Below are 113,376 nucleotides of genomic sequence, written 5' to 3'. Positions count from 1 at the left end.
TCTTGTCGTGCTGCCAGCGGCTGCGGTAGCCGTCTTCCCACTTGCGGTCTTCGTTCACCACCTCGCCGTGGCCGTCCGCATAGGTTGACTTGACGCGCGACATGAACTTCAGTCGATCCAGGAAATGACTCATTTGCTTGTTCTCCGCGAGGCTTTGCTGCGGCGCTCCGCGGCTTGCGGGAGCGTTTGCAGGGACACCTTGAGCTTATGGGGGAGCGGGGCGGCAGCCAATTCGCTGGTGGAACAGCCGCCGGATGGCGATCGGGGGAGGTGCCGGCCGCGGGACTAGTTCCGAAGAACTAGTCCGGCCGGCAAGGGGTTCAGCAGGGCATGGGGGCGTTGCGGCGCGCGTAGCACCACCACGTCACCAGCACGCAGCTGACATAGAAGGCGATGAAGCAATACAGCGCGGCGTCGGGCGCGCCGGTCAGCTCCAGCGCGGTGCCGAAGCTCTTGGGGATGAAGAAGCCGCCGTAGGCGCCGATCGCGCCGGAGAAGCCCAGCACCGCGGCGGATTCCTTGCCGGCATCCTGCAGCGCCTGGCGTTGCGCGGCGTCGCCCTTGCCCCTGGCGGCGCGCTGGCGCTCGGTCAGGAAGATCACCGGGATCATGCGGAAGGTCGAGCCGTTGCCGATGCCGGTCAGCGCGAACAGCGCGATGAAGGCAGCGAGGAACCAGGTGAAGTTGCCGCCGGCGCCGTCATGCGGCAGCGCCGCCAGCACGGCGAACACCGCCGCGATCATGCCGATGAAGGTCCACAGCGTAACGCGCGCACCGCCGAGCTTGTCGGAGATCCAGCCGCCCACGGGACGTGTCAGCGCGCCGACCAGCGGCCCCAGGAAGGCATAGGCGGTGGGATTCACGCCGGGGAACTGCGACTTGGTCAGCAGCGCCAGCCCGGCCGAGAAGCCGATGAACGAACCGAAAGTGCCCACGTACAGCCAGCACATCAGCCAGTTGTGCTTGCGCTTGAAGATCACGGCCTGCTCGGCGAACGAGGCCTTCGCATCGGCGATGTCATGCATGCCGAACCACGCGGCCAGCGCCGATACCACGATGAACGGCACCCAGATAAAGCCCGCGTTCTGCAGCCACAGATTGTGCGTGGCGCCGTTGGCCTGGTATTGCTGCGGCTCGCCGCCGAGCGCGCCGAACACCGCCAGCGACACCACCAGCGGCGTGACGAACTGCACCACCGACACGCCCAGGTTGCCGATGCCGGCATTCAGCCCGGTGGCGAGGCCCTTCTTCGCCTTGGGGAAGAAGAAGCTGATATTGGCCATCGACGAGCTGAAGTTGGCGCCGCCCAGGCCGCACAGCAGCGCCAGCACCAGCAGCGTGGGGTAGCCGGTGGACGGGTCGCGCAGCGCGAAGCCCATGCCCAGCGCGGGGATCAGCAGCAGCGCGGTCGAGATCGCGGTGAAGCGGCGCCCGCCGAACACCGGCACCAGGAACGAATAGAAGATGCGCAGCGTGGCGCCCGACAGCGCCGGCAGCGCGGTCAGCCAGAACAGCTGGTTCTTGGTGAACTCGAAGCCGGCGCGGTCGAGGTTGACCGCGACCACGCTCCACAGCATCCAGACCACGAAGGCCAGCATCAGCGCCGGGATCGAGATCCACAGGTTGCGGTAGGCGATGCGCTCGCCCTCGCTTTGCCAGAAGGCCGCGTTCTCGGGCTCCCAGCGGGTGAGTACGGATGAAGTCATGATCAGTGTGCCTTGATGAAGAATGCGCGGAGGCGCGCGTGGGTCGGTGCCACGGTGCGGTATCAAGCGGGCTGGGTCAGGCCGACGGCGTGGGCCTTGCGCTGGCGTTCGGCGCGGTGGCTGTAGTGCATCCACACCAGGCTCACGCATACCGTGCCGTACATCAGCATGAAGCAGCTGCTGCGGATGCCGGTCAGGTCGGCCAGCATGCCGAACAGGATCGGCAGCACGAACCCGCCCAGCCCGCCTGCCAGGCCCACCACGCCGGAGACGGCGCCGATGTTGTGGGTGAAGTCGTTGGAGATGAACTTGAACACCGAGGCCTTGCCGATGGCGAAGGCAATGCCGACCACGAACAGCAGGATGGTGAATACCGTGGGCGTGAGCGCGATGCGGAATCCCTGCGGTCCGCTGGTGGTCTGGATGATGAAATCAGTCTGCGGATAGCTCAGCAGGAAGAAGCCGACCCAGCTCACCCACATCACCCACCAGGTGGTGCGGTGGGCGCCGTAGCGGTCCGAGATCCAGCCGCCGATCGCGCGCAGCACGCCGCCCGGCAGCGAGAAGCACGCGGCCAGGAAGGCGGCCGTCTTGATGTCGAAGCCGTACTCGCCGATGTAGTACTTGGTCATCCACAGCGACAGGCCGACATAGCCGCCGAACACCACCGAGTAGTACTGCGAGTAGCGCCACACGCGCGGGTCGCGCATCACCGCCAGCTGCTCGCGCCAGCCGACGCTCGACTTGACCATGTGCGCGGGATCGCTGCGCGAGAACATCCAGAACAACAGCGCGGTGGCCAGCATCGCCACCGAATACACGCGCGGCACGATGGTCCAGGTGCCGGCCGCCAGGATCAGCGCCGGCGCGACGAACTTGGTCAGCGCGGCGCCCGAGTTGCCGGCGCCGAAAATGCCCATCGCCAGCCCCTGGCGCGAGCGCGGGAACCAGCGCGCCACGTAGGGCGTGCCCACCGAGAACGAGCCGCCCGCCAGGCCGACGAACAGGCCCAGCACCAGCAGCTGCCACAGCGTGGTCGCATACGAGATCAGCCAGATCGGGACCACGGTGGCCAGCATCAGCACGAAGAACACGATGCGGCCGCCGAAGCGGTCGGTCCACAGCCCCAGCGGCACGCGGATCAGCGAGCCGCTCAGCACCGGGGTGGCCGCGAGCAGGCCGAATTCGGTGTCGTTGAGGCCGAGCTGTTGCTTGAGGGGGATGCCGAGGACGGCGAACAGCATCCAGACGGCAAAGCAGATGGTGAAGGCGAACGTGCTGGACGCCAGCGTGATGGCGGCGCCGGGCGGGATCGGCTCCGGCGCGCGGGATTGGGTGGCCATGGCCATGCTCCTGTGTCGACTTTGGCGGGGGTGATGCCAGAGTAGGGGCGGGCGCTGGTGCTGCCTATTCGCCGGCAGCACAGCGCGCGCGCACGCGTTGACTGCCTTTGGAAGTAGTTCTACCGGGGGAGGTCCCCGGCGCGGTGGCGGTGCTATCGTGGGGACGACATGCGGCGCAGTGTTGGCGCCGCTGCGGCCGACCGTGCGCCGCACCTTCATTGCCTTGCAGACATGGACACCATCCCCATCCTTCCCGCGCGGCGCATGCCGCCCTCCGGCAAGGCCCCGCCGGGCCCGCCGCCACGTGGCTTTGCCCTGTTTGCGCTGGGCTTCCGCCCCTTCTATCTGGGCGGCGCGGTGTTTGCCGCGCTGGCGATCGCGGTGTGGTCGGCAATGCTGGCCGGCGTGCAGGCGTTCGCACCGGCACCGGCGCTGCCGGCGATGTTCTGGCATGCGCACGAGATGGTGTTCGGCTTTGCCGCGGCGATCGTGGTGGGATTCCTGTTCACGGCGGGACGTGCCTGGACCGGCCAGCCCACGCCGACCGGCGCGGCGCTGGCCGTGCTGTTCGGGCTGTGGCTGGCCGGACGCGTGGGGCTGTGGGTGGTGCCGGGCACCGTGGCCTTCGCCGTCGAAGCCGCGTTCCTGCCGCTGGCGGCGCTGGCCTTCACGCGCACGCTGGTGCGCGGCGGCAATCGCCGCAACTATCCGCTGGCGCTCGCGCTATGGCTGCTGGGGCTGGCCGATATCGCCAGCCTGTGGCTGCAGGCGCGCGGCCATGACGCGGGCGCGATGCTGGCGTGCCGCGCCGGCGTGGCGCTGGTGACGCTGTTCGTGGTGGTGATCGGCGGGCGCGTGATTCCGATGTTCACCACCAATGCGATTCCCGGCTTCCGGCTGCGCCAGTACCGGCAAGTGGATCGCCTGGTGATTCCCGCTGCGGTGCCGGGGCTGGCGGCCGGGCTGCTGCCGCTGCCGGGATGGCTGGCTGCGGCGCTGTCGCTGCTGGCCGCGCTGGTGCTGGGCGCGCGCGTAGCGGGGTGGCGCGGTCATGCGGTCGGCAACCGGCCGATCCTGTGGGTGCTGCACCTGGCCTATGCGTGGCTGCCGCTGGCGCTGCTGCTGCAGGCGTTCGGTGCGCTCGGACTGGCGATGGCCGGGCTGGCGACGCACGCATTCACGGTGGGCGTGCTGGGCGTGGCCATCATCGCCATGATCACCCGCACCGCGCTGGGCCACACCGGCCGCATGCTGGTGGCCGGCCGAGCCGAGACCGCGGCGTACTGGCTGGTGGCCGCGGCGGCGGTGTTGCGGGTGTTCGGGCCGATGGCCTGGCCCGCCGGCTACCTGCACTGGGCCTGGGGCGCGGGCGCGTGCTGGGTGGCGGGCTTCGGGCTTTATGCGCTGACGTATGCGCCGCGGCTGGCGCGTCCGCGCGTGGACGGCAAGCCGGGCTGACGAGATTGCGCGGGCGCGTCAGGGGCAGGCCTGCGCCATGGGCGCGCGGGTGTGCGCGCCTTGTTCCAGCTTCACGCTCAGCCACGCCACCGCCAGCGCCGCCATCGGCGCCAGTGCCGCCACCCAGGGCAGTGCCGTCAGTCCCGGGCCGTGATCGACCACCACCCCGCCCATCCACGCGCCCAGGCCGTTGCCCAGGTTGAACGCGGCGATATTGAAGCTAGAGGCCAGGTTCTCGCCGGCGCCGTGGGCGTGGCGCAGCACGCGCAGCTGCAGCGGCGACACCGTGGCAAAGGCCGCGACGCCCAGGATGCCGACGAAGGCCACCCCCAGCACCTGGCTGTGGATGGCCAGCGTCATCGCCGCCAGCACCAGTGTCAGCGCCGCCAGCGTGGCCAGCACCGCGCGCGTCGGGGCGCGGTCGGCAAAGCGGCCGCCCAGCACGTTGCCGACGATCATGCCGGCGCCGAACAGCAGCAGGATCGGCGATACCGCCGCCTCGCCAAAGCCGGACACGCGCGTCAGCAGCGGCTGCACATAGGTGATCACGGCGAAGATGCCCATCGACTGCAGCACTGTCATCAACAGCCCCAGCAGTACCTGCGGGCGGCCGATGGTGGCCAGCTCGTCGCGCAGCGCCACGCGCGCGCCGTGGTCCTGGCTCTTCTGCACCAGCAGCGCGATCACCGCCAGCGACAGCAGGCCGACCAGCGTCATGGCCCAGAAGGTCGAGCGCCAGCCCAGGTGCAGGCCCAGCCAGGCGCCGGCGGGCATGCCCAGCAGCGTGGCCAGGGTCAGGCCCGAGAACATCACCGAAATTGCCGAGGCGCGGCGGTCCTCGGGCACCAGCCCGGTGGCGACCACGGCGCCGACGCCGAAGAAAGTGCCATGCGTGAGCGAGGTCAGCACGCGCGCGATCATCAGCGTGGTGTAGTCGGGCGCCAGCGCGCAGGCGGCATTGCCCACGGTATAGATCACCATCAGCGCCAGCAGCACCGCCTTGCGCGGCATGCGGCGCGTCAGCAGCGTCAGCACCGGTGCGCCGGCGAACACGCCGAGTGCGTAGCCGGACACCAGCATGCCGGCGGCGGCGATGGTCACCTGCAGGTCGGCGGCAACCTGCAGCAGCAGGCCCATGATCACGAATTCGGCGCAGCCGATGCCGAAGGAACCGGCCGTCAGCGCGTACAACGCCATCGGCAGCCGGGGCCGGGCGGCAGCGGCGCGGGGGGAAGGGGAGGAAGCCATGGTCGGAAAGGGGCGCAAGAGAGGACGAAGCCCGCAGTCTGGCCCTTTCCGGCTTCAGCAAAAACCGGCATGATCCATAATCAGTTTCAATAAATTATTGAGAATCATGGACCGGATCGGCGATATCGGCCTGTTTCTGCGCGTGCTCGACCTGGGCTCGATCAGTGCCGCGGCGCGCAGCCTGGACCTGTCGGTGGCGGTGGCCAGCCAGCGGCTGCAGCGTCTGGAACGCGATCTGGGCGTGCGCCTGCTGCATCGCACCACGCGGCGTTTGCACGCCACCCCGGAGGGCGCGGTGCTGGCCGAACAAGGCCGCGCGCTGGTGGACGACCTGGAGGCGCTGGGGGCGTCGCTGCGGCAGGCCGGCACCGGCATCAGCGGCACCTTGCGGGTGACCACGTCGTCGTCGTTCGGGCGGCTCTATGTCTCGCCGCTGCTGCCGGAATTCCTGGCGCGGCACCCGGGGGTATCGCTCAGCGTCAACCTTTCCGACCACGTGCTGGACCTGGTCAGCGCCGGCTTCGACCTGGCGATCCGCATCGGCGCGCTCGACGACTCGGCGCTGGTCGCGCGCCGGCTCGCCAACAACCGGCGGCTGCTGTGCGCCTCGCCCGACTACCTGCGCCGGCGCGGCACGCCGCGCACACCGCAGGACCTGGCGCGGCACGATTGCCTGCTGCTGGTCGGCAGCCAGGGGCGGCAGGATGTGTGGCGGCTGGGCGATGGCGCCGGCGGCGAGATTGCCGTGCGCGTGCGCGGCCGGATCGAAGCCAATACCGGCGAGCTGCTGTCCGACGCGGCGCTGGCGGGCTTTGGCATCGCGCTGCATTCGGCCTGGCATGTCGGCGCCGACCTGCAGGCCGGCCGGCTGGTGCAGGTGTTGCCCGATTATCCGCTGGCCGACACCGGCATCTACGCGGTGATGCCGCAGCGGCGCCTGGTGCCGCCGCGCGTGCGTGCCTTCGTCGATTTCCTGGCTGAACGCTTTGGCGAACACCCGCCGTGGGAACGGCTCCGCGGCGGGTGAGCCAGCCCCGCGCTACGCCGCCGGCTGCGGCGCGGCCGTGGCGTGGCGCCGGTAGTCGCCCGGCGTCATGCCGGTCCAGCGGCGGAACGCGCGGAAGAACGAGTTGGCATCGTCGAAGCCGAGCCGGAACGCGATCTCGCCCAGCGACAGCGTGCCTTCGCTCAGGTAGTGCCCGGCCAGCTCGCGCCGCGCGTCTTCGCACAGCGTGCGGAAGCTGGTGCCGGCGGCCATCAGCCGGCGCTGCAGCGTGCGCTCGCTGATGTCGAGGTGGCGCGCCACCGCGGCCAGGCTCAGGGCGCGGTCGCCGGCCAGCTGCTGCAGGGCGCTGCGCACATCGTAGAGCGAGGCCGTGGCCGGCCGCAGGTCGCGGCTGGCGAGAGGCGCCGAGGGGCTGGAGCGGTCGCGGGCCATCAGCCGCAGCGCCAGGTCGCGGCGGCCGAACACGATCGCATCTTCGGGCTCGCCAAAGCGCACCGGGCAGTCGAAGGCCTCGGTATAGCGCAGGTGCCAGGCCGGGCGGCCGATGCGCAGCGAGACCCGCAGCGGATGCAGCGGCTTGCGCGTGAAGCGCCGGCCGAAGGCCAGCAGCGAGCACAGCTCCATGTCGATGCGCGGCCGGCTGTCGGGCCCCTCAGGATCGCTCGGGCGGATGCAGACCCAGGCTTCGTCGCCCTGGCGGCGCAGCTCGACGCGGTCGCCGGCCAGCAGCTTCTGGTAGCGCGCGATGCGCCGCAGGGCCGTGCCCAGTGACGGGCCGGCCATGGCGGGCAGGCCGGCAAGGCCGAGCAGGTCGGGTGGCATCCGGCTGCCCAGCCACAGGCCGATGGCGGGATCGCCGGTGGCGTGATAGACGGCCAGCAGCAGGTGGATGGCCTGTTGCGGGTCGGCCGCATGCGCGGCGGGTTGGTGGTCGCAGGGGTCGGAGTCGGTGTCGGATTCCGGGGCAGGCGCGAGTGCCGATACGTCGTAACCGCCTTCACGCAGCGCGTGCAGCAGGTCACGAGGCAACGGCCCGGCCTGGATAGGCTCTTGTTGTGGCATCGTCGTTTTCTGGCTGGCAAGGTGGCGCAATCGCGCCAGTGCAGCCCCCGGTACGAAAGAGATTACGCGGTGGCGATGGCCCCTTCAAGGGCATGGGGCGGCGGGAAGTGTGTGCCAGGCAGCTTAACGGGCGCCTGGGGGCGCGTGAGGGATGCCAGCCGGGGTGGGAAGGCCGCGTCGCTGCTGGCCTGGCGGGCCGATGCAACCTGTTGCCTAAATTTTGGGCAGTCCGGTGCGGTGGCGCACAGACCGGGGTTTTCGGACAGGGGACGGCAGGATATCCACAGATTCTGTGGATATCACGTCGGAGTTTTCAACATGGGTTTGTGCGGCTGCCGGCGGGTGTGGGAAGCGGGTATGCTGGGCCGTTCTGACGCCGTTGGTGCCGCTGGTGCGGGTCTGCCTCTGCGCGATCCGGGGCTCATCCCGGTGCCATCGTTCGTCATCATGGTGCCAACGCCGCACACGTCGCCGCCGGCAGCCGGCATCTTTCTTCTATCGCGACTCCGCCGCCATGCGCCATGACCGGTCGTTGGCCGTCCCGCCCCGCCTTGCCGTGTTGCCGATGCTTGCCGCCGCCGTGGCGATGTCGGGTTGTGTAGCGCAATACCGGGTGCCTGACGGTGCGCCGTCCGCCAGCGTGCGGCTGGTGACCAGCACCGACGACAACACCGCGTTCACCGTCGTCGATCCGGCCAGATGCCCGGATCCGGCCCGGCCGCTGGTGCTGGCCGGGACGGGCAGGCAGTTGTCGGCGATGGGCAGGGAGCGCGGCCTGGACATGGCCGGGCGTTCGCCGGAGCCGGCCGCGCGCACGCGCGAAAGGCTGGTCGAGGCGGGCCGGCGCATCTATGTGGCGGTGACTTCGGCGGCCGCGCCGCCGCTGCCCGAGATGCGCTGCGCCGCGGGCGTGTCGTTCGTGCCGGTGGCCGGCGCGCAGTATGAGATCCGCTACCAGCGGGACGAGACCGCCAGCCAGTGTTCGGCGCGGATTCTGCGCCTGCAGCCGCTGGCCGACGGCGGCGCGCGCCTGACGGCGGAGCCGACGCAGCAGGGTTTCAGGGCGCTGCGCAAGGATTATGTCTGCCAGGCGTTGTGAAACCCGTCCGGCCCCCCCGGGCTACGGACGGATTCGCGGGGCAGCGGGGAACCGGATTGGCCCGCTGGGATCCGGCGGCAGGACTGCTTTACTGCTCGATCAGGAAGCGCTCGGGACGCTTGCCCAGCCAGGCCGGTGCACGGCCGCGGCCGGACCAGGTCTTGCCGGTCTTGGGGTCCATGTACTTCGGGGGCAGGGCGGCGGCAGTCTTGCGCGGGCTGCTGCCGGCGGGACGGCCACGCTTGCGCCGGGGCAGGATGTCTTCCGCGGTCAGGCCATATTCGGTCATCAGTTCGCGGATTTTATCGATCACGCCCGCCACTTCGGTTGCGCGCACTTCATTCAGCTTGGCTTCCAGCGCTTCCTTCTCAGCCAGGAGTTGCTTGTATGTCGCCATTTATATCCCCTTTCTGCAATTAGGCCGCTGCATGGTACTAGAAATTCAGGTGATCGAGCACCTGAAAAAATTTTACAAAAAATAACGCAGATTGCACGGACAGATTGTCGGGGCGCTGGTCGGCATCATTTTCATGCCGAATGCGGGAGCGATTGCCGCCACCATGGCCACGACATGGGCCCGGCCAATGATGGTTTTGCTGTGCCGGGTTGCCATTTTTCTTGCCCTCATTCAGGGCCAATCGAAATACGCGCGCCGCTCCGCTATAGCGCCTAGACTGTTTGTCTGCGCCCCGCGCAGTGCCACGTCACGACTACCGGAGCCCCCCATGAGTCAGCAGATCTTTGTCAATTTACCCGTACGCGACCTGCAAAAGTCGATTGCCTTCTTTACCCAGCTGGGCTTTTCCTTCAATCCGCAATTTACCGACGATACCGCGACCTGCATGATCGTCGGCGAGAACATTTTTGTGATGCTGCTCACTGAAGCCAAGTTCCGCAGCTTCTCGCCCAATGACATCTGCGATGCGCGCAAAGCCACCGAAGTGCTGGTTTGCCTGTCGATGGAAACCCGGGCCCGCGTCGATGAAATGGTCAATGCCGCGGTGCTGGCGGGCGGCAATACCTACAAGCCGCCAATGGACCTGGGCTTTATGTATGGCCATGGCTTCCAGGACCTGGACGGCCATGTCTGGGAACTGGTGTATATGGATATGGCGGCAATGCAGGCGTCGCAGTGAACGCGCCATCGCGCCGGACCAGGACCAAAAAAAAACAGCCCGGGAAAGCAGGAAGCCCGGGCTTGAAATCCACCTGGATCGCGGTGGAGGAGACATCTGGTTGTCAGCGTCCCGGCATCACCCGGGACGCGGTGAGGCAAGGGTGGCGTCAGATCGCCCAGCCGCCGGCGTAGAACGCCGCCAGCACCACCGCGATCGCCACGGTACCGAGATTGAGCTTGCGCCATTCGCCGGCCACGATGCGGCCCACCACCAGGGTGCAGAAGCCGAGCATGATGCCGGTGACGATATTGCAGGTCAGCACGATGAACACGGCGCAGACCAGGCCGGCCAGTGCATCGACCAGGTCGTCCATGTGCAGGCGGCTGACGCTCGACAGCATCAGCAGGCCGACGTACATCAGCGCGGGCGCGGTGGCGTACGACGGCACCAGCGCGGCCAGCGGCGAGAAGAACATCACCGCCACGAACAGCAGGCCCACCACCACCGCGGTCAGGCCGGTCTTGGCGCCGGCGGCGACGCCGACGGTCGACTCGATATAGGCCGCGGCCGGGGCGCCGCCGAACATGCCCGAGAAGATCGAGCTGACCGAGTCCGCGGTCAGCGCGCGCCCGCCGTTGTGGATATGGCCGGCGGCATTGAGCTGCCCGGCCTGCCCGGCGACGGCGCGGATGGTGCCGGTGGCGTCGAACACCGCGGTCATCACCAGCGCCAGCACGCTCGGCAGCACCGCGGCCGTCAGCGCGCCACGTACGTCCATGGCGCCGATCAGCGACTCGTGGCCCGGTGCGCTCAGCGACGGCAGCGCGAACACGCCGGTGAACTTCACCGCCGGATCGAAGGCCAGGCCCAGCGCCGAGATGGCGATGATCACCAGCAGGATCCCGCCCGGCACCTTGCGGCGCTCGAGCCCGAAGATCGCGGCCAGGCCCAGCACCGACATCACCACCGGGAACGAGGTGATCTTGCCCAGCGCCACCGGCAGGCCGGCATGCGTGTTCTTGACCACCAGGCCGACTTCATTCGAGGCGATCAGCAGCAGGAACAGGCCGATGCCGATGCCGGTGCCGTGCGCCACGCCGGCCGGCAGGTTGCGCAGGATCCAGCTGCGCACGCCGGTGACCGAGATCGCGGTGAAGATCAGGCCCATCAGGAACACCGCGCCGAGCGCGACCGCCGGCGACAGGCCCTGCCCCAGCACCAGGCCGAAGGCCATGAACGCGGTCAGCGAGATGGCGCAGCCGATGGCGATCGGCAGCTTGGCCCACAGGCCCATCAGCAGCGAGCCGAAGGCCGTGGTCAGGCACACCGCGACAAAGACCGCGCTGGTGTCGAAGCCGGCCTTGCCCAGCATGCCCGGCACGACAAAGACGGCGTAGACCATCGCCATGAAGGTGGTGACCCCGGCCACCACTTCCTGGCGCTGGGTGCTGCCGCGCGCGGTGATCTCGAAGAAGGCATCGAGCCGGCCTTTGACTTGCGGGACATGGGGGGCTTGGTGGGCTTGCGGGCGTGCGGGATCGGCCTCCGCCGCGGACGACGGATAGGGTTGTTCGATCATGATGAGCTGTCTCCTTGCGGGCGCTGCAACGTCCGTCGTGCGGAACGTCGTCAGGCGGTCTCACGTGTTTCTGGTCTGGGCTGGAGGCGGAATCCTGGCCAACCCCGCTGTTATCGGTGTGCCGCTTGTCGGTGCCTTCTGCGGGCGTGATCCGGGCAAGGCTGAAGGCTAGGTGAGGCGGGGCCGGCCATCATCACCGGCGCTCAATGCGCGGCATGTGCGAGGGAGAATATCGAATGTGACTCCGGATCATCTCAGAGTCGCGGAGCCGCTTCAGGTGGCGTTTGCGGCGGCTGCCATTATCAGGCGATGCATATACGGCCTATAGGGAATGACCCGGATCCCCAGTGGTCGACTTCTCTATACTAGGGATAACCCTGAGTTACGCGAGAACCCGGGCCAAATCCCGGCCTGGTGTGCTTCCCGAGACACCAAAACCAATTTCCAAACCGGAAAGGAAAAATCGCCATGCAAGCACTTGCCGACACCCTCTATCGCCAGTCCGCACAGCCCCGGACTGCCAGCCCCGCTGCCGCCGAGCCCGCGCGCGATGTCGCCTATTACGCCCGCATGGGTGGCGGCCAGTCGCTGGCCGCGCGCGTGCGCGCTTACTTTGCGCAGGGCTGGACGCTGTACGCGGCCAATGCCCGCGAGGCGGCGCCGATCCGCTGGCTGTAACGAGCGCCACCATGGCAAAGGTATGGCGGTAAGGCGGTCCAGCCAAGGTGCCGGCTTCCACGGCGAACTCCGTTCTTCGTGCGCTCGCCGGCAACTGCACGGGCACTTGCCGGATCCGTCGTCAAGGTTGATTGTGAACACTGTCTACATGTACTAGACTCGGAAGCATCGTTCACCCGGCCTTCTCGCAGGAGCCAAGATGACGACTTCCCCCATGCCCGAAACGGATACCGGCCCGCTCCGCCTGCTGGTGGCCACCACCAAGGGCGCCTGGTTCCTGACCAGCGACGCCGCGCGCCGCGACTGGCAGATCGAGGGCCCGACCTTCCTCGGCCATACCATCCACCATATCGTGCAGGACCCGCGCGAGCCGTCGCGCCTGCTGATGGCGGCGCGCACCGGCCACCTCGGCCCGACCGTGTTCCGCTCCACCGACGCCGGCCGCAACTGGACCGAGGCGGCGCGCCCGCCCGCCTTCGCCAAGGTGCCGGAGGGCGAGACCGGCCGCGTCGTCGACCATGTGTTCTGGCTCACTCCCGGCCATGCCAGCGAGCCCGGCACCTGGTACGCCGGCACCTCGCCACAGGGCCTGTTCCGCAGCGCCGACCATGGCGCGACCTGGGAGCCGGTGTCGGGCTTCAACGACCACCCGATGTGGCGCGCCTGGACCGGCGGCGAGCAGGACGGCACCCCCGACGGCCCCAAGCTGCATTCCGTGCTGGTCGATCCGCGCGATGCGCGCCACCTGTATATCGGCATGTCCAGCGGCGGCGTGTTCGAGAGCACCGACGCCGGCGCCGACTGGAAGCCGCTGAACCGCGGCAGCCTTGCCAACTTCCTGCCTGATCCCAATCCGGAATACGGGCAGGACCCGCACTGCGTCCTGCAGCATCCCGCCGATCCCGACATCCTCTACCAGCAGAACCACTGCGGCATCTACCGCATGGACCGCCGCGAAGGGGTGTGGCAGCGCATTGGCGCAGCCATGCCGGCCGACGTAGGGGATATCGGCTTTCCGATCGTTGCCCACCGCCGCGACCCGCGCACGGTGTGGGTGTTCCCGATGGACGGCAGCGATGTCTGGCCGCGCGTCAGCCCGGGCGGCCATCCGGCCGCCTATGTCACGCGCGATGCCGGCGAGACGTGGCAGCGCCTGGACCGCGGCCTGCCGTCCGAACAGGGCTGGTTCACGGTCAAGCGCCAGGCCATGGCAGCCGACGGCCACGAACCGGTGGGGGTGTACTTCGGCACCACCGGCGGCGAACTCTGGGCCAGCGCCGACGAGGGCGAGAGCTGGCGCTGCATCGCGCGCAACCTGCCGCAAATCTACGCGGTGAGCGTGGCGCGCCCCGCCTGATGGTGATTGGCCGATCCGGAGATACCCATGCAGATCCGCATCGCGACGCCGCTCTTCTCCTACACCGGACAGCGCGAATATGTCGAAGCCCATGGCGCCAGCATCGGTGAGCTGCTTGACGACCTCGACCGCCAGTTTCCCGGCATGCGCTTTCGCATTGTCGACGAGCAAGGCAAGCTGCGGCCGTATATCCGCGTGTTCGTCAACCGCACCCAGCTGATGCGGCTGGATGCGCCGCTGCAGGAGACCGACGAAGTGCATATCCTGCAGGCGCTGGCGGGCGGGTAGCGAGCGGGTAGCGGCCGCTTGCATGCCGCTTGCACGCCCATCAACCTAAAGCGTTTCGAGATAGCGCCATGGATAGATGCCGCGGTCATGTCCGTCATTGAAGATCAGCTGGATGCCGTAGCCCATGTCCTGCACCGCAACGATGCGGACCGCTTGGTCGAGCGCCTGCCCGACCGCCGCCCCGGCCGGCCCGCTCCGGCACGCGGCGCAACGGCATGCCTGGCGCAGCCGTGCGTGATCGAGTGACTGGCGCCGTCCATCCGGCCAGTCGATGCGCAACACCCCTTCGGCAGGCGCCAGTTCAAGCCGCGACGGGACCAGCATGCTCACGCCGCATTAAGTGGTGTACCGATCTGCGCCAGCGCAATGCGCACGGCCTTGCGTACCTCCGGATCGGCATCGTGCGCCGCTGCGCTCAGGGCTGCCAGCGCTGCGGGATCCTGCAAGCTCCCGAGCGACAGCGCGGCCTCCTTGCGCAGGTTGCTGATGGCGTGGCCGAGCTGCAGCGCCAGCGGCTGCAGCGCGGCGCGGTCGCGCAGCTTGCCCAGCGCCCTGGCGGCCTGCAGGCGCACCTGCCAGTAGGGGTCTTCCAGTGCGCCGATCAGAGGCTGCACGGCTTCGGCGAACTTCAGTTTTCCCAGCGTCTGCGCGGCTTCTTCGCGTACCTGCCAGGCGTCGTCGCGCAAGGCCGCGAGCAAGGCCTCGCACGCTGCCGGATCGGCGGCCAGGCCGAGCGCGCCGGCGGCGGCGCGCCGCACTTCGGCGTCGGTGTCGCCGGTGGCGGCCCGGGCCAGCGCAGGCAGGGCTTCGCTGCGCCTGAGCCAGCCCAGCACGGCCACGGCTTCGCGCCGCACCGGCGCGGCGGTGTCGGACAGGGCCGCCATGGCCGCATCGAACCCGGCCGCATGGCGCAGTTCGCGCAGGCCGCGCCAGGCGCAGGCCCGCACAAAGGGGTCGGCGTGCGTGACCCAGGGCAGCAGGGCGGCGCCGGAAGCCGGGTCTTTCAGTTCTGACAGCGCTTGCGCAGCGGCTTGCGCGACCTCGCGGACCGGATCGGCCAGGGTCGTGGCCAGGGCCTGCACCACCGCATGCCGCTCCCAGCTGGCCAGCGTGCGCGCGGCCTCGGCGCGCACGGCCTGCGCCGGGTCGGATTGCAGCCGTTGCAGCAGCAGCGGCACGCCGTCTTCGTCTTCCAGGTCGGCCAGTTGCAGCACCGCCACGCGGCGCACGGCGGGGTCGGGGTCGGAGAGGCGCAGCGCCAGTACGGCGATGGCGGGATCGGGTTCCGACAGGGAACGGTCAGGCAAGACGCAAGCGTGTGACATGGATTTCAGCCGGGTCGATATGGGAGTCAGGCGCCAGACGCGAGTGCGCCGGCGTCGGCGTGGTGATGCAGCAGGCCGCGGCAGCGGCGCTTGAGCCGGATGAAATCGTCATCGGTCATCCGTTCGGCGCGGCGCGGCCGCTCGAAGGGGACGGCGATATCCTCCAGGATGCGTCCGGGCCGCTGAGACATCACCAGCACGCGGTCGGCCAGGAACAGCGCCTCGTCGATGTCATGGGTGACAAAGACCACGGTGGTGCGCATCTGCGTCCAGACGTCGAGCAGCAGCGCCTGCATATGGGCGCGGGTCTGCGCGTCGAGCGCGCCGAAGGGCTCGTCCATCAGCAGCACGCGCGGCCGGTTGATCAGCACGCGCGCGATCTCCACGCGCTGCTGCATGCCGCCGGAGAGCTGGGCGGGATAGCGCTGCGCGAAGCTGCCCAGGCCGACCAGATCCAGCAGGGCCTGCGCCTCGCGTCTGCGCTCGGCGGCGGGCATGCCCCGCATCTTCAGGCCGAAGCCGACGTTGTCGAGCACGCGCTTCCATGGGAACAGCGAGTGCTGCTGGAATACCAGCCCGCGCTCCGGCGCGGGGCCTCGCACCAGCGCCCCGTCGAGCAGGATCTCGCCCGCCGCCGGCCGCAAGTGGCCGGCGATGGCGCCCAGCAGCGTGGACTTGCCGCAGCCCGATGGGCCCAGGATGCAGACGAACTGCCCGGCGGGAATGTCGATGGAAAGCTGTTGGACGGCGGTAAAGCCGGTCTCGCCCTGGCCCAGCGCCACATCCAGGCCGCGCACCTGCAGTTGGCCCGCGCGGATCGGCGGGCTGCTCATGCGCGCTCCTGCTGCAGGCGGGTCCATGGCATCAGCCACGCGCCGGTGCGCTTGATCAGCGCGCTGCTGCCCATGCCGAAGGCGCCGATGAGCAGCATGCCGACCACGATATCCGCATAGTTCTGCAGGTTGTAGGCTTCCCACGTGTAGTAGCCGATGCCGTACTGTCCCGCGATCATCTCGGCAGTGACCAGGCAGAACCAGGACGTGCCCATGCCGATCGCCAGGCCCGTGACGATGCTGGGCAGGGCGGCAGGCAACAGCACTTCGGGGAAGACGGTCCAGCGGCGCGCACCCAGGCTGCGCGCCGTGGCGATCAGCCGCGGATCGGTGCGTTCCACGCCGTGGATGGTATTGAGCAGGATCGGGAACAGCGCCCCGATAAAGGTGATGAAGATCATGCTCAGTTCCGAAGAAGGGAACATCAGGATTGCCAGCGGAATCCACGCCACGCCGGGAATCGGGCGAAGCACCTCAAGCGGCGGTAGCAGCAGGTCTTCCAGCCAGCGCGAGCGGCCGATGGCCATGCCGAGCACGATGCCTGCCGCGGCCGCCGCGCCGAAGCCGGCAAACACGCGGTAGAGGCTGTTGCCCAGGTGCAGCACCAGCTTGGGCGACTGCAACAGCTGCCAGGCCGCCGGCACCACCTCGCTGGGCGCGGGCACGTTGGCGAAGGTAACGAGGCCAAGGTGGGCCCGCTGCGACGAAGCCAGCTGCCACAGCACGATGCAGCTCGCCAGCGCGGCCAGGCGCACCAGCCAGCGCGCCAGCCGGGCGCGTGCCGCGCCGGCCATCGCCGGCGCCACCGGGGGCGGCCCGGCTTCAAGCGTGATTGCGCTCATCGTCGCGCTCCGGGTATCAGTTGCTGGCCACGGCGACGGCCGCGCCGCTGACTGCGGCGAAGTCGCGCACCTTGCCGCCATTGGCCCTGGCCCAGCCGTCGGCGGAGCCCTTGAGCAGGAAGGCGCTGACCTGTCCCTTGCCGTCCTGCACATACCACGCCTTGTTGGCCAGCAGCTTCAGGCCGGTATTGCGGTCATGCACATACACCACGCGCGCCGGCTTGCCCGCCTTCGCCGCCTGCCTGAGCGCGGCGAACGCTGCCGCCGGCGAGGCATAGGCGCGCACCGTGGGCTCGCCCCGCAGCCACAGCTGCGCGGCCAGCCTGGGCTCGGCGATGGGCTTGCCGCTGTCCGCGTCCCGGGCCGCGAGCGGCTGCTTGTCGTAGGACTTCAGGCGCGCCTCATAGTCCAGGCCTTCAAGCCGGAACGCTTCGCGGATGTAGCGGTCGTCGATCACGGCGTCGGCGCTCAGGTCGGCATCGGTACGCTTGAGCAGCTTCAGCGTTTCGATCGAGGTCTGCAGCGCCTGCCGGTACTCCGGCTTCCAGGTGTAGTCGCGGTTCTGCAGGCCGAGCGGGCCATGGAACAGGTAGTCCACCTCGGCGTCGATGCCGGTCACCCTGGCAATCAGTTCGCTGTATTTCTCGGGCTCCGCCGCCATCAGGCGGTCGGCCTCGATGGCGGCGCGCAGATAGGCCACCACGATCTCCGGATACTTGTGCGCATACTCCGCGCTCACCAGCGCGCCGTGGAAGGTGGGCGCCTCGGCCTGGGAGCCGTCATAGATCTTGCGCGCAAAGCCGCGGAACGCGAACAACTCGGGGAACGGCACGAAGTTGGCATGGCCATCCACCTTGTGCGCCTGCAGTGCCGAGCCGCCGACCTCGGGCGACTGCGACACCAGCGTCACGTCCTTGTCCGGGTCCCAGCCCTGGCGCTTTATCGCGCGCAGCAGCATGCCGTGCGCGGTCGAGCCGAACGGCACCGAGATGGTCTTGCCCTTGAGCTCCGCCAGCGACTGGACCGGGGAATCGGCGGGCACCACGATGCCGTTGCCGGTGCCGATCGCGTTGCCTGACAGCGGCGCGATAAACAGGCTCTTCTTGCCGGCCTTCTGGAACGCCGCGGCGTTGAGCGAGCCGGGAAAATCCGCCATCACGCCGAGATCGAGCTTGTCGGCCACCATCTCGTTGGTCAGCGGCGGGCCGGAGGTGAAGTTCTTCCATTGCACGTCGTAGCTGACGTCCTTGTACTTGCCGGTGCGCGGCAGGTATTTGTCGAGCAGCTTCAGTTCGCGGATCAGCAGGCCGCCGGTGGCGCAGTTGATGGTGGTGTCCTGCGTACCGATGGCGACGCGGATGGTTTCGGCGCGGGCAGCGCCGGCCAGGCTGGCGGCGCCCAGCGCCAGCAGCAGCGGGATGCTGGAAAAGGCTTTCATGGGGCTATCTCGGTGGGGCTGTGGTCATGAAGCTTGGCAATCAACGCAACAGGTACGGGATCTCGACCCGTACCGCGCCCGTCGGGCAGTCCTTTTCGCAGGGCATGCAGTACCAGCATTCGTCGAACTGCATATAAGCCTTGCCCTTGGCCAGGTCGATGGCCAGCAGATCCATCGGGCAGACATCGACGCACACGGTGCAGCCCTTGTCGGCGATGCACTTGTCTTCGTCGATGGTCACCGGCGCGCTGGTGCGCTGGGCGATTTCATGCGGGGTGTAGGCCATGGCGAGGTTTCCTTCAGGCGGCAGCGAGGCCGGTGGCCAGTGCGGCGCGGGGTTTGATGTCGGGTTCGGTGCCGGGATGGGCAGCCTGGCCACGGCCAACGCGCAGCCGCTGGTAGGCAGTGGCGTCGTCGCCCGCCACCGGGACGATGTACGGTTCGATCGCGCGCTTGTGGCTGACCATGCGTCCGGCGCCGTCCTTGCTCAGGTGTGTATGGCAGAACCAGTCCGCGTCATTGCGCTGCGGATAGTCGACGCGATGGTGGTAGAGGCCCCATCGGCTCTCGGTGCGGAACAGCGAGGCGCGCGCCGCCATTTCGGCGCAGTCGCGGATGGCCATGACCTCGACCGCGCGCATCAGCTCATGCGGGTTGGCGGCGCGGATCTGGCCGATGTCTTCGGCGATGGCATCGAAGCGCTGCAGGCCGATTTCCATCTTGCGCGTGACCTTGGGCGGCTGCAGGTAGTCGTTGACCATGCGCCGCAGCTTGTATTCCACCTGCGCGGGCGGCAGGCCGCTGGCGCGGGCCAGCGGTGCCAACACGCGCGCGCGTTCCGCCGCGACCTGCGCCGCATCCGCCTCGGGCAGCTCGCGGCCCGCCACGTAATCGGCGGCATTCTGTCCGGCAAACCAGCCATAAGTGAACGCGCCCAGCATATAGTTGTGTGGCACCGCGGCCATGTCGCCGGCGGCATAGAGGCCCGGCACCGTGGTCTCGGCGCGCTCGTTCACATGCACGCCGGAGGCACTGTGGCCGCTGCAGAAGCCAATCTCGGAGATATGCATCTCCACCATCTGCCGGCGGTAGTCGGTGCCGCGCCCGGCATGGAACTGGCCGCGGCTGGGGCGCTCGTTGGTGTGCAGGATGGTCTCGATGGTCTGGATGGTCTCTTCGGCCAGGTGGTCCAGCTTCAGGAACACGGGACCGTTGCCGCCCTGCAGTTCCTGGTAGAACTCCCACATCATCTGGCCGCTCCAGTAATCGCATTCGATAAAGCGCTCGCCCTTGCCGTTGGCGGTATAGCCGCCCAGCGGACCGGTCACGTAGGCGCAGGCGGGCCCGTTGTAGTCCTTGATCAGCGGATTGATCTGGAAGCACTCCAGGTTGGCCAGCGCCGCGCCCGCGTGATAAGCCATGGCGTAGCCGTCGCCGGCATTGGTGGGGTTTTCGTAGGTTCCCATCAGGTAGCCGGAGGCGGGCAGGCCCAGCCGGCCGGCCGCGCCGCAGCACAGGATCACGGCGCGTGCGCGGATCACGTGGAAGTCCGCGGTGCGGCAGTCGAAGCCCATCACGCCGCTGGCGGCGCCGGACGGGTCGGTCAGCACGCGCGTGGCCACGATGCGGTTGGTGATCTCCACGCGGGCGCGCTTGAGCTGGCGGTACAGCACCTTCTTGACGTTGTGTCCTTCGGGCATCGGCAGTACATATGAGCCCATGTGGTGGACCTTCTTCACGGCATAGTCGCCGGTCTCGTCCTTCTCGAAACGCACGCCCCAGCGGTCCAGCTGCTCGATGGTAGTGAAGCTGTGGCGCGCGTAGGCATAGACGGTGGACTGGTCGACGATGCCGTCGTTGGCCACGGTGATCTCGCGCGTGTACTGTTCGGGCGTGGCGTGGCCGGGGATCACGGCATTGTTGAGGCCGTCCATGCCCATCGAGATGGCGCCGCTGCGCTTGACATGCGCCTTGTCGAGCAGCAGCACGCGCAGCGCCGGGTTGCGTTCCTTGGCCTTGATCGCGGCCATCGGGCCGGCAGTGCCGCCGCCGACGACAACGATGTCGTATTCGTAAGTCACGGTATTCATGCGGAAGGCTTCCCTTTGCTGGCTGGTTTGCGGGGCCGGGCGCGGCCTGCTGTGTGGTTGGCGTTGGTGACGGGCGCTGCCTTGTGCCGGTCTGCGCGCAGCCGGTACTGAAACGCGTCGCCGCGGAAGTAGAGGAACTCGTAGTCGATCGGCGTGCCCTGCGCGTTGTGGGTCAGGCGTTCGATGCGCAGTACCGGCGCGCCTTCCTGGATGCGCAGCGCCTGGGTCAGCTCGTCGTCGGCGAGGATGGCATCGACGCTCAGGTCGGCATGGCCGAGCTTTACGCCACAGTCGTTTTCCAGGATCAGGAAGATGTCGCGCGTGGCGAGGTCGGCATTGAGCAGGCGGCGGCCGACGGCCTCGGGCACCCAGGTCAGTTCCAGCGACACCGGTTCGCGGTTGAGCAGGCGCACGCGCCGGATCTCCACCACCGCATCGCCTTCACGCAGGCGCAGCTGCGCGGCAACGTGGCCGCTGGCAGGCACGCGCTTGAGGCTGCGCACCTGGTTCAGGATCTCGTACCCCATGCCGGACATCGCCTCGGCAAAGCCCTGCAGCGAGGTCACGTTCTGGAAAGCGCGCGGCCTGGAGACAAAGGAGCCCTTGCCGGGGATCTTGAAGATCAGGCCCTCTTTCTGCAGGTCGCCCAGCGCCTGGCGCACGGTGATGCGGCTGGCGCCGAAGCTCGCGCCAAGTTCACTCTCCGACGGCATCTGGTGGTGCGGCGGATAGGTGCCGTCCAGGATGCGGGCGCGCAAGGCGTCCTTGATCTGCGTGTAGAGCGGCAACGGGGTCGGCATGGGTGCCGGCGCTGCCGCGGCGCCGTGGGCGGGCAACGCGTTGGTCCGGAAGGTCATCGGATCGACATAGCGTGTTATGACAAGTTGGGAGTCACTATATGGACCATGCCGTGCCGAAGGAACGAAGCAATCCGGATATGGAACGATGAAATCCGCGCAAGCGGCGCGCGCGCGGCTCAATTCCCACGGGCGCGCGCCGATATCCGGTCATGACACCTGCCGTCCGCCATCCGCCGCGGCCGCAGGCAGACACAACCATGGCGGCAAACACCACGCGCACGGCACGGGAGCAACGCATGAGCAGTTCCATGAGGGACATCGACGAACGGACCAACCTCACCAACAACAACCAGTTCGAACTGCTGCTGTTCCGGCTCGGCGAGGCCGAGCACTCCGGCCAGTCGGAGCTGTTCGGCATCAACGTCTTCAAGGTGCGCGAGATCCTGGTGATGCCGCCGGTGACCACCGTGGTCGGCGCCGACCCGTCGATCCTCGGCATGGCCGATATCCGCGGGCAGGTGATTCCGGTGATCGACCTGCCCCGGCTGGTCGGCTGCAAGCCGCGGGCCGGACTTGGCATCCTGCTGGTGACCGAGTACGCGCGCTCGACCCAGGGCTTTGCGGTCGAGGCGGTCGACGAAATCGTGCGGCTGGAGTGGAACCAGGTGCATTCCGCCGAAGCCAGTGTGCGCACCGGCCATGTGACCAGCATCGCCAAGCTGGACGGCGGCGGCGAGGGTGCAGAGCAAGGCGCGCGGCTGGTGCAGGTGCTGGATGTGGAGCAGATCCTGCGTGATGTGCTGCCCACGCGCCAGCCGGATGTGGATCCGGGCGAGGTCGGACCCCGGCTGCAATTGCGCCCTGGCGCCAGGGTGATTGCGGCGGACGATTCGGCACTGGCGCGCGGGCTGATCGAGCAGGGCCTGAAGGCGCTGGGCGCGCCGGTGGTGATGACCAAGTCCGGCAAGGAGGCCTGGGAACTGCTGGACCGCATCGCGGCCGAGGCCGCCAGCAAGGGCCGCCCGGTCCACGACGACGTGGCGCTGGTGCTGACCGACCTGGAAATGCCCGAGATGGACGGCTTTACGCTGACCCGCAAGATCAAGGCCGACAGCCGGCTGAAGTCATTGCCGGTGGTGATTCACTCATCACTGTCGGGCGAGGCCAGCGAAGAGCACGTGCGCAAGGTGGGGGCCGACGCCTACGTGGCCAAGTTCGTCGCCAAGGAACTGGCCGACACCATCCGCGCGGTGCTGACCCGTTGAGCGCAGTTAAGCGCGCCGTTAAGCGCGCCGTTGAGCGTGCCGTTGAGCGTGCCGTTGAGCGCGCCGTTGAACGACGTTAGGCGCGCCGCCACGTGGCCGGGGCAGAAGGCACAAAATGCAAGCGCCCGCAACCATTCCCGTACGCCGCTCGGTTGCCTATAAAACGGGCACTCCAGCGCGTTCCAGCGCGGGCGCGCCGTTCGCGGTTGTCAAGAGGGGAGATATCCACTGTTCCTGTGGATATTTTTTGTGGACAAGTGGAGCCGCCGGTGCACTCCCGGCCGGCATCGCGCGATGCCGGCCGGGAAGCCCCGGCCGCGGCCCGGCGCGGGCTCCGCGCCGCCGCGCTCCCTAGTGCCGCCGCTCCTCGCTCTCCCTGTTCTCGCCGCGCCTGCGTCGTTGCGCTACTTGGGCTGGGCCACCGTGCGCAGGTAGGGCTTCAGCGTCTTGAAGCCCTGCGGGTATTTCTTGCTGGCTTCCTCGTCCGAGACCGAGGTCGGGATGATGACGTCCTCGCCCGGCTTCCAGTTCACCGGCGTGGCCACGGTGTGCTTGGCGTTGAGCTGCAGCGAGTCCAGCAGCCGCAGCACCTCGTCGAAATTGCGCCCGGCGCTCATCGGGTACACCAGCATCGCCTTCACCTTCTTGTCCGGGCCGATGATGAACACCGAGCGGATGGTGGCGTTGTCCACCGCGGTGCGCGGGCCGCTGCCGCTGGCCTCGGGGTGGATCATGTCGTAGAGCTTGGCCACCTTCAGCTCGGCATCGCCGATCATCGGGTAGTTGACGGTACAGCCCTGCGTTTCCTCGATGTCCTTGACCCAGCGCTGGTGGTCGCCGACCGGATCGATGCTCAGTCCGATGATCTTGGTATTGCGCTTGTCGAACTCGGGCTTGAGCCGGGCCATGTAGCCCAGCTCGGTGGTGCACACCGGCGTGAAGTCCTTGGGATGCGAGAACAGGATGGCCCAGCCGTCGCCGATCCACTCATGGAAGCTGATCTGGCCTTCCGTGGTGTCGGCGGTGAAATCAGGGGCTTGCTCGCCCAGTCGAATCGCCATGGTTGCGCTCCTTGCAGTTGGCTTGGTTTGGAATCGCGCGTTGCCGCGCACGCTTGCCCGCTATCCCGCCTATCGCTCTATCCCGCCATCGCCCGTCCGCCGCTAGCGGAACACCAGCACCGGGATCGTGCTGTGGGTCAGCACCTTGTGTGTCTCGCTGCCGATCAGCAGGGCCTGCAGCCCGCGCTTGCCATGCGACGACATCACGATCAGGTCGCACTCGCGCTGCTGCGCGCACTCGATGATGGCCTGCCAGGGATGGTCGTCGGTGGCGGTGATGGTGTCGCACGGCACGCCGGCCTGCGCCGCGGTGTGGCTGAGCGCGGCCAGGAAGGTATCGGCGTGGCGCGCGGCCTCGGCGGCGAAGTTGCTCTTGGTGTCTTGCAGGCTGGTGAGCCGGTAGGTCAGCACGTGGTACTCGGGAAGCACATGCAGCCCGGTCACACGGGCGCCGATGCGGCTGGCGAATGCCATCGCGCGGCCCACCATGGCGTCGGCGCGCGCGGAGCCGTCGGTCGGTACTAGGAGGTGCCTGTACATGATGAGCCTCCGCTTGCAGAGAGATACCGAGATACCGCGCCAGCGTGGCGCGTCCGCGCACTGGCGGGCGAGCCCATCCAGTATAGGAATTGCGCGGCATAAGGAACAGGACACCAGGGGCCTTCGGAGCGCGGCCGCGAACAAGGTGGTGCCGCGGGCAAGCATTAACATGCTGTTATCATTCGATTCACCTGCACCCCCGCACCGATGGAAGGGACCGACGCATGATTGCGCTGCGCGAAGCTTGGCTGGCCGGATTGTTCCGCCGCGGCAACTGGCTGCCGAACCTGGTGTCGGGCGTGATCGTGGGGGTGGTGGCGCTGCCGCTGGCGATGGCCTTCGCGATTGCCTCCGGCGCCAAGCCGGAGCAGGGCCTGTACACGGCCATCGTCGCCGGGCTGGCGGTGTCGCTGTTCGGCGGCAGCCGGCTGCAGATCGCCGGGCCCACCGGCGCCTTTATCGTGGTGCTATCCGCGGTGACGGCGCGCCACGGCATCGACGGCCTGCAGATCGCCACGCTGATGGCGGGCCTGATCCTGGTGGCGATGGGGCTGACGCGGCTAGGCAGCGTGATCCGCTACATTCCGGCGCCGGTGATCGTCGGCTTTACCGCGGGCATCGGCGTGATCATCTTTGTCGGCCAGTGGCGCGATTTCTTCGGGCTGCCGCCGGTGGCCGGCGCGCATTTCCACGAAAAGCTCTGGCACCTGCTGCTGGCGCTGCCGCAATGGCACCCCGCCACCACCGCGCTGGCGCTGGGCAGCCTGGCGCTGGTGGTGGGCGCGCCGCGGCTGCGCTGGCTGCGACGCGTGCCGGGGCCGCTGGTGGCGCTGGTGGCCGCGACCGCGGCGCAGGCGCTGTTCCGCTTCGATGGCGTCGCCACCATCGGCACCGCCTTCGGCGGCCTGCCGCGCGGACTGCCGGTGCCGGCGTGGCCGGACATCACGCTGGCGCGCGTGCTGGAACTGGCCGGGCCCGCCTTTACCATCGCCATGCTGGGCGCGATCGAGTCCTTGCTGTCCGCGGTGGTGGCCGACGGCATGGCCGGCACCCGGCATGATTCCAACCAGGAGCTGGTCGGACAGGGCATCGCCAATGTGCTGGCGCCACTGTTCGGCGGGTTTGCCGCCACCGGCGCGATCGCGCGCACCGCCACCAATATCCGCAACGGCGGCAACAGCCCGCTGGCCGGCGTGGTGCATGCGCTCACGCTGGTGCTGGTGCTGCTGTTCCTGGCGCCGCTCGCGGCCAGCGTGCCGCTGGCCGCGCTGGCCGCGATCCTGTTCGTGGTGGCCTACAACATGAGCGAAATGCGCCAGTTCGCGCGCATGGTGCGGCGCGCGCCGCGCGCCGATGTCGCGATCCTGCTGATCACCTTTACGCTGACGGTGCTGACCGACCTAGTGGTGGCGGTCAATATCGGCGTGATCCTGGCCATGCTGCAGTTCCTGCGGCGCATGTCGGCATCGGTGGAGGTGGCCCCCCAGGCCGCCGAGGCGGTGGAGCGCGAACTGGGCGATGCCGGCACCGGCGCGGCGGCGCCGGTGCCGCCGGGCGTGCTGGTCTATGTCATCGACGGTCCGTTCTTCTTCGGCGCGGTCGAAGCGTGCGAGCGTGCCCTGGTGCAGACCCATACCGAGCCGCGCGTGCTGCTGATCCGCCTGGGCCGCGTGCCCTTCATGGACATGACCGGGCTGCAGACGCTCGAGGCGGTGATCGTCACGCTGCAGAAGCGCGGCGTCGCGGTGGTGCTGGCCGAAGCCAACGCAAGGGTCAGGGAAAAGCTGGCGCGCGCCGGCGTGCTGGCGGCGCTGGGCGAGGGCAACTACGCCGAGTCGCTGGCGCAGGCGGCGCAGCGCTGCGCCGTGCTGGCGGGAGAGGGGCAAGGCGAGGCCAACGCCCCGCGCTGAACTTACTTCTTCTGGCGCGTGCTGCCCGCCGGCTTGGGCTTGGTGGCGTAATCCACGCCATGCTGCGCCAGGTAATCGCGGATCAGCTGGCGCACCACCTGCGACGGCGTCAGGTCCTGCGCGGCGCACAGCGTTTCGAAGGCCTTTTTCTTGACCGGGTCGATCAGGATGGTCAGGCGGGCGGTCTTGGATTCCATGAGGATGGCGGCGGTCCGGGCCGTGATGGCGGCGGCGATGGGATGGGCATTATATACAGGGCTGCCGTGTGGTCTGGAGGGTTTCGCTACACCGGCGGTTTGCGCCCATCTCCCGCCTGCGGGAGAGGGGCGGGGGTGAGGGCGGGCGTGTGGCACGCACGAGGCGTTCGAACTTCGTGGAAGCTCCGGCCCTCACCCCAACCCTCTCCCGCCAGCGGGAGAGGGGGTACACAGGCGGTATTGGAACAGCCTGTCGTACCTTGCCTTGCGGTGCCTGTTGCCAGCCCTATTCCGCCATCCGCAGGTCCGCGATCACCGCCGCCAGGAAGCGCGCGGCTTCCCCGCCCGTGACCACGCGGTGGTCGAAGGTCAGGCTCAGCGGCATCACCCGGTGCACCGCGGGCGCGCCGCCGGCCGCGACCACTTCGTCGCGCACGCGTCCGGCGCCAAGGATTGCCACGGTGGGCGGCACCACGATGGGCGCGGCATAGCGCCCGGCGATCATGCCGAAGTTGGACAGCGTGATGGTGTTGCCGCGCATTTCCTCGGGGGCGATGGTGCGCGCGCGGATATCGGCGCGCATGCGGTCGAGGCCATGGCGCAGGTCGGCGGCGTCGCGGATGCCGACATCGCGCAGCACCGGCACGAACAGGCCCTCGGGCAGGTCCGCGGCAATGCCGACGTCGATCTTCTTCAACACGTGGCGGCGCCCGGTCTGTCCTTCATACCAGGCGTTGAGCCCGGGCTCGGCGCGGCAGCCGGCCACCAGCGCGCGGACCAACCGGATGGTGACGTCGGCGCCGGCGTGCCAGGCATGGATGTCGGCGTCGTCCATCACGGTGGCGGCGGCCACTTCCGCCTGCGCGCGCGCCATGTTCTGCGCCATCGCGCGGCGCACGCCGCGCAGTTCCTCGGGCGCGCCAAGCTCGGCCAGCGTGCTGGCGACGCGTTCCACGTCGGCGGCGGTGACCACCCCTTCCGGCCCCGAGGCGGTGGCCATCGCCAAGTCCACGCCGAGCCGGCGCGCGAGCGCGCGCACCGCGGGCGTGGCCTTGACGCGCGCGGCCATGCCCGCCGCGGGTGCCGCGGTGCCCGGCGGCGCCGCTTCGCTGACCACATGCGTGCCGACCTGCACCGAACCGACCACGGTGCCGGCGTCGGCATCGTCGCCGGCGCCCTCGAAGGCGACCAGCGGCGCCCCCAGGTGCACGATGTCGCCCGGCTGCGCGAACAGCTTGCCGATGGTGCCGGCATACGGCGACGGGATCTCGACGATCGCCTTGGCGGTCTCCACCGACAGCAGCGGCTGGTCCGCGGCGACGGTGTCGCCGGACTTGACATGCCACGTCACGATCTCGGCCTCCTGCAGGCCTTCGCCCAGGTCGGGCAGCTTGAAGACTCTCATCGGTCCTCCTTGGCAGGCTTGAACGTTGCGCGCACTGGCCGGCGTCTATGCCGCCAGCGCCCGGCGCGCGGCATCGACGATGCGCGCCACGCCGGGCAGGTAGGTGTATTCGAGCCGCGCCAGCGGCACCACGGTATCGAAGCCGGTCACGCGCTGCACCGGCGCGGCCAGCGAGTACAGCCCGGCATCGGCCAGCTGCGCCGCGATCTCGGCGCCGAAGCCGGCGGTGCGCGGCGCCTCGTGCACGATTACGCAGCGGCCAGTGCGCGTGACCGCGTCGAGGATGGTCTGCATGTCGAGCGGCTTGAGCGTGGCCACGTCGATGACGGTCGCGGAGACGCCTTCCGCGGCCAGCGCGTCGGCGGCGGCCAGCGTCTCCTGCACCATCGCGCCCCAGCTCACCAGCGTGAGGTCGCTGCCTTCGCGCAAGGTGAAGCAGGTATCGAGCGGCAGCGCCGCGCCGTCGTCGGCCACTTCCTGGCGGAACAGCCGGTACAGCCGCGTGGGCTCGAGGAAGATCACCGGGTCGGGATCGGCGATCGCCGCCAGCAGCAGCCCGTAGGCGCGCGCCGGCGACGACGGCACCACCACGCGGATGCCCGGCATATGCGCGAACATCGCTTCCGGGCTTTCGGAATGGTGCTCGGGCGCGTGGATGCCCGCGCCGCACGGCGAGCGCACCACCAGCGGGCAGGCGAGGCGCCCGCGCGTGCGGTGCCGCATGCGCCCGGCGTGGTTGATGATGTGGTCGACCGCGGGGTAGATGAAGCCGGTGAACTGGATCTCGGCCACGGGTTTCAGCCCCATCGCCGCCATGCCGATCGCCGCGCCGACGATGCCGCCTTCGGCCAGCGGCGTATCCATGACGCGCGCGGCGCCGAAGCGCGCCTGCAGGCCCACGGTGGCGCGGAACACGCCGCCGTTGACGCCGATGTCCTCGCCCAGCAGCAGCACATCGGGATCGTGTTCCAGCGCATGGGCCAGCGCCAGGTTGACTGCTTCGACCAGATTGATTTCCGCCATGGTTCGCTCGCTGTGGGCCGGGTCGATGGAGGAGTGCGCGTGCCGTGCCGGCAGCACCGGCGCTTGCGGCTAGCCGTGCTGCCCCGGGAAACGCCGCGCGATCTCCAGCTGCGCCTGCAGTTCGGCCGGCATGGCCGCGTACAGGCAGTCGAACATCGCCGCCGGGTCCGGCGGCGGCATCGCCAGGTAGGCCTCGACCGCCTGCGCCACCTGCTGCGAACACGCCCTGACCAGCGCTTCTTCGCGCGCCGCGTCCCAGGCATGCAGGGCCAGCAGGTGGGTGCGCAGCCGCAACAGCGGCTCGTGCTGCCAGTGCGCCTTGACGCTGGCCTCGTCGCGGTAGCGCGAGGCATCGTCGGCGGTGGTGTGGTCGCCCAGCCGGTAGGTGATGGCCTCGATCAGCGCGGGGCCGCCGCCGTCGCGCGCGCGCGCGACCGCTTCGCCGACGCGGTGGCGCACCGCGACCACGTCGTTGCCGTCGACCTGCTCGCCCGGGATGCCCGCGGCAATGGCCTTCTGCGCCAGCGTCTGCGCCGCGGTCTGGCCGCTGCGCGGCATCGAGATCGCCCACTGGTTGTTGTTGATCACGATCACCAGCGGCGCGCGCCACGCGCCGGCCATGTTCATGCCTTCATAGAAGTCGCCCTTGGAGGTGCCGCCGTCGCCCAGCAGGCAGACCGCCACGCGCGGCTCGCCGCGCAGCTGGAACGCGTAGGCCGCGCCGGCCGCGTGGCACACCTGCGTGCCGATCGGCACGCAGTTGGCAAAGTCATGCGGCGCCGCGCCAAAGCCGCTGCCGCGCTCGTCGCCACCCCAGTACAGCAGGCTCTCGGTCATCGTGACGCCGCGCACAAACTGCGCCGCATGGTCGCGGTAAGAGGGCACCAGCACGTCTTCCGGCCGCATGGCGTAGGCCACGCCCACGCCGATGGCCTCCTGGCCCAGCGCCGAGGCGAACGTGCCGATCTTGCCGGTGCGCTGCAGCGCGATCGCCTTCAGGTCGAACTGGCGCGTCAGCACCATCGCCTGGTACAGCGGTACCAGCGCGTCAGGGTCGCTGCCGAACGGGGGAAGGGGAACAGTGGTGGGGGTGGTGTCGCCCGGTGGGGCAAGGTAGCGGGTATAGCCGATCTCAAAGCGCGCAACCGTGGACATGGCAGGTCTCTCGATGCGGTTGTCTCGACAGGATCCGCGCGGAACGGAGCGAGGATCTTCGCAGCCCTCCGCGGCAATGATCGCGTTGTGATCCCTGCCGTGCTTTTTGGGCGCGGGGGACTTGAGCTTGAGTGTAGGGCATTTGCGCGGCCGCCGCCGCGCGAAATTGTCTTGCTGCGCACAATGCGGCAGCGCGCGCGCGGGCCGCCGCTCAGCCGTCCAGGTGCGGCTGCATCAGCGCGCGGAACCACTCCAGGAACACCGCGAGCCGCTGCGAGCGCTGGCGTCGGTGCGGGTAGAGCAGCGCCACCGGCATGCTGGGCGGGCGCCAGTCGGGCATGACTTCCAGCAACTGTCCGCTGTCGAGCAGGTGCTGCACGTCGAAGCGGGGAATCTGGATCAGGCCCAGCCCGGCCAGGCAGCAGGCGATGTAGCTTTCGGCATTGTTGACGGAGACGCGCGTTGCCACCTCGGCCTCGTGCACGCTGCCCTCGCCATCCAGGAATTCCCATGGCAAGTCCCGGCCGGTGCGGGGGCTGGCGTAGCCTACCGCGAGATGGCCGCGGCGCAGTTCGGTCGGATCGCGGGGCTCGCCGTGTTCGCGCAGATAGGCGGGGCTGGCGCAGTTGACCAGCGCGATCCGGCCCAGCGGCCGCACCACCAGGCTGCTGTCGGCCAGCACGCCGAAGCGCACCGCGCAATCGACGCCCTCCTGCACCAGGTCGATGGCGCGGTCGCTGGAACCGAGCGACAGCTGCAAGCGCGGATGGCGCCGCAGCAGTGCGGGCAGCGCCGGCGCCACCAGCCGGCGCGCGATGCGGCTCGGCATATCGACATTCAGGCGGCCGCTGGCCTGGCGCTGGCCGGCCTGGAACAGCTGGTCGATATCCTCGACCTCGGCCAGCAGCGGGCGCAGCCGCTCCAGCAATTGCGCGCCATCGGCGCTCAGCCGCACCTGCCGCGTGGTCCGGTGCAGCAGGCGCGTGCCCACCTGGGCCTCCAGGTCCTGCACCGCCGCCGACACCGACGCGCGCGGCAGCCCCAGCGCATGCGCTGCCTTGATGAAGCTGCCCATCTCGGCCACCTGCAGGAAAACGCGGTACTGGTCGAATCTGTCCATACGCCTGTGCTCGTTGATGGCGCAAGCATACCTGCAATGCGTGCGCGCACCAGAGCGGCGCGGCGGCTTATTTGGTCGTGTAGCCGCCGTTGATCAGCATGGTCTGGCCGGTGATCCACCAGCCGTCGCTGACCAGATGGCGGATAAAGGGCACCACATCCTCGATATGCGTCAGTCCCGTCGGCGAGAACGGCGACAGCGCGGCCGCGCTCTTGTGATAGGCCACGGCATCGTCGCCTTCCTGGCCGTAGAAGAACGGCGTATCCATCGGGCCGGGTCCTACCGCGGTTACCGAGATGCCGCGCGCCCCGAACTCCTTGGCCGCGGCGCGGGTAAAGTGTTCGACCGGCGCCTTGGTGCCGGCATAGGCGGCATAGAAAGGCGTGAACGCGCCCAGCAGCGAGGTCACCAGCGTCACGATCTTGCCGTGGTCGTTGACGTGGCGGCCGGCTTCCTTCAGGAAAAAGAAGGCGCTCTTGGCGTTGACGGCCGACATCTCGTCGTACTCGGCCTCGCTGATCTCGGCGAACGGTTTCTTCAGCACCTTGCCCACCGTGTTGATGGCGATATCGGGGCGGCCCACCGCGGCCACGGCGTCGGCAAACAACCGCTCGACCGCGCCCGCGCTGGTCAGGTCAGCCTGCAGCGCCACCGCCTCGGCGCCGCTTGCCCGGATCGCCCGGACCGTGGCATCGGCGTCGGCGCGCGAGGCCGCGCCGTGGTAGTGGATGGCGATGGCGCGCGCGCCCTGGGCGGCCAGGTCGCGCGCGATCAGCCCGCCCAGGTTCTTGGCGCCGCCGGCGATCAGCGCAACCTTGCCGCGGATGGAATGGTCAGCCATGAAACTCTCCTGTGGATGCGTCGAAGGAGGCTTCAGCTTAGGCGGGCGGGACTGCGGAATAAATCGGCGGCGCCTGGATAGATCATCCAGAAAACCAGAACAATGCGCGCAGGGGGCTCAGCGCTGGTACGGCGGCGGCACGAAGCCGGCGAAGCGCTGCTGCGTCACCGCCTTGAACTCGGCGGACTGGTAGGCCTCGCGGATGTCCCTGACGAAGGGCTTGTTCAGGTCGGCGGTCTTCACCGCGACCAGGTTCATGTAGTAGTCCGGAATCTTCTCCAGCGCAAGTGCCGAGGTCAGCTTCAGTCCCGAGGCCAGCGCATAGTTGCCGTTGACGAAGGCATAGTCGACATCGTCGAGCGAGCGCGGCAGCTGCGCGGCTTCGAGCTGGACCAGCTTGAGCTTGTGCGGGTTGGTGTCGATATCGCGTTCGCTGGCGCGGATCGGGTCGGTGCCGGGCTTGAGCGTGACCCAGCCGATCTGCTGCAGGATGGCGATGGCGCGCGCCAGGTTGGTCGGGTCGTTCGGCAGCGACACGGTGTTGCCCGCCTTCACCTCGGCCAGCGCCTTGTGCTTGCGGCTGTAGATGCCGATCGGCGCGGTCGGTACCTGAATCACGTCGCTCAGCGCCAGCTTGCGGTCGGCCGAGAATTTCTTCAGGTAGGCCACGTGCTGGAAGGCATTGGCGTCGATGGCGCCGTCGGCCAGCGCCAGGTTGGGCTGCACGTAGTCGCTGAACTCGACGATGGTGACCTTGTAGCCGCGCTGTTCCAGCACCGGCTTGACGCCATAACGGATCTGGTCGGCATACGGGCCGGCGGTGGCGCCGAAGCGGATTTCCTTCTTGTCCGGATCGGCCGCGCCGGCGCCTTGCACCACGCCCAGCGCCAGCACGGCTGCCGCCAGTCGCGCGGCCAGGCCGAATTTCCCGTATTGCATCGGATGCTCCCCTTTGATGTGGTGGTCTGCTCGCGGCGTCGCGCCGTGGCATCGGGCCATTGTATGGAAAAGCAGCCAATGGACGAACGAGCGATTCCGCATGGCGATATGCCGGCACGGAATAAGGACCTACGCTGTAGGCAGGCGTCACCCGTTCGAAAAGCCATGGGAGTTGCCATGCCTGAACAACTGACCAAGCATCCCGACGTCACGATCCAGGTGCTGCGCAGCGCCGGCGCCCGCTGCGGCGCGGGCGAGACCCAGGCCATCCTGCGCAGTTGCCCGCCGGAGCGTTTCTGCAAGCTGCCGGGCGGCGAGGTGTGCGTGTATGGCCTGGATGGCGCCCCGGCGATGACGCAGTTCACCGCCGCCGACTGGCAGTCGCTCGCGCCGCTGGCGCGGGGCAGCGCCGATGGTGCTGGCGCGGGCGCGGGCAGTGGCATGGCGGTGGCGATCTTCGCTGCCGGGTTGGTGGCCGGTGCACTGGCCGCCGCAGTGCTGGCGCGCTGGCGGCGCGGCCGGCGCCGCGGCTAGCCGTGGCTGGCGTGGGTTTTCGCTGGCATGGTGTTTGCGGCGATTACCCGGCCATGACACCGCTGCCGACCGCTTCCGACCACTTCCGCCTGCTTGAGAACGGCGAGGAGTATTTTCCGTGCGTGTTCGACGCCATTGCGCGCGCGCGCGAAAGCGTACTGCTGGAAACTTTTATCCTGTTTGAAGACGAGGTAGGCCACAAATTGCACGCGGCACTGCTGGCTGCCGCGCGCCGCGGCGTGCGCGTGGCCGTGACGGTGGATGGCTTCGGCTCGCATGACCTGTCGCCCGCCTTTATTGCCGGGCTGGTCGACGCGGGCGTGCAGTTCTGCACATTTGCGCCGCGGCCGCGGCTGTTCGGCGTGCGCACGCATATCTTCCGGCGCATGCACCGCAAGCTGATCGCGGTCGATGCCGAGGTCGCGTTCGTCGGTGGCCTCAACTTCTCGGCCCAGCACCTGTACCAGTTCGGGCCGCTGGCCAAGCAGGACTATGCGGTGGAAATCCGCGGGCCGTTCGCGCGCCAGGTGCACGACTTCCTGGTGCGCGCGATGCCCGGCGCGTGTCCGCCGCTCCCTTTGCCGGCGCCCGTGGCCGAACGCGAGGGGACCGCTCCGCGCACGCCTGCCGCACGCGCGTGCCTGGTCACGCGCGACAACCACCGCCACCGCAACGACATCGAGTTTGCCTACCTGGACGCGATCCGCGCGGCGCGGCGCGACGTCATCATCGCCAACGCATACTTCCTGCCGGGCTACCGGCTGCTGCATGCGCTGTGCGAGGCCGCCGCGCGCGGCGTGCGGGTGCGGCTGCTGCTGCAGGGCAAGCCCGACATGCCGTGGGTGGCGCGCGCGGGCGGGCTGCTCTACGCCCATCTGCAGGACGCCGGCGTGCAGATCCTCGAATATGTCGAGCGTCCCTTCCACGGCAAGGTCGCGGTGGTGGACGACAACTGGGCCACGGTCGGCTCCAGCAACCTCGACCCGCTGAGCCTGTCGCTGAACCTCGAGGCCAATCTCGTGATCCGCAATGAAGCCTTCGCGCGCCACCTGCGTGGCCGGCTCGAAGCGCTGATCGGCGCGCGCTGCCGCGCGGTGCCGCCCGGGCAGAAGTCGCCGCGCAGCCGCCTCGATGCGCTGGGCGCGACGCTGATGTTCCACTTCCTGCGCCGTTTCCCGGCGTGGGCGGGCTGGCTGCCGGCACATGCGCCGCGACTGGTGCAGCCGATGCCGGGCGGGCGGCGCAACGCGCGGCGCGTGGTGGTGCTGCGCGGAGGTGCGGAATGACGGGCGCCGAGGCGTTGTCCGCCATCCGCCAGCATGCGCACTGGCCGGCCTGGCGCCGTGCCATCGGCATCCTCTTCATTGCCGCGGTGCTGGCGCTGATTGCGCGCAAGCTCGGCACTATCGACTGGGACGCGGTGCTGGCCGCGCTGCGCGGCTTCAACGCGCGCACGCTGCTGCCGGCAGCCGGTTTCGTCGCCCTGTGCGGGCTGCTGTACAGCCAGTTCGACGTGCTGGGCTGCCGCTATGCCGGGCACCCGTTGCCGCTGCGCCGGGTGATGGCGATCTCCTATGTCAGCTACACGCTCAGCCTCAACCTCGGCGCCACGCTGGGTGGCGCGGGCGTGCGCTACCGGCTGTATTCGCGCGCGGGCTTGAGCGCGCCGCAGGTCTGGAGCCTGTTCGTGGTGGTGGTCACGACCAATTGGCTCGGCTATGCCGTGCTGGCGGGCACCATCCTCGCCGGCGAACTGGTGGTGCTGCCGCCCGAGTGGGGCCTGCCCGCGGCGCTGACGCGGATGCTGGGCATGCTGATGCTGGCAATCCCGGCCGCTTACGTGGCCGCGTGCGCGCTCTGGCACGGCCGCCACCGCACCGTGCGCGACCATGACGTCTATATGCCCACGGTGCGCTTCGCGGCGTTGCAATGCGCGCTGTCGGCGGCCCACTGGATGGCGATGGGCGCGATCCTGTACGCGCTGCTGCATACGCATGCGACGTACTTCACCGTGCTGGGCGTGCTGCTGGCATCGGGGCTGGCGGGCGTGGTGGTGCGCATCCCGGGCGGACTCGGCGTGATCGAGACCGTGTTCCTGACGATGCTGGGCGACCAGGTGCCGCACGGGCTGCTGCTCGCAGCGCTGATCGCTTATCGGTCGCTTTACTACCTGATTCCGCTGATGATCGGCTCGGTGAGCTATTTCGTGCTGGAGGCGCGTGGCAAGCATGGAGGGTAGGTGTGCGCGGGCGTGAACTGCCGGCGCCTGCCCTCTCACCCGGCCCCTCTCGCGCAAGCGGGAGAGGGGCGCAAACCGGGCGGGGTCAGGCGGCCGCCAGCGCGCGATCCAGGTCCTCGATCAGGTCGTCGATGTGCTCGATGCCGATCGACAGCCGCACCATGTCTTCGCTGACACCGGCCGCCTGCAGCTCGGCGGCGTTGAGCTGGCGGTGCGTGGTCGATGCCGGGTGGGTGGCCAGCGACTTGGCATCGCCGATATTGACCAGCCGCGTAAACAGCTGCAGCGCATCGAGGAAGCGCGCGCCGCCTTCGCGGCCGCCCTGCTTCAGGCCGAACGACAGGATGCCGGGGCCGCGGCCGCCCAGGTATTGCTGCACCAGGGCGTGGTCGGCATGGTCGGGCAAGCCGGCAAAATTGACCCATGCCACCTTGGCGTGCTGCTCCAGGTGGCGCGCGATTGCCAGCGCGTTGTCGGTGATGCGGTCCAGCCGCAGCGCCAGCGTCTCGATGCCCTGCAGGATCAGGAAGGCGTTGAAGGGTGACAGCGCCGCGCCAGTATTGCGCAGCGGCACCACGCGCGCGCGGCCGATATAGGCGGCCGGTCCCAGCGCTTCGGTATAGACCACGCCGTGGTACGACACGTCCGGCTCGTTCAGGCGGCGGAAGCGCTCCTTGTGCTGCGCCCACGGGAACTTGCCGCTGTCGACGATGGCGCCGCCGACGCTGTTGCCGTGGCCGCCCAGGTACTTCGTCAGCGAATGCACGACGATATCCGCGCCATGCTCGAACGGCCGGCACAGGTAGGGCGACGGCACCGTGTTGTCGACGATCAGCGGCACGCCGTGGTTGTGCGCCACGCGCGCGATCGCGGCGATATCGACCACGTTGCCTAGCGGGTTGCCCACCGACTCGACGAACACGGCCTTGGTGCGCGCATCGATCAGGTCGCCGAAGCTGGACGGATTGCGGCCGTCGGCAAAGCGGGTCTCGATGCCCGACTGCGGCAGCGTATGCGCCAGCAGGTTGTAGGTGCCGCCGTAGAGCTGGCTGGACGAGACGATGTTGTCGCCGGCCTCGGCAATGGTCTGGATCGCATAGGTGATCGCCGCCATGCCCGACGCCAGCGCCAGCGCGCCGACGCCGCCCTCGAGCGCGGCCAGGCGCTGCTCGAGCACGTCGTTGGTCGGGTTCATGATGCGGCTGTAGATGTTGCCGGCCACCTTCAGGTCGAACAGGTCGGCGCCGTGCTGGGCGTTGTCGAAGGCGTAGGCCACGGTCTGGTAGATAGGCACGGCCACCGCGCGCGTGGTGGGATCTGGCGAGTAGCCGCCATGGACGGCCAGGGTTTCGAGTCTCATCTTCTTCTCTCTTCTTCTCGCTGTTGGTTGCCGGACCGGCGCACGGGGGCAGTGCCTGCCCTGGCGCCGGGCATGCCGAGCAGTGCGCCGCACGGGCGCACCAGGCCGTGCGATGGTACCAGCCGGCCCGCGCACGCTCCTGCGGCGTGGCTGCTATGGTTGCCGACGGCGCTCGCGCGAGGCAAGGAAACTTATTGCATTTGGATATGCGCGGCGCCGCGGCGCAGCGGTCATGCCCCGGCCGCGAGCGGCGGTTCGAGCTGCTGCCAGCGCAAGTTCTCCGGCCGGCGCAGCCCCAGGTGCTCGCGCAGCGTGGTGCCCGTATAGCGCTCGCGGAACAGCCCGCGCCGGCGCAGCTCCGGCAGCACCAGTTCGATGAAATCATCGAGCCCGCCCGGCAGCCAGGGCGGCATGACATTGAAGCCATCGGCGGCCTCGCCCTCGAACCACGCCTGCAGCTGGTCGGCGATGGACTGCGGTGTGCCGTGGATCGACCAGTGGCCGCGCGCGGTGGCCACGCGCAGGCACAGTTGGCGGATGGTGAGCCCCTCGCGCCGGGCCAGGCCGGTAACCAGCTGGAAGCGGCTCTTGGCGCCGTTCGGTTCGGCCAGGTTGTCGGGCAGCGGGCCGTCCAGCGGATAGCCGCTCAGGTCGATCCCGCCCAGGTGCTGCGACAGCAGGGCCAGCCCCACCGACGGATGGATCAGGTTTTGCAGCGCCTCGAATTTTTCGTGCGCCTCAGCCTCGCTGCGGCCCACCACCGGGAACACGCCCGGCAGGATCTTGAGCTGGTCGGGCGTGCGGCCATAGCGCGCGAGCCGCGCTTTCAGGCCGCGATAGAAGGCCTGCGCATCCGCCAGCGACTGCTGCGCGGTGAAGATGACCTCGGCGGTGCGTGCGGCCAGCGCCTGCCCGGCCTCGGACGAGCCGGCCTGCACGATCACCGGATGGCCCTGCGGCGGGCGCGCGACGTTGAGCGGCCCGCGCACCTGGAAGTGCGCGCCGCGATGGTCCAGCGTGTGCAGCTTGTCCGCATCGAAATGCCGGCCGCTGTCCTTGTCATACAGGAAGGCATCGTCCTCCCAGGTGTCCCACAGCCCGGTGACCACGTCTACGAACTCCTCGGCACGGGCGTAGCGGTCAGCGTGCGCGGGATGACGTTCGAGGCTGAAGTTGCGCGCTTCGGCATCCGACCACGATGTGACCACGTTCCAGCCCGCGCGGCCGCCGCTGAGATGGTCGAGCGAGGCGAACTTGCGCGCCACATGAAAGGGCTCGTTGTAGGTGGTGGAGACGGTCGCCACCAGGCCGATGCGCTGCGTCACCGCCGCCAGTGCCGACAGCAGCGTCAGCGGCTCGAAGGTGGCGGCGCGCGCGGTGCGCGGCAGGGTGGCATCGTCCATGCCGCGGATGGCGACGCCGTCCGCCAGGAACAGCGCATCGAACCCCGCGGCCTCGGCGCGCTGCGCCAGTGCGATGTAGTGCGCCAGGTTGCGCCCGGCATCGGCCTGCGCGCCGGGATGGCGCCATCCGGCGACATGGTGCCCGGTGGCCTGGAGAAAGGCGCCCAGATGCAGTTGGCGCGACGGCTTTTGCGATGTCATCGATCGTGCTCTTCGGAAGAAGCTGGCTGGATCAGGCCGCTTGCCGTTGCGCGGCACCGGCGGACTGGTTGGCCGGCGCCGCGCCCTCGCTGCGCACGCCCGCCTTCACCGCCCTGCTGCGGCGGCCATCCACACCGACCGGAATGTCGCCGGCCACGGTGGCGCGGCGCACCACGCGGTGCGCGTCGCCATAGTCGTTGATGGCGTAGTGCTGGGTGGCGCGGTTGTCCCAGATGGCGACGTCGCCCGCGCGCCAGCGCCAGCGCACGGTGTTCTCCAGCCGGTGCACATGGCCCTGCAGCACGGCAATCAGGTGCGCCGAATCGGCCGACGCGTAGTCCAGCAGCTTCTTGACGAAGTGCCCCAGCACCAGCGTGCGCTCACCGGTTTCCGGGTGCACGCGCACCACCGGGTGCTCGGTCTCGTAGAGCGCCGCGGTGAATACCTCGCGGTAGCGCTTCAGTCCTTCGTCGCTCGGATTGACGCGCGTGGCCGCGTAGTCGTAGTCGTTGGTGTGCAGCGCCCACAGCTTGTCGGCCAGTTCGCGCAGCGGCTCGGGCAGGTCCTGGTAAGCGGCGGCGGTGTTGGCCCACACCGTATCGCCGCCGGCGGCGGGAACGGTCACGGCGCGCAGCACCGAGACCGCGGGATAGGCCAGGTCGAAGGTCACGTCGGTATGCCAGGAATTGGCGCGGCCGCCGTGCTGCGAGTCGAGCTCAAGCAGCTGCGTGCCGTCGCGCGAGGGCACGGTCGGGTGCGGCACGGTGTCGCCGAACAGGCGCGCAAAGCCCTGCTGTGCGGCATCGTCCAGATGCACCTGGTCGCGGAAGAACAGCACCTTGTGCCTGAGCAAGGCTGCGCGGATGGCGGCGAAGGTGGTGGGCGGCAGGTCGCCGTGCAGCGCGACGCCGCGGATCTCGGCGCCGATGCGGCCGGCAACCGGGTGGATGTCGAGCTGGACGGTCTGGTCTGGCGTGGCGTTGGCTTGGGTCATCACGAAGCTCCGGGGATAGGGGTGGGTCAGGCGAGTTCAGGTTCGGGGGCCCGCTGCACGACGGGCTCCTGCCCGGCGAATTCGCGCAGCACGGCATCGCGCGCCCGCGCGAAGGGAATTCCGGCGCGTTCGCGCGGATGCGGCAGGTCCACCGGCAGGATGCGGCGGATGCGGCCGGGCCGGGGTTCCATCACCACCACGCGGTCGCCCAGGAAGACGGCTTCCTCGACGTCGTGGGTGACCAGGATCATGGTGATGCCCTCGGCCTGCCAGATGCGCTGCAGCTCCTGCTGCAGGTAGGCCCGCGTCATCGCATCGAGCGCGCCGAAGGGCTCGTCGAGCAGCAGGATCTCCGGCCGCGTCACCAGTGCCCGCGCAATCGCCACGCGCTGCGACATGCCGCCAGAGAGCTGGTGCGGATAGGCCTGTTCGAAGCCGCGCAGGCCAACCAGCGCGATATGCTCGGCGACGTTGCGGTCTTTCTCCGCGTCGCTGCCTGGGGTGTTGAGCAGCGCCAGCCGGATGTTCTGCTCGACTGTCAGCCACGGGAACAGGCGATGCTCCTGGAACACGATGCCGCGCTGCAGGCTGGTGCCCGATACGCGCTTGCCGTCCAGCAGGATCTCGCCGCGGTAATCCTGTTCCAGCCCTACCACCAGCCGCAGCAGGGTGGACTTGCCGCAGCCGCTGGCGCCGACGATGCTGACGAACTCGCCCGGGGCGATGGTCAGGGTGATGTCCTCCAGCACGGGCAGCGCCCGGCCCTCGACTTCGTACTGCTTGTGCAGGTGCGCGATGCTTAGCGTGCCGGCATGTGGCATTTGTGGTCTCCGTTCAATAGGGGGCAGCGCGGCTCAGCCCGCGGCCACCGAGCGCCCGCGCCAGGCGAGCAGGCGGGATTCGACGCGGCTGGCGATCCAGTTCAGCGTGAAGCCGACCAGGCCGACCACGATCACGCCGAAGATCACCAGGTCCATCCAGAAGTTTTCGCGGCCGTCGGTCATGGTGTTGCCGATGCCCTTGCCGGATACCAGCAGGTACTCCGCGCCGAGCGTCGCCAGCCACGCATAGATCAGCCCCAGGTGGATGCCGGCGAAGATCGACGGGGCCGCCGACGGCAGCACCACGCGCCACAGTACCTGGGTGCGGTTGAAGCGCAGGACACGCGCCACCTCGAGCAGGTCGGCCGGCACGGCGCGGATGCCTTCGAAGGTGTTCAGCACCACCGGGAAGAATGCGGCCAGCGACAGGAACACCACCTTGGCGGCATCGCCCAGCCCGAACCAGACCGAGATCAGCGGGATCCATGCAAACAGCGAGATCTGCTTGACCGTGTGAAAGCTCGGGCCGACCAGTCGCTCGAGCAGGCGCGACAGGCCCAGCGCCGTGCCGAACACCAGCCCGGCGCTGGCGCCGATGGCAAAGCCGGCCAGGTCGCGCCACAGGCTGGCGGCCAATGCCGTGGCCAGCGCGCCGCTCTGCAGCTGGCGCACCGCGGTGTCCCAGACGCTGGAGACTGGCACCAGCAGCGGCGAAGTGGTCCAGCCAAAGCGCACGGCGGCCCACCACAACGCGAGCAGCGCGAGCGGCAGCACCCAGCCGCGCAAGGCGCGGGGCAGGCGAATACGGCGGCGGATAGCAGAAGTGGTCATCGCGGCCTCGCCTCAGAAGCCCGGCTTGCGCCAGCGCAGCACCGCTCCTTCGGCCAGCGCCAGGGTCTTGTCCAGCGCAAAGCCCACCACGCCCACCACCACCACGGCGGCCAGCACCATGTCGAGCTGGAATAGCTGGCGCCCGTAGACGATCATGTAGCCCAGCCCCTCGGACGAGGCCAGCAGCTCCACCACCACCAGTGCCAGCCACGCGTGCGTCAGGCCGTAGCGCACGCCGTTCCACACCGGCGCGGCCGCGGCGGGCAGCACCACGCGCGACAGCGTCTGCCAGCGCGTGAGCCTCAGCACCCGCGCCACTTCCAGGTAGCGTGTCGGCACGCTGCCGATGCCCTTGTACGTGTTCAGCGCCACCGGCACGAAGGCGGCCTTGGCGATCAGGATCACCTTGAGCGCTTCGTCGATGCCGACCAGCAGCATCAGCAGCGGCAGCCAGCCCAGCACCGGCACCTGGCTGAACGCCTTGAAGGTCGGGTAGACGTAGTCGCGCAACGTCGGCGACAGGCCCATGGCCGCGCCCAGCGCCAGGCCACCGGCCAGCCCCACGGCAAAGCCACCGGCCACGCGCAGTGCGCTGATGGCCAGGTTGGCCTGCAGTTCGCCGCTTTGCCAGAGGTCGGCCAGCGTGCGTGCGACGTCCTCGGGCGCCGGCAGCACCTGCGGCGGAATCCAGGCATTGCGGGCGGCCACGTACCAGACCAGCAGCAGCGCCAGCGGCACCGGCCAGGCCAGCAGCCAGCGGGTGGCATCCTGCCAGCGCAGTGGCCTGCGCGGAGCCGCCACGCACGGCGCCGCGGCGGCGGGCAGTGAAAGCGAATCGGCGACAGACATGATGTCAGGCTCCCAGGATCTTGCCGTTGGGTTGGTAGACGGGCCAGTAGCTCTGCAGGCTCAGGTCGTTGAGCGCAGCCTTCAGGAAGCGCTGGTCGATCCACTGGTCCACGTCAAAGCGCGCACGGCTCAGCTTGAAGCGATAGGCCTGCTCGACCGCGTCCTTGTAGCGGCTGACCAGGAAGGGATCGAAATTCGGGTTCAGCCGCACCCGCAGCGGCTCGCCGTCGAAGTCCTCCTTCCAGTGGTCATAAGGCGTACCCGCGCGCGCCCAGGTGCGCAGCACTTCTTCACGATGGCTCTCGTCCGAGGCCCACCGCGCCGCCTCGACCGCGGCCTTCACCAGGTGCTGCGTGGCCTCCGGATAGCGCCCGGCGAATTCGTCGCTCACCAGTACGTGGCTTTGCCGTGTGTAGATCGGCGACTGGTTCTTGCTGGAGTAAAGGATGCGCACCGCGCCCTTGTCGCGCAGGCGCAGGATGTCCATGGCACCGATGGCGGCGTCGATGTCGCGCGTGGACAGCGCCGCCAGGTAGCCGGCCGTGTCCAGGTTCAGCAGGCGCAGGTCCTTGTCGGTCAGCCCGTTCGCTTCCAGCAGGCGCAGCGCCGGCAGATGCATGTTGGTGCCCTTGAACAGCGACACGCGCTTGCCGCGCAGGTCGCTGACCGTCTTCAGCGGCGAATCGGGCGGCACCCCCACGTAGATGTTGGCGCGCACTCCAGTGGCCAGCACCAGCCGCGTCTTCAGGCCCGCGGAGCGCGCCACGATGGACGGCAGGTCGCCCTGCAGCGCGAAGTCGAGCTGGCGGTTGGCCAGCGCCTCGTTGACGGCGGGGCCGGCGCCCTTGAAGAAGAACCACTCCACGCGCGTGCCGGTCGGCTTGAACGATTCCTCGAGCCAGCCGCGCGCATGGGCAATCGCCAGCGAGCTGCCGGCAAAGCTGGGCGGGGTGCCGGTGGCGGGCTGGGCCACGCCGACGCGGATCACGTCGGGCCGCGCGGCCGGGCTGGCGCTGAACGCGGACAGCGGCGACAGCGACGCGGCCATGCCCAGCCCGGACCAGGCCGCGCAGCGCAGCAGCTCGCGGCGGGTCAGCGTGGGTGCAGCGGTGGCATCGGGGCGCGGGGTCGTCATGATGCAGACCTTCTTGAAGTGGAGGACGGCTCCACGATAAGCGGCGCTGCGCGCGGACCTGAACGAATGATTCCGGCTTTGGTTATCGGCCCCGCGCATATGGCGCGCAGGGCGGCGTTGGCATATCGGCATGCAATCTTCTTCGTTGGCCGAGTGCCGGTGCTGTCCTACAGTCTGCGCATTTTGATCGCTACCAGACTGACCACGCCCTCACGATGAGCAATGACCTGAGTTCCGGCCGCCGGCGCTTCCTGCAGCGCGGGGCGGTGCTGGGCGCCGCCGCGGCCGGCGCCGCCACTGCGGCGCGCGCTGAACCCCTGACGGTTGCGCCGTGGACGCGCACGCCGGGCGAGCCCGTGCTGTGGCATGCCTACGGCCAGCCGTCCCCGTTCGAGAAAGACGTGGTGCGGCGCAGCCGCGGCGCGGCGCCGCTGCCTGGCGCCAATTCGTCGATGACGCCGCTGCAGGACCTGCGCGGCATCATCACGCCGACCGGGCTGGTGTTCGAGCGCCACCACGCCGGCATTCCGCTGATCGACCCGGCACGACACCGGCTCGCGGTGCACGGGCTGGTGGCGCGCCCGCGCGTTTTCACCATGGACGACCTGGTGCGGTTGCCGTCGGTGTCGCGCATCCATTTTTTGGAGTGTTCCGGCAATACCGGGCGCGAGTGGAAGGCACCGGCTGCAAAGTCGGTGCAGATCAGCCACGGACTGCTGTCCTGCTGCGAATGGACCGGCGTGCCGCTGTCAGTGGTGCTGGACGAGGCCGGCGTGGCGCCGGAGGCGGCGTGGGTGCTGGCCGAGGGCGCCGACGCCGCGGCCATGACGCGCAGCGTGCCGCTGGCCAAGGCACGGGAAGACGCGCTGCTGGTCTATGCGCAGAACGGCGAGATGCTGCGGCCCGAGCATGGTTATCCGCTGCGGCTGTTCCTGCCGGGCTATGAGGGCAACATGAGCATCAAGTGGCTGCGGCGCCTGAAGCTGGGCCGCGCGCCGTTCATGTCGCGCGAAGAGACCGCCAAGTACACCGACTCGCTGCCCGACGGCAGCGCGCGGCAGTTCACCTTCCTGATGGACGTGAAATCCGTGATCACCTTCCCTGCTCCGGACCACAGGCTGCGCGAGCGCGGCTTCTACGAGATCTCTGGCCTGGCGTGGTCCGGCCACGGCCGTATCCGGCGCGTCGAAGTGTCGGTCGATGGCGGGCGCAGCTGGCGCGAGGCACAGCTGCAGGAGCCGGTGCTGGACCGCGCGCTGGTGCGCTTTCGCCTGCCGTGGCGCTGGGATGGCGGCCCGGCCGCGCTGGAGAGCCGCGCCATCGATGAAGCCGGCAATGTCCAGCCCACGCCGGACCAGCTGGTGGCCGCGCGTGGCGTGGCTTCCACCTATCACTACAACGCGATCCAGCGCTGGCGCGTGGGCGCGGACGGGAGCATTGCCAATGCGCGTGCCTGAACCGATCCGCGGCGCCGCCGCGATGCTGGCGCTGGCCTGCGCTGCCCATGGTGCCGCTGCGCAGTCCTACGGCCTGGGCCGCCCCGCCAGCGAGCGCGAGCTTGCCGCGTGGAATATCGATGTCACGCCGGATGGGGCGGGCCTGCCGCCGGGCCGCGGCACGGTCGCGCAAGGCCAGCAGGTCTATGCGCAACGCTGTGCCGCGTGCCACGGCGCCAATGGCGAAGGCAAGCCCGCCGATGCGCTGGTAGGCGGGCAAGGCACGCTGGCGGATGCCGCCAAAGGCAAGGATCCGGTCAAGACCATCGGCAGCTTCTGGCCCTATGCGACCACGGTGTTCGACTTCATCAACCGTGCCATGCCGTACGACGCGCCGCAGAGCCTGACGTCGGACGAGGTCTATGCCGTGACCGCATGGCTGCTGCACAGGAACGGCATCGTCCCCGCCGATGCGGTGCTGGACGCGCGCACCCTGCCGCAGGTGAAGATGCCGAACCGCGCTGGCTTTGTCGCCGACGCGCGTCCGGACACGGCCAACGTGCCCTGCCGCAGCGGCTGCCCCGGCAAGCCCTGAGCCGTGCCGGCCGTGACGGGGCACGGCAATGTCAAGACATGGATATGCGCTGAGCGGATAAGGGCCAGCGATATGATTCGTTGACCCTGCGCTGGCCCGCTCTCTACAGTGCAAGCTTGTACGCGGCATCACGGATGCCGCATCGGCTTTCCCCCCGTATGCCAGAGCCTGCCATGACGACCGCAACCGCCCACCCCCGCGCTTCGCGCCCGCACAGCGCACCGCTTGCCACCGCTTCTTCTTCCGTTGCCCCAGTTCGCTTCGAGATCCGCCCGCTCGATGCGCCGCTGGGCGCCGAGGTGATCGGACTGGACCTGTCGCAACCGCTGTCGGCAGCGGAGTTCGCGCGCATCCATCGCGCCCACCTCGACCACCACGTGCTGGTATTCCGCGACCAGCGCATCACGCCCGCACAGCAGATCGCCTTCAGCCGCCGCTTCGGCCCGCTGCAGGTCCACGTGCTGCACCAGTTTCAGCTGCCCGGCCATCCGGAGGTGCTGGTGGTCTCCAACGTGGTCGAGGACGGCAAGCCGATCGGGCTGGGCGATGCCGGCCATTTCTGGCATTCGGACCTGTCGTACAAGGAGCGGCCCAGCCTGGGCTCGCTGCTGCATGCGCGCGAGCTGCCCGCCGAAGGCGGCGATACGCTGTTCGCCAACATGCACCTGGCGTGGGACACGCTGCCGGCCGCGCTCCAGCGCGCGGTCGAAGGCAGGCAAGCCGAACACACCTACCTGGCCCGCTACGCCGAGCTGCAGCAGCGCAGCCCGTGGCGGCCCGACCTGACGCCGGAGCAGGTGGCGCAGGTCCGGCCGGTGCTGCAGCCGGTGGTACGGACCCATCCGGAAACCGGGCGCAAGGCGCTGTTCGTCAGCGAACACTTCACCACCCGCATCGTCGGCCTGCCCGAGGACGAAAGCCGCGCGCTGCTGGACCAGTTGTTTGCGCACAGCGTCAAGCCTGCCCATCTATACCGCCACCGCTGGCAGCCGCACGACCTGGTGTTCTGGGACAACCGCTCGCTACTGCACCTGGCCGCGGGCTGTCCGCCGCACCTGCGGCGCGTGATGTACCGCACCACCATCGAAGGCGACGTGCCGCGCTGAGCGCGGCAACGCTTCGCAAGCCATCCCTTGGCGTTCGCTTGCGCGAACGCCGCTCCAACGCATGCCCCGGAATCATGAACATGTTCACTCGTCTTTCCCGCAAGCTCGGCCTGCTGGCGCTCGGCGCCGGCCTGGCCCTCACCGGCAGCGCGCACGCCGAAGGCCGGCTGCGCATTGCCGAACAATTCGGCGTGGTCTACCTGCTGCTCAACGTGGCGCGCGACCAGCAGCTGATCGAGAAGCACGGCCGGCAGCACGGCGTCGACATCAAGGTCGAATGGACCCAGCTGTCCGGCGGCGCCGCGGTCAATGACGCGCTGCTGTCTGGCGCCATCGATATTGCCGGCGCCGGCGTGGGGCCACTGCTGACGCTGTGGGACCGTACCCACGGCAAGCAGAACGTGCGTGGCGTCGCCTCGCTGGGCAACTTCCCCTACTACCTGGTCAGCAACAATACCAAGGTCCGCACCATTGCCGATTTCACCGACAAGGACCGCATCGCGCTGCCGGCGGTCGGCGTCTCGGTGCAGTCGCGCGTGCTGCAGCTCGCCGCGGCCAGGCAGTGGGGCGACAAGGAATACAACCGCCTCGACAAGTGGACCGTGGCGGTGCCGCATCCGGATGCGGCGGCGGCCATCATTGCCGGCGGCACCGAGATCACCGGCCACTTCGGCAACCCGCCGTTCCAGGAGCAGGAGCTGGCCGGCAACCCGAATGCGCGCATCGTGCTGAACTCATACGACGTGCTGGGCGGACCGAGCTCGGCCACGGTGCTGTACGCCACCGAGAAGTTCCGCAACGACAACCCGAAGACCTATCGCGCCTTTGTCGATGCGCTGGCCGAGGCCGCCGCCTTTGCCACCGCCAATCCCGAGGCCGCCGCCGACATCTACCTGCGCCAGAGCAAGGCGCGCACCGACCGCGCGCTGCTGCTGCGCGTGCTGAAGAACCCGCAGGTGCAGTTCCGCGTCGCGCCGCAGAACACCTTCGCGCTGGCGTCGTTCATGCATCGTGTCGGCGCGATCCGCAACCAGCCCAAGTCCTGGCAGGACTATTTCTTCCCGGATCCGGTCACCGCGCAAGGGAGCTGAGCATGGCCACCCACAACCTGCGCGTGGTCTCGGACCGCGCCGCGCCGCTGCTGCAGGTGGACGGCGTGTCGCTGGAGTACCGCACGCCCGAACGCATCGTGCGCGCCACGCACCGCGTCAGCTTCGACGTGCACGCGGGCGACCGCTTCGTGCTGCTGGGCCCTTCGGGCTGCGGCAAGTCCACGCTGCTGAAGGCGGTGGCGGGCTTCGTCGCGCCCAGCGAGGGCGAGATCCGGCTCGAGGGCCGGCGCGTGCAGCAGCCTGGCCCGGACCGCATCGTGGTGTTCCAGGAGTTCGACCAGCTGCCGCCGTGGAAGACGGTGCTGCAGAACGTGATGTTCCCGCTGCGGCACGCGCACGGCCTGTCGCGCGCGGCCGCGGGCGAGCTGGCACTGGACAGCCTGCGCAAGGTGGGCCTGGCCGAGTTTGCCGGTGCCTATCCGCACACCTTGTCGGGCGGCATGAAGCAGCGCGTGGCGATTGCGCGCGCGCTGGCGATGCGGCCCAAGGTGCTGCTGATGGACGAACCCTTTGCCGCGCTCGACGCCCTGACGCGCCGGCGCATGCAGGAAGAACTGCTGGCGCTGTGCGCTGACGCCGCGCTGACGCTGCTGTTCGTGACCCATTCGATCGAAGAAGCGCTGGTGGTGGGCAGCCGCATCCTGCTGCTGTCGCCGCATCCGGGGCGCGTGCGCGCGGAGCTCGACAGTCACCAGTTCAGCCTGGCCAGCCAGGGCAGCGCCGAGTTCCAGGCCGCGGCGCAGCGCATCCACGGCCTGCTGTTCGACACGCCCGCCACCGTGGCACAGCCGCCGGCGCGCACTGCGGCGGCGCGCTGAAAACCGACATCGCATCATGACCCAACCCTCCCTAAACCTGGCCGGCCCGCTGCGGCCCGAATACGAGCGCGAGCCCGAGCCCTTCACCGCAGCCCCGCTGGCGCGCGCACTGCCGTGGCACCAGCGGGCGTGGCAGCAGGACTGGCTGCGCAAGGCGCTGATCCTGCTGGCGCTGGGACTGATCTGGGAAGCCGTGGCGCGCGTCCACGACAACGCGCTGCTGCTGCCGTCCTGCCTGGACACGCTGCGCGCCTTCGGCGCCGCGGTGGCAAGCGGCGAGCTGCCGGGCAAGGCGGCGATCTCGCTGTCGGTGCTGCTGCGCGGTTATGCCGCCGGCATCGTGCTGGCGTTCGTGCTGACCTCGCTGGCGGTATCGACGCGCCTCGGGCGCGACCTGCTGGACACGCTTACCGCCATGTTCAACCCGCTGCCGGCGATTGCGCTGTTGCCGCTGGCGCTGCTGTGGTTCGGGCTGGGCACCGGCAGCCTGGTGTTCGTGCTGATCCATTCGGTGCTGTGGCCGCTGGCGCTGAACATGTACGCGGGCTTTCGCGCGGTGCCGCTGACACTGCGCATGGCCGGGCGCAACTACGGGCTGCGCGGGCTGCGCTATGTCGCGCTGGTGCTGGTGCCGGCGGCGCTACCCGCGATCCTGTCGGGCCTGAAGATCGGCTGGGCCTTCGCCTGGCGCACGCTGATCGCCGCCGAGCTGGTGTTCGGCGCGTCGTCGGGGCAGGGCGGGCTGGGCTGGTTCATCTTCCAGAACCGCAATGAACTCTATACCGACCGCGTCTTCGCCGGGCTGGCCGCGGTGATCCTGATTGGCCTGCTGGTCGAGGGGCTGGTGTTCACCACGCTGGAGCGGCTGACCGTGCGCCGCTGGGGCATGCAGCACTAGCCTTGTCCGATGCCGCGCGAACGCGTAGGCTACGGCTCCGGTAGCAAAGCGGAGCCTGCCCATGACCACCATCCACCAAGCCGCCGCCCAGGGGTTCGCCAGCCAGGCCGATACCTACGCGCGCGGTCGACCCGAATACCCCGCCGAGATCGACACCTGGCTGCGTGGCGCGCTTGACTTGCAGGCGGGCCGCGTCGTGCTCGATCTCGGCGCTGGCACCGGCAAGTTCACGCGCCGGCTGGTGCAGACCGGCGCCACCGTGATCGCGGTGGAGCCGGTGGCGCCGATGCGTGCGCAACTGGCGGCCGCGGTGGCGCCGGTGCAGGCGCTGGAAGGCAGCGCCGAGGCAATCCCGCTGCCAGACGCCAGCGTCGATGCCGTGGTCTGCGCACAGGCGTTCCACTGGTTTGCCAACGCGCGCGCGCTGGCGGAGATTCGCCGCGTGCTGCGCCCCGGCGGCCGGCTCGGACTGGTATGGAACGTCCGGGACGAAAGCGTGGACTGGGTGGCGCAGCTGACTGCCATCATGGCGCCGCATGAAGGCGATGCCCCGCGCTTCTACAAGGGTGACTGGAAGCGGGTGTTTCCCGCCGCGGGCTTCGGGCCGCTGACGCTGCAGAGCCTGCCCTACGCGCATGTGGGGCCGCCCCAGCAGGTGATCGTGGATCGCGTCATGTCGGTCAGCTTCATTGCGTCGCTGCCCGAGCCGGAGCAGGCGCGCGTGCGCGCGCGCCTGCACGCGCTCATCGACCGGCATCCGGCGCTGTCGGACCGCGCCGAGGTCGCCTTCCCGTACCGCACCGAGGCCTATCACTGCGAACGGCTTGCCTGAGCCTACATGGTGGCCTGCCGCACCCAGAATGCCGCGCCAACGCGCACCGCGCAGCGTTCGCGCTGCCGCTGCGCTTCGGCACGGCGCTGCGCGTGGGTGCTGGCCTGGATCTGCTCCCAGATGTCGAGCATGGCGCGGATCTTGGGCAAGGCATTGAACCCGGCCGCGGTCGGCAGCCAGCCCGTGCCGCAAGGCTGGAACAGCGCCATGCCGAGCCCGGCCTCGAGCTGGCGCAGCTGGTAATGGAGCCTTTGCGGCTGGATGCCGAGCGCCTGGGCGGCGCGGCCGGCGTCGCGATGCTGCATCAGCGCGACGAAGACACGCAGGGAGAGAAAGGAGACGCGCCGGTTGATAAGTCGGTAAGCCATGCCCGTGTCATGGCCGGGGGGCGGTTTCGCGCTCGCGCGCTGAGACGGGTCCCCGGCGGATCGAAGTGGATCGATCGTAGCGGGGCGGCGCGGGGCAGGTGGGCAGCCGGATTCAGAAATGCAGCGCGGAATCTTCCGGCGAGGCGTGGGGCAGCGACGCAGTCAGTGCATCGGCAACTGGCCGATCGCGGTCAGTGCCAGCACGACGTCGGGCGACAGGCGGCGTTCGCTGCAGGGCACGCCCGCGGTTTCGAGCGTGGTCCACAGGTCGGCGTCGCCGGTGACGATGCGTTGCCGCAGCTGGGCCAGGTATGCATATTCCGCGGAAGTCAGCGGCCGCGGGGCACTGCGCAGGTCGTCCAGGATAGCACCAAGCGAGAGTGCGGAAATGGTCATACCAAGGTCGGGAATAGCACGGCGATGAGACATTGCGGCGGAAACAGCAGGACGGTGCGGAGTTGAGCAACGCATGATTCTATCCATCCAGTGCAGCGGCCGCTAAATCAAAAGCCGGGGCGATTTACCCCGCTGGTTCCGCTTGCAAAGCCAGGAGTGGCGAATAGGCTAAGCGCGGGGCATGCGATGTGGCGCATGCGGTGTCCAGAGGGCGCACCAGGCGCTTGCGCCAACGCACAGTCAGGTTAGCAAGCGGGCATGAGTGTTGCAGAAAAACGCCACCACGCGGGCGTGCGGGCGTCGACGCCACGGCACACCTGGGCCGCGCGACCACCTGGGCGCGGGCCAAACTGCGGCAGCGCGGCCGACCCGGCTTGCAGGGGGTGCCAAGCTGGCGCCGGCACGGGCTATCATGCGGCTGGCATGAAAAACAGCGCACGTCACATCTGGTGAAATCAACGCCCGCATGCCTCGCGTCGCGCCCCCGTGGCCTGATCCCCGCCAATCGATATTGACGGCGGGCGGACGGCATTCTTGAGGAAATCCCTTGCACCTGGACCAGCAGACCATTGCGGTGGTGATGATGGTGTTTTTCTGCGGCACGCTGATCATTGCGGCGGGGCTGGTGTTCGCGCTGCGCGCGAGCACGGCGGGGCGGCTGTGGGCCTTCGGCCATGTGCTGGTGTCGGCCGCGGGCCTGGCGCTGGCGGTCAGCGCGGCCAGCGGCACCGGCCAGCTCGGCACGCTGGGCGCATTTGCCTTCGTCGCCGGCTGGCTGCTGATCTACCGCGGCGTGCGGGTCTACTACGGCGTGCCGGCGCATCCGGGCGCGCTGGCCGGGGCGGGGGCGATCGTGCTGGGCCTGATGGCGGCCTCCAGCGGCCTGCCCGAAGGCCCGCCGCTGGTGCTGCGCATCGTCTACGGCGTGCTGGCGCTGGTATCGCTGGCCACCTTTGCCACGCTGGCGCGCGCCGGGCGCGGGCGCCGCAGCATCGGGGCGCCGCTGGTGCTGGTGGCCAGCCTGGTGCAGCTGGCGACGCAACTGGCGGGCTTCAGCCACGCCATGAGCCTGCCCGCGGGCGGCACGGCGGCGGGCAGCGCGGCAGCGCCGCTGACCCTGTTCTTCGCCGGCCCGGCCGATTCGGCCTGGGTACTGGCGCCGCTGATCGCCACGCTGCTGGGGCTGTTCGGCTTCACCGTGATGGCGATGGAGCAGATCGTCGCGCACAACGAAAGCGGCGCGCGCATAGATGCCCTGACCGGCCTGCTCAACCGCGGCGCGCTGGAAATGTCGGCGCTGTCGCTGGTGGCGCGCTGGCAGCGCGACGGACAGCCGCTGTCGTGCCTGGTGATCGATATCGACTACTTCAAGCAGGTCAACGACAGCTGCGGCCATCACGCCGGCGATGCGGTGCTGCGCGAAGTGGCGCAGGCGCTGGACAACTCGCGCCGCGCCTCGGACGTGGCCGGCCGCTATGGCGGCGAAGAGTTCTGCGTGCTGTGCCCGCATACCGACGAGCAGCAGGCCTCGGCCCTGGCCAACCGCGTACTGCGCAAGGTGCATGCGATCGCCTTGCCGGCCGGGCGCGGCCATGCCAGCGTCAGCATCGGCGTGGCGCAGTTGCGCGCCGGCCCGGGCAGCCGCGAAGCGCTGTGGCGGACCCTGTTCGCCGATGCCGACCGCGCGCTCTACCATGCCAAGGCGCATGGGCGCGACCGCTATGTGCTGGCATCCTCGATGCCTGACCCGGAAGCCAGGCCGGCGGCCGCTGCCCTGTTGCCGGCACCGGACCTGGCGCGCTGAACGCGCACCCCGGTCTCGCCGCCGGGTCCTGCGCCGGCACTTTCCTGGCGTGACCGCTGGCGCCGCGCAGGCGGCACGGACGCAGCCGCTGCCCTACAATAGCGCCCCCGCCCGCGACGGCCCTGCGCCGCGCGGGCCACTTTGCTGGCAGGAAAATGGAATCGAAGATGTCAAACGCATGCGGCCTGGATTTCGGCACGTCCAACTCGACGGTGGGCTGGAGCCGCCCGGGCAGCGCGGCCGCGCTGCTGCCGCTGGAGGATGGCAAGGCGACACTGCCGTCGGTGATCTTCTTCCATGCCGAGGATCCGCTGGTCAGCTACGGCCGCGCCGCGCTGGGCGATTACCTGGCGGGCTACGAGGGCCGGCTGATGCGCTCGCTCAAGAGCCTGCTGGGCACCTCGATGATGGACGACAGCACCGAGGTGATGGGCCAGGCCATGCCGTTCCGCAAGCTGCTGGCGCATTTCATCGGCGAGCTGAAGACGCGCGCCGAGCAGGCCGCCGGCACCGGCTTTTCGCGCGCGGTGCTGGGGCGTCCGGTGTTCTTTATCGACGAGGACCCGGTGGCCGACCAGCTGGCCGAAGACACGCTGGCCGGGATCGCGCGCGACGCAGGCTTCAGCGAGATCGCGTTCCAGTATGAGCCGATCGCGGCGGCCTTCGACTACGAGGCCGGCATCACGCGCGAGGAACTGGTGCTGGTCGCCGATATCGGCGGCGGCACCTCGGATTTCTCGCTGGTGCGGCTGTCGCCAGAGCGCGCCGCGCGCAGCGACCGGCGCGATGACATCCTGGCCAACGGTGGCGTGCACATCGGCGGCACCGACTTCGACCGCGCGCTCAGCCTGGCGCGCGCGATGCCGCTGCTGGGCCTGGGCAGCGCGCTGCGCAACGGCAAGGCGATGCCGTCGAGCCAGTACTTCGACCTGGCCAGCTGGCACACCATCAACCTGCTCTATACGCGCAAGGCATGGTCGCTGGTGATGGACAACTATCGCGACGCCGCCGACACGGTCAAGCTCGACCGCCTGGTGCGGCTGATCCGCGAGCGCGCCGGCCACTGGCTGGCGATCCAGGTCGAAGCCGCCAAGATTGCACTGTCGGAGGCAGGCAGTACCGACATGGACCTGCACCGGCTGGAACCGGACTTGTCCCTCACCATCACGCGCGACGAGTTCGATGCCTCGATCGACAAGCTGGTGACCAGGACCGAGCAGACCGTGCACAAGCTGCTCGCCGACGCCGGCGTGCCCGGCGCCGCGGTCGACACCATCTTCTTTACCGGCGGCTCCAGCAGCGTGCCCTTGCTGCGCCAGCGGCTGGCGGCGTTGCTGCCCGAGGCGCGCTGCGTGGAAGGGGATCGCTTCGGCAGCATCGGCAGCGGACTGGCGCTGGATGCGATGAGGAAGTTCGGGTGAGGGTGTGGTTTTAGGTTTGCTCTCCTCTCCCACAAGCAGGAGAGGGAGTCCCCAGTAAGTGTTGGAGAAACCGGCGGCATTTCGCTGCTCCGCGGGTCCACATCAGCCGATTCAAAAGTCAGCTTGCTGCGAGCGCATGTCGCGCAGGCCAAAGGTATCCCCCAGCGCCAGCCTGGCCGCCCGCAACGCCCCACGCGCGGCTGCGGCATCGCCGGCGAGGCGCAGCAGAGCCGGCAGTTCCTGCGGCGCGCGCAGCAACCCGCGCAGCACCGCGGCCACATCGGTCTTGCCGTCATCGCCCATGCCGGCCGCGGCGGCGGCCGGCACCGCACGAGACGCCGGATCGATGACCACCCGGCAAGCCGCGAACGGCAGCCGGCACGCCGCCGCCATGCGCGCGGCCAGGTGCGATTCCATGTCGACGCATAGCGCGCCCGTGGCCCGCTGCAGCGATGCCTTGGCGGCCACCGTCAGCACCGGCTGGTCGGCCCCGGCCGCGGTGCCGATGCGCGCGTGCGGCAGCGCCGCGTGCATGGCGCGCGTCCAGGTGGTATCGGCGTCGTAGCGCTCGCCGGGCGCGCACACCGCATCGGCCAGCACCACATCGCCCGGCGCCAGCGTCGGCTCCAGCCCGCCCGCCACGCCGAAGCTGAGGATGCCCATGCACTGCCGGCTGGCCATTGCCGACACTTCCTGCTCCAGCGCCAGGCCGCGCACGCCGTGCACCACGCGGCAATGCGGCCCGGCCGCGATGCGCGCCTCGAACGCCATGCCGGTGACGACCAGCACGAACGGCGCGGTCACAGCCCCCACGGCACCTGGCCGCTCTGGCCGCTCGGATCGCTCGGATCGCTCGGATCGCTCTGGCCGCGCTGCAGGTTGCGGTAGCGCGCCAGCGCCCACAGCGGAAAGTAGCGCGCGTAACCGTGATAACGCAGGTAGAACACGCGCGGGAAGCCTACCGCGGTAAAGCGTGGCTCATGCCACAGGCCGCCGGGCTGCTGCGTGCGCAGCAGGTAGTCGATGCCGCGCGCCACCGCCGGATGCTGCGCGGCGCCGGCCGCCATCAGCGCCAGCAGCGCCCACGCGGTCTGCGAGGCCGCGCTGGGCGCGGGCTCGTAGCCGCGGTAGTCGAGCCGGTAGCTGCTGCCGTCCTCGCCCCAGCCGCCATCGGCGTTCTGGATCCGCGCCAGCCACGCCACCGCGCGCTGCAGTTCGGGTGCTGCGGGCGGCAGGCCGGCGGCGTTCAGCGCGCACAGCGCGCTCCAGGTGCCGTAGATGTAGTTGGTGCCCCAGCGGCCGAACCAGCTGCCGTCGGGCATCTGCTCGGCCAGCAGGTAGCGCAGCGCGCGCGCGGCGGGCTCGCTCCTGGCGGGGGTGGCGCCGGTCTGGCACAGCATCGACAGGCAGCGCGCCGACACGTCCGCGGTGGGCGGATCCAGCAGCGCGCCGTGGTCGGCAAAAGGGATATTGTTCAGATACAGGTGCGTGTTCTCGGGCTCGAACGCGCCCCAGCCGCCGTTGCCGCTCTGCATGCCGACGATCCACTCGGTCGCGCGCGCCACCGCTTCGCCATAGCGACCCGGCGCATGATGCGCGCGCATGTAGCGGTCCATGGCGGCGGCCACCACCGCGGTGTCGTCGACGTCGGGGTAGTAGGCGTTGGCGTACTGGAAGGCCCAGCCGCCGGGGCGCACCAGCGGGCGGCGCACCGCCCAGTCGCCGCGCAGGTCCAGCACCTGCAAGGGCCTGAGCCAGTCCAGCGCCCGTCCCGCTGCCTGCACCGCGCGCGCTTCGCCGGTTTCCAGCAGCGCGTGCGTGGCCAGCGCGGTATCCCACACCGGCGACAGGCAGGGCTGGCAATAGGCCTCGTCGCCGTGCTCGACCAGCAGGCGCTCGAGCGAACGCCGCGCCACCGCGCGCGCCGGGTCTTCGGGCGGCACGCCGAGCACGTCGAACATCATCACGCTGTTAGCCATGGCCGGGAAGATCGCGCCCAGGCCGTCCTCGCCATTGAGGCGCTCGCGCACGAAGCGCTGTGCCGCGGCAATGGCGCGCCGGCGCAGCGTGCGCGGGAACAGCGGCTCGGCCACGCGCAGCAGCGCATCGAGCCCGCGGAACACCGTGTACCAGCCGGCATGCTGGTGGGGCGCGCGCGGCGGCAGGCCCACCGTGTGGCAGTTGCCGACAAAGAGTTCGTTGATGCCGACGCCGCGCGGGTTGCGCGCCTGCGGGCGCAGGCTGTTGAGCACCAGCAGCGGCACGATCACCGTGCGGGCCCAGTACGAGACCTTGGACAGGTGGAACGGGAACCAGCGCGGCAGCAGCATGATCTCGACCGGCATCATCGGCACCGCCTTCCACGGCAGCACGCCGTACAGCGCCAGCAGCGTGCGCGTGAAGACATTGCTGGCCTCGGCCCCGCCCATGGCATGGATGGCCTGGCGCGCGCGCTGCATCGGCGCCGACTGCGGATCGTCGCCCGCCATCTTCAGCGCGAAATACGCCTTGACGCTGGCACTGACGTCGGAGCGGCCCTGATGGAACAGCGGCCAGCCGCCGTCCGGATTCTGGATGCGGCGCAGGTAGCGGGTCAGGCGCGCTTCCAGGTCGAGGTCGGGTGCTTCGCCCAGGTAGTGCACCATCAGCACGTATTCGGCGGGGATGGTGGCGTCGGCCTCGAGTTCGTAGATCCAGTGGCCGTCGGGGCGCTGCTGGTGCAGCAGCGCGTCGAGCGCGCGGCCGATGCCGTGGTCGAGCGCCGGCGCGGGCGCGCGCGTCGCCTGCGCTTGCGCCGGGCCGGCCGGCTCACGCTGCGCGGCACCGACCCGCGGCGCGGGGTTGGCAAGGGCGGTCTCGTTCATCGGCATGCAACCTCCTTGTGCCGGCGGCCAGCCCCGGCGCGCATCGGCGTGCATCGACATGCCGCGCTCAGCCGATGGCGTGGCGCAGCACGATCCAGAGCAATTGCGCACGCGGCACGCGCACGCGCTGGCGCGGCGCCCGCCAGCCCTGCGCGCACAGCCGCGCCAGGATGCGGTGGTAGACCTCGGCCATGATGCGCGGCGAACGCACCTGGCGTGCCGGGCAGCGCGCCATGATGGCCTGGGCCTGGTCGTAGTGGGCCTGGGCCTCGCGCGCCACCGCCGCGCACGCCTGGCCCAGCGCCGGGTGCGTGGCCACGGCCGCCGGCGTGGCGGCCGCGATGCCGGCCGCCGCCAGCGCCTCGGCCGGCAGGTAGAGCCGGCCGATGGCGGCATCCTCGTCGATATCGCGCAGGATATTGGTCAGCTGCAGCGCGCGGCCCAGGTGGTGCGCCAGCGCCATCCCGCAATCCGTCTCCAGCCCGAACACGCGCACCGCCAGCCGGCCCACCGCGCTGGCCACGCGGTCGCAGTACAGGTCCAGGGTGGCGGCATCGGGGGCACAGATATCCTGCACCACGTCCATGGTCATGCCGTCGATCACGGCGAGGAAATCGGCCTGCTGCAGGTCGAAGGCGCGGATCTGCGCGCTCAGCGGCTGCAGTGGCGCGGGCGGGTTGCCGGCGTAGCAGGCGGCGATGTCGCGGCGCCAGGCATCGAGCGCGGCCAGGCGTTCGGCATGCGGCGCGTCGCCGTCGGCGATATCGTCGACGGCGCGGCAGAACGCGTAGATCTCGAACATGGCCTGGCGCTGTGCCGCCGGCAGGATGCGCAACGCGGCATGGAAGGAACTGCCCGACGAGGCGGCAGGGCCAGCCTGGGCGCCGCTGGCGGCACGGCTGTCTGAAGCTGCGATCTGAGTACCGGCCACGTAACTCCTCGACACGCTGCTTACCGTCCCGTGCCGGCCGCGCGGCGTCGGCGCGCACCTGTGCGGGAGGTGGTTGTGGGTCGGGCGATTATAGCAATTTCCCCTGCAACGGCGCGGGCTACAGCGTGCTGCAGCACGGCGGCCCGAAACAAAAAAAGCCCCGCAACACTGCGGGGCTTTCTTGCCGGCTGGCCCGTCGGGCCAGCCCGGGACCTCACCGGTATCAGAGGGCCTGGATCTTGGTGGCTTGCTCGCCCTTCTGGCCCATGGCCTTGACGTAGCGCACCTTCTGGCCTTCCTTCAACGACTTGAAGCCCGAGCCTTCGATGGCGGAGAAGTGCGCGAACAGGTCATTGCCGCCTTCGTCCGGCGTGATGAAGCCGAAGCCCTTGGCGTCGTTGAACCACTTAACGGTACCGGTTTCCATATCTATCTCAACCTTGAATTTCAAAATGAGCGAAAACGCTCGTTATACACCGTGTGCAACGCGCCCAGCGGATCGGTTTTATCTTCCCCGCCAGCGCATTCCATATGACTTCGATATGTCGCTGCCATGACAACCGAAACCGTCACGGAACGACAACACCAAATGACACACCGAATGGGCGCTGCACAAGTGGGAATCATTCTGCCGAATTTTCACAGTGTGTCAATCAGGCTAAGCGCCTAATCATGATGAGAGGTTCCGACAGGAGATATTAGCGTTTTCTACTTCAGTACCGATTCAGTGAATTCCCTGATTTTTTATTGTCGCGTTTGCCTGTGCGTGCACCGCGGCCGGGCCGCGTGCCATGTTGTCGTGCATAATGCGCTGCCGCCCGCCACATGCTGGTGCCACTTTTTTTACAAATTTTTACGGCGCCGCTCCTACCGCGTTCGGGTGAGGCCAGTCCAGGCGGGAGATAACATTATGCGGATAAACCACAATACCCGAGACGGGGCGCAGGTTATCCATGCCAATACATGAGTCAATGGCCTGCATGCGCGTCCATACATAAGAGAATGAACGCAACGATTTCATGTTGTGGCAAAGCGGCTGTCCGGAAATCCGGTAACGGACAGCGCCGGCGCCGGCGTAGCAAGGATCCGACCTTCCCGGCCGGGCTCCCGGCGCCGGTGCAGCAACCATCGGCCGACGACGGCTGCCGTTAAGGCGAAGCCGGCTCAATGTCTCGTTTTCGGGACAATTGTTGACAATACGGCCACGGCGCCTGCTCTAGCATGCGGATGCCGGATACCATCGGACCTTTCCGAATTGACGGTCAGAACCAGGCGCCGCGCGGTCACGAACCGCCGCTAAAATGTCTGGCACCGTGCACTTCGGGTGCGCAAAAAACAAAGGAAAGCAACGCTGTGAATCGACTGGGGGAAGCGCAAGGCAGCCGGGGTGGTCGCATGCCATGCCGGCCGGGTTGGATCGCCTGGCTGGGGCATGGGGCGCAGCACGCCGCGCTGGCGCTCGCCGTTGTCCTTTCCCTGGGGGCGGCCGGGACCGCCGCGGCACAGCCGGCGGCGGGCGCCGCCGCAGCCGCTCCGGCGATGCCGTCGATCGCGCTGCACTACGGCGCCAAGCCGCCGGTCGATGCGCTGCAGGCCTTCGATATCGCCGTGGTCGAACCCGACAGCGGCTTCGACCCGCGCCAGGTCGCCACCCCCGCGACCGCCTGGTTTGCCTATGTCAGCGTGGGCGAGGTGCTGGAAGGACGGCCGTACTTCAAGGACATTCCCAAGAACTGGTTCGTCGGCCGCAACGACGCCTGGAACGCGCCGGTGATCGACCAGGCCGCCGACGGCTGGCCCGCCTTCTATGTCGACAAGGTGATCGCGCCGCTGTGGGCGCGTGGCTTCCGCGGCTTCTTCCTCGATACCCTGGACTCGTACCAGCTCGCCGCCAAAACCGACGCCGAACGCGCGCGGCAGGAGGCCGGCCTGGTGCGCGTGGTGCGCGCGATCAAGGCGCGCTACCCCGACGCCCGGCTGATCTTCAACCGCGGCTTCGAGATCCTGCCGCAGGTGCATGGCCTGGCGTATGCCGTCGCCTTCGAGTCGCTGTTCCGCGGCTGGAACCAGGCCCAGGGCCGCTATGTCGAGGTGCCCCAGGCCGACCGTGACTGGCTGCTGGCGCAGGCCCGCACTATCCGCGAGCAATACCGGTTGCCGGTGGTGTCGATCGACTACTGCCCGCCGGCGGACCGCCGCTGCGCGCGCGACACCGCGCGGCGTATCCGCGCGCTGGGCATCACCCCCTATGTGGCCGATCCCGGCCTGCAGACCATCGGCGTCGGCAAGGTCGAAGTGCTGCCGCGGCGCGTGCTGGTGGTGCAGGAGCGCCGCCCGGGCGTGGCGATCGACCAGTCCGAGGGCGTGCGCTTTGTCTCGATGCCGCTCAACTACCTGGGCTACCGCGTCGAGTTTGCCGACACCAGCGAGGCACTGCCCGAGATCGGGCCGGACCGCTATGCCGGCGTAGTGATGTACCTGACGGGCAAGGTCACGGCGCAGCCGGGCCGCTTCGACGCCTGGGTGCAGGCGCGCATGGCGCAGGGCATGCCGGTGGTGTTCCTGAACGACTTCGGCACCAGCGTCAGCGGCGCGGTGGCGCGCAGTTTTGGCCTGAAGGCGGTCAGGGGCCGCGTGTCGGGCCCGGTCGAGGTGCTGGCCAGGGACCCCATGATGGGCTTCGAGATGCCGGTGGCGCCCGACCGCACCCAGGCCGAGGCGATCCAGGTACCCGACGGCGACGGCTTCCGCTCGCTGCTGCGCCTGCGCTCCGGCACGCTGACCTATGACGCCGCGGCCATCACGCCGTGGGGCGGCTATGTGCTGGGGCCGTATGCGGTGCACGAGAGCGGCATCGGCACCGCCGACAGCCGCTGGGTGGTGCAGCCGCTGGACTTCCTGCGCGAGGCGCTGCGCCTGCCCGCGATGCCGGTGCCCGACGTCACCACCGAGAACGGCCGGCGCCTGCTGACCATCCATATCGACGGCGACGGCTTCGCCTCGCGCGCCGAGGTTCCCGGCGGCGGCTTCTCCGGCGAGGTGCTGTTCCGCGAGATTTTCGACCGCTACCGCTTGCCGATGACCATGTCGGTGATCCAGGGGGAAGTCAGCCGCGACGGCATGTACCCGAAGCTCGCCGCCGAGCTGGAGCCGATCGCGCGCAAGATCTTCGCCCAGCCCTATGTCGAGGTGGCCAGCCATACCTTCTCGCACCCGTTCGAATGGGCGCGCACGGTGCCGGCCCAGCCGGGGCAGGGCGGCAACGCCGCGGCAGGCGGGGGCGACGCGGCCTTCCACCTCGACATCCCCGGCTACACCATGGACCTGAACCGCGAGATCGGCGGTTCCATCGACTACATCAACCGCAACCTGGCGCCCGCCGGCAAGCCGGTCAGCCTGCTGCTGTGGTCGGGAGACTGCCAGCCGCCGGCCGAGGCCCTGCGCCTGACCGACGAGGCGCGCGTGTTCAACATGAACGGCGGCGACACGCTGATCACGCGCAGCAATCCCAGCTGGACCGCGATCGCGCCGCTGGGCATCAATAAGCCGGGCGGCACTTTCCAGGTGTTCGCCCCCAACCAGAACGAGAACGTCTACACCAACCTGTGGCACGGCCCGTTCTACGGCTTCGAGCGCGTGATCGAGACCTTCGAGCTGACCGACCGGCCGTATCGCTTCAAGCCCGTGAACATTTACTACCACAGCTACTCCGGCACCAAGGCGGCGTCGCTGAAGGCGCTGCGCAAGGTCTACGACTACGTGCTGACGCAGCCGCTGCTGCCGCTGCATTCGACCGATTACGTGCGCAAGGTGCTCGACTGGCAGGAGATGGCGGTGGCGCGCGAAGTGGGCGACGGCAGTGCCGGCAGCAGCGGCACGCACTGGATCGTGCGCGGCGACGGCAACCTGCGCAACCTGCGCTGGAGCGGCGCGGGCCTGCCCGACGTAGCCAGCGCGCAGGGCGTGACCGGGACCTCGCCGGCGCCCGGCGGCGGCGTCTACCTGCACCTGGACGGCGGCGCCGCGCGCTTCGCCGTGCGCGACGCCGCCGCTCTCACGGCGGCGGCCACACCGCAACTCGCGGAAGCCAGCGGCATCGTGCGCGACTGGTCGCAGCGCGACGGCGTCACGCGCTTCGCCTTCAGTGGTTATTTCAAGCCGTTCTTCCGCCTGGCCAACGCCGGCCACTGCCGCGTCAGCGTCGATGGCAAGGCCGTGGCGGGCGTGCGCGAGCGCAATACGCTGCGCGTCGATACCGCACCCGTGACCGACCCCAATCATGTCAGGCAACAAGTCGAAGTCCGCTGCGCCGGCTGAGCGCGAGCGGCTGCTGCCGCCGACGCTGGTGCTGACCTTTACCGCGATCGTGGGCATCGGCCTGGCGCTGATGTTCCCGCGCGAAACCCTGCGCGAACGGCTGCTGGGGCAGGGCCGCACCATCGACGGGCTGACCATGGCCTACCTGGAAGCCTGGTGGAAGGTCACGCCCGACGATCCCGCCTTCATGGGCGTGCTGGCCGAGCAGTACGCGCGCACCGGCCGCCTGGAAGAGGCGCAGGCGATGCTGGAGCGGATGCAGGCGGTGCAGGGCATCGACCTGTCGGGCCAGGTGCTGCGCACGCGCATCGAGATCGCGCAGCAGCGCGCCTGGGCCGCGCTGCCGGAAACTGCCGAGCGCGAACAAAATTTGGTGCAGCTGCGCCGGCTGCTGGACCAGGCCGCCGGCCGCCGCTGGAGCGTGGCGGAGCTGCAGGCGCTGGCCACGCAGGCACGCCAGGCCGGCGCGGATGGGGCCATGCGCCGTTTCTATACCGCGCTGGCAAGCCAGGACCGCAACAACGCGGCATTCTGGAACCGCCAGCTGGCGGAGATGGCGATTGCCGGCGGCGACTACCGCGACGCCGCAAACGCGCTGTTCGCGCAGCAGGAGGCCGCGACCACGCTGGGCGAGCGGCGCGTGCTGTTCCTGAAGGCGGTGCAGACCCTCCAGTCCGGCAACTTGCTGGATGAGGCGCTGGCGCAGGCCGAGCGCCACGGCGGCACGCTGCTCGACGATCCCGAGGTGCTGCGCTACCTGACCAGGCTGGCGCTGGCGGCGAACCGGCCGGAGCAGGCCAGCCGCTATGTCGAGCGGCTGTTGAAGGTGTCGGCGCGGCTGCGCGGCACCGGCCATGCCGAACCGGCCGCGCTGGCCGCGCACGAGGCCGAGGTGCGTCGCATCGCCGCCAGCCAGCCGTGGCGCGAGCGCGGCGTGGTGTTTCTCGACGGGCCGCGCGGCCTGGCGCTGCGCGAGGCGCTGGCCGCTTCCGGCCAGCTCGGCGTGCGCAGGATCGCGGCACAGGACCCCGCGCCCGCGCAGCCGGATGATACGAAGTTCAATGCCGACGACTACGAGCTGGCCTATCGCGTCTTCCTGGCCGCGGGCAAGCTCGACCAGGCCCAGCGCGTGGCCGAGACCGCGGTGCGCCGGCTGCCGGGCGAGCCGGTCTGGCGCGAGCGGCTGGCGCAGGTGGCGGAATGGAACCGCCAGCCGGCCGTGGCGCTGAAGAGCTGGCTGGACTATGCCCGCGCCACCAACGACGAGCGCGCGTGGGACGCGGTGATGCGGCTGGCGCCGGGGCTGTCCGACGATCGTGCCTACCTGGCCGCGCTGCGCCACCGCGCGGGCGCCTCGGACCTGAAGACGGTGGACGAGGTGGTGGCCGCTTACGAGCGCCTGGGCGAGCCGGAAGAGGCCATGCGCTTTCTCGAAGGCCTGAGCCGGGGCCCGAAGGCGCGCGAGATCATGGAGCGCCACGCCGCGCTGGCCGAGCGCGCCGGCAAGGACGAGCGCGCGTTCCAGCTCTATACGCAGCTGCAGCAGCGCTTCGGCCCGCGCCCGACCTACGCGCTCAAGCTCGCCAACCTGCTCTATATGCGCGCCCGGCTGCCCCAGGCGCTGGATGCAATGCTGCCGGCGCGCGCCGCCGCGGGCCCGCGCGACCTGTTGTTCTGGCGCACGTTCACCGAGCTGGCCCGGCTCAACCAGCGCGACGACCTGCTGCAGGATGGCTATCGGCAACTGATGATGGCGGCCGCGCAGGGCCACGACGAGCACTGCCTGCAGCTGCCGGCGGGCCCGGCGCAGAACGACTGCATGAACCAGGTCCGCGAGACCCGGGCAGCGGACTTCTCCAACCTGATCGCTTACTACGACAAGACCCCGATCGACGCCGGCCGCATCGCCGAGGCCGACTGGCGCCGCGGCGCCAACCCGGCCTCGCTGGAGCTGGCGCTGTACTACTACACGCGCGCCCACGCCTACCGCCGCATCGAGCTGCTGCTGCAGGACATGACCCCGGAGCAGCGCCGCGCCGCCTGGCAGTCGGGCCGCTTCCTGATGCGGCGCGCCGAGTACTACCGCGTGACCGGCCAGCGCGAGCAGGCCCTGGCCGACCTGCGCCATGCCGCGGGCCTGCCCGACGTCGACAGCGAAACGCTGGCGGCGCTGATGTGGACGCTGGTCGATCAGGGCACCGATACCGAGGTGCGCGCGGTGATGCGCCGCCTGCAGGACCAGGCCGAAAACAATCCCGACCTGTGGGGCGCCTTCGCCGCCGGCCACATGCGCTTCCACGACGGGCGCGCGGCGCTGCATTACCTGCACAAGCTCAACGACGGCCAGAGCGCCGATCCGCTGTGGCTGAGCCTGCTGGCCGACGCCTATGAAGCCGTCGGCCAGACCGACATGGCCTGGCGCGTGCGCCGCCAGGCGTGGCTCGACCTGCAGCGCGGCTGGGCCCGGCGCGGCGCGGGCGCTGCCCGCATGCGCCCGGATCACACCGACGGCGACGAGGAACAGGAGAACCCGTCCGGCGCGCCGTCGCGCGCGGACCTGCGCCGCCAGACCGTGGCGCTGGGGCAGCTCTTTGCCTCGGGCGATGTCTCGCGCGCGCTGGTGATCCAGATGCTGCGCGCCGACCGCGCTTCCACGGCGGCGCGCGGACTGCAGCGGCCGGCCGCGGGGGCGACGTCGCAGCTGGGCGAGATCGAAGGCTTGCCGCCGCTGCGTGACCCGGTCCCTGCCGAGGTCGTGCGCGACGCGGCGCGGCGCGAGGCCGCGTTGTCGGCCGCCGGACGCGATGCCGCGCTGGCATGGGCGATGTCGGCGGAATCGAACGAACTGGCGCGCGGCTGGCTGGCGCGCCAGTACGCCAGCCGGCTGCAGCGCCCGGCGTATGCCGAGGTGGCGATCGCGCTGGACCAGCAGGACCTGAACAGCCTGGACCGCATCCTGGAGCGCCAGGCAGGCGGCGTGCCGGTGGCGAGCCAGATCGAGGCCAACCAGCGCCTGGACCGCCTCGGCGCGGCGCAGACGCTGGCCTTCGAGGCCCAGGAGCGGGCCCGCTCTGACGACGCGCTGCAGGAGACCCTGCGCGACACGCTGCTGTTCAACGCCCAGGCGATCGAGCCGCGCGTGCGCTTCCTGCACCAGAAGCCGCTGGAGTTCACCGAAGGCAGCCTGGCCGGCGGCGTGCGGCTGTGGGACGGCTACGACCTGAACCTGCGCGGCACCTGGCGCGACCAGCGCAGCACCGACCCGGGGCAGCTCGCCAACGTGCCGGCGTCGGACCGGAGCGCCGACCTGTCGCTCGGCTACCGCGACAACAACCGGCGCTGGCGCGCCAGCGCGGGCTACCGCGAGGGCCTCGACACCATGGCCACGGCGCGCTTCTTCGGCGAGTGGAACCAGCAGGGGCGGCTGCAGTTCAGCACGCTGGCGGGGCTCAACCAGCCGGCGGACGAGTCCGCGCCGCTGCGCGTGGGCGGCGCCAAGGATGTGCTGGGGCTGGGCGCGACGTGGCGCTTCAGCCTGCGCGAGTTCGTCGGCGCGCGCATCGAGTACAGCCGCTTCCGCGGCCAGGACCGCAGCACGCTGGGCCACGGCCTGGTCTATGACGTCGAGGCCGGCTACAAGATCCGCACCGCGTACCCGGACTACACCGTGCGCGTGGTCGCGACGCATGCCAGCTACAGCACGCAGGGCGGCAGCCTGACGCCGCGCCAGGCCGCGCTGGTGCCGGCCGGCGCCGCCGCGACGCCGGCGTTCTACATGCCGCAGGGCTTCACGCAGGCTGGCGTGCTGTTCGGCTTCGGCACCGAGCTGCTGGACGAATACACCCGCAAGTGGCGGCCGTTCGGCGAGATCGGGCTGCTGCACGACACCCGCGCGCGGCAGAACTTCCGCGTGCAGGGCGGCGTGGCGGGCTCGCTGTTCGGCAACGACCACCTGGCGCTCTATGTCTCGCACGAGACCGCGGCGCGCAACGGCGGGCGGCCGATGACGGAACTGGGATTGCGCTACCGCTGGCTGTACTGAGCGCGGCAGGGCAGGCATCAACAGGACATGGAATACGGAAAAAGGGGATCAGCATGAACAAGCAAACGGGCATGACAGGCATCACGGGCAGGACCGTAGCAGCGCGGCTGGCCGCATGGTGCGGCGCGCTGGGCGCGGCGCTGTGGCTGGCGGGCTGCGCGGTGACGGACGTCGGGCGCGCGCCGGCGCTGGCGCGCGGCGAGACCATCGCGGTGCTGCCGATCGTCAACTACACCGAGACGCCGCAAGCCGGCCTGCGCGCCGAAGCCATCGCCGAGAGCCTGCTGAAGACCGGCGGCGTGGCCAGCCTGAAGCGCTATCCGGCCGCGCTGAACCCGGAAACGCTGTTCGAGCCGGCCGAGCGCGAGGCGGTAGGCAAGGCGCTGGAATGGGCGCGCGCCGAGAAGGCCCGCTATGCGCTCACCGGCGCGGTGCAGGAATGGCGCTACAAGGTGGGCGTGGACGGCGAGCCGGCGGTCGGCATCTCGCTGCAGCTGCTCGACGTGAACAGCGGCGAAGTGGTGTGGTCCGCCACCGGCAGCGACAGCGGCTGGAGCCGCGCCTCGCTGTCGGGTACCGCGCAGAAGCTGTTGCGCCGCCTGCTGGCGCCGCTGATGCAGGGCTGAGGTCGGGGTGGCGTTGATCGGCACGGCGCCGCGCCAGCGCGGCGATGGATGGTTGAAGCAAGGGGATGAGCGTGGCCAAGACGGCTGACAATACCTATCGCGCGCGGCAGGGACAGGGTATCGGCCTGGGCGGGCGCTATGCGCGCCTGCTCGCGCCGGCGGTCACCGGACCGGCGGCCGTGGTGGAACTGGTGGTGGCGATGCTGGCCGCGCTGGGGCTGGCCTGGCTGGTGCTGCCGCAGAACCCGTTGCTGCTGGGCATGGGCTTCCCGTGGGCCTGGCTGCTGCCGGTGATCCTGGCGCTGCGCTACGGCACGCTGATCGGGGTGGGCAGCGTGCTGATGCTGCTGGGCGCCTGGTACCTGTACCACCAGACCGGCGTGATGCCCGGCCCGTTCCCGCGCCTGTTCTTCCTCGGCGGCCTGCTGCTGGTGCTGGTGGCGGGACAGTTCGGCGATATCTGGGGCACGCGCCTGGCGCGTGCCAGCGCCGTCAACCGCTACCTGGACGAGCGCCTGGCGGCGCTGACCAAGAACCACTACCTGCTGCGCATCTCCCACTCGCGGCTGGAAAACGACCTGCTGGCGCGGCCCACCACGCTGCGCGACACCCTGTCGCAGCTGCGCGGCGTGGCGCTGGAAGAGGCCGCCCGCGGCGGCCATGTGCTGGCCGGCGCGCAGCCGGTGCTGCAGGTGGTGGCGCAGGCCTGCCAGGTCGAGGCGGCCGCGCTCTACGCCTGCGACGGCGAGCGTGTCGACGCCGAGCCCGCGGCCAGCATCGGCCCGGCCTTTACCCTCGACACCACCGATCCGCTGGTGCGCCACTGCCTGGACACGCGCCAGCTGGCCCACCTGCGCGCCGACGGCCTGCAGCACGATGCGCGCACCCGCTACGTGGCGGTGGCGCCGGTGCTGGCGGGCTCCGACCACCTGATCGGCCTGCTGGTGGTGGAACGCATGCCGTTCCTGTCGCTGAACTATGAAAACCTGCAGATGCTGATGGTGCTGCTGGGCTACTACGCCGACGGCGTCGAGCATGCCGGCGCCACGCGCACCATCCTGGCGGCGCTGCCGGCGTGCCCGTATCCGTTTGCGCTGGACTATGCGCGCCTGTCGCGGCTGCAGCGCGAGACCGGCATCAACAGCTCGGTGGTGGCGCTGGTGTTCGACACCGATCCGGAGCGCGATGCGCTGTTCGAGCAGGTGGTGCGCAGCCGGCGCGCGCTGGACGTGGCCTGGCCGCTGGTCAACCCCCACCACCGCGCCATGCTGACGCTGATGCCGCTGTCCGATGCGCAGGCCGTGGCGGCCTACCTGGTGCGCATCGAAGACATGCTGCGCGCGCAGTTCGGCACCGATTTCACCCGCGCCGGCATCGGCGTCTACTCGCTCGCGGTGCCCGCGACCGGCGCCGAAGAGGCGCTGGTCAAGCTGCTGCGCCGGGCCCAGGTGGACGGCACGGCGGCGCCGTCGACGCCGGCGGCCGGGGAAGCGCCCCATGTTTAAGCTCGGCGCCGGCGGCCTGGCCGCCCAGATCGCCGCGCTGGTGCTGCTGGCTCGCGCCGGCAACAGCACCGCGCTGCTGCTGGCGTTCTTCGGCATGCAGGCCGTCGCCGCCGCGCTGACGGCGTTGCTGCTGTGGCGCCTGCTGCCGCGGCGCTTGCGCATGCCGTTCGCGTGGAGCTACGGCTTCCTGGCGCTGTTCTGCTTCTTCGTGCCGCTCGGCGGCGCGCTGGTGTGCGTGGGCAGCTACCTGCTGTCCAAGCTGTTCCCGCGCCGCATCGATACCAGCGGCATCGGCACCGTGGGCCTGCCGGAATTCGTCACGCACCTGATGTCGCGCGTCACGCATGGTGGCGGCGCGCGGCTGCGGGCGCAACTGGGCAATGCGCGCGCGCCGCTGCCGGAGCGCATGACCGCGCTGGTGGCGATGCAGTCGATGCCGGCGCGCACCGTCAGCCCGGTGCTGCGCGAGCTGCTGGCCGACAGCGCCGACGATATCCGGCTGCTCGCCTACGGCATGCTGGACGGCGCCGAGAAGCAGCTGACCCAGCAGATCCTGGCCGAGCTGCCGCGCCTGGAGACCGCCTACAGCCCGGCCGAGCGCGCCGAGATCAGCAAGCGCCTGGCCGACCTGTACTGGGAGCTGATCTACCAGAACCTGGTGCAGGGCGACGTGTACCGCTACACCGCCAGCCAGGTCGAGCGCTACGCCAGCGCGGCGCTGTCGCACGACGACAGCAATGCCTCGCTGTGGTACATGCGCGGGCGCCTGGCGCTGGCGCGCAACGCCCCGCGCGAGGCCCGCGCCTGGCTGCAGCGCGCCGAGGCGCTCGGCTTCGCGCGCGAGCGCGTGCTGCCGCACCTGGCCGAAGCCGCCTACCTGGAACGCGACTACGCCGCGGTGCGCCAGCTGATGGCATCCTTTGACAGCCCCTCGCCGCTCCCGCTGGTGCGGCCCCTGCTGCGGTACTGGCAATCATGAGCGAGATCCTGTTGAAAGCGGCCTCGGCCGACGTCATGCTGCTGCTCGAAGGCACCTTCCCGTACGTCAGCGGCGGCGTGTCGAGCTGGGTCAACCAGATGATCCGGGCGTTCCCGGAGCTGCGCTTCGGCATCGTCTTCATCGGCAGCCGACGCGAGGACTACGGCGACATGGCCTATCAGCTGCCGGCCAACGTGGTGCACCTGGAGACGCACTACCTCTATGACTTCCCGCCGCCGCCGCTGGTGCAGGGCCGCGGCGGCGACGCGAAGGCGTTCGATGCCGCCGACCGGCTGCACGACCTGCTGCGCGAGCCGGGCCGCGAGGCCGAGGCCGGCGCGATGATCCGCGAACTGATGCCGGCGCTGCGCGAAGGCGGCGCGCTCGGCGAGGACGCGTTCCTGTACAGCCGCCGCGCCTGGCAGACCATCACCGACCAATACCGGCGCTTCTGCACCGACCCGTCGTTCACCGATTACTTCTGGACCGTGCGCATCATGCACAAGCCGCTGTGGCAGCTGGTGCGGATTGCCGACGGGCTGATCCCGGCGCGGCTCTACCACACGGTATCGACCGGCTATGCGGGCTTTCTCGGCGCGCTGCTGCGCCACCGCAACCAGCGCCCGCTGCTGGTGTCGGAGCACGGCATCTATACCAAGGAACGCAAGATCGACCTGTTCCAGAGCCAGTGGATCCGCGACAACCGCAATGTGTTCGAGCGCGACATCTCCCAGATCAGCTATTTCCGCGAGCTGTGGGTGCGTTTTTTCGAAACCCTGGGCCGGGTCTGCTACGACGCCGGCGACGACATCGTCGCGCTGTACGAGGGCAACCGCCGCCGCCAGGTGCAGGACGGCGCGCCCGAGGCGCGCACGCGCAGCATCCCCAACGGCATCGACCTGCCGCGCCTGGCGCCGCTGCGCACGCGGCGCCAGCCCGGCGTGCCGCCGGTGCTGTGCCTGATCGGCCGGGTAGTGCCCATCAAGGACGTCAAGACCTTTATCCGCGCGATGCTGACGGTGGTGCGCGAATACCCCGAGGCCGAAGGCTGGATCGCCGGCCCGGAGGACGAAGATCCCGAATACGCGCGCGAATGCCGCAGCCTGGCCGAAAGCCTGGGCCTGGGCAAGAAGGTGAAGTTCCTCGGCTTCCAGCGCATCGACGCGCTGCTGCCGCAGGTGGGCGTGCTGGTGCTCAGCTCGATCAGCGAAGCGCTGCCGCTGGTGGTGCTGGAGGGCTTTGCCGCGGGCGTGCCGTGCGTGACCACCGACGTGGGCTCGTGCCGCGAGCTGCTGTTCGGCCTGCCCGGCGAGGACGCCGCGCTGGGCCCGGCCGGCGAGGTAGTGCGCATCGCCGACCCCGCCGCGCTGGCCGCGGCCGCGCTCGGGCTGCTGCGCGACCCGGCGCGCTGGCAGGCGGCGCAGGCCGCCGGCGTGGCGCGCGTGGAGCGCTACTACACCCAGGAGCGCATGGTCGGCAGCTACCGCGAACTGTATCAACGGCTGATGGCGCAGCCCGACGGCGCCGGGCATGACGGACCAGCCCGGCACGGCGGCAATCCCGCGCGCTGCCCGGTCCACGGAGGAGCCTGAGCATGGCTGGCATTGGATTCGAGCTGCGCAAGATGCTGCGGCGGGACAACCTGTCCGGCATGCTCAGCGCCTACGCGTATGCCGGCATCATCAGCTCGGGGCCGTGGATCCTGTCGATCGTCGGCATCCTGCTGATCGGCATGCTGAGCCTGCCGTTCGTGGTGCCGGGCACGCTGATCACGCAGTTCCAGGTCTCGGTGACCTACCTGATCGCGGGCAGCCTGATCCTGACCGGACCGATGCAGCTGTCGTTCACGCGCTTTACCTCCGACCGGCTGTTCGAGAAGCGCGACCACCTGATCCTCAGCAACTACCATGCGGTGGCGCTGCTGGCCACGGTGCTGTCGGGCGGCATCGGCGTGGCGTGCGCCGTGTTCAGCTTCGGCGCGCAGTCGGTGCTGTACCGGCTGCTGATGGTGGCGGGCTTCGTGGTGCTCAGCAATATCTGGATCGCCGCGATCTTCCTGTCGAGCATGAAGCAGTACAAGGCCATCGTGTGGACCTTCCTGCTGGGCTACGCGGTCTCGGTGGCGGCCGCGCTGGGGCTGCGCGGCTACGGCATGGAAGGGCTGCTGGGCGGGTTTGTCGCGGGCCAGCTGTGCCTGCTGACCGGCATGGTGACGCTGATCTACCGCAACTACACCAGCCGCCAGTTCATCTCGTTCGAGGTGTTCCGGCGCCGCTATGCCTACCCCAGCCTGGTGGCGATTGGCCTGCTCTACAACCTGGGCATCTGGATCGACAAGTTCATGTTCTGGTACGCGCCGTCCACCGGCCACGAGGTGATCGGGCCGCTGCGCGCGTCGATCATCTACGACATCCCGGTGTTCCTGGCCTACCTCGCCATCATCCCCGGCATGGCAGTGTTCCTGGTGCGCATCGAGACCGATTTCGTCGAGTACTACGACGCGTTCTACGATGCGGTGCGCGGCGGCAGCTCGCTGGAGCATATCGAAGACATGCGCAACACCATGGTCCAGACCATCCGGCTGGGCCTGTACGAGATCGTCAAGGTGCAGGCCATCGCCGCGCTGCTGCTGTTCGCGGTGGGCGTGTGGGTGCTGCGGCTGCTCGGCATTTCCGAACTGTACCTGCCGCTGCTGTACGTCGACGTGATCGGCGCCAGCCTGCAGGTGGTGCTGCTGGGCGTGCTCAACATCTACTTCTACCTGGACCGGCGCCGCGAGGTGCTGCTGCTGACCGCGCTGTTCGTGGTGCTGAACTTCGCCCTGACGCTGGTGACGCTGCAGCTGGGGCCGGCCTGGTATGGCTACGGCTTCGCGGTGTCGCTGCTGGTGGTGGTGGCGCTGGCGCTGGCCATGCTAGACCACAAGCTCGAGCGGCTGGAATACGAGACCTACATGCTGCAATAGCGTCCCGCAGCACGCCGGTGCACCCCTCGTCGGGGCGTCTCGACGGAATGGGCCGCGATTGGGTAACATGGCGGCAGCCGGCGGGCTTCGGCCTGGCCCGCCGGTTCAGATCGACGGCCGCGCCCCCTTGCCAGGGTGAAATACAAAGAATGACTTGCCGGCCGGGCCGTCGACACGCCGTGGCAGAGACCGCAGTTGCAGTCGGAAGCTGGCAGAAGGGTGTAGAGGTATGCGAATTGCATCCGTGGAGGATGATCCGGATCAGGCCGAACTGATCCGGCAGATTTTGGGCGAAGCCGGTTTCGAATGCGAATCCTTCGCCAACGGTGCCGACTTGCTGCGCGCGCTGCGCGAGCGCGCCTACGACCTGCTGCTGGTCGACTGGCAGCTGCCGGGCACCAGCGGCTATGAACTGGTCAGCTGGGTACGGCAGAAGTCCGGCAACATGCCACCGATCCTGTTCGTCACCAGCCGCACCGCCGAGGCCGATATCGTCGACGGCCTGACGGTGGGCGCCGACGACTACATGCTCAAGCCCATCCGCGCCGGCGAGCTGGTCGCGCGCGTGCGCTCGCTGCTGCGCCGCGCCTACCCCGAGGCCGCGCAGGAAGTCGAGCTGATCCGGCGTGGCAACTATACCGTCGATACCCACGCGCGCACCATCACCGTCGGCGGCGAAGCCGCGGTGCTGTCGCCGCGCGAATATGAGCTGGCCCTGTTCCTGTTCCGCAATACCGGGCGCCTGCTGGCGCGCGAGGTGATGGAGCAGGCGGTGTGGGGCCGCGCCATGGGGGCGGGCTCGCGCACGCTCGACACGCATATCTCGCGCTTGCGCCTGAAGCTGGCGCTGCGCCCCGAGAACGGGGTGCGGCTGACCTCGGTGTATTCGCACGGCTATCGTTTCGAAGAGATTTCCGCGGCCGAAGCGCAGGCGGACGAGGACCGCGATGCGTAGGGTCGTGCGCGGTATCGCGCTGGCCGTGCTGGCCGGCGCAGCGGTGCCGGCGCAGGCCGGACCCGCGGGCGCGCAGGGCGCCGACTTCATCTACGTGGTCGAGCCGGGCGATACGCTGATCGGGCTGGCCTCGCGCTATATGGCATCCGAGCAGGGCTGGCGCACGCTGCAGCGCCTCAACGGCGTGGCCGATCCGTACCGGCTGGTGCCGGGGTCGCGCATGCGCATCCCGCTCGCCCAGATCCCGGAACAGGCGGCGTCGGCGCGCGTGGTCTATGTCAGCGGCGCGGTGCGCGCCAACGGCCGGCCGGTGCAGGTCGGCATGACCCTGGACGAGGCCGCGCGCATCGAGACCCCGGCCGGTGGCTCGGCCACGCTGGAGCTGCCGGACCGCACCCGCGTCACCTTGCCGCCTTCGACCACGGTGGCGGTCAGCCGGCTGCGCACGTTCGCGCGCAGCGGGCTGGTCGACGCCGTGATCCGCCTTGACAAGGGCGCGGCCGAGACCCGCGTGGCGCCCGAGGGCGGCGGGGTCGGCCGCTTCGAGCTGCATACGCCGATGATGGTGACCGGCGTGCGCGGCACCCGCTACCGGGTCTCAGCCGACGCGGGCGGCAGCCGCAGCGAGGTGCTGCAAGGCCGTGTCGGCGTCAGCGCCGCGCGCCCGCGGTCGGCACCGGCACCGGGGCGCGCCATGGTCGCGGCGGCGTCGCTCGAGGCCGGCTATGGCATCGGCGTGTCCGCCGGCAGCAAGCTGTCGCGACCGGTGGCGCTGCTGCCGGCACCCGCCTTGCTGCCGCCCGATGGAACCGTGCTGGGGCCGTCGTTCGAGGCGGCCTGGCAACCGGTGCCGGGCGCCGTGGCCTACCACGTGCGGGTCGCGCGCGATGCGGCGCTGAGCGAACTGGTCTGGTCCGGCACCGCCAGCGGCGCCGATGCCGCCCGGGTGCGCGTCGACGGCCTGCCGGAAGGCACGCTGTACCTGAGCGTCAGCGCCATCGACCGGCACCGGCTGACCGGCCATGATGCGCAGGCGCCGGTGTCGGTGCGGCTGAATCCGCCGGCGCCGTTCACGCAGCAGCCCGCCGCGGATGCGGTGCGCTATGCCGAGGCCGTGAGCTTCGAATGGGCCACGGTGCCGGCCGCGGCCCGCTACGAGCTGGCGCTTGCCACCGATGCCGACTTTACCCGCGACGCCGCCGTCCACGCCGCCGCCGCCTCGCCCGCCGCGCAGGCGCTGGCGCCGGGCCGCTGGTGGTGGCGCGTGCGCAGCGTCGATGCGGCTGGCCTGCCGGGCCCGTGGTCGGATGCGGTGCCGTTCCGCGTCGAGCCCAAGCCGCCGGTGCCGACCCTGCAGGACGACGGCGGCGCACTGCACATCGGCTGGCCCGATGGCGGCGGCGGTCCCGGCTACCGGGTGCAGCTGGCGGCCGATGCGGGCTTCGCCACGCTGCTGGCCGATGAACACACCGCCAGCAACGCCATCGACCTGCCGCGCCCGACGCCGGGCGTCTATTTCATCCGCGTGGCGCGCGCCGCGCCGGGCGTGGCGCCTGACCCGGCCGCGTTCTCGGCGGCGCAGCGCATTGAAGTCATCGCCATGCTGCGCGACGGGCAGGGCGGTGCAATCGGCTCGGGCGACCGGCCGGACGGCGGTGGCCGCATCCGGCTCCGCTGACACAGCCGGCGCGCCCGGCACGCGCGCCGAGCCGCGTGCGCCGGGGCGCGCCTTCGGCCAGCGCACGCTGGTCGAATGGTGCCTGCTGGCCGTGGCGGTGCTGGCGCTGGTGATGCTGGCAGCGCGCCAGGGCTGGACCGAACGCGCCGACCTGGCCGCCTACGACATCGCCATCGGCGCCCAGCATCACCCCGCCCGCGACGACATCGTCATCGTCGGCATCGACGACGCCAGCATCACCGCCATCGGCCGTTGGCCGTGGCGCCGCGCGGTGCTGGCGCAGCTGATCGAACGCATCGCCGCCGGTGGCCCGCGCGTGATCGGCGTCGACGTGATCCTGGCCGAACGCGATACCCGTTATCCGCACGACGATGCCGTGCTGGCGCGCAGCATGGCGCTGGCCGGCAACGTGGTGCTGCCGGTGCTGGCCGAGCCCGGCTCCGCCGGCATGCTGGTGCGCTATCCGCTGGCCGGGCTGGGCGCCGCCGTCGGCCATATCAACATGGTGGTCGATACCGACGGCGTGGCGCGCCAGGTCTACCTGCGCGAAGGCCCGCACCCGGTCGCCGCCGCCGGCGTGCCGCACCTGGCCGCGGTGATGGCGGGCTTCGGTCGCGCCGGCGCGTTGCCCGTCGGCGTGCACCACGAGCCGGCCGTGGTCACTGAAGCCAACGGCTGGGAACGCAGCGGCCGCCTGCGCATTCCGTACGCCGGCCCGCCCGGCACCTTTGCCCGCGTGTCGGTGCGCGACGTGCTCGAGGGCCGCATCGATCCGGCTAGGTTTGCCGGCAAGGCGGTGCTGATCGGCGCCCTCGCCACCGGCATGGGCGACGTGCTGCCGACCCCGGTCTCGCGCGATGGCCGCGGCATGAGCGGGGTCGAGATCCTGGCCAACACCGTGCAGGCGGTGAGCGACGGCGATGCCATTGTCGCGGTATCCCCGGCATGGCAGGCCGGCGGCACGCTGCTCGCGGTGCTGCTGGCCGCGCTGGCCGCGCTGCGGCTGCCGCCGCGCGGCGCGCTGGTCGCCACCGGGCTGCTGCTGGCGGGCCTGCTGCTGGGCTCGCTGGCGCTGCTGGCGCTGGCGCGGCTATGGTTCGCCCCGGCCGCCGCGGTGCTGGGCTGCGTGCTGTTCTATCCGTTGTGGAGCTGGCTGCGCCAGGAAGCGGCGCTGCGCTTCCTCAGCGACGAGCTCGCGCGGCTCGAGCGCGAGCCCGGGGTCATGCACGCGCCGCGCCATCCCGGCGCCACGCTCGACAGCCGCATGCGCGCCGTCTACGGCATGAGCGCGCAACTGCGCGGCCTGCGCAGTTTCCTCGCCGACGGTCTCGAAAGCCTGCCCGATGCCACCGCCATCTGCGACCTGGATGGCGGCGTGCTGCTGGCCAACCGGCGCTGCGTGGCGCTGGCCCCGGCGGTGCTGGCGCGCGTACCGGAGGGGCCTGCGGCGCCGGACCTGCCGCGTCCCGGCATCCGCGCGCTGATCGAGGCGGTGTGCCCGTCGCCGGCACCGGCGCTGGCCTACTGGCAGGCGCTGCACGATCGCTACGCCGGCGCGCCGGTCATGCCGGCACCGGTGCCCGAGGGCGGCATCGAAGTGTCCGGGCGCGGCGACCGCCGCTACCTGCTGCATGGCGCGCCGCTGCACGGCGAATCCGGCGCCGTGGCGGGCCTGATCGTCAGCGTGATCGACATCACCGCGATGCGCCTGGCGGAGCGCCAGCGCGAGCAGATGCTGCGCTTCCTCTCGCACGACATGCGCTCGCCGCAGGCGTCGATCCTGGCGCTGATCGAACTGGAAGAGCGTCGCGCGCATCAGGCGGGCACCAGCGCCGGCACCAGCGCCGGCACCGGCGCGGGCGACGGCGCCGCGGCCAACGGCGTGCTGGCCCGCATCGCCGCGCATGCGCGCCGCACCCTGACGCTGGCCGACGATTTCATCAGCGTCGCGCGCGCGGAGTCGAAGGCGCTGGCTTTCATGGAGGTGGAGCTCGGCGGCCTGGTGCTCGACGCCACCGACCAGTTGTGGGCGCTGGCCAAGGCACGCGAGGTGTCGTTGCAGATCGACCTGCCCGACGACCCCGCGGTGCTGCAGGGCGAACCCGCGTTGCTGGTGCGCGCCATCGCCAACCTGGTCAGCAATGCGATCAAGTTCAGCCCAGCGGGCGCGACCGTGACGGTGTCGCTGACGCGCGCGGCGGAGCGCTTCGTGGTGGCCGTGCAGGACCATGGGTCGGGCATTGCCGAGGCCGACCAGGCCCGGCTGTTCGAGCCGTTCGCGCGGCTGCACGAAGGCCGGCAGGGCGCGCCGGAAGGGACCGGTCTGGGCCTGGTGCTGGTGCGCGCCGTGGCCGAGCGGCATGGCGGCCAGGCCAGCGTGCGCAGCCAGCCCGGCATGGGTGCGGTGTTCCGCATCGAACTGCCGCTTTCGCCGACCTTGCCCACCCCGCCATGACCGCGGCGCAACGCGCGACGCGTGCAGAGGCGCTGCCTGTTACGGCCGCCGACACAATTGTTGGCAGTCGCGAACGAGGGATTTGCGTAGCATCGGGGCACCGCTGGAGCCGCATCCGGTGGTCTTCACGCCCACGCCAGCTCCCCCTCGGCTGTAACTGGCGTGGGCGGCTTTTTTGTCCCCAGGTGCGAAACCGAGCGCGAAACCAAGCGCGAAACCAAGCGCGAAACCAAGCGCGAAACCAAGCGCGAAACTAGGCGCGAAACGTCAGGGTAAAGCGCGTCTTGCCCGCCTCAGACGACACGCCGATGGCGCCACCGTGCGCGGCGACGATGGCCTGCGTGATCGCCAGCCCCAGCCCCAGTCCCGCGCCATCGGACTCAGGCCGCGCGCGCGATTTGTCGGCGCGGAAGAAGCGGTCGAACAGCACGGGCAGCAGCTCCGGCCGGATGGTCTCGCCTTCGTTCTCGACCACCACCTGCACCGCGTCGGCGACTGGCGTGATGGCCACCACGATGCCCTTGCCCGCGGGCGTATGCCGCAGCGCATTCGACAGCAGGTTGCTCAGCGCCCGGCGCAGCATCAGCCGGTCGCCGGTGATGCGGCCGCGGCCGCGCAGCGTGAGCCGCACGCCCTTGTCCTCGGCGAGCGCATCGTAGAAATCGAACAGCGCCTCGACTTCATCCGCGACCTCGATCGGTTCCGCGCTGGGCAGCGTGATGCCGTGCTCGGTCTTGGCCAGGTACAGCATGTCCGAGACCATGCGCGACAGCCGCTGCAGCTCTTCCACGTTGGACGCCAGCACATCGCGGTAGCGCGCCGCATCGCGCGGCTGCGACAGCACCACCTGGGTCTGCGTCATCAGGTTGGTGATCGGCGTGCGCAGCTCGTGCGCCAGGTCCGACGAGAATTCCGACAGGCGGGCGAAGTCGCGCTGCAGGCGCTCCAGCATCGCGTTGAGGGTGGCGGCCAGGTCCGCCATTTCCACCGGCACGGCGTCGACCGGCATGCGTTCGTCCAGCTTGTGCGCGGTCACGGTGCGCGCGCGCGAGGCCATGGTGCGCAGCGGCGACAGCCCGCGGCGCGCCGCCCACCAGCCCAGCAGCCCGCTCGCCAGCGCCGCCAGCGTGCCGTAGAAGGCCAGCGTGCTGCGGAATGCGTGCAGGAAGTGGTCATGCAGTGCCGTGTCCATGCCGACCAGCACCTGCAGCGTGCCCGGCTGGCCCCCTGCCGGCGCCACCGCCAGCTGCGCGCGCAGGCCGCGGTAGCTCTGGCCATCCTGTTCCCAGGCAAACGCGTCGTTTGCCGCCGGCACCCGCGCGGCGGCCGCCAGCGCCGGGCCGAAGTCGAAATCCCGCGTGGCGTACAGGCGCTTGCCATCGGCGCCACGCACTTCGGCGACAAAGCCGGCATGGTGCTCCAGCGCCGGCCCCAGGCGTTGCGGCAGCGACGCCGCCGGGCCTTCGGCGGCGATCTTCTCGATCAGCCGCACGTTGTCGCCCAGCACGGCATAGTCCTCGTCGGCGAAATGATCGTCGATCGCCAGCCAGATCAGCACGCCCAGGCCCAGCAGCACCGCCGCCGACGACAGCGAGAACAGGATGGTGAGCCGTGCCGTCAGCGACAGGCGGGGCGTCATGTGGGCCGCTCGTCGTTTGCCGGCGGCGCCTCTGCTGCGTCGGCGGCTTCGGGCGACTCGAGCACATAGCCCATGCCGCGCACGGTCTGGATCAGGCGGGCCTCGAAGCCGTCGTCGATCTTGGCGCGCAGGCGCCGGATGGCGACGTCGATGACATTGCTGTCGCTGTCGAAGTTCATGTCCCACACCTGCGAGGCGATCAGCGAGCGCGGCAGCACCTCGCCGCGGCGGCGCGCCAGCAGTTCCAGCAACGCGAACTCCTTGCTGGTCAGCGTGATGCGGCGGCCGGCGCGCGTGGCGCGGCGGCGGGTCAGGTCCAGCACCAGGTCGGCCACCTGGATGCGGTCCAGCGTCATCTGCGCGGTGCCGCGGCGCAGCAGCGTGCGCACCCGCGCAAGCAGTTCGGAAAAGGCGAACGGCTTGACCAGGTAGTCGTCGGCACCCAGTTCCAGGCCCTTGACGCGGTCGGCCACGCTGTCGCGCGCGGTCAGGAACAACACCGGCACGGGGTTCTGCCCCGCGCGCAGCGCCTGCACGATGCGCCAGCCATCGACGTCCGGCAGCATCACGTCGAGGATGACCAGGTCGTAGGGCTCGGTCATGGCCATGTGCTGGCCGTCCAGCCCGTTGCGCACCAGGTCGACGACGAATCCCGCCTCGGTCAGCCCCTGGCGCAGGTATTCGCCGGTCTTGGACTCGTCCTCCACCACAAGCAGTTTCATCAGCACTTTCCTTACGCGATCGGCCCGGCCGATGGCTCTTCATGACGGCCAGGCAACTCTACGCCGGCGTTGCCGGCGCCAACATGACCGCAAGATTACCGGATTGTCATGTTCCGGTCAGACCGCGGTAGGGTGGCGCTGGCTACGCTTGGGGTGCCGACTAACCGAACCGACGTGACATGCGACGCCATCCAAGCCCCGGCCGCCCAGCGCTGCCTCTTCTGCTGCCTGATCCGCTCTCCGGCTTGCCGGACCTCCGGCGCCGCCGCTTCGTGCAGGGGCTGGCCGCCGGTGGCGTGGTGGCCGGCCTCGGGCTGGGCGGCAGCGCCTGGGCGCAGCATGCGGGGCACGGCGGCGGCGCGCGCGACGGGCAGCCGGCGCCGGCGGGCAGCGGTGCCGGCCCGGTGCTGCGCGGCACCGAGTTCGACCTGGTGATCGGCGAAGCGCTGGTCAACTACACCGGCAAGCCCACCATCGCCACCACCATCAACGGCATGCTGCCCGGCCCGACGCTGCGCTGGCGCGAGGGCGACACCGTCACCATCCGCGTGACCAACCGCCTGCGCGAGGCCACTTCGATCCACTGGCACGGCATCATCCTGCCCTACCAGATGGATGGCGTGCCCGGCATCAGCTTCCCGGGCATCCCGCCCGGCGAGACCTTCACCTACCGCTTCAAGGTCGCGCAGACCGGCAGCTACTGGTACCACTCGCACTCCGGCTTCCAGGAGATGACCGGCGTGTACGGCGGCATCGTCATCGATCCGGCCTCCGGGCACGAGCGCGCGCACGCCGACCGCGACCATACCGTGCTGCTGTCGGACTGGACCGACGAAGATCCGATGCGGGTGCTGAACAAGCTCAAGATCCAGGGCGACTACTACAACTACAACCAGCCCACCGTGGTCGACTTCTTCCGCGACGTGTCGCGCGACGGGCTGAAGCAGGCGCTGGACAAGCGCCGCATGTGGAACCAGATGCGGATGAACCCGACCGACCTGGCGGACCTGTCGAGCGCGACCCTGACCCACCTGGCCAACGGCGTCACGCCGGCGGGCAACTGGACCGGCCTGTTCCGCCGCGGCGAGACCGTGCGCCTGCGCTTTATCAACGGCTCGGGCAACACCTTCTACGACGTGCGCATCCCCGGGCTCAAGCTGCGCGTGGTGCAGGTCGACGGCCAGGACATCGAGCCCGTCACTGTCGACGAATTCCGCTTCGGCCCGGGCGAGACCTGCGACGCCATCGTCACGCCGCAGGACGACGCCTACACCCTGTTCGCGCAGTCGATGGACCGCACCGGGTATGCGCGCGGCACGCTGGCGGTGCGCGCCGGACTGTCGGCGCCGGTACCCGCGCTGGACCGGGCCGAATGGCTCACCATGACCGACATGATGGGCGCGATGACCGGCCATGGCGGCCACAGCGGCGACAGTGGCCACAGCGGCGACAGCGGCCACAGCGGCCACAGCGGCCACAGCGGCCACAGCGGCCACAGCGGCGACAGTGGCCACGGCGCCCACGCTGGCCATGGTGCCATGCGGATGGCCGGCATGGACCACGCCGGCATGGACCACAGCCAGCACGCCATGGCGCCCGCCGATGCGCTGCGGGTGCCCAGCAAGACCGCGCGCCATGCCCGCACCGAATACGGCGCCAGCACCGACATGCGCGTCGACATGGCCCGCACCAACCTGGACGATCCTGGCATCGGCCTGCGCAACAACGGCAGGCGCGTGCTGACGCTGGCCGACCAGCACACCATCGGCGGGGCCATGGATGCGCGCGGGCCGGGGCGCGAGGTCGAGCTGCACCTGACCGGCAATATGGAGCGTTATACGTGGTCGTTCGACGGCGTCGAGTTTGGCAAGTCCACGCCGATCTACTTCAAGCATGGCGAACGGCTGCGCGTGATCCTGCACAACGACACCATGATGACCCACCCCATGCACCTGCATGGCATGTGGAGCGAACTGGAGGCGCCCGACGGCAGCTTCCAGGCACGGCGCCACACCATCCCGGTGCAGCCGGCGCAGCGCATCAGCTTCCTGGTCACGGCCGATGCCGTGGGGCGCTGGGCCTGGCATTGCCACCTGATGCTGCATATGGATGCCGGCATGTTCCGCGAAGTGGTGGTGGCGTGATGAAACCAGCTGAACTGTCGATTTTCATGCCCGGATACAAGAAGACCGTGCTGGCCATGGCGCTGGCGCTGGGCGCCATCGGCGCAGCCTTTGCGCAGGACCCGCATGCCGGCCATGCGCACGGCCACGGTCAGCAGGCCGCGCCCGCCACGCCTGCCACGATGCAGGGCGTGGACCACAGCCAGATGCAGGACATGGACCACAGCCAGATGCAAGGCATGGACCACAGCCAGATGCAGGGCATAGACCACGGCCAGGTGCAAGGCATGGACCAGCCGGAGATCCAGACCATGGACGGCGCCAATGCGCCGCCGCAGGAGTCGGCCGCGGCGATGGACCATGGCGACATGAAGATGCAGGGCGGCAGCGCGCCGCCCGACGCGCGCGATCCGCACGCCTACTCCGGCGGCTACCAGCTCGGCGTCGGCCAGTATGCGCTGGGCGACAAGCGCCAGCTGGTGATGGCCGACGAGCACCTGTTCGCGTCGGTGCTGGTCGATCGCCTGGAGTGGGCCCATGCCAACGGCCACAATGCCGCCGCCTACGAGGCGCAGGCGTGGTTCGGCAACAGCTTCGACAAGCTGGTGCTCAAGGCCGAGGGCGAGGCCTCCAGGGGCAAGCTGCACGAAGCCCGCACCGAACTGCTGTGGGGCCACGCCGTGGCCAGCTACTGGGACACCCAGCTGGGCCTGCGCAACGACGCCGGCAGCGGGCGCCCGGCGCGCAACTGGCTGGCGTTCGGCGTGCAGGGGCTGGCGCCGTACTGGTTCGAGGTCGACGCCACCGCCTATGTCGGCACCAGCGGTCGCACCGCGCTGCGGCTGTCGGCGGAGTATGAGCTGCTGCTGACGCAGCGGCTGATCCTGCAGCCGCGCATCGAGGCCAATCTCTACGGCAAGAACGATCCGGAAGCGGGCATCGGCAGCGGCTTGTCCAACGGCGCCGTTGGGCTGCGGCTGCGCTATGAGTTCAGCCGGCAGTTCGCCCCGTATATCGGCGTGGAGCGCTACCAGACCTTCGGCAATACCGCGGACATGGTCCGCACCGCCGGCGGCAAGTCCGGCGAAACGCGCTTCGTCGCCGGCGTCCGCGTCTGGTTCTGATGCGCACTCACTGGTCACGACAATTTCTACATCCCTCAGCGGAGACTACCATGCAAGCCAATCGCCCCCTGATCCACGCCATGATCGCGGCCATCGCCGCGCTGGCCAGCAGCCTTGCCTTCGCGCATCCCAGGCTGGAAGCGTCGACGCCCGCCGACAAGGCCGAGGTGCCGGCGCCGCAGAAGATCGAGCTGCGCTTCTCCGAGAACCTGGTCACCCAGTTTTCCGGCGCCAACCTGGTGATGACCGGCATGCCGGGCATGGCCAGCCATGCGCCGATGAAGATGGCCGTTAAGGTCTCGGGCAGCGATGACCCCAGGACCATGGTCATCACCCCCACGCAGCCACTGCCGCCGGGCAGTTACCGGGTGGACTGGCGCGCGGTCTCGTCCGACACCCATCCCGTCAATGGCAACGTCACGTTCACGGTGAAGTAATTGGCGCAGCCGGAATGGCTGGCCGCGGGGCTGCGCCTGGCGCTTTATCTCGACCTTGCGCTGGTATTCGGGCTGCCGCTGTTCTGCCTCTACGCGCTGCAACGGGACGAACGTGCCGGCCGCTTCGCGCGCCGTTGCCGGGCGCTGGCGCTGGCTGGCGCCGGGGCAGGCATCGCGCTGTCGATGCTGGCGCTGGTCGAGATGGCGCGCGCCATGACCGGCGCGTCGGACTATGCCGCCCTGCAGGCCCATGTGCTGGCGATGATCGTAACCGGCACCGATTTCGGCGTGGCCTGGTGCGTGCGCGTGGCGGCGCTGCTGTTGTTCGTGCTGGCCGGCATGAACCTGCGCCGCCTGCTCCGCTTGCGCGCGCCCTGGGCCGTGCTGGCCGCGTCTGGCGGCGTGGCGCTGGCCACGCTGGCGTGGGGCGGGCATGGCGCGATGCACGACGGCGCGCTGCGCTACCTGCACCTGGCCTCGGACGTGGTGCACCTGCTTGCCGCGGGCGCATGGGTAGGGGCGCTGGCGGCGTTCCTCCTGCTGGCGTGGCCCGGGTCGACGCCACGCGGCCAGGCCCTCGCGCTGCTGAGCCGCAGCGCCAACGGCTTCGCCCGCATCGGCACGTGCATCGTCGCCTTGCTGGTGGTCACCGGCGTGCTCAACTACTGGCTCATCGTCGGGCCGGCGATGCCGGAATTCGCGCCGATGTCTTACGGCGGGCTGCTGGCCGCCAAGCTCGCGCTGTTTGCCACCATGCTCGCGCTGGCGGCGGCCAACCGCTTTGCGCTGGCGCCGCGGCTGGAAGCGGCCGCGCGCGCCGGCGCGCAAGGCCCGGCGCTGCAGGCAGTCCAGGCGCTGCGGCGCAGCCTGCTGCTGGAAGCCGCCACCGCCGCGCTGGTGCTGGCGCTGGTGGCGGTGCTGGGCATGCTGTCGCCGATGCCGGCATGACCGGCCGCGCTTGCGGCCGTCATGCCGCCGCACGGCTTCAGACGTAGGCGATCAGCCGTCCGGCGCAGATCACCAGCAGCCAGGCGGCAATGGACAGGACCGCATTCAGACGTGCGCCGGCAGGCGGTGCCGCGTCCGCGTCCCAGCCGCGCTCGCGGTCGTGCAGGCTGCGGCCTGGTCCGGCGTGGAACCACAGCACGTTGCCCAGCGCCAGCACGATCAGGCCCAGCTTGGCGAGGAATGCAGGGTTGCCGGCCAGCTCGTCGGCATGGGCCACGAACAGCAGCACGCCGCTGGCCGCGACGGCGATGAAGGCGCCGACGGTGAAGGGCAGCGCATGGCGCAGCAGCAGGCTCACCGGCAGCCGCCGGCCCAGCCCTGCCAGCCGCATGTCGACCACGAAGATGGAGCCGAACAGCAGCGCCATGCCGGCGAGGTGGATGATCTCAACCGCGGGATAGGCCCAGGCCGAACTGCGCAGCGCCGTCGCCAACGGCAGCCGCGCCAGCGCGCCGGCCCATTCGGTCCATGCGGTGAAGAGCGCCGGCATGTGGCGTGCCGGCTCAGCGCAGCTCTACCGTCTTGCCGTCCACGGTGATGCGCTCGGCGCGCAGCTCGTCCGGTTTTTCCTTGCTGGCGTAGCCGACCAGCGTGACCTCGCGGCCCACCGCGACCTTGTCCGAGGTGGCGCCGCGCGCTTCCATGCGCGACACGGGGGCCAGCACCGCCAGCCAGCGCTTGCCGCCGGCGTCGATGCGGATGTGCGCGTGCGGGTTCTCGTAATGGCTTTCGACGATCTTGCCGGTCAGCGTCATGGGCCTGGTCTCGTCATAGGTGGACCAGCCGTGATGGGCGATGGCCGGCACCGCCGCCATGGCCAGAGTGGCGGCGCACAAGGCGGGGCGGAACAAGGCGGGGCGGAGCAGGGCGGGACGGAACAGGGCGCGGATGCTGGGCATGGCGGGTCTCCGGTCAGGACAGGTGCAGTATAGGCGCCCCTTCCCGTCCGTGCCGTCCGTGCGGCCGCGCCCGCCCGTCCGTCCGTGCCCGCCCGTGCTTCAGGGCTGCCCGCGGCAGGTGTCGGCGCGTTGCACCAGCCGGCGCAGGCTCGCGCTGACAGGCTTGAGCGCGGCGCGCTCGGCCGTGAGCGCGAGCGCCAGGTTGCCGCTGCCGCTGCGCAGCGCCGCTTCGAGCAGGGTCAGCCCGATCACGTCGCGCTGCGCGTGGCTGCCGCCGAAGCGGTGGGCCACCAGGCGCACCGGCATCAGCAGCTCGATCGCGGTGGCGTAATCGCCCTGCGCGAACGCGATCAGCGCATCGGCCACCGGCAGCCCCACCTCGCGCGACATCATCGCGTTGGTGCCGTTGCCCAGCGCGGCCCGCTCCAGCGCGGCGCGCACGTGGTCGGCCGCCGCGGGGCGCTGCGCGCCCAGGCTGGCCATGACCGCATGCACGTCGTTGAAGGCGTAGTAGCCGGCCGCGCCGCGGCCGAGCCAGTCATCGGCCACCGCATGCCAGCGCCGGCCCACGTCCACGCCGCGCAGGTGCAGCCGCCACAGCAGCGCGGAGGCGTCGACCAGGTCCAGCGCGATCGCCGGCGCGGGCCGGCTGATGGCGCGGTCGTACAGCGCCAGCACCTCATCGGTCCGGCCGTCTTCCAGCAGGAACAGCGCCAGGTGCCACCAGTTATGCACCGCCAGCATGTTGTCGTCGGCCCAGTCCTGGCGGCGCCCTTCCAGCCAGGCAATGCCGTCAGCGAGCCGGCCCTGCATCTCCATCACGTGCGCCACCGCGTGTACCGCCCACGGATCGCGCGGCTGGCATTCCAGCGCGCGCCGTCCGGCCTCCTCGGCGCGCTCGTAGAGCTGGGTCTCTTCCAGGCCGAAGGCGTGCATGCCGAGCACGAAGCCGTAGCCGGGCATGCCGGCGTCCCAGTGCGGCAGGGCCTGCGACACGCGGTCGCGCAGCATGGTCGACTGGCCCAGCAGGAAGTCGCCCAGGTGCGCGGTCTGCAACGCCAGCAGGTCGCGTGGATAATCGATCACGATGTCGCCATAGCAGCGCACGGCGCGCTCGAAGTCCCCGTCGAGCCAGGCGCGCGCCGCGGCGATATGGCGGCGCTCGCGCTCGTTGGCGCGGGCGTGCAGGGCTTCGCCGGCCTCGACGCTCTGGCGCAGCATGGGCTCGGCGGCGCCGTCGCCGGAGGTTACCATCAGCGCGGCGCGCAGCGCGTGGCCCATGGCGAAGCCCGGGTCGTCGGCCAGCGCCGCGTCGATCACGGCGAGCGGGTCGCCGTAATAGCCGTTCAGCAGGCGCAGGGCGGTCTCGTACTGCGCCACCGAGCGCGCGTTCAAGGTCGAGACCGCAAGGTCCCTGGAATCCGTCAGTGCCATGACCGTCTCCGTGCGCCCGCGCGGCAGCGGGCTGTCACGAACCATCGTAGACGGCAAAACGCCCGGTGTAACGGACGCGGCGCGGTGCGGCGCACCATGCCTGCGCGCGGCGCGGCCCAGGCGCGATATGCCGCCGCCGCCATACCGGCGGCGCGTGTCGGTTAAACTGCCGCATCCCCAATCACGACCTCGAGAGCAGGCCTTCCATGAAAACACTCGCGCTTTTCCTTGGCACCCTGACCCTTGCCGGCGCCGCCTGCGCTGCCGGACCGGCCGCTTCGGCGCCTGCCGCCGCCCCCGCCGCGGCGCCGCAGACGCTGGCGTCGGGCATGACCATCCAGCACCTGATCAAGGGCACCGGCGCCTCGCCCAAGGCCACCGACACGGTGCAGGTGCACTACCGCGGCACGCTTGCCGACGGCACCGAATTCGACAGCTCGTACAAGCGCGGCCAGCCGATTTCGTTTCCGCTCAACCGCGTGATCCCATGCTGGACCGAGGGCGTGCAGGCCATGCAGGTGGGCGGCAAGGCGCGCCTGACCTGCCCGCCGGGCACCGCCTACGGCGCGCGCGGCGTGCCGGGCACGATCCCGCCGAACGCCACGCTGACCTTCGAGGTGGTGCTGCTGGGCATCGGCAGCTAAGCGCCTCAGCGCGGTGCCTGCGGCTGCGCGGGCGCGGGCGTGCCGGCGGCGGCTGGCGCTGCCGGTTGTTCGGCGGCGTCTTCGTCGTCGCCGTAGTCCGGCAACGCGGTGTTCTCGCCAAGCAGGTAGCGCCGCCGCTGCAGGTATGCGTCGCGCACAAAGGCGTACCGGTCCAGCGCCGCCAGCTTGAGCAGGTCGGTGGCGCCAAGCAGGTTGGTGCGCACGTCGATCACATTCATCCCGAACAGCGAATTGCGCACCGCCGGCTCGGCATAGGTGGTGGGATCGAACCAGAAATTCACATACAGGCCCGCGCCGTCGCGCAACGAGCTCGGGCCGAACACCGGCAGCACCAGGTAAGGCCCCGACGGCACGCCCCACGTGCCCAGCGTCAGCCCGAAGTCCTGCGCGTGCTTCGCCAGCCCGGCCGGCGTGGCGATATCGATCAGGCCGCCAAGCCCCAGCACGGAATTCATCGCTACCCGCATGAAGCTTTCCGCTGCCGCCACGCCCTTGCCCTGCAGCAGGTTGTTGGCAAAGTTGCCGATGTCCGCCAGGTTCGAATAGAAATTGCTGACCGCCGTGCGCACGGGTTCCGGCGTTGCCGCACGGTAGCCCTTGGCCACCGGCGTGGCGACATACTGGTCCAGCTTGTCGTTGACGGTAAAGATGGCGCGGTTCATCGGCTCCAGCGGATCATCCGGGCTGGCTTGCGGGCCGGTGGCGCAGCCCGCGAGCACGGCTGCGGCGAGGGCGTTCGTGGCGAACGTCGGAAAGCGAAGCGGAACAGGCATCGAGGCAGGCAGGGTCGGTTGCGCCGACAGGGAAAGGGTTCAGGGCCGGGCCGGCCGGTCCGGTCCGTGCGGGCCGTCTTCACGCGGACGGCCCATCAGGATCGGCTGGAAGAACACCGCGCCGACCAGCGTACAGGCCAGGGCCAGCGCCAGCAGCTTGCCCATGCTGGCGGTGCCGGGATGCCGCGACAGCCACAGGCTGCCGAAGGCGACCGCGGTGGTGGCGGCGCTGTACAGCACGGCGTGGGTCAGGCTGGACTGCAGCAGCTGGGTCTTGCCGTGCCGCCAGGCAATCACGTAGTAGATCTTGAAGGCCACGCCCACGCCCAGCAGCAGCGGCAGCGCGATCACGTTGGCAAAGTTCAGCGCAATGCCGAACACCACGCACAGCTCCAGCGTGACGATGGCCGACACCAGCAGCGGGATCAGCGTGCGCAGCACGTCGCCGAAGCGCCGCAGCGTAATCCACAGCAAGATGGTGATCGACAGCACCGCCCATGCGCCTGCCTGCGCGAACGCGGTCATGATGGTATCGGCCGAGCCCCGGATCGCGATCGGTCCACCGGTGGCGGCGGGCGCCACGCGCTGCACCGCGGCGATGAAGCGTGCCAGCGCGGCTTCGCGCTGCGCGCTGGCGGGCGGCGGCAGGTGCGGGCTGACGCTGACCAGCGCGCGCCCGTCCGGGGCCATCCAGTCGCGCACCAGCTCGGGCGGCAGTGTCTGCTGGCTGACCGCTTGCGGCGCCAGTGCCAGCTTCAGTCGTGCCAGGGCCAGCTGCAGCGGCAGGGCGATGGCGCGCTCGGCGCGATCGCGCATGGGCGCACCGGCTGCGGCCAGCTTTTTCAGCGTGGCGGCGAGGTGCGCCGCTTCGGCGGCGCCAGGACCGGGATGCTCTTCGGCGGCGATAGCCAGCTGCCGCGCGGCATTGCGCAGTGCATTGACGCGTGCGCCGTCGCTGGCGGGCGCCGCGGTCGGCTGCGTCAGCGCCGGCATCAGCGCGGCCGAGGCCTGGCCGATGGCCTGCAGCTTGGGCGGCTGGTCGTCTGGGATAAAGCTCTGGAGCGTGACCGCGCGCGCGACTTCGGGCAGCGCCGCGAGCTGGCCCGCAAGCGCGTGCGCGGCCGGCAGCGACGGCGCCAGCACGCTGACATCGTCGGTGCCGGCCTGCGGTGCGTCCTGCAGCGCCAGCAGCGTGGCCATCGATTCGGACTGCGGATCCTTCAGGTGCAGCGGGTCGAAATCGAAGCGCAGGTGCGGCAGCAGCGGCGCGCCCGCGAGGATGGCGAGCAGCGTCACCAGCAGCACCGGCTTGCGATAGCGGTCGAAGAAGCGGTCCGCCGGCGCCAGCCAGGCAAAGCCCGGCGAGGCCGATTCGCCGCCGGGCCTGAGCACCGCGATCAGCGCCGGCAGCAGCGTGAAGGTGGTGGCGAACGCCACCATCATGCCAACGCCGGCGATCAGGCCCAGCTCGGCCACGCCGCGGTAGTCGGTGGGCAGGAAGCAGAAGAACGCCGCCGCCGTCGCCGCGGCGGCCAGTGCCAGCGGCGCGCCGACGGCGCGCGCGGCCAGCCCCAGCGCATCGACGATATGGTCGCGGTCATGGCGCTCGGCACGGTAGCGCACGCCGAACTGGATGCCGAAGTCCACGCCCAGCCCGACGAACAGCACCGCGAAGGCCACCGAGATCATGTTCAGCGCGCCCACCATGGCCAGCCCCAGCGCGGCGGTGATCAGCAGCCCGGCGAACAGGGTCGCCAGCACCGCCACGATCAGCCGCGCCGAACGCAGCGCCAGCCACAGGATCAGCACCACTGCCAGCACGGTCAGCACGCCGTTGAGCACGGCACCCTCGCTGACCGAGGCGAATTCATCGTCGGCCAGGGCCTGCGGGCCGGTCAGGCGCACCGAGGCCTGGTAGCGCTTCGCCAGCCGCAGTTCGTCCGCGGCGTGCCGGATCGCGCGCGCGGCCGCGGCGCCGGCCTTGAGGTCGCTGTAATCGAGCACGGGGCTGAGCGCGACATAGCGGTAGACCAGGCCGTCCGGGCCGGGCTTGAGGCTGTCGTCGAGCAGCGCGGCCCACGACAGCGCGGCGGGCTTGCCGGCCAGTACCCGGTCCAGCGTGCGCGCGCTGCTGCCCAGCAGGCCGGCCATGTCGCCCAGCTTGACCTGTCCCATCTGCAGCGGCAGCGCCAGCGTGGTGGCGAGTACATCGGACAGGCCGCGCAGCGTCGGGTCATGGGCGAGGGCGTTGACCAGCGGGCGCGCCTGCATGAGCTGCTGCGTCAGCTGTCGGACCTCGTCGGTGCCGGCGAAGAGCAGGCCATTGCGCGCGAAGAATGCGCCGCTGCCGGGCTGGCTGACCGCGGTGAAACGCGCCGGTTGGTGGCGCAAGGCTTCGGCCAGCGCATCGGCGGCGGCATCGGCCAGCTCCGCGGCCGGCGCCTGCACCACCGCCAGGATCATCTGGCCGCGCTGGGGAAAGGCCCTGTCGATCGCCTCGTCGCGCAGCGCCCAGGGCGCGTCGGAATCCAGCAGGCGGCCGATGTCGGTGTTGATGGCGAAGTTGCGGGCCACGTAGACGCCGCTGGCGGCCGTCAGCAGTGCCGCCAGCAGGATGACGCGCCACGGCCAGGCGGTGGCAAGCCGGACGATGCGTGTCAGCAGCGAGGTCAGCATGGACGGATCCGGAAGGAGCACGAACCGCGAGTATATCGGCTGGCGCCGTGCCGCATGCGCCATGCGGCGCCGGCGCGGCCGCGATGCGGGCCGATCCGCTATACACTGTCAGCCGGTGCCGGCCGTGCGTTGCGGCGCCGCCGCCCGCACCGTCTTCCGTCATTTCCCCGCTCTTGCATCCATGACGATTCACCGTTTGCTTTCCGTGGCGCCGCTTGCAGCGATGGCCATGGCCTGCGTCGTGCACGCCCAGGCAGTCCAGCCTGGCGACCTGCGCGCCAGCCCCGAGCGGCTGGTGCAGGCCGCGGTGGAGGGTGTGATCGGCACCATCCAGTCGCAGCCCGACACCCGCGCCGGTGATCTCGGCAAGATCACCGCGGTCGTGCAGAAGCAGTTCCTGCCCTACACCGATTTCCAGCGCACCACGCGGCTGGCGCTGGGCGGCGCGTGGCGCACGGCCACGCCGGAGCAGCAGCAACAGCTGTACGAGCAGTTCCAGACGCTGCTGGTGCGCAGCTACGCGGTCTCGCTGGCACAACTGCGCGAGCAGAACGTCAGGTTCCGCTACCAGCCGGCCAAGGCCGCCAGCGGCGCCACCGATGTGGTGGTGCAGACGCGGGTGATCAACAATGCCGACGAGATGCAGATCGACTACCGGTTGCAGCGCACCGCGACCGGCTGGAAGATCTATGACATCAACATGATGGGGGCGTGGCTGATCGAGGTGTACCGCAAGCAGTTTGCCGACATCGTCGCGCGCAACGGCATCGACGGGCTGGTGAAGTACCTGACCACGCACAACGCGCGCCAGGCGTCGGAGATCTGAGCGGGGCGCCGGCCGCGGCCGCGCTAGGGACGTCCGCTCCCGGGCACGGCCCGCGCGCGGCGCCAGCGGCGCAGTTCGACCCACTGCCATGACAGCAGCGCCGGCACCCCGAACAGGATCTCGCGCGCGCGCTTGACCAGCGCCAGCGCCAGCGCCACCTGGGCGTCGAGCCCGAGCACCTGCCCCAGCAGCAGCACCACGGCTTCCTGCACGCCCAGCCCGGCCGGCACGAAGAAGGCGATGTGGCGCGCGGCCTGCGTCAGCGACTCGATCGCCAGCGCCTGCCAGAACGGCACCGGATGGCCAAGCAGCCACAGCGCCAGCCAGATCTCCAGCGTGCCGCTGAGCAATCCGGCCAGTTGCCAGCCCAGGGCCCTGGCCAGTTCGCGGCGGCGCCCGTTGAGGGCGCGGATATGCGCGTCCAGGCGCGCGCCGTCGATCATCGCGACGATGCGGTGGTCGGCGCCGAACAGCCGGCGCGCGGCGCCTTCCAGCTTCTCGAACAAGGCGGCGTGGCGCAGCGACAGCGCGAACAGCACCGGCACCGGCAGCGACAGCAGCAGGCCGGCCAGGATGATCCACGCGCTGGCGCTCTGCCGCAGCGCGGCCACCAGCACCAGCACGCCGGTCGCCGCGAACAGGTATTGCGAGAACATCGTCAGCATCACTTCGACCACCACGCTGGCGGTGACCGCTGTGGTGTCGCGGATGCGCAGCCGCGTCAGGCGGATGCCGACCAGCTCGCCGCCCACGCCCACGGTGGGCAGCAGACGGCCCACCGCCTCGCGCACCGCGGCGACCCACCACAGGAAGCCGACGCCGGCACGTTCCTCGGGATCGGCGGAGGTCAGCAGCACGCGCCAGCCCTGCGCGTCGAGCAGCAGCGGCAGCGCGTGCAGCGGCACCAGCAGCAACAGTGGCCAGCCGCCCTGGGCCATCACGGCGGCGATATCGCCGGCGCCCTGGTGGACCACCAGCGCGGTCAGCGCCAGCAGCCCGAGCAGTCCGGTCAGGTAAGCCAGGCGTTTCATCGGCACGCGTCAGCAGAAGGTCCTGCCGCCGAGCACATCGGCAAAGCCGCCGCGCCGGGGGGCCGCGCGCTCCAGCGCCGCGCGCACGCGCGGCGACAGCAGCGCCGCGAGTTCGTCGGCGTGGCGGTAGCCGTGCATCGACGGCGCGATCGCCGCGCCGGACACCACCGCCGGATGCAGGTAGATCTCGCCCACGCCAGCGGGCAGTTGCGCCAGCGCCTGCAGCAGCGCCGTCTCGTCCATCTGGCCGCTGCGCGCGATGCCGACCACGTAGTCGTTGTGCGCAACGCCGGCGCGGTCCAGCCGGCGGCGCAGCAACGCCAGCCACGGGCGCAGCAGCCACGGCGCGCCCGCCTCGCGCGGCAGCCGCATCGCGCGCAGCCCGTACTCGCGCCCGATCGACAGGATCAGCGACAGCACGGTCGGATGCAGGTGGAAATGCTTGTGGGTATTGACGTGGTCCAGCGCCAGGCCGGTGGCGGCGAAGGCCTCGAACTGCGCGCGGATTTCGGCCGCGAGCTGGCGCCGCACCGCGGGCAGGAAGAAGAAGCGGCAGCCGTCCAGCGCCATGGCCGAGCCGAAGCGGCCGTGCGCGTCGACCAGCGCCGGAATGCGCGCGCGCGGCAGCGTGGCCGCGCCGTCGGCCAGCACCACGTGCAGGCCCACTCGCAACGCCGGCAGCCGGCGCGCGCGCGCCACCGCGTCCGCCACCGCGGGCGCGCCCACCATCAGGCTGGCGGCGTTGAGCACACCGTCGCGGTGGGCCAGTTCCACCGCTTCGTTGACTGCCGGGTGGAGCCCGAAGTCGTCGGCGGTGACGATCAGCGCGCGTTGTGCCGCAGCGGGTGCCGCACCGGAAAGCGCCCGGGCCAGGATCAGGCCTCGTGCGAGCGCAGGAAGCGGAAGAACTCCACGCCTTCGCGCAGGCGCCGCTTCATCATGTCCCAGCTGCCGAGCATCTCGCGCACGATCTCCCAGATCTTGCCGGGGCGGAAGTAGAAGCGCTTGTAGAAGGTCTCGACACCGTGGTAGATGTCCTCCTTCGACAAGTGCGGGTAGCTGATCGCCGCCAGCTGCACGCCCTGGTCGTTGACCAGGTTGATGACCTTGTTCTCCTCGAGCCAGCCGTTCTCCACCGCCTGGCGGTACAGCGTGGTGCCGGGGTAGGGCGCGGCCAGCGAGACCTGGATGGTATGCGGGTTGATTTCCTTGGCGTATTCGATGGTCTTCTCGATGGTCTCGCGGGTCTCGCCCGGCAGGCCCAGGATGAAGGTGCCGTGGATCTGGATGCCGAGCTTGCGGCAGTCCTCGGTGAAGCGGCGCGCGATGTCGGTGCGCAGGCCCTTCTTGATGTTCAGCAGGATCTGGTCGTCGCCGGACTCGTAGCCCACCAGCAGCAGCCGCAGCCCGTTTTCCTTCATGATCTTGAGCGTGCTGTACGGCACGTTGGCCTTGGCGTTGCACGACCACGTCACGCCCAGCTGGCCCAGCCCGCGCGCAATCTCTTCGACGCGCGGCTTGAAATCGGTGAAGGTATCGTCGTCGAACATGATCTCCTTGACCTCGGGCATGTTCTCCTTGATCCATTTCACCTCGGCGATCACGCTTGCCGCCGAGCGCGTGCGGTAGCGGTGCCCGCCCACGGTCTGCGGCCACAGGCAGAAAGTGCAGCGCGAACGGCAGCCGCGGCCGGTGTAGATCGACACGTAAGGATGCTTCAGGTAGCCGATGAAGTAGTTCTCGATCTTGAGGTCGCGCTGGTAGACCGGCGCCACGAACGGCAGTTCGTCCATGTCCTCGATCATCGGGCGCTGGCCGTTGTGCTCGAGCGAGCCGTCCGGCAGGCGATAGCTGAGCCCCGCGATGTCGCTGAGCGGCTTGCCCGCGGCCACGTCCTGGCAGGTGTAGTCGAATTCCTCGCGGCAGACGAAGTCGATGGCGTCGCTCGCGCCCAGCGTGCCGCCGGGATCGACCGCGGGCTTGGCGCCGACCATGCCGATCATCACGCCGGGATGGCGCTGCTTCAGCGCCTCGGCGAACTTCGCATCGGTGGGAAAGGAAGGGGTGCTGGTGTGGATGATCACCAGCTCGTAGGCCGCGGCGATCTCCAGCGTCTGCTGCACGGTCAGGCCGTCGGCCGGGGCATCGAGCACGCGGCTGCCGGGCACCAGCGCGGCGGGCTGCGCCAGCCAGGTGGGGTACCAGAACGACTTGATCTCGCGCTTGGCCTGATAGCGCGAGCCCGCGCCGCCGTCGAAGCCGTCGAAGGACGGGGCCTGCAGGAACAGGGTTTTTTTCATAGCGGCCTCTTGGTATGGATGCCGGTGAAAGGTTGGGTGTCAGGTGAAAACTGCGTGGCGGCGCTGGCCCTCTCCCCCAGCCCCTCTCCCGCTTGCGAAAGAGAGGCGGGGAAAAGGGCCGGCGCTCGCCCGGAGTGGTGCCTGTCATGGACCGACAGCACCTGCTCCCGCCACCGCACCCGCTTGCCAGCCAACGCCAGCGCCCAGCACGCCAGCAACAAGCCATCGCGCAGCGGCGCCCGCAGTGCCGCGGCAACGCTGCCCGCCAGCACGCTGCGCGCCATTCCGCCGACGACGGCCGCGGCGATCGCCAGCGGCAGCGGTGCCAGCCACACCCCCAGCGCCAGCATCGGCCAGGTGAAGGTGACGAAGCTGAACGCATAGCCGGTCGGGTTCAGCGAGGCGATCGTGCGCATCCAGCGCAGCTCATGCCGCCACAGCAGCGTAAAGCGGTCTTCGGTGATGTCGGTCGTCACCACCACCTCCGACAACACCGTGCGCAAGCCCAGGCGCCGCGTCAGCTCGCCCAGCCAGAAGTCATCCGCGAGCCGGTCGCGCAACGCCCCGAATCCGCCGATGGCCGCGAGCGCTTCGCGACGCAGCGCGATGGTCGCGCCAAAGGCAAAGCGCCGCGAGCCGCCCGCATGGGCGATGCGCACCGCCGGCACAAACCAGTCGTCGATGAACTGCGCGCCGAGACGCGACCAGAAGCCGCCGATGGCGTGGCCGCGGTACAGGCAGGTGACCACGCCGACACCGGCGTCCGCCAGCGGCGCGGTCACGCGCGCCAGGTAGTCCGGCGCCACCGCGACGTCGCTGTCGGCGATGACCAGCGCATCATGCCTGGCCGCGCCGGACAGGTTGATCAGGTTGCTGACCTTGAGGTTGCTGCCATGCACCCGCGGGTCGATCACCAGCGCGATGTCGCAGGCCGGGAAGTCGCGCCGCAGCCGCGCCACCACGGCGATGGCGGGATCGTCCGCGGCGCGCACGCCGAACACCAGCTGGTAGCACGGATGGCGCTGCCGGCAGAAGCTCGCCAGGTTGGCGTAGAGACGGGGTTCGGCGCCGCACAGCGGCTTGAGCACGCTGACCGGCGTGGCGGCGATGGCGGCCATGGCGCCGCCTTGCGCAGGCTTGCGTCGCGACAGCCAGGCCGCCGCCAGCGCATAGCCAGCCGCCACGCAGACCAGCGCTGCGCCGGGCAGGGTGGCGGCAAGTCCGGCAGCCATCGCAATGGCTTCAGTGGGTGGCGGCGCTGGCCGGCGTGTCGGCCGCTCGTGGCTGCCTGGCGGGCGGCCGGGTGCGCTGGATTTCCTCGAGCTTGATCTCGACGTGGCGCGAGAACACGTACTCGGCCGGCCGCTGCCGGTCCAGCGCGATGTCCGGCGCCATCGGGCCGCTGGTGCGCACGCCGCGCAGGCTGACGCCGAGCGCCTTGAGCGGATGGGCAAAGGTGTCGGCCACGGCGGTGGCTTCGTAGCCGCTGTGCACCATGCAGTCGGCGCATTTCTCGTAGTTGCCGGTGCCGTAGGCGTCCCAGTCGGTCTCGTCCATCAGTTCGCGGAAGGTCGCGGCATAGCCTTCGCCCACCAGGTAGCACGGGCGCTGCCAGCCGAACACCGTGCGCGCCGGGTTGCCCCACGGGGTGCAATGGTAGGTCTGGTTGCCGGCGAGGAAATCCAGGAACAGCGTCGACTGGCTGAACGCCCAGTTCTTGCCCGCGCGGCCGCGGCTGAGGATGTCGCGGAACAGCTGGCGGGTCTTGCCGCGGTTTAGGAAGTGCTGCTGGTCCGGCGCGCGCTCGTAGGCATAGCCCGGCGACACGGTGATGCCATCGACGCCCAGCGCCTTGACCGAGTCGAAAAAGCTGGCCACGCGCTCGGGCTGCGCATCGTTGAACAGCGTGCAATTGATATTGACGCGGAAGCCGCGCGCCTTGGCCGCGCGGATCGCCTCGACGCAGCGGTCGTACACGCCTTCCTGGCACACCGAGCGGTCATGCATCTCGCGGTCGCCGTCCAGGTGCACCGACCAGATGAAATACGGGCTGGGCTGGTACTGGTCCAGCTTCTTTTCCATCAGCAGCGCATTGGTGCACAGGTAGACGAACTTGCGCCGCTGGATGATGCCTTGCACGATCTGCGGCATGTCCTTGTGCAGCAGCGGCTCGCCGCCGGCAATCGATACCACCGGCGCGCCGCACTCGTCCACCGCCTCCAGGCATTGCTGCACCGACAGGCGCTGGTTCAGGATGGGGTCCGGGTAATCGATCTTGCCGCAGCCCGAGCACGCCAGGTTGCAGCGGAACAGCGGTTCGAGCATCAGCGCAAGCGGATAGCGTTTCTGCCGCGACAGGTGCTTGCCGACGATATAGGCGCCCACGCGGGCAACCTGCAGGAGCGGAATGGCCACGACAGCTTCCTCTGGTTGGTTCAGCCTGCGATGTTCTCGTTGGTGGCAGCCGGCGCCGTGTCCGTGCCGGCCCCGGCTGGTGCCGATGGCGGCGTCACGTCGGCCAGCTCCGCCGGCAGCCGGAATTCGGCATGCTCTTCGCGCCCGGCCATGGTGCTGACCTCAACCGGCCCCAGCCGGCGCAGCGCCGCGATCACGTCCTCGACCATGGCCTCGGGGGCCGAGGCGCCGGCGGTGATGCCGACCACGTTGGCGTCGCGCACCCAGGCCGGGTCGAGCTCGCTGCCTTCGGCAATCAGGTAGCTGGGCACGCCGCTTTCGGTGCCGATCTCGCGCAGGCGGTTGGAATTGGAGCTGTTGGTCGCGCCGATCACCAGGATCACGTCGGCCAGCTTGCACAGGTCGCGCACCGCGCTCTGGCGGTTCTGCGTGGCGTAGCAGATGTCGCGCGTATCGGGACCGACCAGGTTGCTGAAGCGCCGTCCGAGCGCGGCGATGATGTTGCGGGTGTCGTCCACGCTCAGCGTGGTCTGGGTGACGTAGGCGACCGGGGTGTCGTCGGGCAGGTCGAGCTTGCCGACGTCGGCCTCGTTCTGCACCAGGATCACCTTGCCGGGAATCTGGCCCATGGTGCCTTCGACCTCTGGGTGGCCGGCATGGCCGATCAGGATCACGGTGCGGCCGCTGGCCGCGTACTGGCGGCCCTGGGTGTGGACCTTGATCACCAGCGGGCAGGTGGCGTCAATGGCATGCAGCTGGCGCTGGCGCGCATCGGCGACGACCTCGCGCGACACCCCGTGCGCGCTGAAGATGGTCACCGCGCCGGCCGGCACTTCGTCCAGTTCCTCGACGAAACGCGCGCCCTTGTCCTTCAGTCCCTGTACGACGTGCTTGTTATGCACGATCTCATGCCGCACGAACACCGGCGCACCGTGCTTGACGAGGGCGCGGTCGACGATCTCGATCGCGCGCACCACGCCGGCACAGAAGCCCCGGGGCTGAGCAAGAATCACCTGCATGGAGTAGGCCCCCGACCCTTTTGCTACGGGTTTCAGTGTTTGGGATCGCGCAATGGAAAGCGATGCCGGTATCCAGCCAGACCCACCGGAGATCCGCCGCGGATCACATTTTCCTCGCACGGTGGTTACTATATACCCGACACGCCGGCTTTGTCTGGCGCCGCCATGATCGGCGCAGGGCCGGCCCGGCGACGCCGCCTTACGAGGAAACGGGCTGATGAGCAAAAACGATGACGTGCTGGTGACCGGGGCCGCGGGTTTCCTGGGCTCGGCGGTGGCGCGCCAGGCGCTGGCGCGCGGCTGGCGCGTGCGCGTGCTGGTGCGCCCGCACAGTCCCCGCACCAATCTTGCCGGGCTGCCGGTCACCGTGGTCCAGGGCGACATGCGCGATGCCGCCGCGGTGACCGCGGCGCTGCAGGGCGTACGCTACCTGTTCCACGTCGCCGCCGACTACCGGCTGTGGGCGCGCGACCCGGAAGACATCGTGCGCACCAATGTCGACGGCACGCTGGCGGTGATGGAGGCCGCGCAGCGGGCCGGGGTCGAGCGCGTGGTCTATACCAGCAGCGTGGCGACGCTGCGCGTCGCCGGCGCGCAGGCACCGGTGGACGAAACCGCGTCGCTGCGCCCGCACGAGGCCATCGGCGCCTACAAGCGCAGCAAGGTATTGGCCGAACGCGTGGTCGAGCAACGGGTCGCCGAGCACGGCCTGCCGGCGGTGATCGTCAACCCGTCTACCCCCATCGGCCCGCGCGACGTGCGGCCCACGCCGACCGGCCGCATCATCGTCGACGCAGCCACTGGCAAGATCCCGGCCTTTGTCGATACCGGTCTGAACCTGGCCCACGTCGACGACGTCGCCAGCGGGCATGTGCTGGCGCTGGAGCGCGGCCGCACCGGCGAACGCTATATCCTGGGCGGGCAGGACGTGATGCTGCAGCAGATGCTGCGCGATATCGCCCAGCTGTGCGGCCGGCGCGCGCCGACCCTGCAGCTGCCGCGCTGGCCGCTGTATCCGCTGGCCTACGGCGCGGAAGCGGCGGCGCGACTGACCGGCAAGGAGCCGTTGCTGACTGTCGATGGACTCAATATGTCCCGCTACCGGATGTTCTTTACCTCAGACAAGGCGCGCAGGGAACTGGGGTATCAGCCGCGCCCGTACCAGGAGGGGCTGCGCGACGCGCTGGCATGGTTCCGCGCGCACGGCTACCTGGGCCATCCCTGAGCCGCCGGCTCAGGGCCGCACCGGAGCCTGGCTGCGGCCCTTCCACTGCCCGCCGCGCCGCAGCCGGTAGCGCCGCGCCGAGTCGATGGTCGCCCCCAGGTAGAACAGCGCCGTGACCGGCAGCAGCGGCGCCAGCCACCATGGCTGCCGGTACTCGCGCAGCATCGGCAGGTAGGCCAGCGCCATCGCGGCCCAGGCCAGCCAGGCCGGCCACACCAGCCAGCCCAGCGCCAGCACCGGCGGCACCAGGTAGGTCAGGACCATGCCGGCGACCGCGCCCGCCAGCCGCAGCGGGGAATAGCGCAATTGCGTGTAGGCGCTGCGCGCGATCATGTCCCACAGGCTGCGCCAGTGGTCATAGGGCCGCAGCGACACGCTGTCGTCGGCCAGGTCCAGCCGGATCGCGCCACCGGGCTTGATGCGCGCGGCCAAACTGCAGTCGTCGATCAGCTCGCCGCGGATCGCGGCAAAGCCGCCGATGCGCGCCAGCGCCGCGCGGCTTGCCAGCATGCAGCCGCCGGCCGCGGCGGCCACGCGGCTGCGCGGATCGCCCACGCGCGCGAAGGGATAGAGCTTGGCGAAGAAAAAGACAAAGGCCGGCACCACCAGCCGTTCCCACACCGAGGCGCAGCGCAGCCGCACCATCAGCGAGACCAGGTCGCGCCGTTCCGACTCGGCGCGCGCGACCAGGGCTGCCAGCACGCCCGGCCCGTGGCGGATATCGGCGTCGGTGAGCCAGACATAGCGTGCCTGCGGCGCGATGCGGTCGGCCGCGGCTAGACCTTCGGCCTGCGCCCAGACCTTGCCGCTCCAGCCGGCTGGCAGCTCGCGCGCGCCGATGACGGTGAGCGCGCAGGGGCGTGCCGTGGTCGCCGCGGCGGCGCGGGCGATATCGGCGGTGGCGTCGGCGCTGTGGTCATCCACCACGACCAGCGCCAGCGGCCCCGGGTAGCGCTGGCCCAGCACCCCGGCGACCGCGCTGCCGATGACATCGGCCTCGTCGCGCGCCGGGATGATGGCGACCACCTCGGGCCAGTGCGACGGCGCCGGCGCGGCCGGCGGCCTGCGCACGCGCCAGAACCCGGCGCGCCCGAACAGCAGCACGCCCCAGATGGCAAGCGACAACAGCGACAGCGCCATGGCAATGCGCATGGACCGCCCCCTATCCGACGAAGCGCCGCGCCAGGCGGGCCAGCCGCGGCACGGTGCCGGGGCGCAGCAGGCGCGTGTCGTAGCCCGCCATGCGCCGGGCATTCTCGGCCAGGCACAGGTCGATCATCGCGCCCGGCGTCAACGCCTCACCCAGCGCGGCCGAGCCGTTCATGGTGAAGTTGGCATCCTGCGCCACGCCGTCGGCATCGAGGCCGCGCGCGATACCGATCCGTTCCCAGACCAGGAAGGCCCACACCCGCGCCACCTTCAGCGCAAACAGCGGGCGGCGCCACCACGGCAGGTTGCGCCGGTACCACGCGGCCCAGTTGACGAAGAACAGGATGTGCCGGCCTTCTTCCTGGATCACGGGCTCGAAGGTCTCGACCAGTTCGGCGGGGAAGAAGCCGGAGCGTCTGGCCGCGGCGAAGAGCCCGAAGGCGAAGAAGCTGTCGATGCATTCGCTGTAGCCGGTCACCAGCCAGCCCCATTCGGGATCGCGCGGCGGCGGGTAGTCCGGCTCAGGCGCCAGCGCGATGCCGTAGGCCTGGACCAGCTTCGACAGCACCACCTTGTGGCGCGCCTCTTCAGCGCCGTCCAATTCCAGCGCGCGGCGCAACAGCGGGTCGTCGACGGTGCCGGCAAAGGTCCGGACCCGGATCGCGGCGCGGCCCTCGGTCTGCACGGCGATGTCCCAGATCGGCAGCGAGGTGACGCGATGCAGGGCCTCGGGCGGCAGCCTGGGCCACTCGATCACGGCGGGTTTGTAGGGGTTGTGCGTTTGCAGCAGCATGTTGCAGAACATCTGCAGGTGCTGCGTCGAACCGACGCGCACGTCCCCGGGGGCGGGGTCGGTCCAGTGGCGCATGGCGTGGTCGGCCTGCGCCAGCGTGGTGTGGGCTGCCGAGGCCGCTGAGTCCCCTGATGCGGCCGCGGCCGGCGCGTGGTGTTCGATGGCGCTGCTGTGCAACGCCGCTGCAACCGGCTTGGCGGAATCGGACGTCCCGGACATTCGGCCCCCCTGGCGATGGATTGCCCGGGAGCCATTGTAGCGAGGCGCGCCGCGCGGCGCACGCCGCGCCGGCACGCCTGCATGCCGCCGGCTCAGGCGCGGTAGCTGACCGGCCCGCGCGAGCGCATGTCGAGCGCGAAGTAGCAGATCGTCAGCAGCACCAGCCAGCCGGGCCCCACGTACAGCGCCACGCGCGTGTCGGGGAAGTAGGCCATCAGCGCCACCACCAGCGCCAGGAACGCCAGTGCGATATACGAGCCATACGGCCAGAACGGCATGCGGAACGCCAGCGCCTTGCGCTCGGCCGCCGACAGGCCGCGGCGGAACTGGATCTGCGTGACCAGGATGATGGCCCAGGTCCAGACCGCGCCGAAGGTGGAGATCGCGGTCACCCAGACAAAGACCTTCTCCGGCACCAGGTAATTGAGCAGCACGCCGGCCAGCAGCGCGGCGATCGACACCAGCAGCGCGCGGCGCGGCACGCCGTTGCGGTCGACCCTGGCGAAGGCCGCCGGCGCCTGGCCCTGCAGCGACAGGTTGTACAGCATGCGCCCGGTGCTGAAGATGCCGCCGTTGCACGACGACAGCGCCGCGGTCAGCACCACGAAGTTGATGATGCCGGCGGCGGTCTTGATGCCCAGGCGCTCGAAGGTCAGCACGAAGGGGCTGCCCTGCGCGCCGATCTCGTTCCACGGATACAGCGCCAGGATCACGAACAGCGCGCCGACGTAGAAAATCAGGATGCGCCAGAACACCGAGTTGATGGCGTCAGGAATCGACTTCTTCGGGTTGCGCGCCTCGCCGGCGGTCAGGCCGATCATCTCGACGCCGAGGTAGGCGAACATCACCATCTGCAGCGACATCAGCACGCCCGAGGCGCCGTTGGGCATGAAGCCGCCGTGCGCCCACAGGTTGGAGATGCCGGTGGCGACGCCGCCATTGCCGAAGCCGAACACGATCATCGCGCCGCCGCCGATCAGCATCAGCACGATGGTGACGATCTTGATCATGGCGAACCAGAACTCGAACTCGCCATAGGCCTTGACCGCCATCAGGTTGACCGAGCCCATCGCCGCCAGCGCGGCCAGCGCCCAGATCCAGCGCGGCACGTCAGGGAACCACATGCCCATGTAGATGGCCACGGCGGTGATTTCGGCGACGCAGGTCACCAGCCACAGGAACCAGTAATTCCAGCCGGTCAGGTAACCCGCCAGCGGGCCCATGTGGTCCTGCGCATAGCGGCAGAACGAGCCGGCCACCGGGTTGTGCACGGCCATCTCGCCCAGCGCGCGCATGATCAGGAAGATCATCGCGCCGCCTATCAGGTAGGCCAGCATGATGGCGGGGCCGGCCATCTTGATGGCATTGCCGGCGCCCAGGAACAGGCCCACGCCGATGGCCGATCCCAGCGCCATCAGCCGGATATGGCGTTCGCCCAGGCCGCGTTGCAGATGTTCTGCGCTTGCACTCATGCTTCGTTGTCTCCGTGTGATCTGAATGGCCGCGCCAACCCTTGTGGGGCTGACGGGGGCAGAGAACTTTCGCGCTTGCGGGGCACGCAAACGGAAAAGAGCGGGCAGGTTAATCAGATAACGGGGATATTTGTTGCTGAATTCATACTGAAATGCAGGAAAAATTGCTGGCCCGGCGGAATGCTGGCGGCGGCGCGCAATGACATGGCTAACGGGGCCGGCGCGGGCGCGCAGGGGAGCCGGCACGGTCGCCGGCCTGGAATGCAGCGCGGCCCGCTCAGGGATGCCAGGTTGCCGGCGGCCTGTCGCCATGCAGCGCGGGCCGCTGACTGCCCGCCATCGCATAGGAAAGCTTGTTCGCGGCGTCGACAACGGTCTGCGCCAGTTCCAGCAACCGCGCTTCGCCAAGCCGGGAAGTCGGCCCGGAAATGCACATCGAGCCCAGCAGGCGCCAGTGCAGTCCGAACACCGGCGCCGACACGCTCGAGACTTCGGGCTCGCGCTCGCCGAGCGACAGGTGGAAGCCGCGGCGCCGGATCATTTCATAGAGCTCGCCCGGCTCGCCGGAAAACGCCAGGATGACGCGCCCGGGCGAGCCGCTGTCCAGCGGCAGCGCCGCGCCGATCCTGACGTGATGGCGGATGGCCTGCGGGCCTTCGACACGAACCAGGCAGGTTCGCTGCTGGCCCTCGCGCACGTAGAACGAAGCGCTTTCACCGGTCTTGATAGTCAGTTCCCGCAGCACCGGCTCGACCACTTCCTGCACGTTGAAGGTGGCCTGGTAGCACGCGCCCAGCCAGCCGGCCGCGCGGCCCAGGCGCCAGTTGCCGTCTTCCTTCTGCACCAGGTAGTTGTCTGCCGCCAGCGTGCGCGCCAGGCGCAGCACGGTGGTCTTGTGGATGCCGGTGCGCCGGCTCAGCTCCGCCAGCGACAGTTGCGGGTCGTTGACGCCGAAGGCTTCCAGGACGCGCAAGGCACGCGTCACGGCGATCACGACACCGGAGCCTTCTTCGGCACCCGAAGCGCTTTCTAAATCACTTTTAGGGTTCATGGCACGAAATGCGGTGCACAGTGTGAAACGGCATTGTATGCCGTGAAACGGTGCACCACAATCCGACTCACAACGAAACCAGATTCGGAGACATCCATGCAATGCATCCCCCGTCGCGCCCGTCGCGCCTTCCTGACGTTTGCCGGCCTGCTGATGGCATGCACCAGTGCCTACGCCGCCTCGCCCTATCCGGCGAAACCTATCCGCGTCATCGTGCCGTTTCCCGCCGGCGGCGGCACCGACATCATCGCCCGCGAGGTGACCAATACCGTGGCGAAGTCGACCGGCTGGGTCTTTGTCGTGGAAAACAAGCCGGGTTCGGGTGGCAACGTCGGCGTCGATGCGGCGGCCAAGGCACCGGCCGATGGCTACACCATCGCCATGGGGCAGACCAGCAACCTTGCCATCAACGCCTCGCTGTACGAACACCTGCCGTATGACCCGCTGAAGGACCTGGCGCCGATCAGCCTGGTCGCCTCCGCGCCGCTGGTGCTGGTGACGCACGTCAACTCGCCGTACAAGACCATGAAGGACGTGATCCAGGCCGCCCGGGCAAAGCCCGCATCGCTGAATTTCGCCTCGCCCGGCAATGGCACCGTCGCCCACCTGGGCGGCGAGCAGCTGCAAAGCACCGCGAAAGTCAAATTCACCCACGTCCCGTACAAGGGCGCGGCCCAGGCAGTCAACGACCTGATGGGCGGACAGGTGGACCTGTACATGGCGTCCGTGCCGACGCTGCTCGGCCACATCAAGAACAACAAGCTGCGGCCGCTGGCGGTGACGTCAGCGAAGCGCGTGCCGGACCTGCCCCAGGTGCCGACCGTGGCCGAGTCCGGCTATCCCGGCTTCGAGACCGCGACCTGGTTCGGCTTTGTCGCGCCGGCCGCGACGCCGAAGGACATCGTCGTGCGGCTCAATGCCGAGTTCAACAAGGCCCTGCAGTCGCCGGCGCTGGTCAAGAAGCTGAACGAGCAAGGCGCCTCGGTGCTGGTCGGCACGCCCGAAGCCTTCACCACGCTGATCAGGCAGGACATCGGACGCTGGGCCGCGGTCATCAAGGCCTCCGGCACCAAGCTGGACTGATCGACTTGCGACCCCTATCCCTTTCATCTTGCCGGAGATTTCCATGACCTTGCCCAACATCATCAAATCGTTCGAGCGCGTGCCCGCCGCCGTGGTCGAGCGTGCCGCCCGCTTCCAGCCGGCCATCCTGTCGGATGTCGGCGGCCGCCGCGGCGCCCTGCATGGCCGCATCCGCGCCCTGCGTCCGACCATGAAAGTCGCCGGCCCCGCCTTCACCGTGGAAGTGCGTCCCGGCGACAACCTGATGATCCACGCCGCGCTGGCGCTGGCACAGCCCGGCGACGTGCTGGTGGTGGACGGCAAAGGCGACCAGACCTCCGCGCTGATGGGAACGATCATGATGCATGCCGCGCGCCAGCGCGGGCTGGCCGGGGTCGTGATCGATGGCGCCGTGCGTGACTGCCTAGAACTGGAGGTCATGCAGTTCCCGGTCTTTTCCGTAGGCACCAATCCCAATGGTCCGACCAAGGAAGTCGGCGGCCGCATCGGCCACCCGATTTCGGTCGGCGGCGTCACGGTGAACCCGGGCGACTATATCTGCGGCGATGCCGACGGCCTGGTCGTGGTCGAGCGCGGCAAGATCGAAGCGCTGCTCGACGCCGCGGCGAAGAAGGAAGAGGCCGAAGCCATGCGCATCGCGCAGATCAAGGAAGGCAATACCACCGCGCCGTGGCTGCTGGCATCGCTGGTGACGGCCGGCGTCCTGAAGCAGGGAGAGACACTGTGACCGGCAAGGACGTCATTATCGTCACGGGTGCGGACCTGGCACCGCAAGCGCTCGCGCTGCTTGGCGACTACGAAGTCGTCTTCGCGGGCATGAAGCCGCAGACCGCCGAGCTGGTCGCGCTGGCGCGCCAGCACAACCCGGTCGGCATCATCGTGCGCTATGGCAGCGTGACGGCCGAGGTCATGGATGCGGCACCGGCCCTGAAGGTGATCTCGAAGCACGGCAGCGGCATCGACGTGATCGACCAGAACGCCGCGGCCGCGCGCGGCATCGCCGTGAAGGCCGCGGTCGGCGCCAACGCTGCCGCCGTGGCCGAACATGCCTGGGCGCTGATCCTCGCCTGTGCCAAGTCGGTGCCGCAGCTGAACGCCCGCATGCGCGCGGGCCATTGGGACAAGTCGACCCACAAGACCATCGAGCTCAATGGCCGCACCCTGGGCATCGTCGGCCTGGGCGAGATCGGCCGCCGCGTTGCGGTGACCGGCGTGGCGATGGGCATGCGCGTGATTGCCTTCGATCCCTATGCGAAGACACTGCCCGACGGCGTCACGCTGGTCAGCGAGCTGCCGCAGCTCTACCAGGCAGCGGACGTGGTGTCGCTGCACTGCCCGCTGACCGACGAAAACCGCGGCATGCTGAACCGTGAGACGCTGGCCCTGTTCAAGCACGGCGCCATCCTGGTCAACACCGCACGCGGCGGCCTGATCGACGAGCCGGCGTTGGCCGAGGCGCTCGACGGCAGGCTCTACGCGGCGGGCCTCGACAGCTTCGCGGTCGAGCCGATGGTCGTGCCGCATCCGTTCCAGACCCTTCCCAACGTCATCCTGTCGCCGCATATCGGCGGTGTCAGCGATGCGGCGTACGTGAACATGGGGGTGGGGGCCGCGAACAACGTGCTTGCCGTGCTGCAGGGCTTTGCCGCGTCGGTCTAGGCGAGGCTTCGACGCTTCACCGGTCAAAACAATACAGGCATCGCGGCCGGCTGGCAGCCGGATCGGCCGCGGCAGGAGACAAAGATGGTCTGTCGTAAATTCGTTCTGATTGCAGTGGTCGCGGCGATGGCCGCTGCCGGCGCGGCGCCGGCATCGGCAGCCTACCCGGACAAGCCGGTGCGCATTGTCGTGCCGAATCCCCCCGGCGGCGCCGTCGACGTGGTGACCCGCAAGGTGGCGCAGAAGCTCACCGAGCAGACCGGCCAGAGTTTCGTGGTCGAGAACAAGCCGGGCGCTTCCGGCACCATCGGCACCACCCAGGTGGTCAAGGCGCCCGCCGACGGCTATACGCTGCTGGCCAATGACAACTCCTACACCACGCTGCCCTACGTCTTCAAGAAACTGAACTGGGACCACCAGACCGCGCTGGTGCCGATCGCCCCGTTCGCGTTCTCGCCGGTCGTGCTCGGAGTCAAGGCCGATGCGCGCTTCAAGGACCTGGCGTCGCTGATTCGATATGCCAAGGCGCATCCGGGTGAGGTGACATTCGGGACCGGCGGTCCGGGCAGCTCACCGCATTTTTCTACGGAAGCGTTTCAGCAAGCCGCCGGCATCAAGCTGATGCACGTTCCGTACAAGGGTGCCGGCGATGCCATGGTCGGCCTGCTGAGCGGCAACGTCGACTTGCTGGTGGTGTCCACGCCGACCGCGCTGGCGCCGGTCAAGGGCAACCAGATGCGCCTGCTTGCCATCAGCGGCAAGCGCCGGGTCGATGCGTTCCCGGACGTGCCGACATTCACCGAAGCCGGGCTGCCGACATTCAACCTGTTCAACTGGTCAGGCCTGGCGGCACCGAAGGGAACGCCCGTGGAAGTGATCGCGCGGCTGCAGGCAGAGGTTCAGAAGGCCCTGCAGTCGCCTGACATGAAGCAGTTCCTGGCGCAGATGGGCTCGCAACCGGGCAACCTGGACAGCAGCGCGTTTGCAGAGCTGATCCAGCGGGAAACCGCGCAATGGGCGGCCGTTGCGCAGAAGGCCAATATCGAAAAGCAGTAGCAGCGGGGACCACCATGATGTTGCTTGCGCAACCCCGGGTCCGGGACGCCACGGTGCTTACGCGCCTGCCGGAATCCTTTCGCCGGCAGGATCGCGCCAACGCCTGGTCGCAGGCCAATCGCGGCGGCACGGTTACCGAGTCGTTCCTGGAAGGACCGGTCTGGTCGGAAGGCCACCTGTGGGTGACCGACATTCCCTATGGCCGCGTGTTCCGCATATCGCTGCAGGGCAGCTGGGAACTGGTGGCCGAGTACGACGGCGAGCCGAACGGCATGAAGCGCCTGGCCAGCGGCGACTTCCTGATCACCGACTACCGCAACGGGCTGATGCGGCTGGACCCGCAGACAGGCGCCGTGACGCCGTTCCTTGAGCGCAGGAATTCGGAGCGCTTCCGGGGTGTCAACGACCTGACCTTCGATGCCGCGGGCAACCTGTACTTCACGGACCAGGGCCAGACTGGCATGCACGATCCCACCGGCCGCGTCTACCGCCTCTCGCCCGCGGGCAAGCTCGACGTGCTGCTGAACAACGCACCGAGCCCGAATGGCCTGGTGCTGTCGCCCGACGAGAAGGTGCTGTATGTCGCCATGACGCGTGGCAACTGCGTATGGCGCGTGCCGCTGCAGGCCGACGGCTCCGTCAGCAAGGTCGGCCAGTTCTTCACGTCATACGGACCGAGCGGTCCGGACGGGCTGGCCATGCGCGCGGATGGGTACCTGCTCGTGGCCAATCCGGGGCTGGGCTATGTCTGGGTGCTGAACCATCGCGCCGAGCCGGTCGAAGTCATCCGCACGCCGGTCGGCGCATCGTTGACCAACCTGTGCTTCGGAGGCGCTGACGGCAAGACGCTGCTGATGACGGAATCGACCACGGGAACGATTCTGAGTGCAGCGGTGCCCGAGGGCGGCGCGCCGGTGCATGGCGGGGTGGTGGCCTGACAGGTCTCAGCCGCTCAGGTCCCACACCCCGCGCGCCGGCAGGCGCCCGGCATTCCGATGTGCGACCAGCTTCTTGTACAGCGCCGCCCGGCTGATGCCGATGGCCGCGGCGGCGCGGGCCACATGGCCGGAACTGGCCGCCAGCGCGCGGAGCAGGTACGTCGCTTCGAAGCCGGCCATCGCTTCGGCGTAGCCCAGGTCCGCAGGATGTGCCTCGCCGGCCGTGGATGCCGCCAATGCCTTCAATGCCGCCGGTGGCGCCGGCACGGATGCCGGTACCGGTACGCTTCTGATGCCGAGCAGCGATGCCAGCATGCTGTCGTCCACCTCGCCGGAGTCATGCATCATCACCAGCCGCTCGAGGATGTTGCGCAACTGGCGCACGTTGCCGGGCCAGTCGTATTCGCCCAGCAGTTGCAGCGCGGCGGGCGTCAGCACCGGTGCGTCGCGCTCCGCGCGCGTGCAGATCTCTTCCAGCATGGCGTACACCAGCGTCAGCAGGTCGGGCTGGCGCTGACGTAGCGGCGGCAGGCAGATCGGCAGCACGTTGAGCCGGTAATACAGGTCCGCGCGGAATTTGCCGGCGTCCACCAGGGCCGGCAGGTCGGCGGAGGTGGCGGCGATGATGCGCACGTCGGAGCGGATGATACGGTTCGAGCCGATCGGCTCGATTTCTTTCTCCTGCAGGGCACGCAGCAGCTTGCTTTGCAGCATCAGCGGCATGTCGCCGATCTCGTCCAGGAACAGTGTGCCGCCGTCGGCCAGTTCGAATTTGCCCATGCGGCCCTTGCGCTCGGCCCCGGTGTAGGCGCCCGGCGCCGCACCGAAGAATTCGACTTCGAGCAAGGTCTCGGGAATCGCGGCCATGTTCAGCGTCACCAGCGGGCGTCCGGCACGTGCCGACGCCGCGTGGATGGCATGGGCCAGCAGTTCCTTGCCGGTGCCGGTCTCGCCCAGCAGCAAAACCGGCGCATCGGCCTGCGCGGCGCGGCGCGCCAGCCGCTTGACCTCGAGCGTGGCGGGGCAGTTGCCGACGAAGCTGGCAAAGGTGTACTTGGCACGCCGGGTCTGTTCCAGGGTACGGCGCGTGGCCACCAGTTCTTCCCGCACGCGGGTGTAATGCGTGAACAGCGGGGTTAGCGACTTGAGCTCGTCGAAGAGCGCAAAGCCGACCGCGCCGATGGTCTTGCCGTCGTCGTCCTTGATCGGCAGGCGCATCACGATCATCGGGTCCTGCGGGGTTTCCAGGATATCGAGCAGGATCGGCTTGCCGGTCTCGACCACCTGGCGCATCAGGCTGGTCGGGATCACCCGCTCGCACTCCAGGCCGATGGCCGCGCCGGGGTCGTCGAAGCCGAAGCGCGCGGCGTAGCGCTTGTTGATCCAGACCACGCGCGCGTTCGCGTCGACCACGATGGTGCCCTCGCTCAAATTCTCGAAGGTGCGGAACAGCGATTCCATCGCGCGCCGCGCGACCGCGTCGTAATTGCCAAGCATGCCGCCGTCTTCGTCGCGCAGTGTCTTCATCTGGTTGTCTCCTTTTGGAGATGGATTCTCACATGGGCGACGATTTTTCTCCAAGCCGTCTCCATTTGGAGAATTCTGCCACCGATAACGCGCTTTTTGAGTCGTATAGCGCACATATGTGGCTGGCACGAACGGTGCAATGTTTGCCGGACCTCCGCAGCGCTGTACTGCCCGCCGGGGGAAGTGCACACGCGGCCCGCCGTGACACGCCAAGCCAAAAAAATAGAATCCTCGCGGAGACTTCATGTCCTTTGTTGTTGTCGTTGCAGCCCTTGCTGTCCTGATGCTCGCCGCCTGTGGCGGCTACAGCTTCATCCTGTTTGCCCCCATGGCCGCGCTCGGCGGCGTGGCACTGCTGGACCCCTCGCGGTCCCGCCCGCTTTCACCGGCATCTTCATGGAGAAGATGGTCGGCTTCGTGAAGCTGTATTTCCCTGGTGTTCTTACCTGACCGGGCTGGTTTGACCCTGCCACGCCCGCGCTAAAGCGATCGCGCGGCCCATGCCGACAACCTGACTGCAGAGATTCATGACAACCCTGAACGGAAAAACCGCGCTCGTCACCGGCTCAACCAGCGGCATCGGATTGGGCATTGCGCAGGTGCTGGCCCGCGCCGGCGCCAATCTCGTACTCAATGGCTTTGGCGACACCGAAGCCGCCATCGCCGCCATCGAGGCAACCGGCGCCGCGGTCATCCATCACCCCGCCGACATGCGCAGGCCGGACGAGATCGAAGCCATGTTCGCCATGGCGCGGCAGCGCTTCGGCGCCGTCGATGTGCTGGTGAACAACGCCGGCATCCAGCATGTGGCGCCGATCGAGAGCTTCGACACGCGCACATGGGACGACATCCTCGCTATCAACCTGAGCTCCGGCTTCCATACGACCCGGCAGGCTTTGCCCGGCATGCGCGCGCGCAACTGGGGGCGGATCATCAACATTGCCTCGGTGCACGGCCTGGTGGGGTCGGCCGGCAAGTCGGCCTACGTCGCCGCCAAGCATGGGCTGGTGGGTTTGACCAAGGTCACCGCTCTGGAAACGGCGCGCACGGGCGTGACCTGCAACGCCATCTGCCCGGGCTTCGTGCTGACCCCGCTGGTGCAGCGGCAGATCGACGACCTGGCCGCCAGGGAAGGGCTGTCCGCGGACGATGCCCGCGCCCGCCTGTTGGGCGAGAAGCAGCCGTCCGGCCGCTTCGTGACGCCCGCGGAGCTCGGCAACCTTGCGCTGATGCTGTGCTCGCCCGAGGCGGCCGAGGTGCGCGGCGCGACCTGGGTCGCCGACGGTGGCTGGACCGCGCAGTAGAACCGCTTTCAAACCACGACGGTCGCACAGATCCGCTCATGAGCGGCCAGCGTCCGGCTGCGGCCCGCAAACAATACGACAAACAGGCAGGAGACAATGCCTCAACACGAAACCATTCTTCAGACGCGGAACCTCACCAAGGAGTTCAAGGGGTTCACGGCGGTAAGCGACGTCAACCTGCGGGTGCGCCGCGGCTCGATCCATGCGTTGATCGGCCCCAACGGCGCGGGCAAGACCACTTGCTTCAACCTGCTCACCAAGTTCCTGGAGCCGACCACCGGCACCATCCTGTTCAACGGCGTCGACATCACGCGCGAAAAGCCGGCGCAGATCGCGCGGCGCGGCGTGATCCGCTCGTTCCAGATCTCGGCGGTGTTCCCGCACCTGACGGTGATGGAAAATGTGCGCATCGGCCTGCAGCGGCAACTGGGCACCGCGTACCAGTTCTGGCGCAGCGAGCGCTCGCTCGACGTGCTCAATGACCGCGCCATGGAGCTGCTCGAGCAGGTCGGCCTGACCGAGTTCGCGCACACGCTCACGGTGAACCTGCCGTACGGGCGCAAGCGCGCGCTGGAGATCGCCACCACGCTGGCGATGGAGCCCGAGCTGATGCTGCTGGACGAACCCACGCAGGGCATGGGCCACGAGGACGTGGACCGCGTCACGCAGCTGATCAAGCAGGTCTCGGCGGGCCGCACCATCCTGATGGTGGAGCACAACATGAGCGTGGTCTCGTCGATCGCCGACAAGATCACGGTGCTGCAGCGCGGCGCGGTGCTGGCCGAAGGCCCGTATGCCGAGGTGTCGAAGGACCCGCGCGTGATGGAAGCCTACATGGGCACCGCCGACGCGGAACTGCAGGGCGCGCACTGAGGCCGGGGGGACGACACATGAGCACAGCCAATACTCCCGCCCTGGAAATCAAGGGCCTGCACGCCTGGTACGGCGAATCGCACATCCTGCACGGCGTCGACCTGACCGTGAACCCGGGCGAGGTGGTCACGCTGCTGGGCCGCAACGGCGCCGGGCGCACCACCACGCTGCGCGCGATCATGGGGCTGACCGGCGCGCGCAAGGGCTCGATCCGGGTCAATGGCCACGAGACCATCGGTCTGCCCACGCACAAGATCGCGCACTACGGCATCGGCTATTGCCCGGAAGAGCGCGCCATCTTCTCCAGCCTTTCATGCGAAGAGAACCTGCTGCTGCCGCCGCAGCTGAAGGGCAAGGACTCGGGCATGAGCGAGGCCGAGATCTACGAGATGTTCCCGAACCTGAAGGAGCGCCGCCAGAGCCAGGGCACGCGCCTGTCGGGCGGCGAGCAGCAGATGCTGGCGGTGGGGCGCATCCTGCGCACCGGCGCCAACCTGCTGCTGCTCGACGAGATCTCGGAAGGGCTGGCACCGGTGATCGTGCAGGCGCTGGCGCGCATGATCCGGATGCTCAAGCAGAAGGGGTACACGGTGGTGATGGTGGAGCAGAACTTCCGCTTTGCCGCGCCGCTGGCGGACCGCTTCTACGTGATGGAGCACGGCACCATCGTCGAACGCTTCGCGGCCAGCGAGCTGCAGGCCAAGATGCCGGTGCTGCATGAATTGCTCGGGGTCTGATCC

At 69.6% G+C, this 113,376-nt stretch carries 101 protein-coding genes and 1 pseudogene (1 of these 102 only partly in view); 47 read left to right on the top strand and 55 right to left on the bottom strand.

What is annotated here, in order from left to right:
• The 3 genes from A3AG_RS0116300 to A3AG_RS0116290 form a co-directional block, all read right to left on the bottom strand.
• Positions 1–133, bottom strand: the 5' portion of a protein-coding gene (locus A3AG_RS0116300; protein WP_018006447.1) for a nitrate reductase subunit alpha. It extends 3,605 nt beyond the left edge of the window; only the first 133 of its 3,738 coding nucleotides appear in the window; the start codon lies at positions 131–133; the stop codon falls past the left edge of the window.
• Between the two features lie 187 nt (positions 134–320).
• Complete coding sequence (locus A3AG_RS0116295) at positions 321–1,706, bottom strand: NarK family nitrate/nitrite MFS transporter (RefSeq protein ID WP_018006446.1); 1,386 nt, start codon at positions 1,704–1,706, stop codon at positions 321–323.
• 62 nt (positions 1,707–1,768) lie between these two features.
• A complete protein-coding gene (locus A3AG_RS0116290) occupies positions 1,769–3,049 on the bottom strand; it encodes an MFS transporter (protein WP_018006445.1) in 1,281 nt (426 codons plus the stop codon).
• Between the two features lie 231 nt (positions 3,050–3,280).
• Here A3AG_RS0116290 and A3AG_RS0116285 point away from each other — a divergent pair, with 231 nt between their 5' ends.
• Entirely contained in the window at positions 3,281–4,507 is a 1,227-nt protein-coding gene (locus tag A3AG_RS0116285; protein ID WP_018006444.1) for an NnrS family protein, read from the top strand.
• Between the two features lie 18 nt (positions 4,508–4,525).
• Here A3AG_RS0116285 and A3AG_RS0116280 read toward each other — a convergent pair whose 3' ends face one another.
• The gene (locus tag A3AG_RS0116280; RefSeq protein WP_035848982.1) at positions 4,526–5,755 is read right to left on the bottom strand and encodes an MFS transporter; all 1,230 of its coding nucleotides are present in this window, start codon (positions 5,753–5,755) and stop codon (positions 4,526–4,528) included.
• 106 nt (positions 5,756–5,861) lie between these two features.
• On the opposite strand from A3AG_RS0116280, the gene A3AG_RS0116275 reads away from it, so the two are divergent.
• Positions 5,862–6,782 carry a LysR family transcriptional regulator gene (locus tag A3AG_RS0116275; protein WP_018006442.1) on the top strand — a complete coding sequence of 307 codons (921 nt, stop codon included), beginning with the start codon at positions 5,862–5,864 and terminating at the stop codon, positions 6,780–6,782.
• A gap of 12 nt (positions 6,783–6,794) precedes the next feature.
• On the opposite strand, the gene A3AG_RS0116270 is transcribed toward A3AG_RS0116275, so the two are convergent.
• Complete coding sequence (locus A3AG_RS0116270; protein WP_026164233.1) at positions 6,795–7,823, bottom strand: AraC family transcriptional regulator; 1,029 nt, start codon at positions 7,821–7,823, stop codon at positions 6,795–6,797.
• 565 nt (positions 7,824–8,388) lie between these two features.
• On the opposite strand from A3AG_RS0116270, the gene A3AG_RS0116265 reads away from it, so the two are divergent.
• The gene (locus tag A3AG_RS0116265) at positions 8,389–8,922 is read left to right on the top strand and encodes a hypothetical protein (RefSeq protein WP_035848959.1); all 534 of its coding nucleotides are present in this window, start codon (positions 8,389–8,391) and stop codon (positions 8,920–8,922) included.
• 88 nt (positions 8,923–9,010) lie between these two features.
• On the opposite strand, the gene A3AG_RS0116260 is transcribed toward A3AG_RS0116265, so the two are convergent.
• Positions 9,011–9,319, bottom strand: a complete 309-nt coding sequence (locus A3AG_RS0116260; RefSeq protein WP_018006439.1) for an H-NS histone family protein — start codon at positions 9,317–9,319, stop codon at positions 9,011–9,013.
• A 328-nt stretch (positions 9,320–9,647) separates the two neighbouring features.
• Between A3AG_RS0116260 and A3AG_RS0116255 the strand changes: the two genes are divergently transcribed.
• Positions 9,648–10,058 (top strand): VOC family protein, encoded by a 411-nt coding sequence (locus A3AG_RS0116255; RefSeq protein WP_018006438.1) that lies wholly within the window; start codon positions 9,648–9,650, stop codon positions 10,056–10,058.
• 148 nt (positions 10,059–10,206) lie between these two features.
• On the opposite strand, the gene A3AG_RS0116250 is transcribed toward A3AG_RS0116255, so the two are convergent.
• Positions 10,207–11,619 (bottom strand): NCS2 family permease, encoded by a 1,413-nt coding sequence (locus tag A3AG_RS0116250; RefSeq protein ID WP_018006437.1) that lies wholly within the window; start codon positions 11,617–11,619, stop codon positions 10,207–10,209.
• A 468-nt stretch (positions 11,620–12,087) separates the two neighbouring features.
• On the opposite strand from A3AG_RS0116250, the gene A3AG_RS0116245 reads away from it, so the two are divergent.
• From A3AG_RS0116245 to A3AG_RS0116235, 3 genes are all read left to right on the top strand, one after another.
• Entirely contained in the window at positions 12,088–12,297 is a 210-nt protein-coding gene (locus tag A3AG_RS0116245) for a hypothetical protein (RefSeq protein WP_018006436.1), read from the top strand.
• Positions 12,298–12,496: 199 nt separating this feature from the next.
• Positions 12,497–13,654 (top strand): WD40/YVTN/BNR-like repeat-containing protein, encoded by a 1,158-nt coding sequence (locus A3AG_RS0116240; RefSeq protein WP_018006435.1) that lies wholly within the window; start codon positions 12,497–12,499, stop codon positions 13,652–13,654.
• A 27-nt stretch (positions 13,655–13,681) separates the two neighbouring features.
• Entirely contained in the window at positions 13,682–13,942 is a 261-nt protein-coding gene (locus tag A3AG_RS0116235) for a MoaD/ThiS family protein (protein WP_018006434.1), read from the top strand.
• A gap of 45 nt (positions 13,943–13,987) precedes the next feature.
• On the opposite strand, the gene A3AG_RS0116230 is transcribed toward A3AG_RS0116235, so the two are convergent.
• Genes A3AG_RS0116230 through A3AG_RS31690 form a run of 8 tightly spaced genes read right to left on the bottom strand, consistent with a single transcriptional unit; the run spans position 13,988 to position 21,270 of the window.
• A complete protein-coding gene (locus tag A3AG_RS0116230) occupies positions 13,988–14,266 on the bottom strand; it encodes a DUF971 domain-containing protein (protein WP_018006433.1) in 279 nt (92 codons plus the stop codon).
• A gap of 2 nt (positions 14,267–14,268) precedes the next feature.
• Positions 14,269–15,267 carry a HEAT repeat domain-containing protein gene (locus A3AG_RS0116225; RefSeq protein WP_026164230.1) on the bottom strand — a complete coding sequence of 333 codons (999 nt, stop codon included), beginning with the start codon at positions 15,265–15,267 and terminating at the stop codon, positions 14,269–14,271.
• 26 nt (positions 15,268–15,293) lie between these two features.
• A complete protein-coding gene (locus A3AG_RS0116220) occupies positions 15,294–16,100 on the bottom strand; it encodes an ABC transporter ATP-binding protein (RefSeq protein ID WP_018006431.1) in 807 nt (268 codons plus the stop codon).
• Positions 16,097–16,942 carry an ABC transporter permease gene (locus A3AG_RS0116215; RefSeq protein WP_018006430.1) on the bottom strand — a complete coding sequence of 282 codons (846 nt, stop codon included), beginning with the start codon at positions 16,940–16,942 and terminating at the stop codon, positions 16,097–16,099. Before A3AG_RS0116215 ends, A3AG_RS0116220 begins: the two co-directional genes overlap by 4 nt.
• A gap of 16 nt (positions 16,943–16,958) precedes the next feature.
• A complete protein-coding gene (locus tag A3AG_RS0116210) occupies positions 16,959–18,380 on the bottom strand; it encodes an ABC transporter substrate-binding protein (protein ID WP_018006429.1) in 1,422 nt (473 codons plus the stop codon).
• Positions 18,381–18,420: 40 nt separating this feature from the next.
• Entirely contained in the window at positions 18,421–18,666 is a 246-nt protein-coding gene (locus A3AG_RS0116205; RefSeq protein WP_018006428.1) for a 4Fe-4S dicluster domain-containing protein, read from the bottom strand.
• A gap of 13 nt (positions 18,667–18,679) precedes the next feature.
• Positions 18,680–20,470 carry a fumarate reductase/succinate dehydrogenase flavoprotein subunit gene (locus A3AG_RS0116200; protein WP_018006427.1) on the bottom strand — a complete coding sequence of 597 codons (1,791 nt, stop codon included), beginning with the start codon at positions 20,468–20,470 and terminating at the stop codon, positions 18,680–18,682.
• On the bottom strand, positions 20,467–21,270 hold the full coding sequence (locus A3AG_RS31690) for a GntR family transcriptional regulator (protein WP_035848953.1): 804 nt from the start codon (positions 21,268–21,270) through the stop codon (positions 20,467–20,469). The genes A3AG_RS0116200 and A3AG_RS31690 overlap by 4 nt, the downstream gene beginning before the upstream one ends.
• A 296-nt stretch (positions 21,271–21,566) precedes the next feature.
• Here A3AG_RS31690 and A3AG_RS0116190 point away from each other — a divergent pair, with 296 nt between their 5' ends.
• On the top strand, positions 21,567–22,535 hold the full coding sequence (locus A3AG_RS0116190) for a chemotaxis protein (RefSeq protein ID WP_018006425.1): 969 nt from the start codon (positions 21,567–21,569) through the stop codon (positions 22,533–22,535).
• 404 nt (positions 22,536–22,939) lie between these two features.
• On the opposite strand, the gene A3AG_RS0116185 is transcribed toward A3AG_RS0116190, so the two are convergent.
• Positions 22,940–23,596: a peroxiredoxin gene (locus A3AG_RS0116185; protein ID WP_018006424.1), complete on the bottom strand. Its 657-nt coding sequence runs from the start codon at positions 23,594–23,596 to the stop codon at positions 22,940–22,942.
• A gap of 102 nt (positions 23,597–23,698) precedes the next feature.
• Complete coding sequence (locus A3AG_RS0116180; RefSeq protein WP_018006423.1) at positions 23,699–24,136, bottom strand: universal stress protein; 438 nt, start codon at positions 24,134–24,136, stop codon at positions 23,699–23,701.
• Positions 24,137–24,360: 224 nt separating this feature from the next.
• Between A3AG_RS0116180 and A3AG_RS0116175 the strand changes: the two genes are divergently transcribed.
• On the top strand, positions 24,361–26,046 hold the full coding sequence (locus A3AG_RS0116175; protein ID WP_018006422.1) for a SulP family inorganic anion transporter: 1,686 nt from the start codon (positions 24,361–24,363) through the stop codon (positions 26,044–26,046).
• A gap of 2 nt (positions 26,047–26,048) precedes the next feature.
• On the opposite strand, the gene A3AG_RS0116170 is transcribed toward A3AG_RS0116175, so the two are convergent.
• The 7 genes from A3AG_RS0116170 to A3AG_RS0116140 form a co-directional block, all read right to left on the bottom strand.
• Entirely contained in the window at positions 26,049–26,243 is a 195-nt protein-coding gene (locus A3AG_RS0116170) for a ribbon-helix-helix domain-containing protein (protein ID WP_018006421.1), read from the bottom strand.
• Between the two features lie 286 nt (positions 26,244–26,529).
• On the bottom strand, positions 26,530–27,648 hold the full coding sequence (locus tag A3AG_RS0116165) for a dihydrolipoamide acetyltransferase family protein (protein ID WP_018006420.1): 1,119 nt from the start codon (positions 27,646–27,648) through the stop codon (positions 26,530–26,532).
• A 45-nt stretch (positions 27,649–27,693) separates the two neighbouring features.
• A complete protein-coding gene (locus tag A3AG_RS0116160) occupies positions 27,694–28,671 on the bottom strand; it encodes an alpha-ketoacid dehydrogenase subunit beta (protein WP_020384463.1) in 978 nt (325 codons plus the stop codon).
• Positions 28,672–28,740: 69 nt separating this feature from the next.
• On the bottom strand, positions 28,741–29,826 hold the full coding sequence (pdhA, locus tag A3AG_RS0116155) for a pyruvate dehydrogenase (acetyl-transferring) E1 component subunit alpha (protein WP_018006418.1): 1,086 nt from the start codon (positions 29,824–29,826) through the stop codon (positions 28,741–28,743).
• Positions 29,827–30,037: 211 nt separating this feature from the next.
• Entirely contained in the window at positions 30,038–30,946 is a 909-nt protein-coding gene (locus tag A3AG_RS0116150) for a LysR family transcriptional regulator (protein ID WP_018006417.1), read from the bottom strand.
• A 67-nt stretch (positions 30,947–31,013) separates the two neighbouring features.
• Positions 31,014–31,787: an SDR family oxidoreductase gene (locus A3AG_RS0116145; RefSeq protein ID WP_018006416.1), complete on the bottom strand. Its 774-nt coding sequence runs from the start codon at positions 31,785–31,787 to the stop codon at positions 31,014–31,016.
• Between the two features lie 117 nt (positions 31,788–31,904).
• On the bottom strand, positions 31,905–32,726 hold the full coding sequence (locus A3AG_RS0116140; RefSeq protein WP_018006415.1) for a MetQ/NlpA family ABC transporter substrate-binding protein: 822 nt from the start codon (positions 32,724–32,726) through the stop codon (positions 31,905–31,907).
• 177 nt (positions 32,727–32,903) lie between these two features.
• Here A3AG_RS0116140 and A3AG_RS0116135 point away from each other — a divergent pair, with 177 nt between their 5' ends.
• Genes A3AG_RS0116135 through A3AG_RS0116125 form a run of 3 tightly spaced genes read left to right on the top strand, consistent with a single transcriptional unit; the run spans position 32,904 to position 35,499 of the window.
• Positions 32,904–33,260, top strand: coding sequence for a hypothetical protein (locus A3AG_RS0116135; RefSeq protein WP_018006414.1), 357 nt, complete (start codon positions 32,904–32,906; stop codon positions 33,258–33,260).
• Positions 33,261–33,313: 53 nt separating this feature from the next.
• Positions 33,314–34,546: a cardiolipin synthase ClsB gene (gene clsB / locus A3AG_RS0116130; RefSeq protein ID WP_018006413.1), complete on the top strand. Its 1,233-nt coding sequence runs from the start codon at positions 33,314–33,316 to the stop codon at positions 34,544–34,546.
• Complete coding sequence (locus A3AG_RS0116125; protein WP_018006412.1) at positions 34,543–35,499, top strand: lysylphosphatidylglycerol synthase domain-containing protein; 957 nt, start codon at positions 34,543–34,545, stop codon at positions 35,497–35,499. The genes clsB and A3AG_RS0116125 overlap by 4 nt, the downstream gene beginning before the upstream one ends.
• Positions 35,500–35,584: 85 nt before the next feature.
• Here A3AG_RS0116125 and A3AG_RS0116120 read toward each other — a convergent pair whose 3' ends face one another.
• From A3AG_RS0116120 to A3AG_RS0116090, 7 genes are all read right to left on the bottom strand, one after another.
• Positions 35,585–36,859, bottom strand: a complete 1,275-nt coding sequence (locus tag A3AG_RS0116120) for an O-acetylhomoserine aminocarboxypropyltransferase/cysteine synthase family protein (protein ID WP_018006411.1) — start codon at positions 36,857–36,859, stop codon at positions 35,585–35,587.
• A 230-nt stretch (positions 36,860–37,089) separates the two neighbouring features.
• Positions 37,090–38,463 carry an LLM class flavin-dependent oxidoreductase gene (locus A3AG_RS0116115; RefSeq protein ID WP_018006410.1) on the bottom strand — a complete coding sequence of 458 codons (1,374 nt, stop codon included), beginning with the start codon at positions 38,461–38,463 and terminating at the stop codon, positions 37,090–37,092.
• 31 nt (positions 38,464–38,494) lie between these two features.
• A complete protein-coding gene (locus A3AG_RS0116110) occupies positions 38,495–39,457 on the bottom strand; it encodes a TauD/TfdA dioxygenase family protein (protein WP_018006409.1) in 963 nt (320 codons plus the stop codon).
• 26 nt (positions 39,458–39,483) lie between these two features.
• Positions 39,484–40,278 carry an ABC transporter ATP-binding protein gene (locus A3AG_RS0116105; RefSeq protein ID WP_018006408.1) on the bottom strand — a complete coding sequence of 265 codons (795 nt, stop codon included), beginning with the start codon at positions 40,276–40,278 and terminating at the stop codon, positions 39,484–39,486.
• A gap of 33 nt (positions 40,279–40,311) precedes the next feature.
• Entirely contained in the window at positions 40,312–41,109 is a 798-nt protein-coding gene (locus tag A3AG_RS0116100) for an ABC transporter permease (RefSeq protein ID WP_018006407.1), read from the bottom strand.
• 12 nt (positions 41,110–41,121) lie between these two features.
• On the bottom strand, positions 41,122–41,958 hold the full coding sequence (locus tag A3AG_RS0116095; RefSeq protein ID WP_018006406.1) for an ABC transporter permease: 837 nt from the start codon (positions 41,956–41,958) through the stop codon (positions 41,122–41,124).
• 4 nt (positions 41,959–41,962) lie between these two features.
• On the bottom strand, positions 41,963–43,093 hold the full coding sequence (locus A3AG_RS0116090) for an ABC transporter substrate-binding protein (RefSeq protein ID WP_018006405.1): 1,131 nt from the start codon (positions 43,091–43,093) through the stop codon (positions 41,963–41,965).
• A 215-nt stretch (positions 43,094–43,308) separates the two neighbouring features.
• Between A3AG_RS0116090 and soxC the strand changes: the two genes are divergently transcribed.
• From soxC to A3AG_RS0116055, 7 genes are all read left to right on the top strand, one after another.
• On the top strand, positions 43,309–44,550 hold the full coding sequence (gene soxC / locus A3AG_RS0116085) for a sulfite dehydrogenase (protein ID WP_018006404.1): 1,242 nt from the start codon (positions 43,309–43,311) through the stop codon (positions 44,548–44,550).
• Entirely contained in the window at positions 44,537–45,124 is a 588-nt protein-coding gene (locus A3AG_RS0116080; protein ID WP_018006403.1) for a c-type cytochrome, read from the top strand. Before soxC ends, A3AG_RS0116080 begins: the two co-directional genes overlap by 14 nt.
• A 173-nt stretch (positions 45,125–45,297) precedes the next feature.
• Positions 45,298–46,230 (top strand): TauD/TfdA dioxygenase family protein, encoded by a 933-nt coding sequence (locus A3AG_RS0116075; protein WP_051073526.1) that lies wholly within the window; start codon positions 45,298–45,300, stop codon positions 46,228–46,230.
• An 80-nt stretch (positions 46,231–46,310) separates the two neighbouring features.
• On the top strand, positions 46,311–47,321 hold the full coding sequence (locus tag A3AG_RS0116070) for an ABC transporter substrate-binding protein (protein ID WP_026164227.1): 1,011 nt from the start codon (positions 46,311–46,313) through the stop codon (positions 47,319–47,321).
• A gap of 2 nt (positions 47,322–47,323) precedes the next feature.
• The gene (locus A3AG_RS0116065) at positions 47,324–48,160 is read left to right on the top strand and encodes an ABC transporter ATP-binding protein (protein WP_018006400.1); all 837 of its coding nucleotides are present in this window, start codon (positions 47,324–47,326) and stop codon (positions 48,158–48,160) included.
• A gap of 16 nt (positions 48,161–48,176) precedes the next feature.
• Complete coding sequence (locus tag A3AG_RS0116060; RefSeq protein WP_018006399.1) at positions 48,177–49,058, top strand: ABC transporter permease; 882 nt, start codon at positions 48,177–48,179, stop codon at positions 49,056–49,058.
• Positions 49,059–49,119: 61 nt separating this feature from the next.
• Complete coding sequence (locus tag A3AG_RS0116055; RefSeq protein ID WP_018006398.1) at positions 49,120–49,890, top strand: class I SAM-dependent methyltransferase; 771 nt, start codon at positions 49,120–49,122, stop codon at positions 49,888–49,890.
• 2 nt (positions 49,891–49,892) lie between these two features.
• On the opposite strand, the gene A3AG_RS0116050 is transcribed toward A3AG_RS0116055, so the two are convergent.
• Together A3AG_RS0116050 and A3AG_RS0116045 are read right to left on the bottom strand one after the other, a co-directional pair.
• Positions 49,893–50,258 carry a LysR family transcriptional regulator gene (locus A3AG_RS0116050; RefSeq protein WP_018006397.1) on the bottom strand — a complete coding sequence of 122 codons (366 nt, stop codon included), beginning with the start codon at positions 50,256–50,258 and terminating at the stop codon, positions 49,893–49,895.
• 162 nt (positions 50,259–50,420) lie between these two features.
• On the bottom strand, positions 50,421–50,654 hold the full coding sequence (locus A3AG_RS0116045; protein WP_240619857.1) for an IclR family transcriptional regulator: 234 nt from the start codon (positions 50,652–50,654) through the stop codon (positions 50,421–50,423).
• Between the two features lie 547 nt (positions 50,655–51,201).
• Here A3AG_RS0116045 and A3AG_RS0116040 point away from each other — a divergent pair.
• Positions 51,202–52,458: a GGDEF domain-containing protein gene (locus A3AG_RS0116040; RefSeq protein WP_018006395.1), complete on the top strand. Its 1,257-nt coding sequence runs from the start codon at positions 51,202–51,204 to the stop codon at positions 52,456–52,458.
• Positions 52,459–52,613: 155 nt separating this feature from the next.
• The gene (locus A3AG_RS0116035; RefSeq protein ID WP_018006394.1) at positions 52,614–53,879 is read left to right on the top strand and encodes an Hsp70 family protein; all 1,266 of its coding nucleotides are present in this window, start codon (positions 52,614–52,616) and stop codon (positions 53,877–53,879) included.
• Between the two features lie 111 nt (positions 53,880–53,990).
• On the opposite strand, the gene A3AG_RS0116030 is transcribed toward A3AG_RS0116035, so the two are convergent.
• The 4 genes from A3AG_RS0116030 to A3AG_RS0116015 all read right to left on the bottom strand — a co-directional run bounded on the left by A3AG_RS0116030 (position 53,991) and on the right by A3AG_RS0116015 (position 58,101).
• Positions 53,991–54,683, bottom strand: a complete 693-nt coding sequence (locus A3AG_RS0116030) for a phosphorylase (protein ID WP_018006393.1) — start codon at positions 54,681–54,683, stop codon at positions 53,991–53,993.
• The gene (gene shc / locus A3AG_RS0116025; protein ID WP_018006392.1) at positions 54,680–56,749 is read right to left on the bottom strand and encodes a squalene--hopene cyclase; all 2,070 of its coding nucleotides are present in this window, start codon (positions 56,747–56,749) and stop codon (positions 54,680–54,682) included. Before shc ends, A3AG_RS0116030 begins: the two co-directional genes overlap by 4 nt.
• A 61-nt stretch (positions 56,750–56,810) precedes the next feature.
• The gene (gene hpnD, locus A3AG_RS0116020) at positions 56,811–57,674 is read right to left on the bottom strand and encodes a presqualene diphosphate synthase HpnD (protein ID WP_018006391.1); all 864 of its coding nucleotides are present in this window, start codon (positions 57,672–57,674) and stop codon (positions 56,811–56,813) included.
• 223 nt (positions 57,675–57,897) lie between these two features.
• Complete coding sequence (locus A3AG_RS0116015) at positions 57,898–58,101, bottom strand: cold-shock protein (RefSeq protein WP_012356773.1); 204 nt, start codon at positions 58,099–58,101, stop codon at positions 57,898–57,900.
• Between the two features lie 968 nt (positions 58,102–59,069).
• Here A3AG_RS0116015 and A3AG_RS0116010 point away from each other — a divergent pair.
• From A3AG_RS0116010 to A3AG_RS0115965, 10 genes are all read left to right on the top strand, one after another.
• Positions 59,070–61,991, top strand: a complete 2,922-nt coding sequence (locus A3AG_RS0116010) for a bifunctional glycoside hydrolase/polysaccharide deacetylase family protein (protein ID WP_018006390.1) — start codon at positions 59,070–59,072, stop codon at positions 61,989–61,991.
• Complete coding sequence (locus A3AG_RS0116005) at positions 61,954–66,033, top strand: tetratricopeptide repeat protein (RefSeq protein ID WP_018006389.1); 4,080 nt, start codon at positions 61,954–61,956, stop codon at positions 66,031–66,033. Before A3AG_RS0116010 ends, A3AG_RS0116005 begins: the two co-directional genes overlap by 38 nt.
• A 71-nt stretch (positions 66,034–66,104) precedes the next feature.
• Positions 66,105–66,659, top strand: a complete 555-nt coding sequence (locus tag A3AG_RS0116000) for a hypothetical protein (protein WP_026164226.1) — start codon at positions 66,105–66,107, stop codon at positions 66,657–66,659.
• Positions 66,660–66,724: 65 nt separating this feature from the next.
• The gene (locus A3AG_RS0115995) at positions 66,725–68,164 is read left to right on the top strand and encodes a PelD GGDEF domain-containing protein (protein WP_018006387.1); all 1,440 of its coding nucleotides are present in this window, start codon (positions 66,725–66,727) and stop codon (positions 68,162–68,164) included.
• A complete protein-coding gene (locus A3AG_RS0115990; RefSeq protein WP_018006386.1) occupies positions 68,157–69,143 on the top strand; it encodes a tetratricopeptide repeat protein in 987 nt (328 codons plus the stop codon). The genes A3AG_RS0115995 and A3AG_RS0115990 overlap by 8 nt, the downstream gene beginning before the upstream one ends.
• On the top strand, positions 69,140–70,735 hold the full coding sequence (gene pelF, locus A3AG_RS0115985) for a GT4 family glycosyltransferase PelF (RefSeq protein ID WP_018006385.1): 1,596 nt from the start codon (positions 69,140–69,142) through the stop codon (positions 70,733–70,735). The genes A3AG_RS0115990 and pelF overlap by 4 nt, the downstream gene beginning before the upstream one ends.
• Positions 70,736–70,737: 2 nt before the next feature.
• Positions 70,738–72,108: an exopolysaccharide Pel transporter PelG gene (gene pelG / locus A3AG_RS0115980; protein ID WP_018006384.1), complete on the top strand. Its 1,371-nt coding sequence runs from the start codon at positions 70,738–70,740 to the stop codon at positions 72,106–72,108.
• A 229-nt stretch (positions 72,109–72,337) separates the two neighbouring features.
• Complete coding sequence (locus A3AG_RS0115975) at positions 72,338–73,063, top strand: response regulator transcription factor (protein ID WP_018006383.1); 726 nt, start codon at positions 72,338–72,340, stop codon at positions 73,061–73,063.
• Entirely contained in the window at positions 73,056–74,741 is a 1,686-nt protein-coding gene (locus A3AG_RS0115970) for a FecR family protein (protein WP_018006382.1), read from the top strand. The genes A3AG_RS0115975 and A3AG_RS0115970 overlap by 8 nt, the downstream gene beginning before the upstream one ends.
• A complete protein-coding gene (locus A3AG_RS0115965; RefSeq protein ID WP_018006381.1) occupies positions 74,719–77,196 on the top strand; it encodes a CHASE2 domain-containing protein in 2,478 nt (825 codons plus the stop codon). Before A3AG_RS0115970 ends, A3AG_RS0115965 begins: the two co-directional genes overlap by 23 nt.
• 253 nt (positions 77,197–77,449) lie before the next feature.
• Here the strand turns inward: A3AG_RS0115965 and A3AG_RS0115960 are convergent, their stop codons facing one another.
• The gene (locus tag A3AG_RS0115960; RefSeq protein WP_018006380.1) at positions 77,450–78,835 is read right to left on the bottom strand and encodes a heavy metal sensor histidine kinase; all 1,386 of its coding nucleotides are present in this window, start codon (positions 78,833–78,835) and stop codon (positions 77,450–77,452) included.
• Positions 78,832–79,557 (bottom strand): heavy metal response regulator transcription factor, encoded by a 726-nt coding sequence (locus tag A3AG_RS0115955; protein WP_018006379.1) that lies wholly within the window; start codon positions 79,555–79,557, stop codon positions 78,832–78,834. The genes A3AG_RS0115960 and A3AG_RS0115955 overlap by 4 nt, the downstream gene beginning before the upstream one ends.
• A gap of 179 nt (positions 79,558–79,736) precedes the next feature.
• Between A3AG_RS0115955 and A3AG_RS0115950 the strand changes: the two genes are divergently transcribed.
• From A3AG_RS0115950 to copD, 4 genes are read left to right on the top strand one after another with little or no spacing between them, the layout of a single operon-like run.
• Positions 79,737–81,701: a copper resistance system multicopper oxidase gene (locus tag A3AG_RS0115950; protein ID WP_240619855.1), complete on the top strand. Its 1,965-nt coding sequence runs from the start codon at positions 79,737–79,739 to the stop codon at positions 81,699–81,701.
• 26 nt (positions 81,702–81,727) lie between these two features.
• On the top strand, positions 81,728–82,804 hold the full coding sequence (locus A3AG_RS0115945; RefSeq protein ID WP_018006377.1) for a copper resistance protein B: 1,077 nt from the start codon (positions 81,728–81,730) through the stop codon (positions 82,802–82,804).
• A 50-nt stretch (positions 82,805–82,854) separates the two neighbouring features.
• Positions 82,855–83,241 (top strand): copper homeostasis periplasmic binding protein CopC, encoded by a 387-nt coding sequence (copC, locus tag A3AG_RS0115940; protein WP_018006376.1) that lies wholly within the window; start codon positions 82,855–82,857, stop codon positions 83,239–83,241.
• Positions 83,242–84,189 (top strand): copper homeostasis membrane protein CopD, encoded by a 948-nt coding sequence (gene copD, locus A3AG_RS0115935; protein ID WP_018006375.1) that lies wholly within the window; start codon positions 83,242–83,244, stop codon positions 84,187–84,189.
• 37 nt (positions 84,190–84,226) lie between these two features.
• Here copD and A3AG_RS0115930 read toward each other — a convergent pair whose 3' ends face one another.
• From A3AG_RS0115930 to A3AG_RS0115920, 3 genes are all read right to left on the bottom strand, one after another.
• The gene (locus A3AG_RS0115930; protein WP_018006374.1) at positions 84,227–84,739 is read right to left on the bottom strand and encodes a DUF6644 family protein; all 513 of its coding nucleotides are present in this window, start codon (positions 84,737–84,739) and stop codon (positions 84,227–84,229) included.
• A gap of 13 nt (positions 84,740–84,752) precedes the next feature.
• Positions 84,753–85,148 (bottom strand): DUF6152 family protein, encoded by a 396-nt coding sequence (locus A3AG_RS0115925; RefSeq protein WP_018006373.1) that lies wholly within the window; start codon positions 85,146–85,148, stop codon positions 84,753–84,755.
• Between the two features lie 99 nt (positions 85,149–85,247).
• Entirely contained in the window at positions 85,248–86,582 is a 1,335-nt protein-coding gene (locus A3AG_RS0115920) for a tetratricopeptide repeat protein (RefSeq protein WP_018006372.1), read from the bottom strand.
• 206 nt (positions 86,583–86,788) lie between these two features.
• Between A3AG_RS0115920 and A3AG_RS0115915 the strand changes: the two genes are divergently transcribed.
• Positions 86,789–87,226, top strand: coding sequence for an FKBP-type peptidyl-prolyl cis-trans isomerase (locus tag A3AG_RS0115915; protein WP_018006371.1), 438 nt, complete (start codon positions 86,789–86,791; stop codon positions 87,224–87,226).
• A 5-nt stretch (positions 87,227–87,231) separates the two neighbouring features.
• On the opposite strand, the gene A3AG_RS0115910 is transcribed toward A3AG_RS0115915, so the two are convergent.
• Together A3AG_RS0115910 and hpnN are read right to left on the bottom strand one after the other, a co-directional pair.
• Entirely contained in the window at positions 87,232–88,020 is a 789-nt protein-coding gene (locus A3AG_RS0115910) for an MlaA family lipoprotein (RefSeq protein ID WP_018006370.1), read from the bottom strand.
• A 39-nt stretch (positions 88,021–88,059) separates the two neighbouring features.
• Positions 88,060–90,696 carry a hopanoid transporter HpnN gene (gene hpnN, locus A3AG_RS31685; RefSeq protein ID WP_035848974.1) on the bottom strand — a complete coding sequence of 879 codons (2,637 nt, stop codon included), beginning with the start codon at positions 90,694–90,696 and terminating at the stop codon, positions 88,060–88,062.
• Between the two features lie 181 nt (positions 90,697–90,877).
• On the opposite strand from hpnN, the gene A3AG_RS0115900 reads away from it, so the two are divergent.
• Positions 90,878–91,522: an MlaC/ttg2D family ABC transporter substrate-binding protein gene (locus A3AG_RS0115900; protein ID WP_018006369.1), complete on the top strand. Its 645-nt coding sequence runs from the start codon at positions 90,878–90,880 to the stop codon at positions 91,520–91,522.
• A gap of 23 nt (positions 91,523–91,545) precedes the next feature.
• Here the strand turns inward: A3AG_RS0115900 and A3AG_RS0115895 are convergent, their stop codons facing one another.
• The 6 genes from A3AG_RS0115895 to ispH are packed head-to-tail and all read right to left on the bottom strand — an operon-like array spanning position 91,546 to position 98,287.
• A complete protein-coding gene (locus A3AG_RS0115895; protein WP_018006368.1) occupies positions 91,546–92,553 on the bottom strand; it encodes a lysylphosphatidylglycerol synthase domain-containing protein in 1,008 nt (335 codons plus the stop codon).
• A gap of 9 nt (positions 92,554–92,562) precedes the next feature.
• Positions 92,563–93,378 carry a hopanoid biosynthesis-associated protein HpnK gene (hpnK, locus tag A3AG_RS0115890; protein WP_081610737.1) on the bottom strand — a complete coding sequence of 272 codons (816 nt, stop codon included), beginning with the start codon at positions 93,376–93,378 and terminating at the stop codon, positions 92,563–92,565.
• Positions 93,379–93,428: 50 nt separating this feature from the next.
• Positions 93,429–94,853 (bottom strand): hopanoid biosynthesis associated radical SAM protein HpnJ, encoded by a 1,425-nt coding sequence (gene hpnJ, locus A3AG_RS0115885; protein ID WP_018006366.1) that lies wholly within the window; start codon positions 94,851–94,853, stop codon positions 93,429–93,431.
• Positions 94,850–96,085, bottom strand: coding sequence for a bacteriohopanetetrol glucosamine biosynthesis glycosyltransferase HpnI (hpnI, locus tag A3AG_RS31680; protein ID WP_018006365.1), 1,236 nt, complete (start codon positions 96,083–96,085; stop codon positions 94,850–94,852). The genes hpnJ and hpnI overlap by 4 nt, the downstream gene beginning before the upstream one ends.
• A 10-nt stretch (positions 96,086–96,095) precedes the next feature.
• Positions 96,096–97,268, bottom strand: coding sequence for an adenosyl-hopene transferase HpnH (gene hpnH, locus A3AG_RS0115875; protein ID WP_018006364.1), 1,173 nt, complete (start codon positions 97,266–97,268; stop codon positions 96,096–96,098).
• A gap of 20 nt (positions 97,269–97,288) precedes the next feature.
• The gene (gene ispH, locus A3AG_RS0115870) at positions 97,289–98,287 is read right to left on the bottom strand and encodes a 4-hydroxy-3-methylbut-2-enyl diphosphate reductase (RefSeq protein ID WP_018006363.1); all 999 of its coding nucleotides are present in this window, start codon (positions 98,285–98,287) and stop codon (positions 97,289–97,291) included.
• Positions 98,288–98,504: 217 nt separating this feature from the next.
• Here ispH and hpnA point away from each other — a divergent pair, with 217 nt between their 5' ends.
• Positions 98,505–99,512, top strand: coding sequence for a hopanoid-associated sugar epimerase (gene hpnA, locus A3AG_RS0115865; RefSeq protein ID WP_018006362.1), 1,008 nt, complete (start codon positions 98,505–98,507; stop codon positions 99,510–99,512).
• A 9-nt stretch (positions 99,513–99,521) separates the two neighbouring features.
• On the opposite strand, the gene A3AG_RS0115860 is transcribed toward hpnA, so the two are convergent.
• The 4 genes from A3AG_RS0115860 to A3AG_RS0115845 form a co-directional block, all read right to left on the bottom strand.
• Positions 99,522–100,664 carry a glycosyltransferase gene (locus A3AG_RS0115860; protein WP_018006361.1) on the bottom strand — a complete coding sequence of 381 codons (1,143 nt, stop codon included), beginning with the start codon at positions 100,662–100,664 and terminating at the stop codon, positions 99,522–99,524.
• Between the two features lie 10 nt (positions 100,665–100,674).
• Positions 100,675–101,673 carry a hypothetical protein gene (locus A3AG_RS0115855; RefSeq protein ID WP_026164224.1) on the bottom strand — a complete coding sequence of 333 codons (999 nt, stop codon included), beginning with the start codon at positions 101,671–101,673 and terminating at the stop codon, positions 100,675–100,677.
• 92 nt (positions 101,674–101,765) lie between these two features.
• Positions 101,766–103,145, bottom strand: a complete 1,380-nt coding sequence (locus A3AG_RS0115850; protein ID WP_018006359.1) for an amino acid permease — start codon at positions 103,143–103,145, stop codon at positions 101,766–101,768.
• A 277-nt stretch (positions 103,146–103,422) separates the two neighbouring features.
• On the bottom strand, positions 103,423–104,196 hold the full coding sequence (locus A3AG_RS0115845) for an IclR family transcriptional regulator (RefSeq protein ID WP_018006358.1): 774 nt from the start codon (positions 104,194–104,196) through the stop codon (positions 103,423–103,425).
• Between the two features lie 96 nt (positions 104,197–104,292).
• On the opposite strand from A3AG_RS0115845, the gene A3AG_RS0115840 reads away from it, so the two are divergent.
• From A3AG_RS0115840 to A3AG_RS0115820, 5 genes are all read left to right on the top strand, one after another.
• The gene (locus tag A3AG_RS0115840; RefSeq protein WP_018006357.1) at positions 104,293–105,279 is read left to right on the top strand and encodes a Bug family tripartite tricarboxylate transporter substrate binding protein; all 987 of its coding nucleotides are present in this window, start codon (positions 104,293–104,295) and stop codon (positions 105,277–105,279) included.
• Positions 105,280–105,322: 43 nt separating this feature from the next.
• Positions 105,323–106,006 carry an RraA family protein gene (locus tag A3AG_RS0115835; protein ID WP_018006356.1) on the top strand — a complete coding sequence of 228 codons (684 nt, stop codon included), beginning with the start codon at positions 105,323–105,325 and terminating at the stop codon, positions 106,004–106,006.
• The gene (locus tag A3AG_RS0115830; protein ID WP_018006355.1) at positions 106,003–106,938 is read left to right on the top strand and encodes a hydroxyacid dehydrogenase; all 936 of its coding nucleotides are present in this window, start codon (positions 106,003–106,005) and stop codon (positions 106,936–106,938) included. Before A3AG_RS0115835 ends, A3AG_RS0115830 begins: the two co-directional genes overlap by 4 nt.
• Positions 106,939–107,064: 126 nt before the next feature.
• Positions 107,065–107,994: a Bug family tripartite tricarboxylate transporter substrate binding protein gene (locus tag A3AG_RS0115825; protein WP_020384462.1), complete on the top strand. Its 930-nt coding sequence runs from the start codon at positions 107,065–107,067 to the stop codon at positions 107,992–107,994.
• A 14-nt stretch (positions 107,995–108,008) separates the two neighbouring features.
• A complete protein-coding gene (locus A3AG_RS0115820; RefSeq protein ID WP_018006353.1) occupies positions 108,009–108,932 on the top strand; it encodes an SMP-30/gluconolactonase/LRE family protein in 924 nt (307 codons plus the stop codon).
• A 6-nt stretch (positions 108,933–108,938) separates the two neighbouring features.
• On the opposite strand, the gene A3AG_RS0115815 is transcribed toward A3AG_RS0115820, so the two are convergent.
• Positions 108,939–110,459, bottom strand: coding sequence for a sigma-54 interaction domain-containing protein (locus tag A3AG_RS0115815; protein WP_018006352.1), 1,521 nt, complete (start codon positions 110,457–110,459; stop codon positions 108,939–108,941).
• 244 nt (positions 110,460–110,703) lie between these two features.
• Between A3AG_RS0115815 and A3AG_RS33425 the strand changes: the two are divergent.
• The 4 genes and pseudogenes from A3AG_RS33425 to A3AG_RS0115800 all read left to right on the top strand — a co-directional run.
• Positions 110,704–110,894: pseudogene (locus A3AG_RS33425) on the top strand (GntP family permease); the annotation flags it as partial.
• Positions 110,895–110,986: 92 nt separating this feature from the next.
• Positions 110,987–111,763: a 3-hydroxybutyrate dehydrogenase gene (locus tag A3AG_RS0115810; protein ID WP_018006351.1), complete on the top strand. Its 777-nt coding sequence runs from the start codon at positions 110,987–110,989 to the stop codon at positions 111,761–111,763.
• 96 nt (positions 111,764–111,859) lie between these two features.
• Positions 111,860–112,636, top strand: coding sequence for an ABC transporter ATP-binding protein (locus tag A3AG_RS0115805; RefSeq protein ID WP_018006350.1), 777 nt, complete (start codon positions 111,860–111,862; stop codon positions 112,634–112,636).
• Between the two features lie 17 nt (positions 112,637–112,653).
• On the top strand, positions 112,654–113,373 hold the full coding sequence (locus A3AG_RS0115800; protein ID WP_018006349.1) for an ABC transporter ATP-binding protein: 720 nt from the start codon (positions 112,654–112,656) through the stop codon (positions 113,371–113,373).
• Positions 113,374–113,376: the final 3 nt, after the last annotated feature.

It is taken from the genome of Cupriavidus neocaledonicus, from assembly GCF_000372525.1.
Classification (GTDB): domain Bacteria; phylum Pseudomonadota; class Gammaproteobacteria; order Burkholderiales; family Burkholderiaceae; genus Cupriavidus; species Cupriavidus neocaledonicus.
This window is presented reverse-complemented; position numbering and strand designations above follow the sequence as displayed.

Coding starts and splice junctions, on each gene's coding strand:
- A3AG_RS0116260 (WP_018006439.1), bottom strand. CDS start 9,319: ATGGCGACATACAAGCAACTCCTGGCTGAGAAGGAAGCGCTGGAAGCC.
- A3AG_RS0115915 (WP_018006371.1), top strand. CDS start 86,789: ATGAAAACACTCGCGCTTTTCCTTGGCACCCTGACCCTTGCCGGCGCC.
- A3AG_RS0115815 (WP_018006352.1), bottom strand. CDS start 110,459: ATGAAGACACTGCGCGACGAAGACGGCGGCATGCTTGGCAATTACGAC.
- A3AG_RS0116080 (WP_018006403.1), top strand. CDS start 44,537: ATGCGCGTGCCTGAACCGATCCGCGGCGCCGCCGCGATGCTGGCGCTG.
- A3AG_RS0116095 (WP_018006406.1), bottom strand. CDS start 41,958: ATGTCTGTCGCCGATTCGCTTTCACTGCCCGCCGCCGCGGCGCCGTGC.
- A3AG_RS0116075 (WP_051073526.1), top strand. CDS start 45,298: ATGACGACCGCAACCGCCCACCCCCGCGCTTCGCGCCCGCACAGCGCA.
- A3AG_RS0116100 (WP_018006407.1), bottom strand. CDS start 41,109: ATGACCACTTCTGCTATCCGCCGCCGTATTCGCCTGCCCCGCGCCTTG.
- A3AG_RS0115925 (WP_018006373.1), bottom strand. CDS start 85,148: ATGCCCAGCATCCGCGCCCTGTTCCGTCCCGCCCTGCTCCGCCCCGCC.
- pelF (WP_018006385.1), top strand. CDS start 69,140: ATGAGCGAGATCCTGTTGAAAGCGGCCTCGGCCGACGTCATGCTGCTG.
- A3AG_RS0115860 (WP_018006361.1), bottom strand. CDS start 100,664: ATGCGCATTGCCATGGCGCTGTCGCTGTTGTCGCTTGCCATCTGGGGC.
- A3AG_RS0116060 (WP_018006399.1), top strand. CDS start 48,177: ATGACCCAACCCTCCCTAAACCTGGCCGGCCCGCTGCGGCCCGAATAC.
- A3AG_RS0116090 (WP_018006405.1), bottom strand. CDS start 43,093: ATGACGACCCCGCGCCCCGATGCCACCGCTGCACCCACGCTGACCCGC.
- A3AG_RS0116190 (WP_018006425.1), top strand. CDS start 21,567: ATGAGCAGTTCCATGAGGGACATCGACGAACGGACCAACCTCACCAAC.
- A3AG_RS0115825 (WP_020384462.1), top strand. CDS start 107,065: ATGGCCGCTGCCGGCGCGGCGCCGGCATCGGCAGCCTACCCGGACAAG.
- A3AG_RS0116245 (WP_018006436.1), top strand. CDS start 12,088: ATGCAAGCACTTGCCGACACCCTCTATCGCCAGTCCGCACAGCCCCGG.
- clsB (WP_018006413.1), top strand. CDS start 33,314: ATGACACCGCTGCCGACCGCTTCCGACCACTTCCGCCTGCTTGAGAAC.
- A3AG_RS0115845 (WP_018006358.1), bottom strand. CDS start 104,196: ATGAACCCTAAAAGTGATTTAGAAAGCGCTTCGGGTGCCGAAGAAGGC.
- A3AG_RS0116160 (WP_020384463.1), bottom strand. CDS start 28,671: ATGGCGGAAATCAATCTGGTCGAAGCAGTCAACCTGGCGCTGGCCCAT.
- soxC (WP_018006404.1), top strand. CDS start 43,309: ATGAGCAATGACCTGAGTTCCGGCCGCCGGCGCTTCCTGCAGCGCGGG.
- A3AG_RS0115930 (WP_018006374.1), bottom strand. CDS start 84,739: ATGCCGGCGCTCTTCACCGCATGGACCGAATGGGCCGGCGCGCTGGCG.
- A3AG_RS0115840 (WP_018006357.1), top strand. CDS start 104,293: ATGCAATGCATCCCCCGTCGCGCCCGTCGCGCCTTCCTGACGTTTGCC.
- A3AG_RS0116265 (WP_035848959.1), top strand. CDS start 8,389: ATGCTTGCCGCCGCCGTGGCGATGTCGGGTTGTGTAGCGCAATACCGG.
- A3AG_RS0115810 (WP_018006351.1), top strand. CDS start 110,987: ATGACAACCCTGAACGGAAAAACCGCGCTCGTCACCGGCTCAACCAGC.
- copC (WP_018006376.1), top strand. CDS start 82,855: ATGCAAGCCAATCGCCCCCTGATCCACGCCATGATCGCGGCCATCGCC.
- A3AG_RS0115955 (WP_018006379.1), bottom strand. CDS start 79,557: ATGAAACTGCTTGTGGTGGAGGACGAGTCCAAGACCGGCGAATACCTG.
- A3AG_RS0115800 (WP_018006349.1), top strand. CDS start 112,654: ATGAGCACAGCCAATACTCCCGCCCTGGAAATCAAGGGCCTGCACGCC.
- A3AG_RS0116005 (WP_018006389.1), top strand. CDS start 61,954: ATGTCAGGCAACAAGTCGAAGTCCGCTGCGCCGGCTGAGCGCGAGCGG.
- hpnJ (WP_018006366.1), bottom strand. CDS start 94,853: ATGAAAAAAACCCTGTTCCTGCAGGCCCCGTCCTTCGACGGCTTCGAC.
- A3AG_RS0116045 (WP_240619857.1), bottom strand. CDS start 50,654: ATGACCATTTCCGCACTCTCGCTTGGTGCTATCCTGGACGACCTGCGC.
- A3AG_RS0116110 (WP_018006409.1), bottom strand. CDS start 39,457: ATGACCCAAGCCAACGCCACGCCAGACCAGACCGTCCAGCTCGACATC.
- A3AG_RS0116105 (WP_018006408.1), bottom strand. CDS start 40,278: ATGCCACATGCCGGCACGCTAAGCATCGCGCACCTGCACAAGCAGTAC.
- A3AG_RS0116180 (WP_018006423.1), bottom strand. CDS start 24,136: ATGTACAGGCACCTCCTAGTACCGACCGACGGCTCCGCGCGCGCCGAC.
- A3AG_RS0115900 (WP_018006369.1), top strand. CDS start 90,878: ATGACGATTCACCGTTTGCTTTCCGTGGCGCCGCTTGCAGCGATGGCC.
- A3AG_RS0115910 (WP_018006370.1), bottom strand. CDS start 88,020: ATGCCTGTTCCGCTTCGCTTTCCGACGTTCGCCACGAACGCCCTCGCC.
- A3AG_RS0116055 (WP_018006398.1), top strand. CDS start 49,120: ATGACCACCATCCACCAAGCCGCCGCCCAGGGGTTCGCCAGCCAGGCC.
- A3AG_RS0116230 (WP_018006433.1), bottom strand. CDS start 14,266: ATGCTGGTCCCGTCGCGGCTTGAACTGGCGCCTGCCGAAGGGGTGTTG.
- A3AG_RS0115850 (WP_018006359.1), bottom strand. CDS start 103,145: ATGAGTGCAAGCGCAGAACATCTGCAACGCGGCCTGGGCGAACGCCAT.
- A3AG_RS0116115 (WP_018006410.1), bottom strand. CDS start 38,463: ATGACATCGCAAAAGCCGTCGCGCCAACTGCATCTGGGCGCCTTTCTC.
- A3AG_RS0116185 (WP_018006424.1), bottom strand. CDS start 23,596: ATGGCGATTCGACTGGGCGAGCAAGCCCCTGATTTCACCGCCGACACC.
- pelG (WP_018006384.1), top strand. CDS start 70,738: ATGGCTGGCATTGGATTCGAGCTGCGCAAGATGCTGCGGCGGGACAAC.
- A3AG_RS0116035 (WP_018006394.1), top strand. CDS start 52,614: ATGGAATCGAAGATGTCAAACGCATGCGGCCTGGATTTCGGCACGTCC.
- hpnI (WP_018006365.1), bottom strand. CDS start 96,085: ATGGCTGCCGGACTTGCCGCCACCCTGCCCGGCGCAGCGCTGGTCTGC.
- A3AG_RS0116220 (WP_018006431.1), bottom strand. CDS start 16,100: ATGAGCAGCCCGCCGATCCGCGCGGGCCAACTGCAGGTGCGCGGCCTG.
- A3AG_RS0116010 (WP_018006390.1), top strand. CDS start 59,070: ATGCCATGCCGGCCGGGTTGGATCGCCTGGCTGGGGCATGGGGCGCAG.
- A3AG_RS0116120 (WP_018006411.1), bottom strand. CDS start 36,859: ATGAGACTCGAAACCCTGGCCGTCCATGGCGGCTACTCGCCAGATCCC.
- A3AG_RS0116135 (WP_018006414.1), top strand. CDS start 32,904: ATGCCTGAACAACTGACCAAGCATCCCGACGTCACGATCCAGGTGCTG.
- A3AG_RS0116295 (WP_018006446.1), bottom strand. CDS start 1,706: ATGACTTCATCCGTACTCACCCGCTGGGAGCCCGAGAACGCGGCCTTC.
- pdhA (WP_018006418.1), bottom strand. CDS start 29,826: ATGTCCACGGTTGCGCGCTTTGAGATCGGCTATACCCGCTACCTTGCC.
- A3AG_RS0115820 (WP_018006353.1), top strand. CDS start 108,009: ATGATGTTGCTTGCGCAACCCCGGGTCCGGGACGCCACGGTGCTTACG.
- A3AG_RS0116290 (WP_018006445.1), bottom strand. CDS start 3,049: ATGGCCACCCAATCCCGCGCGCCGGAGCCGATCCCGCCCGGCGCCGCC.
- ispH (WP_018006363.1), bottom strand. CDS start 98,287: ATGCAGGTGATTCTTGCTCAGCCCCGGGGCTTCTGTGCCGGCGTGGTG.
- shc (WP_018006392.1), bottom strand. CDS start 56,749: ATGCCGATGAACGAGACCGCCCTTGCCAACCCCGCGCCGCGGGTCGGT.
- A3AG_RS0116070 (WP_026164227.1), top strand. CDS start 46,311: ATGTTCACTCGTCTTTCCCGCAAGCTCGGCCTGCTGGCGCTCGGCGCC.
- A3AG_RS0116200 (WP_018006427.1), bottom strand. CDS start 20,470: ATGAATACCGTGACTTACGAATACGACATCGTTGTCGTCGGCGGCGGC.
- A3AG_RS0115945 (WP_018006377.1), top strand. CDS start 81,728: ATGCCCGGATACAAGAAGACCGTGCTGGCCATGGCGCTGGCGCTGGGC.
- A3AG_RS0116275 (WP_018006442.1), top strand. CDS start 5,862: ATGGACCGGATCGGCGATATCGGCCTGTTTCTGCGCGTGCTCGACCTG.
- A3AG_RS0116015 (WP_012356773.1), bottom strand. CDS start 58,101: ATGGAAACCGGTACCGTTAAGTGGTTCAACGACGCCAAGGGCTTCGGC.
- hpnA (WP_018006362.1), top strand. CDS start 98,505: ATGAGCAAAAACGATGACGTGCTGGTGACCGGGGCCGCGGGTTTCCTG.
- A3AG_RS0116175 (WP_018006422.1), top strand. CDS start 24,361: ATGATTGCGCTGCGCGAAGCTTGGCTGGCCGGATTGTTCCGCCGCGGC.
- A3AG_RS0115975 (WP_018006383.1), top strand. CDS start 72,338: ATGCGAATTGCATCCGTGGAGGATGATCCGGATCAGGCCGAACTGATC.
- A3AG_RS0116170 (WP_018006421.1), bottom strand. CDS start 26,243: ATGGAATCCAAGACCGCCCGCCTGACCATCCTGATCGACCCGGTCAAG.
- A3AG_RS0116125 (WP_018006412.1), top strand. CDS start 34,543: ATGACGGGCGCCGAGGCGTTGTCCGCCATCCGCCAGCATGCGCACTGG.
- A3AG_RS0115920 (WP_018006372.1), bottom strand. CDS start 86,582: ATGGCACTGACGGATTCCAGGGACCTTGCGGTCTCGACCTTGAACGCG.
- A3AG_RS0116285 (WP_018006444.1), top strand. CDS start 3,281: ATGGACACCATCCCCATCCTTCCCGCGCGGCGCATGCCGCCCTCCGGC.
- hpnN (WP_035848974.1), bottom strand. CDS start 90,696: ATGCTGACCTCGCTGCTGACACGCATCGTCCGGCTTGCCACCGCCTGG.
- A3AG_RS0115805 (WP_018006350.1), top strand. CDS start 111,860: ATGCCTCAACACGAAACCATTCTTCAGACGCGGAACCTCACCAAGGAG.
- A3AG_RS0116165 (WP_018006420.1), bottom strand. CDS start 27,648: ATGAGAGTCTTCAAGCTGCCCGACCTGGGCGAAGGCCTGCAGGAGGCC.
- A3AG_RS0116000 (WP_026164226.1), top strand. CDS start 66,105: ATGACAGGCATCACGGGCAGGACCGTAGCAGCGCGGCTGGCCGCATGG.
- A3AG_RS0116215 (WP_018006430.1), bottom strand. CDS start 16,942: ATGAGCGCAATCACGCTTGAAGCCGGGCCGCCCCCGGTGGCGCCGGCG.
- A3AG_RS0116140 (WP_018006415.1), bottom strand. CDS start 32,726: ATGCAATACGGGAAATTCGGCCTGGCCGCGCGACTGGCGGCAGCCGTG.
- A3AG_RS0116250 (WP_018006437.1), bottom strand. CDS start 11,619: ATGATCGAACAACCCTATCCGTCGTCCGCGGCGGAGGCCGATCCCGCA.
- A3AG_RS0115995 (WP_018006387.1), top strand. CDS start 66,725: ATGAGCGTGGCCAAGACGGCTGACAATACCTATCGCGCGCGGCAGGGA.
- A3AG_RS0116065 (WP_018006400.1), top strand. CDS start 47,324: ATGGCCACCCACAACCTGCGCGTGGTCTCGGACCGCGCCGCGCCGCTG.
- A3AG_RS0116145 (WP_018006416.1), bottom strand. CDS start 31,787: ATGGCTGACCATTCCATCCGCGGCAAGGTTGCGCTGATCGCCGGCGGC.
- A3AG_RS0115960 (WP_018006380.1), bottom strand. CDS start 78,835: ATGACGCCCCGCCTGTCGCTGACGGCACGGCTCACCATCCTGTTCTCG.
- A3AG_RS0116270 (WP_026164233.1), bottom strand. CDS start 7,823: ATGCCACAACAAGAGCCTATCCAGGCCGGGCCGTTGCCTCGTGACCTG.
- A3AG_RS0116225 (WP_026164230.1), bottom strand. CDS start 15,267: ATGTCACACGCTTGCGTCTTGCCTGACCGTTCCCTGTCGGAACCCGAT.
- A3AG_RS0116255 (WP_018006438.1), top strand. CDS start 9,648: ATGAGTCAGCAGATCTTTGTCAATTTACCCGTACGCGACCTGCAAAAG.
- A3AG_RS0115970 (WP_018006382.1), top strand. CDS start 73,056: ATGCGTAGGGTCGTGCGCGGTATCGCGCTGGCCGTGCTGGCCGGCGCA.
- A3AG_RS0116050 (WP_018006397.1), bottom strand. CDS start 50,258: ATGGCTTACCGACTTATCAACCGGCGCGTCTCCTTTCTCTCCCTGCGT.
- A3AG_RS0116205 (WP_018006428.1), bottom strand. CDS start 18,666: ATGGCCTACACCCCGCATGAAATCGCCCAGCGCACCAGCGCGCCGGTG.
- A3AG_RS0115855 (WP_026164224.1), bottom strand. CDS start 101,673: ATGTCCGGGACGTCCGATTCCGCCAAGCCGGTTGCAGCGGCGTTGCAC.
- A3AG_RS0115950 (WP_240619855.1), top strand. CDS start 79,737: ATGCGACGCCATCCAAGCCCCGGCCGCCCAGCGCTGCCTCTTCTGCTG.
- A3AG_RS0116150 (WP_018006417.1), bottom strand. CDS start 30,946: ATGGACAGATTCGACCAGTACCGCGTTTTCCTGCAGGTGGCCGAGATG.
- A3AG_RS0116280 (WP_035848982.1), bottom strand. CDS start 5,755: ATGGCTTCCTCCCCTTCCCCCCGCGCCGCTGCCGCCCGGCCCCGGCTG.
- A3AG_RS0115895 (WP_018006368.1), bottom strand. CDS start 92,553: ATGAAACGCCTGGCTTACCTGACCGGACTGCTCGGGCTGCTGGCGCTG.
- A3AG_RS0115990 (WP_018006386.1), top strand. CDS start 68,157: ATGTTTAAGCTCGGCGCCGGCGGCCTGGCCGCCCAGATCGCCGCGCTG.
- A3AG_RS0116235 (WP_018006434.1), top strand. CDS start 13,682: ATGCAGATCCGCATCGCGACGCCGCTCTTCTCCTACACCGGACAGCGC.
- A3AG_RS0116240 (WP_018006435.1), top strand. CDS start 12,497: ATGACGACTTCCCCCATGCCCGAAACGGATACCGGCCCGCTCCGCCTG.
- A3AG_RS0115835 (WP_018006356.1), top strand. CDS start 105,323: ATGACCTTGCCCAACATCATCAAATCGTTCGAGCGCGTGCCCGCCGCC.
- A3AG_RS0116210 (WP_018006429.1), bottom strand. CDS start 18,380: ATGAAAGCCTTTTCCAGCATCCCGCTGCTGCTGGCGCTGGGCGCCGCC.
- A3AG_RS31690 (WP_035848953.1), bottom strand. CDS start 21,270: ATGCCGACCCCGTTGCCGCTCTACACGCAGATCAAGGACGCCTTGCGC.